Origin of the sequence: Pseudomonas agarici, assembly GCF_001543125.1 — a bacterium.
GTDB classification, from domain to species: Bacteria; Pseudomonadota; Gammaproteobacteria; order Pseudomonadales; family Pseudomonadaceae; genus Aquipseudomonas; species Aquipseudomonas agarici.
Genome location: NZ_CP014135.1, coordinates 2,114,357 through 2,221,922, shown reverse-complemented (window position 1 = coordinate 2,221,922; position 107,566 = coordinate 2,114,357). Strand labels below are relative to the sequence as shown.

Annotated in this window: 100 protein-coding genes, 2 tRNA genes and 2 pseudogenes; 56 read left to right on the top strand and 48 right to left on the bottom strand. The window is 60.0% G+C overall.

Annotated elements, in window-relative coordinates; translation table 11 throughout:
• Positions 1–64: 64 nt before the first annotated feature.
• Positions 65–742 (bottom strand): ribonuclease T, encoded by a 678-nt coding sequence (gene rnt / locus AWM79_RS09835; RefSeq protein WP_017129965.1) that lies wholly within the window; start codon positions 740–742, stop codon positions 65–67.
• Entirely contained in the window at positions 739–1,785 is a 1,047-nt protein-coding gene (pyrC, locus tag AWM79_RS09830; protein WP_017129964.1) for a dihydroorotase, read from the bottom strand. The genes rnt and pyrC overlap by 4 nt, the downstream gene beginning before the upstream one ends.
• 156 nt (positions 1,786–1,941) lie before the next feature.
• On the opposite strand from pyrC, the gene AWM79_RS09825 reads away from it, so the two are divergent.
• Both AWM79_RS09825 and AWM79_RS09820 read left to right on the top strand, forming a co-directional pair.
• Positions 1,942–2,847, top strand: a complete 906-nt coding sequence (locus tag AWM79_RS09825) for a flagellar protein MotY (protein WP_060782721.1) — start codon at positions 1,942–1,944, stop codon at positions 2,845–2,847.
• Between the two features lie 104 nt (positions 2,848–2,951).
• Entirely contained in the window at positions 2,952–4,169 is a 1,218-nt protein-coding gene (locus tag AWM79_RS09820; RefSeq protein WP_017129962.1) for an argininosuccinate synthase, read from the top strand.
• A gap of 148 nt (positions 4,170–4,317) precedes the next feature.
• Here the strand turns inward: AWM79_RS09820 and AWM79_RS09815 are convergent, their stop codons facing one another.
• The gene (locus tag AWM79_RS09815; protein WP_060782720.1) at positions 4,318–4,857 is read right to left on the bottom strand and encodes a hypothetical protein; all 540 of its coding nucleotides are present in this window, start codon (positions 4,855–4,857) and stop codon (positions 4,318–4,320) included.
• Between the two features lie 927 nt (positions 4,858–5,784).
• On the opposite strand from AWM79_RS09815, the gene AWM79_RS09810 reads away from it, so the two are divergent.
• On the top strand, positions 5,785–6,411 hold the full coding sequence (locus tag AWM79_RS09810) for a response regulator transcription factor (RefSeq protein WP_017129960.1): 627 nt from the start codon (positions 5,785–5,787) through the stop codon (positions 6,409–6,411).
• Between the two features lie 137 nt (positions 6,412–6,548).
• On the opposite strand, the gene AWM79_RS09805 is transcribed toward AWM79_RS09810, so the two are convergent.
• The 8 genes from AWM79_RS09805 to metG all read right to left on the bottom strand — a co-directional run bounded on the left by AWM79_RS09805 (position 6,549) and on the right by metG (position 13,403).
• Entirely contained in the window at positions 6,549–6,728 is a 180-nt protein-coding gene (locus AWM79_RS09805) for a PA3496 family putative envelope integrity protein (RefSeq protein ID WP_017129959.1), read from the bottom strand.
• A gap of 107 nt (positions 6,729–6,835) precedes the next feature.
• Positions 6,836–7,474 carry an endonuclease III gene (nth, locus tag AWM79_RS09800; RefSeq protein WP_060782719.1) on the bottom strand — a complete coding sequence of 213 codons (639 nt, stop codon included), beginning with the start codon at positions 7,472–7,474 and terminating at the stop codon, positions 6,836–6,838.
• 7 nt (positions 7,475–7,481) lie between these two features.
• Positions 7,482–8,087: an Rnf-Nqr domain containing protein gene (locus tag AWM79_RS09795; RefSeq protein ID WP_060782718.1), complete on the bottom strand. Its 606-nt coding sequence runs from the start codon at positions 8,085–8,087 to the stop codon at positions 7,482–7,484.
• Positions 8,080–8,679 carry an RnfABCDGE type electron transport complex subunit G gene (locus AWM79_RS09790; protein WP_060782717.1) on the bottom strand — a complete coding sequence of 200 codons (600 nt, stop codon included), beginning with the start codon at positions 8,677–8,679 and terminating at the stop codon, positions 8,080–8,082. Before AWM79_RS09790 ends, AWM79_RS09795 begins: the two co-directional genes overlap by 8 nt.
• Positions 8,676–9,677 carry an RnfABCDGE type electron transport complex subunit D gene (locus AWM79_RS09785; protein WP_060782716.1) on the bottom strand — a complete coding sequence of 334 codons (1,002 nt, stop codon included), beginning with the start codon at positions 9,675–9,677 and terminating at the stop codon, positions 8,676–8,678. The genes AWM79_RS09790 and AWM79_RS09785 overlap by 4 nt, the downstream gene beginning before the upstream one ends.
• Positions 9,664–10,668: an electron transport complex subunit RsxB gene (gene rsxB, locus AWM79_RS09780; RefSeq protein ID WP_060782715.1), complete on the bottom strand. Its 1,005-nt coding sequence runs from the start codon at positions 10,666–10,668 to the stop codon at positions 9,664–9,666. The genes AWM79_RS09785 and rsxB overlap by 14 nt, the downstream gene beginning before the upstream one ends.
• Positions 10,665–11,252: an Rnf-Nqr domain containing protein gene (locus AWM79_RS09775; RefSeq protein WP_060782714.1), complete on the bottom strand. Its 588-nt coding sequence runs from the start codon at positions 11,250–11,252 to the stop codon at positions 10,665–10,667. Before AWM79_RS09775 ends, rsxB begins: the two co-directional genes overlap by 4 nt.
• Positions 11,253–11,351: 99 nt before the next feature.
• Entirely contained in the window at positions 11,352–13,403 is a 2,052-nt protein-coding gene (gene metG, locus AWM79_RS09770; protein ID WP_060782713.1) for a methionine--tRNA ligase, read from the bottom strand.
• 142 nt (positions 13,404–13,545) lie between these two features.
• On the opposite strand from metG, the gene apbC reads away from it, so the two are divergent.
• Positions 13,546–14,640: an iron-sulfur cluster carrier protein ApbC gene (gene apbC / locus AWM79_RS09765; RefSeq protein WP_060782712.1), complete on the top strand. Its 1,095-nt coding sequence runs from the start codon at positions 13,546–13,548 to the stop codon at positions 14,638–14,640.
• A gap of 130 nt (positions 14,641–14,770) precedes the next feature.
• Here apbC and AWM79_RS09760 read toward each other — a convergent pair whose 3' ends face one another.
• Positions 14,771–14,980: a cold-shock protein gene (locus tag AWM79_RS09760; protein WP_002554837.1), complete on the bottom strand. Its 210-nt coding sequence runs from the start codon at positions 14,978–14,980 to the stop codon at positions 14,771–14,773.
• Positions 14,981–15,365: 385 nt separating this feature from the next.
• On the opposite strand from AWM79_RS09760, the gene dcd reads away from it, so the two are divergent.
• The 3 genes from dcd (at position 15,366) to AWM79_RS09745 (ending at position 17,210) form a co-directional block, all read left to right on the top strand.
• Positions 15,366–15,932: a dCTP deaminase gene (gene dcd, locus AWM79_RS09755; protein ID WP_017129950.1), complete on the top strand. Its 567-nt coding sequence runs from the start codon at positions 15,366–15,368 to the stop codon at positions 15,930–15,932.
• A gap of 107 nt (positions 15,933–16,039) precedes the next feature.
• Positions 16,040–16,246 carry a hypothetical protein gene (locus AWM79_RS09750; protein ID WP_017129949.1) on the top strand — a complete coding sequence of 69 codons (207 nt, stop codon included), beginning with the start codon at positions 16,040–16,042 and terminating at the stop codon, positions 16,244–16,246.
• Between the two features lie 127 nt (positions 16,247–16,373).
• Positions 16,374–17,210 carry a transporter substrate-binding domain-containing protein gene (locus AWM79_RS09745; RefSeq protein ID WP_156430099.1) on the top strand — a complete coding sequence of 279 codons (837 nt, stop codon included), beginning with the start codon at positions 16,374–16,376 and terminating at the stop codon, positions 17,208–17,210.
• A gap of 6 nt (positions 17,211–17,216) precedes the next feature.
• Here AWM79_RS09745 and AWM79_RS09740 read toward each other — a convergent pair whose 3' ends face one another.
• The 7 genes from AWM79_RS09740 to AWM79_RS09710 form a co-directional block, all read right to left on the bottom strand.
• Positions 17,217–17,981: an ABC transporter ATP-binding protein gene (locus AWM79_RS09740; protein ID WP_017129947.1), complete on the bottom strand. Its 765-nt coding sequence runs from the start codon at positions 17,979–17,981 to the stop codon at positions 17,217–17,219.
• 7 nt (positions 17,982–17,988) lie between these two features.
• On the bottom strand, positions 17,989–19,107 hold the full coding sequence (locus AWM79_RS09735; RefSeq protein ID WP_017129946.1) for a succinylglutamate desuccinylase/aspartoacylase family protein: 1,119 nt from the start codon (positions 19,105–19,107) through the stop codon (positions 17,989–17,991).
• Positions 19,108–19,118: 11 nt separating this feature from the next.
• Entirely contained in the window at positions 19,119–19,829 is a 711-nt protein-coding gene (locus AWM79_RS09730; protein WP_017129945.1) for an ABC transporter permease, read from the bottom strand.
• Positions 19,826–20,554, bottom strand: a complete 729-nt coding sequence (locus tag AWM79_RS09725; RefSeq protein WP_017129944.1) for an ABC transporter permease — start codon at positions 20,552–20,554, stop codon at positions 19,826–19,828. Before AWM79_RS09725 ends, AWM79_RS09730 begins: the two co-directional genes overlap by 4 nt.
• Positions 20,555–20,610: 56 nt before the next feature.
• A complete protein-coding gene (locus AWM79_RS09720) occupies positions 20,611–21,390 on the bottom strand; it encodes a transporter substrate-binding domain-containing protein (RefSeq protein ID WP_060782711.1) in 780 nt (259 codons plus the stop codon).
• A gap of 278 nt (positions 21,391–21,668) precedes the next feature.
• On the bottom strand, positions 21,669–24,122 hold the full coding sequence (locus AWM79_RS09715; protein WP_060782710.1) for a penicillin acylase family protein: 2,454 nt from the start codon (positions 24,120–24,122) through the stop codon (positions 21,669–21,671).
• 125 nt (positions 24,123–24,247) lie between these two features.
• Positions 24,248–24,892, bottom strand: a complete 645-nt coding sequence (locus AWM79_RS09710) for a glutathione binding-like protein (RefSeq protein WP_017129941.1) — start codon at positions 24,890–24,892, stop codon at positions 24,248–24,250.
• A 177-nt stretch (positions 24,893–25,069) separates the two neighbouring features.
• Between AWM79_RS09710 and AWM79_RS09705 the strand changes: the two genes are divergently transcribed.
• Positions 25,070–26,230, top strand: a complete 1,161-nt coding sequence (locus AWM79_RS09705; protein WP_017129940.1) for a Gfo/Idh/MocA family protein — start codon at positions 25,070–25,072, stop codon at positions 26,228–26,230.
• A 156-nt stretch (positions 26,231–26,386) separates the two neighbouring features.
• On the opposite strand, the gene AWM79_RS24280 is transcribed toward AWM79_RS09705, so the two are convergent.
• Both AWM79_RS24280 and AWM79_RS09700 read right to left on the bottom strand, forming a co-directional pair.
• Positions 26,387–26,593, bottom strand: coding sequence for an SEC-C metal-binding domain-containing protein (locus AWM79_RS24280; RefSeq protein ID WP_082712600.1), 207 nt, complete (start codon positions 26,591–26,593; stop codon positions 26,387–26,389).
• 7 nt (positions 26,594–26,600) lie between these two features.
• Positions 26,601–27,083, bottom strand: coding sequence for an LEA/WHy family protein (locus AWM79_RS09700; RefSeq protein WP_026012967.1), 483 nt, complete (start codon positions 27,081–27,083; stop codon positions 26,601–26,603).
• Positions 27,084–27,219: 136 nt separating this feature from the next.
• Here AWM79_RS09700 and AWM79_RS09695 point away from each other — a divergent pair, with 136 nt between their 5' ends.
• Positions 27,220–27,723: a hypothetical protein gene (locus AWM79_RS09695; protein WP_017129938.1), complete on the top strand. Its 504-nt coding sequence runs from the start codon at positions 27,220–27,222 to the stop codon at positions 27,721–27,723.
• Here AWM79_RS09695 and AWM79_RS09690 read toward each other — a convergent pair.
• Complete coding sequence (locus AWM79_RS09690) at positions 27,716–28,192, bottom strand: YchJ family protein (RefSeq protein ID WP_017129937.1); 477 nt, start codon at positions 28,190–28,192, stop codon at positions 27,716–27,718. The genes AWM79_RS09695 and AWM79_RS09690 overlap by 8 nt on opposite strands.
• Before the next feature lie 4 nt (positions 28,193–28,196).
• Complete coding sequence (locus tag AWM79_RS09685) at positions 28,197–28,694, bottom strand: DUF6231 family protein (protein WP_017129936.1); 498 nt, start codon at positions 28,692–28,694, stop codon at positions 28,197–28,199.
• Between the two features lie 360 nt (positions 28,695–29,054).
• Here AWM79_RS09685 and AWM79_RS09680 point away from each other — a divergent pair, with 360 nt between their 5' ends.
• Both AWM79_RS09680 and AWM79_RS09675 read left to right on the top strand, forming a co-directional pair.
• On the top strand, positions 29,055–29,333 hold the full coding sequence (locus AWM79_RS09680; protein WP_060782709.1) for a DUF1145 domain-containing protein: 279 nt from the start codon (positions 29,055–29,057) through the stop codon (positions 29,331–29,333).
• A pseudogene (locus AWM79_RS09675) lies at positions 29,326–30,074 on the top strand (collagen-like protein). The gene AWM79_RS09680 and the pseudogene AWM79_RS09675 overlap by 8 nt, the downstream one beginning before the upstream one ends.
• Before the next feature lie 112 nt (positions 30,075–30,186).
• Here the strand turns inward: AWM79_RS09675 and AWM79_RS09670 are convergent.
• A complete protein-coding gene (locus AWM79_RS09670) occupies positions 30,187–30,651 on the bottom strand; it encodes a CopD family protein (RefSeq protein WP_060782708.1) in 465 nt (154 codons plus the stop codon).
• A gap of 98 nt (positions 30,652–30,749) precedes the next feature.
• On the opposite strand from AWM79_RS09670, the gene dinG reads away from it, so the two are divergent.
• From dinG to AWM79_RS09640, 6 genes are all read left to right on the top strand, one after another.
• Positions 30,750–32,894, top strand: a complete 2,145-nt coding sequence (gene dinG, locus AWM79_RS09665; RefSeq protein WP_060782707.1) for an ATP-dependent DNA helicase DinG — start codon at positions 30,750–30,752, stop codon at positions 32,892–32,894.
• Positions 32,895–32,992: 98 nt separating this feature from the next.
• Complete coding sequence (locus AWM79_RS09660) at positions 32,993–35,353, top strand: hypothetical protein (RefSeq protein WP_060783966.1); 2,361 nt, start codon at positions 32,993–32,995, stop codon at positions 35,351–35,353.
• 124 nt (positions 35,354–35,477) lie between these two features.
• A complete protein-coding gene (locus AWM79_RS09655; RefSeq protein ID WP_060782706.1) occupies positions 35,478–36,623 on the top strand; it encodes a serine hydrolase domain-containing protein in 1,146 nt (381 codons plus the stop codon).
• 110 nt (positions 36,624–36,733) lie between these two features.
• Positions 36,734–37,945 (top strand): OmpA family protein, encoded by a 1,212-nt coding sequence (locus AWM79_RS09650; protein WP_060782705.1) that lies wholly within the window; start codon positions 36,734–36,736, stop codon positions 37,943–37,945.
• Positions 37,946–37,984: 39 nt separating this feature from the next.
• Positions 37,985–38,632: a pyridoxamine 5'-phosphate oxidase gene (pdxH, locus tag AWM79_RS09645; RefSeq protein ID WP_060782704.1), complete on the top strand. Its 648-nt coding sequence runs from the start codon at positions 37,985–37,987 to the stop codon at positions 38,630–38,632.
• 402 nt (positions 38,633–39,034) lie between these two features.
• Complete coding sequence (locus tag AWM79_RS09640) at positions 39,035–39,499, top strand: outer membrane lipoprotein (RefSeq protein ID WP_060782703.1); 465 nt, start codon at positions 39,035–39,037, stop codon at positions 39,497–39,499.
• Between the two features lie 68 nt (positions 39,500–39,567).
• Here the strand turns inward: AWM79_RS09640 and nhaA are convergent, their stop codons facing one another.
• Positions 39,568–40,755 carry a Na+/H+ antiporter NhaA gene (gene nhaA / locus AWM79_RS09635; protein WP_060782702.1) on the bottom strand — a complete coding sequence of 396 codons (1,188 nt, stop codon included), beginning with the start codon at positions 40,753–40,755 and terminating at the stop codon, positions 39,568–39,570.
• Positions 40,756–41,057: 302 nt separating this feature from the next.
• Between nhaA and AWM79_RS09630 the strand changes: the two genes are divergently transcribed.
• Positions 41,058–42,155 (top strand): PLP-dependent cysteine synthase family protein, encoded by a 1,098-nt coding sequence (locus tag AWM79_RS09630; protein WP_176987121.1) that lies wholly within the window; start codon positions 41,058–41,060, stop codon positions 42,153–42,155.
• 71 nt (positions 42,156–42,226) lie between these two features.
• On the opposite strand, the gene AWM79_RS09625 is transcribed toward AWM79_RS09630, so the two are convergent.
• From AWM79_RS09625 to rimO, 4 genes are all read right to left on the bottom strand, one after another.
• The gene (locus AWM79_RS09625) at positions 42,227–42,688 is read right to left on the bottom strand and encodes a YehS family protein (protein WP_060782701.1); all 462 of its coding nucleotides are present in this window, start codon (positions 42,686–42,688) and stop codon (positions 42,227–42,229) included.
• A gap of 57 nt (positions 42,689–42,745) precedes the next feature.
• Positions 42,746–43,456: an rRNA pseudouridine synthase gene (locus AWM79_RS09620; protein WP_060783965.1), complete on the bottom strand. Its 711-nt coding sequence runs from the start codon at positions 43,454–43,456 to the stop codon at positions 42,746–42,748.
• Positions 43,457–43,573: 117 nt separating this feature from the next.
• The gene (locus tag AWM79_RS09615) at positions 43,574–44,023 is read right to left on the bottom strand and encodes a GNAT family N-acetyltransferase (protein WP_060782700.1); all 450 of its coding nucleotides are present in this window, start codon (positions 44,021–44,023) and stop codon (positions 43,574–43,576) included.
• A gap of 106 nt (positions 44,024–44,129) precedes the next feature.
• Positions 44,130–45,467, bottom strand: coding sequence for a 30S ribosomal protein S12 methylthiotransferase RimO (rimO, locus tag AWM79_RS09610; RefSeq protein ID WP_060782699.1), 1,338 nt, complete (start codon positions 45,465–45,467; stop codon positions 44,130–44,132).
• Between the two features lie 345 nt (positions 45,468–45,812).
• On the opposite strand from rimO, the gene AWM79_RS09600 reads away from it, so the two are divergent.
• The 3 genes from AWM79_RS09600 to AWM79_RS09590 all read left to right on the top strand — a co-directional run bounded on the left by AWM79_RS09600 (position 45,813) and on the right by AWM79_RS09590 (position 48,461).
• On the top strand, positions 45,813–47,711 hold the full coding sequence (locus AWM79_RS09600; protein ID WP_017131661.1) for a potassium transporter Kup: 1,899 nt from the start codon (positions 45,813–45,815) through the stop codon (positions 47,709–47,711).
• Between the two features lie 158 nt (positions 47,712–47,869).
• The gene (locus AWM79_RS09595) at positions 47,870–48,160 is read left to right on the top strand and encodes a Phd-YefM (protein WP_060782698.1); all 291 of its coding nucleotides are present in this window, start codon (positions 47,870–47,872) and stop codon (positions 48,158–48,160) included.
• 13 nt (positions 48,161–48,173) lie between these two features.
• Positions 48,174–48,461, top strand: coding sequence for a type II toxin-antitoxin system RelE family toxin (locus AWM79_RS09590; RefSeq protein WP_017131659.1), 288 nt, complete (start codon positions 48,174–48,176; stop codon positions 48,459–48,461).
• A 60-nt stretch (positions 48,462–48,521) separates the two neighbouring features.
• Here AWM79_RS09590 and AWM79_RS09585 read toward each other — a convergent pair whose 3' ends face one another.
• The 4 genes from AWM79_RS09585 to AWM79_RS09570 all read right to left on the bottom strand — a co-directional run bounded on the left by AWM79_RS09585 (position 48,522) and on the right by AWM79_RS09570 (position 53,072).
• Positions 48,522–49,802, bottom strand: a complete 1,281-nt coding sequence (locus AWM79_RS09585; RefSeq protein WP_017131658.1) for a virulence factor family protein — start codon at positions 49,800–49,802, stop codon at positions 48,522–48,524.
• Positions 49,802–52,444 (bottom strand): bifunctional lysylphosphatidylglycerol flippase/synthetase MprF, encoded by a 2,643-nt coding sequence (gene mprF / locus AWM79_RS09580; RefSeq protein ID WP_060782697.1) that lies wholly within the window; start codon positions 52,442–52,444, stop codon positions 49,802–49,804. Before mprF ends, AWM79_RS09585 begins: the two co-directional genes overlap by 1 nt.
• Positions 52,445–52,712: 268 nt before the next feature.
• Positions 52,713–52,789 (bottom strand) — tRNA-Met (locus AWM79_RS09575).
• 206 nt (positions 52,790–52,995) lie between these two features.
• Positions 52,996–53,072 (bottom strand) — tRNA-Met (locus AWM79_RS09570).
• 294 nt (positions 53,073–53,366) lie between these two features.
• Between AWM79_RS09570 and dinB the strand changes: the two genes are divergently transcribed.
• A complete protein-coding gene (gene dinB / locus AWM79_RS09565; RefSeq protein WP_060782696.1) occupies positions 53,367–54,428 on the top strand; it encodes a DNA polymerase IV in 1,062 nt (353 codons plus the stop codon).
• A 40-nt stretch (positions 54,429–54,468) separates the two neighbouring features.
• On the opposite strand, the gene AWM79_RS09560 is transcribed toward dinB, so the two are convergent.
• The 4 genes from AWM79_RS09560 to AWM79_RS09545 all read right to left on the bottom strand — a co-directional run bounded on the left by AWM79_RS09560 (position 54,469) and on the right by AWM79_RS09545 (position 59,181).
• Complete coding sequence (locus tag AWM79_RS09560) at positions 54,469–55,422, bottom strand: hypothetical protein (protein WP_060782695.1); 954 nt, start codon at positions 55,420–55,422, stop codon at positions 54,469–54,471.
• A gap of 17 nt (positions 55,423–55,439) precedes the next feature.
• Positions 55,440–57,155 carry a proline--tRNA ligase gene (locus AWM79_RS09555; RefSeq protein ID WP_017131655.1) on the bottom strand — a complete coding sequence of 572 codons (1,716 nt, stop codon included), beginning with the start codon at positions 57,153–57,155 and terminating at the stop codon, positions 55,440–55,442.
• Positions 57,156–57,271: 116 nt separating this feature from the next.
• Positions 57,272–58,822, bottom strand: coding sequence for an AmpG family muropeptide MFS transporter (locus tag AWM79_RS09550; protein ID WP_017131654.1), 1,551 nt, complete (start codon positions 58,820–58,822; stop codon positions 57,272–57,274).
• A gap of 44 nt (positions 58,823–58,866) precedes the next feature.
• Positions 58,867–59,181, bottom strand: a complete 315-nt coding sequence (locus AWM79_RS09545; protein WP_218165327.1) for an MGMT family protein — start codon at positions 59,179–59,181, stop codon at positions 58,867–58,869.
• Between the two features lie 201 nt (positions 59,182–59,382).
• Between AWM79_RS09545 and AWM79_RS09540 the strand changes: the two genes are divergently transcribed.
• The 5 genes from AWM79_RS09540 (at position 59,383) to groL (ending at position 63,965) form a co-directional block, all read left to right on the top strand.
• Positions 59,383–60,390, top strand: a complete 1,008-nt coding sequence (locus AWM79_RS09540; RefSeq protein WP_060782694.1) for a DUF481 domain-containing protein — start codon at positions 59,383–59,385, stop codon at positions 60,388–60,390.
• Positions 60,391–60,442: 52 nt separating this feature from the next.
• Positions 60,443–61,174 (top strand): HugZ family pyridoxamine 5'-phosphate oxidase, encoded by a 732-nt coding sequence (locus AWM79_RS09535; protein WP_017131651.1) that lies wholly within the window; start codon positions 60,443–60,445, stop codon positions 61,172–61,174.
• Positions 61,175–61,239: 65 nt separating this feature from the next.
• Positions 61,240–61,713, top strand: a complete 474-nt coding sequence (locus AWM79_RS09530) for an FxsA family protein (RefSeq protein ID WP_017131650.1) — start codon at positions 61,240–61,242, stop codon at positions 61,711–61,713.
• Between the two features lie 262 nt (positions 61,714–61,975).
• On the top strand, positions 61,976–62,269 hold the full coding sequence (locus AWM79_RS09525) for a co-chaperone GroES (RefSeq protein ID WP_017131649.1): 294 nt from the start codon (positions 61,976–61,978) through the stop codon (positions 62,267–62,269).
• 49 nt (positions 62,270–62,318) lie between these two features.
• A complete protein-coding gene (gene groL / locus AWM79_RS09520; protein WP_017131648.1) occupies positions 62,319–63,965 on the top strand; it encodes a chaperonin GroEL in 1,647 nt (548 codons plus the stop codon).
• A gap of 195 nt (positions 63,966–64,160) precedes the next feature.
• On the opposite strand, the gene AWM79_RS09515 is transcribed toward groL, so the two are convergent.
• On the bottom strand, positions 64,161–66,110 hold the full coding sequence (locus tag AWM79_RS09515; RefSeq protein ID WP_060782693.1) for an LTA synthase family protein: 1,950 nt from the start codon (positions 66,108–66,110) through the stop codon (positions 64,161–64,163).
• A gap of 202 nt (positions 66,111–66,312) precedes the next feature.
• On the opposite strand from AWM79_RS09515, the gene colR reads away from it, so the two are divergent.
• From colR to AWM79_RS09490, 5 genes are all read left to right on the top strand, one after another.
• On the top strand, positions 66,313–66,996 hold the full coding sequence (gene colR / locus AWM79_RS09510; protein WP_017131646.1) for a two-component system response regulator ColR: 684 nt from the start codon (positions 66,313–66,315) through the stop codon (positions 66,994–66,996).
• Entirely contained in the window at positions 66,986–68,266 is a 1,281-nt protein-coding gene (locus tag AWM79_RS09505; RefSeq protein WP_017131645.1) for a sensor histidine kinase, read from the top strand. Before colR ends, AWM79_RS09505 begins: the two co-directional genes overlap by 11 nt.
• Positions 68,267–68,456: 190 nt before the next feature.
• Positions 68,457–69,137 carry a class I SAM-dependent methyltransferase gene (locus AWM79_RS09500; protein WP_017131644.1) on the top strand — a complete coding sequence of 227 codons (681 nt, stop codon included), beginning with the start codon at positions 68,457–68,459 and terminating at the stop codon, positions 69,135–69,137.
• A 4-nt stretch (positions 69,138–69,141) separates the two neighbouring features.
• A complete protein-coding gene (locus AWM79_RS09495; protein ID WP_017131643.1) occupies positions 69,142–69,861 on the top strand; it encodes a lipopolysaccharide kinase InaA family protein in 720 nt (239 codons plus the stop codon).
• Complete coding sequence (locus AWM79_RS09490; protein ID WP_017131642.1) at positions 69,858–70,085, top strand: hypothetical protein; 228 nt, start codon at positions 69,858–69,860, stop codon at positions 70,083–70,085. Before AWM79_RS09495 ends, AWM79_RS09490 begins: the two co-directional genes overlap by 4 nt.
• Positions 70,086–70,318: 233 nt before the next feature.
• Here the strand turns inward: AWM79_RS09490 and gap are convergent, their stop codons facing one another.
• Positions 70,319–71,320: a type I glyceraldehyde-3-phosphate dehydrogenase gene (gap, locus tag AWM79_RS09485; RefSeq protein WP_060782692.1), complete on the bottom strand. Its 1,002-nt coding sequence runs from the start codon at positions 71,318–71,320 to the stop codon at positions 70,319–70,321.
• Positions 71,321–71,531: 211 nt separating this feature from the next.
• On the opposite strand from gap, the gene edd reads away from it, so the two are divergent.
• From edd to AWM79_RS09465, 4 genes are all read left to right on the top strand, one after another.
• Complete coding sequence (edd, locus tag AWM79_RS09480; protein ID WP_060782691.1) at positions 71,532–73,358, top strand: phosphogluconate dehydratase; 1,827 nt, start codon at positions 71,532–71,534, stop codon at positions 73,356–73,358.
• On the top strand, positions 73,355–74,356 hold the full coding sequence (locus tag AWM79_RS09475) for a glucokinase (protein WP_060782690.1): 1,002 nt from the start codon (positions 73,355–73,357) through the stop codon (positions 74,354–74,356). Before edd ends, AWM79_RS09475 begins: the two co-directional genes overlap by 4 nt.
• A gap of 127 nt (positions 74,357–74,483) precedes the next feature.
• A complete protein-coding gene (locus tag AWM79_RS09470; RefSeq protein ID WP_060782689.1) occupies positions 74,484–75,215 on the top strand; it encodes a response regulator in 732 nt (243 codons plus the stop codon).
• Positions 75,205–76,665 (top strand): ATP-binding protein, encoded by a 1,461-nt coding sequence (locus AWM79_RS09465; RefSeq protein WP_060782688.1) that lies wholly within the window; start codon positions 75,205–75,207, stop codon positions 76,663–76,665. Before AWM79_RS09470 ends, AWM79_RS09465 begins: the two co-directional genes overlap by 11 nt.
• Here AWM79_RS09465 and AWM79_RS09460 read toward each other — a convergent pair.
• Positions 76,634–77,278: an AP2/ERF family transcription factor gene (locus tag AWM79_RS09460; RefSeq protein WP_017131636.1), complete on the bottom strand. Its 645-nt coding sequence runs from the start codon at positions 77,276–77,278 to the stop codon at positions 76,634–76,636. The two genes, AWM79_RS09465 and AWM79_RS09460, sit on opposite strands and share 32 nt — an antisense overlap.
• Positions 77,279–77,600: 322 nt before the next feature.
• Here AWM79_RS09460 and AWM79_RS09455 point away from each other — a divergent pair, with 322 nt between their 5' ends.
• From AWM79_RS09455 to AWM79_RS09430, 6 genes are all read left to right on the top strand, one after another.
• Positions 77,601–78,869 carry a D-mannose isomerase gene (locus tag AWM79_RS09455; RefSeq protein ID WP_017131635.1) on the top strand — a complete coding sequence of 423 codons (1,269 nt, stop codon included), beginning with the start codon at positions 77,601–77,603 and terminating at the stop codon, positions 78,867–78,869.
• A 125-nt stretch (positions 78,870–78,994) separates the two neighbouring features.
• Positions 78,995–80,281 carry an ABC transporter substrate-binding protein gene (locus AWM79_RS09450; protein WP_026013134.1) on the top strand — a complete coding sequence of 429 codons (1,287 nt, stop codon included), beginning with the start codon at positions 78,995–78,997 and terminating at the stop codon, positions 80,279–80,281.
• Between the two features lie 146 nt (positions 80,282–80,427).
• Positions 80,428–81,336 (top strand): carbohydrate ABC transporter permease, encoded by a 909-nt coding sequence (locus AWM79_RS09445; protein ID WP_060782687.1) that lies wholly within the window; start codon positions 80,428–80,430, stop codon positions 81,334–81,336.
• Complete coding sequence (locus tag AWM79_RS09440) at positions 81,329–82,174, top strand: carbohydrate ABC transporter permease (RefSeq protein WP_060782686.1); 846 nt, start codon at positions 81,329–81,331, stop codon at positions 82,172–82,174. The genes AWM79_RS09445 and AWM79_RS09440 overlap by 8 nt, the downstream gene beginning before the upstream one ends.
• A gap of 2 nt (positions 82,175–82,176) precedes the next feature.
• Positions 82,177–83,337, top strand: a complete 1,161-nt coding sequence (locus tag AWM79_RS09435) for an ABC transporter ATP-binding protein (protein WP_060782685.1) — start codon at positions 82,177–82,179, stop codon at positions 83,335–83,337.
• An 89-nt stretch (positions 83,338–83,426) separates the two neighbouring features.
• Positions 83,427–84,776, top strand: coding sequence for a carbohydrate porin (locus tag AWM79_RS09430; protein ID WP_060782684.1), 1,350 nt, complete (start codon positions 83,427–83,429; stop codon positions 84,774–84,776).
• 81 nt (positions 84,777–84,857) lie between these two features.
• On the opposite strand, the gene AWM79_RS09425 is transcribed toward AWM79_RS09430, so the two are convergent.
• Positions 84,858–85,718 carry a MurR/RpiR family transcriptional regulator gene (locus tag AWM79_RS09425; protein ID WP_176987122.1) on the bottom strand — a complete coding sequence of 287 codons (861 nt, stop codon included), beginning with the start codon at positions 85,716–85,718 and terminating at the stop codon, positions 84,858–84,860.
• Positions 85,719–85,928: 210 nt separating this feature from the next.
• Between AWM79_RS09425 and zwf the strand changes: the two genes are divergently transcribed.
• Genes zwf through AWM79_RS09410 form a run of 3 tightly spaced genes read left to right on the top strand, consistent with a single transcriptional unit; the run spans position 85,929 to position 88,781 of the window.
• Positions 85,929–87,398, top strand: a complete 1,470-nt coding sequence (zwf, locus tag AWM79_RS09420) for a glucose-6-phosphate dehydrogenase (protein WP_017131630.1) — start codon at positions 85,929–85,931, stop codon at positions 87,396–87,398.
• The gene (pgl, locus tag AWM79_RS09415; RefSeq protein WP_060782683.1) at positions 87,385–88,098 is read left to right on the top strand and encodes a 6-phosphogluconolactonase; all 714 of its coding nucleotides are present in this window, start codon (positions 87,385–87,387) and stop codon (positions 88,096–88,098) included. The genes zwf and pgl overlap by 14 nt, the downstream gene beginning before the upstream one ends.
• Positions 88,099–88,115: 17 nt before the next feature.
• Positions 88,116–88,781, top strand: coding sequence for a bifunctional 4-hydroxy-2-oxoglutarate aldolase/2-dehydro-3-deoxy-phosphogluconate aldolase (locus AWM79_RS09410; RefSeq protein ID WP_060782682.1), 666 nt, complete (start codon positions 88,116–88,118; stop codon positions 88,779–88,781).
• 86 nt (positions 88,782–88,867) lie between these two features.
• On the opposite strand, the gene AWM79_RS09405 is transcribed toward AWM79_RS09410, so the two are convergent.
• Together AWM79_RS09405 and AWM79_RS09400 are read right to left on the bottom strand one after the other, a co-directional pair.
• Positions 88,868–90,052 carry an aminotransferase class V-fold PLP-dependent enzyme gene (locus AWM79_RS09405; RefSeq protein WP_017131627.1) on the bottom strand — a complete coding sequence of 395 codons (1,185 nt, stop codon included), beginning with the start codon at positions 90,050–90,052 and terminating at the stop codon, positions 88,868–88,870.
• 16 nt (positions 90,053–90,068) lie between these two features.
• A complete protein-coding gene (locus AWM79_RS09400; RefSeq protein ID WP_017131626.1) occupies positions 90,069–90,305 on the bottom strand; it encodes a DUF3820 family protein in 237 nt (78 codons plus the stop codon).
• A 200-nt stretch (positions 90,306–90,505) separates the two neighbouring features.
• On the opposite strand from AWM79_RS09400, the gene AWM79_RS09395 reads away from it, so the two are divergent.
• Positions 90,506–90,970: a ferritin-like domain-containing protein gene (locus tag AWM79_RS09395; RefSeq protein ID WP_017131625.1), complete on the top strand. Its 465-nt coding sequence runs from the start codon at positions 90,506–90,508 to the stop codon at positions 90,968–90,970.
• Positions 90,971–91,029: 59 nt separating this feature from the next.
• On the opposite strand, the gene AWM79_RS09390 is transcribed toward AWM79_RS09395, so the two are convergent.
• Together AWM79_RS09390 and AWM79_RS09385 are read right to left on the bottom strand one after the other, a co-directional pair.
• A complete protein-coding gene (locus AWM79_RS09390; RefSeq protein WP_017131624.1) occupies positions 91,030–91,500 on the bottom strand; it encodes a MaoC family dehydratase in 471 nt (156 codons plus the stop codon).
• A 60-nt stretch (positions 91,501–91,560) separates the two neighbouring features.
• Positions 91,561–92,505, bottom strand: a complete 945-nt coding sequence (locus tag AWM79_RS09385) for an alpha/beta hydrolase (RefSeq protein WP_017131623.1) — start codon at positions 92,503–92,505, stop codon at positions 91,561–91,563.
• Positions 92,506–92,745: 240 nt separating this feature from the next.
• Here AWM79_RS09385 and fadD2 point away from each other — a divergent pair, with 240 nt between their 5' ends.
• Positions 92,746–94,434, top strand: a complete 1,689-nt coding sequence (gene fadD2, locus AWM79_RS09380; RefSeq protein WP_060782681.1) for a long-chain-fatty-acid--CoA ligase FadD2 — start codon at positions 92,746–92,748, stop codon at positions 94,432–94,434.
• A gap of 375 nt (positions 94,435–94,809) precedes the next feature.
• Positions 94,810–96,507, top strand: a complete 1,698-nt coding sequence (fadD1, locus tag AWM79_RS09375) for a long-chain-fatty-acid--CoA ligase FadD1 (RefSeq protein ID WP_060782680.1) — start codon at positions 94,810–94,812, stop codon at positions 96,505–96,507.
• Positions 96,508–96,730: 223 nt separating this feature from the next.
• Here the strand turns inward: fadD1 and AWM79_RS09370 are convergent, their stop codons facing one another.
• Complete coding sequence (locus AWM79_RS09370; RefSeq protein WP_017131620.1) at positions 96,731–97,108, bottom strand: hypothetical protein; 378 nt, start codon at positions 97,106–97,108, stop codon at positions 96,731–96,733.
• 361 nt (positions 97,109–97,469) lie between these two features.
• Here AWM79_RS09370 and AWM79_RS09365 point away from each other — a divergent pair, with 361 nt between their 5' ends.
• The 3 genes from AWM79_RS09365 (at position 97,470) to def (ending at position 99,316) form a co-directional block, all read left to right on the top strand.
• Positions 97,470–97,658 (top strand): CsbD family protein, encoded by a 189-nt coding sequence (locus AWM79_RS09365; RefSeq protein ID WP_017131619.1) that lies wholly within the window; start codon positions 97,470–97,472, stop codon positions 97,656–97,658.
• A 174-nt stretch (positions 97,659–97,832) separates the two neighbouring features.
• The gene (locus AWM79_RS09360) at positions 97,833–98,783 is read left to right on the top strand and encodes a YihY/virulence factor BrkB family protein (RefSeq protein WP_017131618.1); all 951 of its coding nucleotides are present in this window, start codon (positions 97,833–97,835) and stop codon (positions 98,781–98,783) included.
• Positions 98,780–99,316 (top strand): peptide deformylase, encoded by a 537-nt coding sequence (gene def / locus AWM79_RS09355; RefSeq protein WP_017131617.1) that lies wholly within the window; start codon positions 98,780–98,782, stop codon positions 99,314–99,316. The genes AWM79_RS09360 and def overlap by 4 nt, the downstream gene beginning before the upstream one ends.
• 47 nt (positions 99,317–99,363) lie before the next feature.
• On the opposite strand, the gene AWM79_RS09350 is transcribed toward def, so the two are convergent.
• The gene (locus AWM79_RS09350; protein ID WP_017131616.1) at positions 99,364–99,795 is read right to left on the bottom strand and encodes a GNAT family N-acetyltransferase; all 432 of its coding nucleotides are present in this window, start codon (positions 99,793–99,795) and stop codon (positions 99,364–99,366) included.
• 321 nt (positions 99,796–100,116) lie between these two features.
• Here AWM79_RS09350 and AWM79_RS09345 point away from each other — a divergent pair, with 321 nt between their 5' ends.
• The 5 genes and pseudogenes from AWM79_RS09345 to AWM79_RS09325 all read left to right on the top strand — a co-directional run bounded on the left by AWM79_RS09345 (position 100,117) and on the right by AWM79_RS09325 (position 106,272).
• Entirely contained in the window at positions 100,117–101,058 is a 942-nt protein-coding gene (locus tag AWM79_RS09345; RefSeq protein ID WP_017131614.1) for a fatty acid desaturase, read from the top strand.
• 9 nt (positions 101,059–101,067) lie between these two features.
• Positions 101,068–101,859, top strand: coding sequence for a phosphate/phosphite/phosphonate ABC transporter substrate-binding protein (locus AWM79_RS09340; protein ID WP_060782679.1), 792 nt, complete (start codon positions 101,068–101,070; stop codon positions 101,857–101,859).
• 189 nt (positions 101,860–102,048) lie between these two features.
• A pseudogene (locus AWM79_RS09335) lies at positions 102,049–102,543 on the top strand (sigma-70 family RNA polymerase sigma factor); the annotation flags it as partial.
• A gap of 264 nt (positions 102,544–102,807) precedes the next feature.
• Positions 102,808–105,237: a TonB-dependent receptor domain-containing protein gene (locus AWM79_RS09330; protein ID WP_425262051.1), complete on the top strand. Its 2,430-nt coding sequence runs from the start codon at positions 102,808–102,810 to the stop codon at positions 105,235–105,237.
• Between the two features lie 81 nt (positions 105,238–105,318).
• Complete coding sequence (locus AWM79_RS09325) at positions 105,319–106,272, top strand: aliphatic sulfonate ABC transporter substrate-binding protein (protein WP_017131610.1); 954 nt, start codon at positions 105,319–105,321, stop codon at positions 106,270–106,272.
• A gap of 42 nt (positions 106,273–106,314) precedes the next feature.
• Here AWM79_RS09325 and AWM79_RS09320 read toward each other — a convergent pair whose 3' ends face one another.
• A complete protein-coding gene (locus AWM79_RS09320; protein WP_060782678.1) occupies positions 106,315–107,064 on the bottom strand; it encodes an NAD-dependent epimerase/dehydratase family protein in 750 nt (249 codons plus the stop codon).
• Positions 107,065–107,566 lie beyond the last annotated feature (502 nt).

The following is a 107,566-nucleotide window of genomic DNA, read 5'->3' as shown; positions in this document are numbered from 1 at the left end:
CTAGGTTTTCACACAGTCTGTTGAGGGCCGGTTTTTTATGGGCGGGATTGGCTGCGGCGAACGATCAGTCGTTGAAGTCTTCCCAACCGCCCATTTGCTTCCAGCGATTGACGATACCGCAGAACAATTCGGCGGTTTTCTCGGTGTCATAGCGCGCCGAGTGAGCTTCGCGACCGTCGAAGTCGATATCGGCGGCCTGACAGGCCTTTGCCAGCACGGTCTGGCCATAGGCCAGACCGGCAAGACTGGCAGTGTCGAAGCTGGAGAACGGATGAAACGGGTTGCGTTTCATGTCCAGGCGCGCGATAGCGGCGTTGAGGAAACCCAGATCGAAACTGCTGTTGTGCCCGACCAGGATCGCGCGCTTGCAGCCGTTGGCCTTCAGCGCCTTGCGCACGCCACGGAAGATGTCGGTCAGTGCGGTCTCTTCGCTGACGGCCATGCGCAGCGGATGATCGAGCTTGATTCCGGTAAATTCCAGGGCCGCCGCCTCGATGTTGGCGCCTTTGAATGGCTCGACCCGGAAGAAGTAGGTGTGCTCGGGGAACACGAAACCTTTTTCGTCCATGCCGATGGTGGTTGCGGCAATTTCCAGCAGCGCGTCGGTGGCGGCGTTGAAACCACCGGTTTCTACGTCGACGACGACCGGCAGGTAGCCACGAAAGCGTGCGGCCATCGGGTGGCGGGAGCCACCTGAATTGCCATTGCCTTCCTGTTCGTCATCGAAATGGTCTTCACTCACAGCGTTTCCTCCAGCAGGCGCCAGCGCAGTTTTTCACCGGCGCGCAGCGGGATGACGGACAGCTCGCCAAATGGCAGGCTGGCAGGGGCGGTCCACTCCTCGCGGACCAGGGTGATGCGCTCGCTGTTCGGTGCCAGGCCGTAGAAGCGTGGGCCGTGCAAGCTGGCGAAACCTTCGAGCTTGTCCAGGGCATTGCGTTGTTCGAATGCCTCGGCATACAGCTCGATAGCCGCATAAGCGGTGTAGCAGCCGGCGCAACCGCAGGCGGTTTCCTTGGCATGCTGGGCATGGGGCGCCGAGTCGGTGCCGAGAAAGAACTTTTCGCTGCCGCTGGTGGCGGCGTCGAGCAGGGCCTGTTGGTGGGTGTTGCGCTTGAGGATGGGCAGGCAGTAGAAGTGCGGCCGGATACCGCCCACCAGCATGTGGTTGCGGTTATAGAGCAGGTGGTGCGCGGTAATGGTCGCACCGACGTTGGCCGCAGCCTCGTTGACGAATTGCACCGCGTCGGCGGTGGTGATGTGTTCGAACACTACTTTCAGCGTTGGGAAGCGCTCGACCACACGGCGCATGTGTTCGTCGATGAATAGCTTCTCGCGGTCGAACACGTCGACATCGCCACGGGTCACTTCACCGTGGATCAGTAGTGGCATGCCAACCTCGGCCATGGCTTCCAGGACCGGAAAAATCTTGTCCACGCAGGTGACGCCGGAATCCGAGTGGGTGGTCGCACCGGCTGGATAGAGCTTGGCCGCGTGGACAAAACCGCAGGCCTTGGCGGCGCGGATATCCTCGGGCTGGGTCTGGTCGGTGAGGTAGAGCACCATCAGCGGTTCGAAACGGCTACCGGTCGGCCGTGCCGCGAGAATGCGCCGGCGATAGCCATCGGCCTCGGCGGCGTTGCGTATCGGAGGCACCAGGTTGGGCATGATGATGGCGCGACCAAAGGTGCGCGCAACATCCGCTACAGTGTGAGGTAACACAGCACCATCGCGAAGATGAATATGCCAGTCGTCGGGACGCAGCAGGGTCAGGCGGTCGGACATTGGGGATTCCAGGCGGGTCGAACTGATGGGAATGCTACCGGAAAAGACTCTCTCAGGCACTCGCTATCAAGTTTTGCTGCCAGTGACCGATATCCCGAACGTAGTGTGTAGAGCCGGTATGCCAGTCTCAAAGTCGTGAAACCATTGGAGCCTCCCGTGCGCCAGCGTTATTTAGCCTTGCTCAGTATGTTCGTCAGTCTGCCCACCGTGGCGCTGACCTTCCAGACCCGTCTGGAGAGCATCGAGTGGAAAGTGGAAGGTGACCCATTCGAGTGTCGACTGGCTCAGCCGATCACCGACTTCGGTTCGGGCGAGTTCGTGCGACGGGCGGGCGAGCAGGCGATTTTTCGTCTGAGGGCCTATAACCATGTGTTCGGCGGTGGTTCGGCAACCCTGCTGGCCGCGGCTGCGCCTTGGCAACCCGGGCGCGGTGATATCAACCTGGGATCGGTGCAGGTTGGCAACGGCGATATCCTGTTCAACAGTTCCCAAGGCCAGGCTGGTGGGCTGTTTCGTGGTCTGTTCGAGGGCCGCAGCCCGGTCATTCGTCATTACTCGCGAGACGGCGGGGTTGCCGAAGTGCGGCTGCTGCCGGTGAAGTTCAGCCAAGCCTACAGCGATTTCCAGGCTTGTACCGCCAAGCTGCTGGCGAAGAACTTCGAGCAGGTGAAGCAGGCCGAGATTGGCTTTCCCGGTGGTGGTATCGATCTGGATGCGCAGGCCAAAGCCCAGTTGCAGGTGATGCTGGACTTCATCAAGGCAGATCCCCGCGTCAATCACATCGAACTCGACGGTCACTCGGACAATAGCGGTAATCGCCTGACCAATCGCGACCTGTCGCGTCGGCGAGCACTGTCGGTGAAGGACTTTTTCACGGCCAACGGCATTCCGGAATCACAGATCATCGTGCGCTTCCACGGTGAGCGTTACCCGTTGGCGCCTAATACCAACTCCGCCAACCGGGCGAAGAACCGTCGGGTCAACATTCATCTCGAGCGCGTTCCGGCACTTGAAAAACCGGCCCCGACGGCGGCGGCGGGAAATTCGGCGACAACTTCCTGAATCGGCTGTCGTCGCTCGTTCGACATTAGCTGTCGCGCCTCTGTAAATTCGCGGTTTTGGTCGGTAGAATCGGTGCCTTTCCGTACAACCCGTGGAGTGATGGCATGGCCGACGTAAACAAGGTCGTTCTCGCGTATTCCGGCGGCCTGGACACTTCGGTGATCCTCAAGTGGCTGCAGGATACTTATAACTGTGAAGTGGTGACCTTCACTGCGGACCTGGGTCAAGGCGAAGAGGTCGAGCCTGCTCGTGCCAAGGCGCAAGCCATGGGCGTGAAAGAGATCTATATCGACGACCTGCGCGAAGAGTTCGTGCGTGATTTCGTCTTTCCGATGTTCCGTGCCAATACCGTCTACGAAGGCGAGTACCTGTTGGGTACTTCCATCGCGCGTCCGCTGATCGCCAAGCGCTTGATTGAAATCGCCAACGAAACCGGCGCCGACGCCATTTCCCACGGGGCTACCGGCAAGGGCAACGACCAGGTTCGTTTCGAGCTAGGGGCCTATGCCCTCAAGCCGGGCGTCAAGGTCATCGCTCCATGGCGTGAATGGGACCTGCTGTCCCGTGAAAAGCTGATGGATTATGCCGAAAAGCATGCGATCCCGATCGAGCGTCATGGCAAGAAGAAATCCCCGTACTCCATGGATGCCAACCTGCTGCACATCTCCTATGAGGGCGGTGTGCTGGAAGACACCTGGACCGAGCACGAAGAAGACATGTGGCGTTGGACCGTCTCCCCAGAGAACGCTCCCGACAAGCCGCGCTATCTGGAGCTGACCTACCGCAACGGTGACATCGTCGCGCTGGACGGCGTCGAAATGAGCCCGGCCACTGTGCTGGCGACCCTGAACCGCATCGGTGGCGAGCACGGTATCGGTCGTCTCGATATCGTCGAGAACCGCTATGTGGGCATGAAGTCCCGCGGCTGCTACGAAACCCCTGGTGGCACCATCATGCTACGCGCGCACCGGGCGATCGAGTCGATCACCCTGGACCGCGAAGTCGCTCACCTTAAAGATGAGCTGATGCCCAAGTACGCCAGCCTGATTTACACCGGCTATTGGTGGAGCCCCGAGCGTCTGATGCTGCAACAGATGATCGATGCTTCCCAGGCCCATGTGAACGGTGTGGTTCGCCTGAAGCTATACAAGGGCAATGTGATTGTGACCGGGCGCAAGTCCGAGGAGTCGCTGTTCGATGCCAATATCGCGACGTTCGAAGAAGACGGCGGCGCCTACAACCAGGCTGACGCAGCGGGCTTCATCAAGCTGAATGCGCTGCGCATGCGCATTGCCGCGAACAAAGGACGTAAGTTGTTCTGATCCGTCTGTTTGCCTGAAAAGCCCCGGCCCGTAGGTCGGGGCTTTTTTTCGGGAATTGATGTTCCGCCAGCGCCACGGGCACTGGTGCATGTGCTCGGGCGGAAGGAACTCCGGCGGGAGACTGGGTAGGAAGGAGTAAACCTGGTGTTCATTCCTTTGAGTCGTCTCGATGATGCTTGAGTTCGAATCGATAGTGCCTGCCCAGCTCCCATACCTGACGCACCGTCAGCTCCAACGCCTGTGCAATTTCCATGGCGGTATATCCCAATGCAGCGTAATGCATGGCGTGCCCGGCGATTACATCATCCGCGAGTGAGCCGGCAGGTGCCGAAAGACTCGTTCGGTATTTCCGGGGCGTGGATAATGGGCGGCGATGGGGGATCCTCAGGCCCTGTTCCTGGGCGATCCTTCTTATCTCGCCTTTATTCATTTTCAAGGAGTATTGCAAGGCGGATATTCCGGCGCCCTTTGTTATGAGGTTTTTCAGTAGCTCAACTTTTCTTGCATATTCTTCCGTTGTGTCGACTTCGTTTGTTGCAGGAGTGGGTATTTCATAATTGTCCCTGGCCGGTCCTTTTGTCGAGGCGGGCTCTATCGTTCCGCCATGTTTGATGAACTCGGTGATGGCGAGCTCAAGGTCATGGGATTTATAGTTGCTCTTCTCTTTGTTTATAGTGGTGTTTTTCATGAAGTATAGCCTGCTCGTAAAGGGGGATAGGCTGTCGTGAAGTTTTCGTCTGAAAAAGTCAGTTGTTATGGAGTTTCCTGTTTTTAAAAAGCTAACGGGAGAGCATATGGTTTGCAAGAAAAATATGCTGGTCAAATGTTTGGTTTTTTTCTGGAAAGATTAATTTTAAAAACCCGGTAAGCATTCCTTATGCTGCGTAGTACCTTTCCTTTAGTTGCGGTGGTGATGGACTTAAATGTTTTGGTGGTATTCACTGGAAGTCGAAAGAGCTATTGTTTGAGATATATCAGGGTTTTTTCAGGGCGAGCAGTTGGGTGTTAAAGCGCATATGAAATCTATTCGAAATTTTTTCCTCATGAGATTGTCAGGCCAGTACTTTAAAAAGGAGTCGGCAGAACGCTGAGTGTTTAATATTTTCTTCAGCTGGCTGTGTAGTAGAATGATGAAAGTGTTTAGTTGTCGTGCGTCCCGATATCGTTCTCTCCTCCGGCCTCAGCAGTTCGCTGCCGATGATCTTCGGCAGCGCGCTCGCGGGATAGGGTTATTTCTTGTTGCAGAAAACCATTAGACATCCGACGCCTGGCGTCTCTAATGTTTATGCGGGACGGATAGCGTTTGGTGTGCAGGTGTTTGCCTATCCTGTTTATCTGTATCGTCTCCGGCATCATGAAGCGACGTCGACGCAAGGTCGGTGCGGTGGATCAGATGGTTATGAGGTAACGTGCTTGACTGTTGGATAAATTGATTGTCACCTCATTCCTGAAAACAGCACTTTTCTTGTGGTGCTTTTTTTGTAGGGCAAATCCTTGTTGTTTGTAGGGAAGGTCTTTGGCTGGTACTGCTCGGGGTAGGCGCTATGCCCAGGAGGTTGTGACTAGGCTATTGTGCTGACTCTGAAAATTCGAACAGCGAAAATTGGACTTGCCCATGAATAAAGTGCTGATCGTGGATGATCATCCCGTCATTCGCCTTGCTGTACGCATGCTGATGGAACGGCATGGCTACGAAGTCATTGCGGAGACGGATAACGGCGTGGATGCCTTGCAGCTGGCGCGAGAGCATGCACCGGACATTGTTATACTCGATATTGGAATTCCCAAACTGGACGGGTTGGAGGTCATTGCTCGCTTAACTTCCATGGGACTCTCTTTCAAAGTACTGGTACTTACTTCACAGGCTCCCGGGCATTTCTCCATGCGTTGCATGCAGGCGGGCGCAGCCGGTTATGTGTGCAAGCAGCAGGACCTGACCGAAATGTTGAGTGCCATAAAGGCCGTTCTATCAGGCTACAGTTATTTCCCCAATCAGGCGTTGCACACCGTGCGTTCCAGCATGGGGAACGCCAGTGAGGCGGACATGGTCAACCGGCTTTCGGGTCGTGAAATGATGGTCCTGCAGCAACTGGCCAGGGGGAAAAGCAACAAGGAAATTGCCGATGGAATGTTCTTGAGCAACAAGACGGTCAGCACCTATAAGACACGTTTGTTGTTGAAACTGAACGCTCGTTCTCTGGTTGACCTGATTGAGCTCGCTCAACGCAACGGCTTGGTTTGAGGCGAGCAGGCGAACCATTCGGGCAGCGTGCGGGGAGAGTTGGCGACCCCAGGGTCATAAGGGCGGTGCTACAGGCGAGTCGTTATAGCCAAAAAAAAGCCTCCGATCAGGAGGCTTTTGATGGGAGGCTACATCACTTACAAGTCAAAATCGTAATCAGCCAGCTGCTTTTGTAGGCGGCGCTCGTCCAGCATATTGTCGATGGTGCGACGCTTGCTCAGATTGGTCTTCGCGACCTCTATCGGATGTTCCGCTTCATCCGAATCGACCTGCATCAGGTCGTCCTCTACATCCAGCGCTTCTTTATCGGTACTCATAAAGTCAACTCCGGGCTAAGACTGCCGTTGGCGCTCCTTATAACGATAATTACCTGCCGGGTAAAAAAGATTTTTTCAATTGGCTTGGCAGTAGGCGCAATAGTGACTCAATCGTCGGATGTCTTGTGCTTGTATTCGCACAGGTCTTCGATCCGACAACTGCCACAGCGCGGCTTTCGGGCCTGGCAGACATAGCGTCCGAGCAGGATCAGCCAGTGATGAGCATCGAGCAGGTATTGTTTTGGCACGAATTTCATCAACTGCTTTTCTACCTCCACCACATTCTTCCCTGGGGCCAGTCCCGTCCGGTTGCTGACTCGAAAAATATGCGTATCGACCGCCATGGTCAGTTGCCGAAAGGCTGTGTTGAGGACCACGTTGGCGGTCTTGCGGCCGACCCCTGGCAGGGCTTCCAGCTCTTCCCGTGCCTGCGGGACATGGCTGGCATGACGTTCGATCAATAGGCGACAGGTCTCGATGACGTTTTTCGCCTTGCTGTTGTAGAGACCGATAGTCTTGATGTACTCGGACAAGCCCTCAACCCCCAACGCATGGATTGCCTCGGGAGTATTGGCCACTGGGTACAGCCGGGCGGTGGCCTTGTTCACGCCGACATCGGTGGCCTGGGCGGAAAGAATCACGGCGATCAGTAGCTCGAACGGTGACGAGTAAGCCAGTTCGGTCTTGGGCTGCGGGTTATCCTCGTGGAGCCGACGGAAAATCTCCAGGCGTTTGGCGGCATTCATGGGGCGGTCATTTCCTTTTAAACACTAGGTTTGAGGTTGCGCGCAGAGCCCAGGCTTTTTTCCCGGCCAGCAGCAGCCCCAGTAGGAGAAAGGCCCCCGGCACTCGCCCGGCCAGATGGAGGCCGTTTTCGGCAGAGAACAGACTGATGGACCCGTGGCTGACGGCTCCAGTCCACCATTGCAGATGATCGAATACGGTGCCGTTTGCCAGTAGCTCGCGCAGCAGGCCGAGGCTGAACAGCAGAACGCCGAAACCAGCGAACAGGCGCACAGTGATGTTCAGCCTGTCTGGCTGGAAAAAGCCGAAGTGTTCAAGCGCCAGGCACTGCACACTGACCAGCGCCAGGTAAATCCCCAGGGCCTGGTAGAGCTCCCAGGACCAGGCTTGCAGCCCCAGGGAAACCAGGCTGACACTGCCGGCCGCCAGGAGAACCTGTGTCGGCCACGCCAGTTCCGGGTGGATCCAGGGCTTCAGCGCACGGCCCGCCGCCGCGTAGATCAAGGCCACCAGCAGACTCGCCAGCCACAACGACATTGCCTTGATCAGCGAGTCGCTGGTACCGAGCAGGGACGGGAGCATCAGTGAGCCTGGTAATAAGCTGCTGCTATTCATGCGCGCTTCCTTCCAGCAGTTGATCCCGGTGTTGGTCAAAATAACGCAAAGCGTCATGAATCGTGTCGATCACTGCTCGGGAGGTAATTGTTGCGCCAGCCATCTGATCGAAGTGTCCGCCGTCTTTTTTCAGTCCCCATGCGGCATCAGGCGTATCGGTCTGGGATTTTCCGAGAAACTCCCTCATCCAGGCACCACCTTCTTCGGCGATCCTGCCACCCAGCCCTGGTGTTTCCATGTGTGACAGGGTTTTCACCCCCAACAGCTTGCCGTTTGCGCCGATGCCTATCAGCAGTTCGACGGGACCGCCATAACCTTGGGTTCTGCTTTGGAATACCACCGCCACCGCCTGGCCCTGCTGGAGCACCCGATAGCCTTGTATCAGACTGCTGTGGGACAACGGCTCGGTCCTTAATACCAGTAGCTTTTGTTCATATTCGCCGGCCGGCAGCACCTGCGTCAGGGCCCGGGCCTGAATCGCCTGCTGCTGCGCCTGGATTCGCGGTATCGCCTGCTGTTGCAGCTCCCAGGTCAAACCTGTGATGAGCGCCGCCAGGGCGGTGAGGATCAGCAGTGAAGCCGGTTTGCTCATGGCGTCCGCCGTTCTGATCGTGGGACGGACCAACGCTCGAGCGTCGGTACCATCAAATTCATCAGCAGCACCGCGAAAGCCACGCCATCAGGGTAGCCGCCCCAGGTGCGGATGATGTAGGTGAGCAGCCCGACGCCAGCGCCAAACAGCCACTGAGCCCTTGCGTTTTTTGGGCCTGAAACCGGTTCGGTAACGATGAAGAACGCACCGATCATGGTGGCCCCGGTTAGCAGGTGAAACAGTGGCGAACCGTTGGAATCCGAGCCGGAACCCTGCCAGAAGGCCAGGCTGATCAGGAACAGGCTGGCGAGCATGCCGACCGGCGCATGCCAGCTGAATACCCGTTGTTTCAGCAGAAACAGGCCACCGGCTAGAAAGGCCAGGTTGATCCATTCCGCACCTTTGCCGCCCCAGTGCCCGAAGGCGCCTTGGGCGGTGAACAGCTCTTCCATGGTCAGGCTTTGGTTGATTCGCAGGGTATCCAGGGCGGTCGCTTGGGCCCAGGCATCCGGTTGCCCGGTGAGATGAACGCCCAGCACCTGTTGCAAACCACCCAGCAGGTCCATCCCATGGGAGACGGGCCAATGGGTCATGGCTTGCGGAAAGGCCACGAGCGCCAGGGCATAGCCCAGCATCGCCGGATTGAACGGATTCTTGCCGACTCCGCCATACAGGTGTTTACCCGCCAGCAAGGCGCCGGCGCTGGCAAACACCGGCAGCCACCAGGGACTGTAGGGAGGCAGCGCCAATGCCAGCAGCGTGGCGCTGACCAGGGCACTGCCGTCTAGCAACGCGGGCCGGATCGGGCGGGTACGCAACCGTAGCACGGCGGCTTCCACCACCAGGGCACTGAGTGCGCACAGCAGCAGGTTGATCAGCACGCCCCAGCCATACCACAGGAGTAGGGTCAGGGTCGCGGGCAGGGTGGCGAGCAGCACCCATTGCATGGCTTGCTGGAGGCGCTCATCCGGCTGTCCGCCGGTTTCATGGCGTGGCATGGGCATCGACCTGGCGCTGGGTTTCCTCGAGCCGACGCTGTGCGTCGTCCAGCGCCTGCTTCGAGGTTTCCGGCTGCCGCCGCAGCTTGCCAAGTTCGGCGCGGCGCATGGCCAACTGAATCTTCGCGCGCTTGAGTTCAGTGTCCTTGGGGATGTCGGGGGCGGCGAGCGGAGCGCTGCTTTCCAGGTGAGCGAGGGCCTGTTGCGCCGCCTCAAATTGCTGTTGAAGGATTGCCAACTGGGCAGCGTGTTCGGCAATGGGGGGATGACCGAAGGCCTTCAACGACTTGTTCAGTTGTGCACGGCGCATGGCCAGATCGATCTTGGCTTTTTTTAAGGCGGCATCGGAGTCGAGCGCCTTGTGTGCCTTGACCCGCTCCAGCGCGGCCTTGACCGGATCGCTCGTCTCGCTGTCCGATTGCACCGGGCGTGAGGCGCGGGCCTGGCGTTCGGCGTGGCGGCGCTCCTCTTCGGCGCGCAGTCGTGTATTGCGCTGGTCGAAGCGACGGCGGGCACGTTTGCGTTTTTCGTCGCGTGCCTGTTGCTGCTCGGCATTGAAAGCCAGCCCGCCGACAATCGGCACGACCTGGGCAAGCGGCAGCGGGTGCATATCAATGCAATCCACCGGGCATGGCGCGACACACAGGTCGCAGCCGGTACACTCATCGATGATCACCGTGTGCATCAACTTGGCCGCGCCGACGATGGCATCCACCGGGCACGCCTGAATGCACTTGGTGCAGCCGATGCACTCGGCCTCGCGGATAAAGGCGATCTGGGCGGGCGCCGCGCCGCGTGCGGGGTCCAGCTCCAGGACCGGCACCCGCAGCAGGTTGGCGAGAGCGGCGATGGTTTCACTGCCGCCCGGCGGGCACTTGTTGATGGGTTCGCCCTGGGCAATTCCTTCGGCGTAGGGTTTGCAGCCTGGATGACCGCATTTGCCGCACTGGGTCTGCGGCAGCAGTGCATCGATACGTTGAATCAGACTCATGGTTTGACCAGTCCGTTGAAACCGAGAAATGCCAATGCGATGAGGCCGGCGCTGATCAGTTCGATCACCAGCCCGCGAAACGGCAAGGGCACTTCTTCATGATGGATACGCTGGCGCAGATCGCTGAACAAGCCCAGAACCAGCCAGAAACCCAACCCCGTGCCCAGGCTCAGCAGCGCCGCGTGGCTCACTCCACGGTCGTTCTGGGTGCTGATCAGGGCCAGGCCGAGGATACCGCCGTTTACCAGCAGCAAAGGCCAGAGCCCCTCGAAAGGCAGGCCCGGCAGCCAGCGTGCGAGCAGCTTGAGGCTTGGATGGATCAGCGCGACGCTGAGCGGCAGGAAAACCAACAATTGTAATGCGCTCAAATCGAGCGGCAACAGCAACAGCTGATAGACGCTGTAGTTCAGCAGCGTGGCGACCAGCATCAGCCAGGTGGTGGCAATACCCAGCGCGTGCAGCTTGTGCCGTTCGATCCCCGGCGTGCGCGTCGCCTGTAACAGCGGATCGACGCCCAGCGGCCATTGCAACACGATGTTGTTGATCAGGGCAGCGCTGACAAAGGTGAGAAAGAGGTCGGTCATGATCGTGCCGGGTGAACGGATAGCCGTGATTATCCGGCAAGGACGCGAGCTGCACTAGCGGGCCACGATTGTTCGTGACCTGCTAGTGCGACGTAGGGACTATTTGATTCGCTGACCAGGCTTAGCACCACTATCCGGGCTCAGCAGGTAGATTTCCTCACCGCCGGGGCCGGCCGCCATCACCATGCCTTCGGAGACGCCGAAACGCATTTTGCGCGGCTTGAGGTTGGCGATCATCATGGTCAGGCGACCTTCCAGTTCAGCCGGGTTCGGGTAGGCGCTCTTGATGCCGGAGAACACGTTGCGTTGCTCGTCACCAATATCCAGGGTCAGGCGCAGCAGCTTATCCGCGCCTTCGACCGCTTCGGCCCTGACAATCAGCGCGACGCGCAGGTCGACGGCGGCGAAGGCATCGAAGTCGATTTGCGCCGACAGCGGGTCTTTGATCAATTCGCCGTTGCCTGACGGGGCGGCGCTGCCGGTGTCGGTCTGGCTGGCGGCGAGGTCTTCCTTCGAGGCATCGGTCATGGCCTGCACTTTTACCGGGTCGATACGGGTCATCAGCGGCTTGAACTCATGCAACTGATGGTTGCCGAGCCAGCGGTTGTGATCGTCCCAGGTCAGCGGCGCGACGTTGAGGAAAGCTTCGGCATCGGCGGCCAGCAGCGGCAGCACCGGTTTGAGGAAGATGATCAACTGACGGAACAGGTTGATGCCCACGGCACAGACGGCCTGGACTTCATCCTGCTTACCCTCCTGCTTGGCCAGGGACCAGGGCGCCTTGTCGGCGATCCAGGCGTTGGCACGGTCGGCCAGGGCCATGATTTCGCGCATCGCACGGGCGAAGTCGCGGCTCTCGTAGGCTTCGGCAATGCTCGGTGTCGCGGCGAGGAAGGCTTCGGTCAGTTCCGGCGCGGCGTTACCGGCCACCAATACCCCGGCGTTGCCCTTGTGGATAAAACCGGCGCAACGGCTGGCGATATTCACCACCTTGCCGACCAGGTCGGAATTGACCTTCTGCACGAAGTCTTCCAGGTTCAGGTCAAGGTCGTCGACACCCTTGCCCAGCTTGGCTGCGTAGTAATAACGCAGGTATTCCGGCGACAAGTGGTCGAGGTAGGTGCGGGCCTTGATAAAGGTGCCACGGGACTTGGACATCTTCTGGCCATTGACGGTCAGGTAGCCATGCACGTTGATCCCGGTCGGCTTGCGGTAGCCCGCGCCTTCGAGCATGGCCGGCCAGAACAGGGCGTGGAAGTTGACGATGTCCTTGCCGATGAAGTGGTACAGCTCGGCGGTGGAGTCCTTGCCCCAGAACGCGTCGAAATCCAGTTCCGAACGACGCGCGCAAAGGTTCTTGAAGCTGGCCATGTAGCCGATCGGTGCATCCAGCCAGACGTAGAAGTACTTGCCCGGCTCATCGGGGATCTCGAAGCCGAAATACGGCGCGTCGCGGGAGATATCCCACTGTTGCAGGCCAGCATCGAGCCACTCGGCGATCTTGTTCGCCACGGCGTCCTGCAGGGCACCGCCGCGAGTCCAGGTTTGCAGCATGGCCTGAAAGTCTGGCAGCTTGAAGAAGAAGTGCTGGGAATCCTTGAGCACGGGGGTCGCCCCGGAAATCGCCGATTTCGGCTCTTTCAGGTCGGTGGGGGCGTAAGTGGCGCCGCATTTTTCGCAGTTGTCGCCATACTGGTCTTCGGTGCCACATTTCGGGCAAGTGCCTTTGATGAAGCGGTCGGCCAGGAACATCTGCTTGTGCGGGTCGAAGTACTGGGTGATCGAACGTGTGGCGATATGCCCGGCTTCGCGCAGGCGCAAGTAGATCTGCGTCGACAGCTCGCGGTTTTCCTCGGCATGGGTCGAGTGGAAGTTGTCGAACTCCACCAGGAAGTCGGCAAAATCGCTGCTGTGCTCAAGCTGTACGTTGGCGATCAGTTGTTCCGGGGTGATGCCTTCCTTTTCCGCGCGCAGCATGATGGCCGAGCCGTGGGCGTCGTCAGCGCAGACATAGATGCATTGGTTGCCGCGGTGCTTCTGGAAGCGTACCCACATGTCGGTCTGGACATACTCGACCATGTGACCAAGGTGGATGGAACCATTGGCATAGGGCAGGGCACTGGTGACGAGGATCTGGCGTGGCTCGGACATGGGGCTCGGCTACTTGAAGTGAAACGGAGACCGAACACTATAAAGCGCCGACGCGCATAATTCATCCCTTGTGGCATGTCTGTGCTTCTCAGAACAGGTAGGATAGCCGTCTGTTTTACTCAGTCTTTTTCGGGAGTTGCCCATGAGCGCAGTCAATCGCGCAGCGGTGGAGGCCGTCCTTCGCCAGTACACCGACCCCTATCTGAATCAGGATCCGCTCAGTGCCGGGTGCGTGAAGGCCATCGATATCCAAGGTGAGCGTGTCAGCGTTCGGCTTGAGCTGGGGTATGCCGCCGGTTTGTTCAAGAGCGGTTGGGCGCAGATGCTGCAAATGGCGATCGAGGGCCTGGACGGCGTGGCCTCGGCCAGGGTCGAGATCGAGTGCGTGATCGCCGCGCATAAGGCCCAGGCGCAGATTCCCGGCTTGGCCAATGTGAAGAACGTGGTGGCGGTGGCGTCGGGCAAGGGCGGGGTAGGCAAGTCCACCACGGCGGCCAACCTGGCGCTGGCGCTGGCCCGTGAAGGGGCACGGGTGGGGATTCTCGATGCCGATATCTACGGTCCGAGCCAGGGCGTGATGTTCGGTATTGCCGAAGGCACCCGACCGAAAATCAAGGATCAGAAGTGGTTCGTGCCCATCCAGTCCCACGGTGTGGAAGTGATGTCGATGGCGTTCCTGACCGACGACAACACACCGATGGTCTGGCGCGGGCCGATGGTTTCCGGCGCGCTGTTGCAACTGGTGACCCAGACCGACTGGGGCAATCTGGATTACCTGGTGATCGATATGCCCCCAGGTACTGGCGATATCCAACTGACCCTGGCACAGAAAGTTCCGGTGGCTGGCTCGGTGATTGTCACCACCCCGCAGGACCTGGCCTTGCTCGATGCGCGCAAGGGCGTAGAGATGTTTCGCAAGGTGAATATTCCGGTGCTGGGCGTGGTGGAAAACATGGCGGTGCATATTTGCTCCCATTGCGGCCATGCCGAGCACCTGTTCGGCGAGGGCGGTGGCGAGAAGCTGGCGTCGCAGTATGGGGTCGAGTTGTTGGCATCGTTGCCGCTGTCGATGGTCATCCGCGAGCAAGCCGATGGTGGCAAGCCGACCGTGGCCGCCGATCCCGATGGTCAGATCGCCATGGTCTATCAGGAGCTGGCGCGGCACGTGGGCGCGCGGATTGTGTTGCAGGAAGCGACCAGCCAGGCGATGCCTGATATCACCATCAGCGAGGACTGATGCGGGGCGCGGGCCATATTGGCCTGCGCTTGACTTAAATCTACCCGAGCGATTCAGGCAAAACAGTCGCCCACAAAAAAGCCCTGCATCTCGTGAGAGAGCAGGGCTTTTTTTACTGGGTCAGGACAAGTTAGATAACTTGAACTTCTTCAGCTTGCATGCCTTTCTGACCGCGAGTAGCGATGAAAGAAACCTGTTGGCCTTCTTTCAGGCTCTTGAAGCCGTCGGATTGGATTGCTTTGAAGTGTACGAACAGATCGTCACCGGATTGTGGAGTGATGAAGCCGAAGCCTTTTTCATCGTTGAACCACTTAACGGTACCGGTTTGGCGATTAGACATTTGATGTCTCCTTGGACAAAGTTAACTGCGACTCAGGAAAAGCCCTGGCCGAGACTGAGTGCAAAGAGCAGGAAAAATTCTTGGAGATGGTTGGATCGAAATTCAACATCGTGTAGAGATTCTCAGTGACACAAGCAGCACAGTGACGTCACCTTAACCGTTTTTCCGGAACGTGCCAATGGTCTTTGCCAAGGTTTCGCCTATTTCATGACTGACGGTGGCCCACAGGGCCTGCGGGCGCCTGTGCTCCGGTGATTTGCGCTGCTTGGCGAGCAGCTCCGGCAAGGCTTTTTAGCGCAAATCGGTGCAGGACTTTGAACCCGGCGACGTGCCCCGGTAAGATGCCGGACAGAATTTCTCCACCTCGCTATTCAGGACACCCGCCATGAGCATCAAATCGGACAAGTGGATTCGCCGCATGGCGCAAGAGCACGGCATGATCGAACCCTTCGTCGAGCGCCAGATGCGTGGCGAAGGTGCTGATCGAGTGATTTCCTTCGGGGTGTCAAGTTATGGTTACGACGTGCGTTGCGCCGATGAATTCAAGGTGTTCACCAATATCAATTCGGCGACTGTCGATCCGAAAAACTTCGATGAGAAGAGTTTTGTCGACATCAAGAGCGATGTCTGCATTATTCCACCGAACTCCTTCGCCCTGGCCCGTACCGTCGAATACTTTCGGATTCCGCGCAATGTGCTGACCATCTGCCTGGGCAAGAGCACCTACGCCCGTTGCGGGATTATCGTCAACGTCACCCCGCTGGAGCCTGAGTGGGAGGGCCACGTGACACTGGAGTTCTCCAACACCACGACCCTGCCGGCGAAGATCTATGCCAACGAAGGCGTCGCACAGATGTTGTTCCTGGAGTCCGACGAGGAGTGTGAAGTCTCCTATAAGGATCGCGGCGGTAAGTATCAGGGCCAGCGTGGCGTGACGCTGCCGCGCACCTGACGAAGGGCGCTTCGCCCAAGGGAATTCCTGGACGCCGGGGCACTCTACCGGGTGTACCGCTTCGGTTGGCGCAAGGCCAGCCTGGCCACAACGTTCAGGAGTCGCCCATGAAGATCGATCCAAGTATCAGCGCCCAATTGGCGAAACTGGAACCCAATCAAGTGGGCTTGCTGGCGTGGTCGTTGCTGGCTCATCCGCACAACCTGGCAGGCGGCATTCCGGGCCAGCCCGAGCCCGATACGCCCGACGAGCAACCCATCAAGCCGGTTTTGCCGGATCGGCCCGATGAGCCTCCGCCCACTCCTGTCGCCTGAGGTGGTCAATCCATAGCTTGCGGAGGGCAGCGAGCTGTCCAAGGGTCGCTTGCCCAAGCCCTTGCAGGTAGTCTATTGCAGTGCCTGCGACGCACTCATGGATACCAGACAATAAAAAGGGCTGCCTATGATGTTTTTCATTCCCACGAGGTTTCTCCGAGCCCTGCTCGCGGCCGTGCTGCTGGCCAGTCCCGCCGTCGCAACCGCAGCGCCGACAACTCCCGCGCCACCGCAACAGGCCAGCAGCCGGCTCGACCAGATCCTTGGGCAGGGGGTGCTGCGGGTCGGCACTACGGGGGATTACAAGCCCTTCAGCTACAAGACCGCCGAGCGCTTTATCGGCCTGGATATCGAATTGGCCGAAGGCCTGGCGAGTTCTTTGGGCGTTCGCCTGGAACTGGTGCCGACCACTTGGCCGACGCTGATGAGCGATTTGCAGGCCGACCGCTTTGACCTAGGCATCAGTGGCATCTCAGTGAACATGGAGCGCCAGAGACTGGCGTTGTTCTCGCAGCCTTACCAGCGCGACGGCAAGACGCCGATCACGTTGTGTTCGCGACAGCAGGCATTCCAGACCCTGGAGCAGATCGATCGGCCACAGGTACGGGCCATCGTCAATCCCGGCGGAACCAATGAAAAGTTCGCCCGGGCCAATCTCAAGCAGGCGCAGATCGTGATGCACGAGGACAATGTCACCATTTTCCAGCAGATCGTCGACGGCAAGGCCGACCTGATGCTGACCGATGCCGTGGAGACGTTGCTGCAACAGAAACTGCATCCTGAACTGTGCGCGGTACACCCCCAGCAGCCTTTCGACTTTTCCGAGAAGGCCGTGCTGTTACCCAGGGACATTGTGCTCAAGCAGTACGTCGACCAGTGGTTGCACCAGGATATGGAGAGCGGACGGTTTGCCCAGCGCCTGCAGAAGTGGCTGGCCTACCCTTGGCAGGCCGCACACGGCTGACGCCGGTTACTTCAGGTTGCCGCTGAGGAACTGGCGCAGCCGCTCGCTTTGCGGATTGCCCAGCACATCGTCCGGCGCGCCCTGTTCTTCCACCAGACCTTGGTGCAGGAACAGCACCTGGCTTGAAACTTTTCGCGCAAAGCTCATTTCATGGGTCACCATGATCATGGTCCGGCCTTCTTCGGCCAGGCCTTGAATCACCTTGAGCACTTCGCCCACCAGTTCCGGGTCGAGGGCCGAAGTCGGTTCGTCGAACAACATCACCTCCGGTTCCATCGCCAAGGCCCGGGCAATCGCCACGCGCTGTTGCTGGCCACCGGAGAGAAACGCCGGGTACTGTTCGGCGACCCGGCTCGGCAAGCCAACCTTGTCCAGATAGCGACAGGCACGTTCCTCGGCATCCTTCCTGCTGATCCCCAGCACCCGGCGCGGGGCCATGGTGATGTTTTCCAGCACGCTCATATGGCTCCACAGGTTGAAGTGTTGGAACACCATCGCCAAGCGGGTGCGCAGGCGTTGCAGCTCGGCATCGTCGGCCACGCGCATGCCGTGCTTGTCGCTGATCATGCGGATCGCCTGGCCGTCGAGGCTCATGGCCCCGTTGTCGGGCGTTTCCAGGAAGTTGATACAGCGCAGGAAGGTGCTCTTTCCCGAGCCACTGGCGCCGATCAGGCTGATCACGTCACCGGTCTTGGCCTTCAGCGAAACACCCTTGAGCACTTGGTGTTCGCCATAGCACTTGTGTAGGCCTTCAATGGTCAGTTTGTACATGGGCACCTCAAGGAGAAAGTAGATAGCCGCTGCGATAGGCTTCGCGGCCAGCGACATGGGCGACGACCATACCGGCGGTTGCCATGCGGCGCAGCGAGCGGGCATAGAGCAGACCCGCCGTGCTGCAATAAATGGGGGTGACGCGGTCGGTGATCGGGTCGATGACTTCAGCGATCAGTTGCCCGGCCTTCAGGTATTGTCCCGCCAGGGCGCTGAACACCAGCAGCCCGCCTGTCGGCGTCGCCACCGGCTCCACGCCGGCCAGCGGGGTCGCCGGGTAGGGCAGCTCCGGTAGCGGCGCGACGTCGCCGTCGATGACACCGAAATGCGTCAGGTAGTCGAGTATCGCCTGGCAGTCGCGGCTCGCCAGTGGGTGATTGACATCCCCCTGGCCGCGCAATTCGACGGTCACCGAGATGCTGCCCTGGGGAATGGCGAAGCGCTCGCCGAAGCGTTGCCGCAAGTCCCACCAGAGCAGGGTGAAGCATTCGTCGAACGACTGGCCGCCCGAGTCGGTCGCCAACAGGCTGGCTTCGGACCCGATGTAGCGGGCCAGTGGCTCGACCTGCGGCCAGGCTTCGGGGGTGGTGTACAGATGAGTCACGGCTTCGAAGTCGCAATGCAGGTCGAGCACCCTATCGGCATCGCAGGCGATGCGTTGCAGGGCCAGGCGCTGGGATTGCAACTGAGTGGCCGGTACTTGCGCCGCTAGGGCGGCCTTGAGCAGCCGGCGAATCAGCTGCAGATTGTGCCGCGGATCATCGTTGAGCAGGGTGTCCAACTGATTGCCGATCTCGTTGCTGAGGTCGACGAACCAGCGGTTGAAGTTCTGCCCGCTTTCGAGCTCGTAGCGCCCCAGGGGCACGTCCATCAGTACCTGTTCCAGGCCGATGGGGTTGGCCACTGGCACCAGCACGATTTCGCCGCGCAGACGGCCGTCCCGTTCCAGTTCGCCCAGACGCCGCTTCAGATGCCAGGCCACCAGCATGCCAGGCAGTTCGTCGGCATGTAGGGAGGACTGGATATAGATCTTGCGTTCGGCTTGTTCCGGACCAAAGTGAAAGCTATGGATCTGGCGGGCGGTGCCCGGTACGGGCGCCAGCAGATCGTGAGTGACATGACGCATGCGCGGGAGTCCTAGTGAGTCGGGCCGAGGAAGGCCAACCAGCGGCGCTCGGCCAGCCGGAACAGGCCGACCAGGGTGAAGGTGATTGCCAGGTAGATCACCGCGGCGATACCGAACGACTGGAAGGTCATGTAGGTCGCCGAGTTAGCGTCCCGGGCGACTTTGAGGATATCCGGAAGGGTTGCGGTAAACGCCACGGTGGTGGAATGCAGCATCAGGATCACTTCGTTGCTGTAGTACGGCAGCGAGCGACGCAGCGCTGATGGCATGATCACATAGGCGTAGAGCTTCCAGCCGCTGAGGCCATAGGCCTTGGCCGCTTCGACCTCGCCATGGTTCATGCTGCGAATCGCCCCGGCGAAGATCTCCGTGGTGTAGGCACAGGTATTCAGGGCGAAGGCGAGAATGGTGCAGTTCATCGCATCGCGAAAGAACGAGTTGAGCAGCGGCTGGTTACGCACCGCTTCCAGGCTGTAGATCCCGGTGTAGCAGATCAGCAATTGAATATACAGCGGTGTGCCACGAAACAAATAAGTGTAGAACTCCACTGGCCAGCGGATACGGCGCTTGGGCGAGACGCGGGCGATGGATAGCGGAATCGATACCAGGAAACCCAAGAAGATCGAGGCGCTGAGCAGCCATAGGGTCATCGCCAGGCCGGTGATGTGCTGGCCGTCGCTGTAGAGGAATGGACGCCAGTATTGTTCGAGGAGCTCGATCATCGTAAGGCCTCCCGGGCACCGGCGGCATACCGCCGTTCAAGCCAGCGTAGGACATAGTTCGAGGCACTGGTGATAAGCAGATAGATCAAGGCGGCAAGTACCAGGAAATAAAACAGTTGATAGGTGCTCTTGCCGGCATCCTGGGCCGCCTTGACCAGATCGGCGAGGCCGATGATCGAGACCAGCGCGGTGGCCTTGAGGATCACCATCCAATTGTTGCCGATGCCCGGCAGGGCGAAGCGCATCATCTGCGGGAAGGTCACGAAGCGAAAGCGCTGGGCACGGCTCAGGCCATAGGCGGTGGCGGCCTCGAGTTGCCCACGCGGCACGGCGAGAATCGCACCGCGAAAAGTCTCGGTGAAATAGGCGCCGTAGATGAAACCCAGGGTGATGACTCCGGCGGCGAACGGGTCGATTTCGATGTATTCCCACTCCATGGCGTCCGTCAGGCTGGAGAGCCAGGTTTGCAGACTGTAGAAAATCAGCAGCATCAGCACCAGGTCGGGTACCCCACGAATCAGCGTGGTATAGAGCTGGGCCGGGATCCGTAACAGGGAGAAGCTGGAGAGTTTGGCACTGGCGCCGAGCAGGCCGAGCAGAACGCTCACCAGCAGCGATAATATCGATAATTTGATGGTCATCCAGGTGCCTTCCAGCAGGATCGGGCCAAAGCCCTTCAAGCTGAAGACGGAAAGTCCCAGAGTATGCAGGAGGTTGTCGAACATGAACGTGTGCCTTTGGCTATCAAGATAGCGCCCCCGTCGAGAGGGCGCCCAGGGGATTATTTCCCGCTATACAGATTCAGATCGCCAAAGTGTTTCTTCTGGATGGTGGCGTAGGTGCCGTCCTTGTGTAACGCTTCGATACCTTTATTGAGCAATGCCTTGAGGTCTTTGTTACCTTTTTTGATACCGACAGCGGTTTTCGCCGGCAGCAGCGGATCGTCAATCGCCTGGCTGACTTCGTAGTTGGCACCGGCTGGCGATTTCAGAAAGCCCAGTTCAGCCTGGAGCATGTCCTGTACCGAGGCATCGAGACGACCGGAGGTCAGGTCGGCATAAACCTGGTCTTGGTTGGCATAGGCTTTGGTCGTCACGCCGGCCTTGTCCAGCACCGCCTTGGCATAGGCTTCCTGGATGGTGCCTTGCTCGTAGCCCACGCTCTTGCCCTTGAGGGACTCAGGCGTGGAGTAGTTCGCACCTTTTTTGAACACCAGGGAAGTCGGGCCGGAAAACAGTTCGTTGGAGAAGTCGATGGCCTTCTCACGGGCTTCGGTCACGGTCATCGAGGAAATCACACCGTCGAACTTGTTGGCGTTGAGGCCAGGGATCATGCCGTCGAAGTCACTTTCTACCCATTTGCATTTGACCTTCAGTTCGGCACAGATGGCATTGCCCAGGTCAATGTCGAAGCCGACCAGGCTGCCGTCAGCGGCTTTGGATTCGAAGGGCGCGTAGGACGGATCCACGCCAAAGCGCAGCTCCTTGTATTCCTTGGCCGTGGCGACGCCGGCGGCCATGCAAAGAGCCAGTGCAGAAAGGGTCAGCAATGCTTTTTTCATTATTCAATCCCTAAAAACCAAGATGAGCGCTTGTGGCGCTGAGTGCTGTTACTGGAACGCGTATGACTCGGTAAAAGTAGCAATTTCCGAACCATAGTTCCGAACAAGCGTTTTAAAATGTAGGAAATGGCTACAGGCCAGCCGATGATGCCCGAAATCGGGCATCAAGAAACCGGTGCTCCCTATCAGTGCAAGAAACGCCCTGTGAGGACGCACCCGGCTGATGCGCAGACTGTGGCGAGTGGGCGAGCCCGCTCGCCACAGTCCAGATGTCGGGATTACTTGCCCGGTGTCAGCGTCAGGCGCGTAGTGCCATAGGCCTTGTCGAAGTTCTGTGGCTGCATGGGGAAACTGACGTACTGGGCCTTCAACCAGTTGTCGATGCCGTTGGCGTAGTGCGGACTGGCCGGATTGCCGGACTGGCCGGGGCTTTGCTGGCCGAGCATTGGCTCGGTCTGGCCGAAGTCGACGATCAGCCGTAGTGCCGGCGCCAGGGTGGTGTCGAAGTTCGCACCGCCCCACAGATAGGCCGCAGTGTTGAGGGTGGTGTGATCGCCGCCAGCCTGGATCGGCCCACGGATCACCTGGCCGCTGGCGTTCTTCCATTCGTATCGGTGCAACTTGCCCCATTGCCAGGCCTTGTGGTCGACCCCCAACTGGCTGTCGCCGGCAGTGATCGCCGCCGCCAGGCTGCGGGCCAGGATGGCCGGCTTGTCTTCCTTCTGCGGGGTGCGACTGTCGTCCCAGAACGGGCTGTCCTCACGCCCCAGCAAATGGTCGGCCTGGGCCGAGTAGGACAACCGGCCATTGGCGATAAACGCCTGCCAGACCGGTCCGTTTTCCGGGCCGAGTTTGTCGAGGAAGATCTGCTTCATGCTTTCTTGCAAGAACAGTTCGTATAGCGCGGCGTCGGCCGAGGTTGGGCTGAGCTTGCCGTCGAACGCCATCAGGCGGCTGAAGGCTTCTCGCGCCTTGCCGCGCTCGGCTTCGGGCAGTGCATCGATAGCCTGCTTGAGCGGCTGAGCCATGCCCGGCGCTGCGAACATCTTCTTCAGCTTGTTGGCGAAGGTGGTGCTCTGGTCGTACTGCATGGCAATGACGCTGCGAGTGTCCTGCTTGCCGGAGACGGCCAGTTCCGCCAGGCGTTCGCCGCGCTCCGGGTAATACCAGGAGTTGGACAGTTGCATGCCGTAACCCTTGGCCGCCGTGCGCTGGTTGGCGGTGCCCAGCCAACCCTGGCGCGGGTCCTGGTCGTAAGGATGGAGCATCGCATCGGCATAACCGTCCCAGTCGAAGCGGCCGTCCCAGCCCGGCGATGGGAACAGGCCCTCGCCTTCGCGGCGATTCGGATAGCGACCGGTGACCTGCCAGCCGATATGGCCGGCATCGGCGAAGATCATATTCAGGGCGATGGCGCGGATTTCCCGGCTGGCGTCCGAGGCCTTCTCAGTGGTCTGTGCTCGGGACAGATCGAAAAACGCATCGAGGCTCTTGTCGTCCTTGAGCGACGGGGTCTGTAATGCCAGGCCATAACCGTTGGCCAGCGGCGTATCGCCCAGGGCGCTGTTGAGCAATGGCCCATGACGGGTTTCGAAGACGCTCTCGCGGATCGAGCGCTGGCCTTTGATAAAGAAGGTTTCGTTGCGCACGCTGGCCGGCAGCCATTTGCCGTCGGCTTCGTAATAGAGCGCAGTGCCCTGGCGCTTGAGTTTTTCCAGGAACAGGTCCTGGTCGTCGCCGAGTACTGCGGCCATGCTCCAGGCCACCTTGCCGTTGAAGCCGGAGAGAATCGCCGGCAGGCCGGCGAGCGAGGCGCCGGCGGCCTGGTATTTCGGTGCACGGATCTGCACGTAGTTCCAGGCGCCGGGGGCACTGGTCGGTTGCTGCAAGTCGGCGGCCAGCAGGCTTTTGCCGCTGCGACTGTGCTGTGGGCCGATGGCCCAGTTGGTCGAGGTGGTGGCACCGAGGCCGTTGAGTGCCGCCACTTGCCTGACTGCCTGGTTGACGGCGCCGAGCCCGGCAATTTGGCTCAGGACCACGCCTTTGAGCTTGTCCGCATCTGCCTGGGGCAGTGGCTCGTCCGGCGCGGTCGGGGTCAGCCAGGGGAGTTTGTCGATTCCGACTTTCTGAGCGATGACCAGCGACGAGATCTCCTGCTGCAGGTTGGCCGACCACTGGAAGTTCAGTAGGCAGAAGATCAGCGCGGAGTCTTCCGGTTTCCAGTATTCGGGCGTGTAGCCGGTCTGGGCCAGGTCCGCCGGCAGCTTGTCGCGGTAGCGGAACAGGTAGGCGTTGACGCCCCGGGCATAGACTTCGAAGAAACGTTTGAGGCGCGGCGACGCGGCGTTGTACAGCTCGCCTGCGCTTTTTTTCAGATTGACCGCGCGCATGAACCGGTCGCTATCCAGGGCCTCGACCCCGTTCATTTCCGCCAGACGGCCTTGGGCCAGCAGGCGCAGGGTAACCATCTGGGTGATACGGTCGCTGGCGTGGACGTAACCGAAGGTGAACAGCGCATCATGGAAGGTGCTGCTTTCGATCAACGGCATGCCGCTAGCATTGCGGCGCACCGACACGTTCTGCGCGAGCCCCTTGAGAGGCTGTACGCCGGAGGTCGGCGGCAGGCTGTCCTGGGTGTTCCAGGCCTGGCAGCCGCTCAGGCCGAGCAGGCCCGCCACGGCGGCGGCAACGCCACACTTGTGAAGAAAAGGGGGAAAGGCTGGCGAGGCCATGGCAAGGCTCCTGCGGGGGGTAGCGTCAGTAAAGGCGCTACGTTAGTGAGCAGGAGGAAGCCGCGCAAGACGGGAGCTGCGCTTATTTTCGGTTTTGCGCAATCTCGCCCGTTTCTGTCGAGGCTTCAAGTCTTGGGCGGGTTGATTCTGTCCACCCAGGCATAGGCGCGCTCGGTGGCTGGCCGAGCCTGGATGACCTTGAACCAGCGATGCAGGTGGGGGAAGTCTTGCAGTTTCTGGCTCTGGCGCTGGTGGGAAGCGATCCATGGGTAAATCGCCATGTCGGCGATGCTGTATTCATGACCGGCGACGAACTCGCGGTCGGTCAGACGCTTATCCAGCACGCCGTACAAACGGGCGGTCTCGTCGATATAGCGCTTCATCGCGTAGGGGATTTTTTCTGGCGCGAACACATTGAAGTGATGATTCTGCCCGGCCATCGGCCCCAGGCCGCCCATCTGCCAGAACAGCCATTGCAGGGCCTCTTGGCGCCCACGCAGGTCCTGGGGCATAAAGCGATCGATCTTTTCCGCCAGATACAGCAGGATCGCCCCGGACTCGAATAACGACAGTGGTTCGCCACCGTCGGCTGGCGTGTGGTCGACGATTGCCGGAATTCGGTTATTGGGAGCGATCTTCAGGAATTCGGGCTTGAATTGCTCGCCGGTGCCGATATTTACCGGATGGACCTGATAGGGCAGGCCGGCCTCCTCCAGGAATATCGTGATTTTGTGGCCGTTGGGGGTGGTCCAATAATACAGGTCGATCATGGCGCTCTCCAGGTCGGTTCTCGTTGAACCGTTGCGAATCTTGCGCGGCGGTTCGCCGTGAGTCGACTGTTTTACTCCCAATGACTTGTCGGGTGGAAGCCGTTGATGCTCAACTGCAAGGCTTCACGGCAGATAACAGGGGCACAGGGGATGGTGGTACGAAGACACGGAGACGATATGAAGCCACGTTCCATTGCGATCATTGGCACCGGGATGATCGGCGCCGTGCATTGGCAGGCGGCGCGCCAGGTGGGAGCCCGCCTGCGCGGTGTGCTGGCCTCATCGCCCGAGCGTTCGCGGCAAGTGGCGGGCGAGTGGGGCGCGGAGTGCGCGTTCGAGTCCCTTGAAGCGGTGATGGCCGACCCTTCGGTCGAGGTCGTGCATATCTGCTCGCCCAATGCCTACCACCTCCCGGCTGCCGAGGCCGCGCTGAAGGCCGGTAAGCATGTGATCTGTGAGAAACCGTTGGCAACCACCTTGGCTGATGCGCAGGTGTTGGCGTCCCTGGCGACCGAGCGCGGCCTGGTCGCCACCGTTCCCTTTGTCTATCGCTATCACCCGATGGTGAGGGAAGCCCGTGCGCGCGTGCAAAGCGGCGACATCGGGGCGCTGCAACTGATTCATGGCAGCTACTTGCAGGACTGGTTGCTGGACAGCCGCCACAGCAACTGGCGGGTCGATGCCGGGAAGGGCGGTGCTTCACGGGCGTTCGCCGATATCGGCTCGCATTGGTGCGATCTGGTCGAGTGGATCAGCGGTGAGCGCTTCGAGGCGGTGGTGGCCAGCCTCTCGACCACCATCAAGACCCGCCCGACCCTGGCGAGCCAGACCTTCAGCGCCGTGGCCGAGTCGCCCATGGGCTCCACGGTCGCGGTCGCTACCGAAGATGTGGCGGTTGCCCTGTTGCGCACCACCACGGGCATCCTGGCCAACGTCACCATCAGCCAGGTATCGGCCGGGCGCAAGAATCGCCTGTGGTTCGAAATCGATGGGGCCCGGCGCAGCCTGGTATTCAACCAGGAAACCCCGGAACAGCTCTGGATCGGCGGTGTCGATGCAGTTGAACTGCGGGTCAAGGACCCTTCGCGCGGTGCATCCGAACAGCGTCGCCTGGCCACGGTGCCCGCCGGTCATGGTCAAGGTTATGTCGACTGCTTCGCAGCGTTTATCGGTGATACCTATCGTGCCATCGATGGCGAGTCCCCTGAGGGGTTGCCTACCTTTATGGATGGGCTGCGTTCGGCGGCGATTATCGATGCAGTGTTGAACTCCGTGGCACGGCAGGGCTGGGTGTCTATCCCCGCGCATCCGAAAATGCTGCGGGAACAGGCGCAATAGCCCGGTTCCAGATTGAAAGTCGTTCGTCGAGGGTCGATGGGCTATCGAAGCCCCGGTAACACGATCACCGAGCGGGCGGTGATTGAGCTTTCTGTTGGCGGCGTGCGGATAAAAAGAGACCTGCGCTAAGCAGGTCTTGTTGACACCGATGGGCGATCAGGCCCCGTGGCACTTCTTGAACTTCTTGCCGTTGCCGCAAGGGCAAGGGTCGTTGCGGCCCACGTCCTTGAGTGTGTTGCGTACCGGTTCCTGATGAGCGTGGCCGCAGTTTGGCCCGTGAACGTGGCCGTGGTCGTGGTGTGCGTGATCATGATCGTGATCGTGATTGCAATCAGGGCCATGGACGTGAGGTTGCTGAGTCATGCGGGAACTACTCCGAAATTAAATCGCTGGCAATTATCTCGCCTTTGCGTACCAGGTGCACGTCATAGCCGATGAATAATCCAGTTTTCAGCTCGCCCTCCAGGCGATAGGGAATCGGCTGGTCGGCTTGTCTTTTCAGGCGCTTGGCCAAAGGCTTCAGGTGCTGCCAGAGATTGGTCTGCACCGGCACAACAAAAAACGCCCGGCTGTTGGGCGCCACCGTCAGCCATTCGTCGGACTCGCCCTCGGCCAGCAACCATTGATCCAGGTAGATCCGATAGCGCAGTCCGCGCACGGTCAGGGTGTTGTCGTTGGGGTTGTCGACCCGCAAATGCAGCTTGAATGTCTGTTGCAGCATCTTGACCTTGACCGGCTCTACCCGCACCAGGTGGACCTCGGGGTCAAGGGGCCCGGCGTCGAGCCAGGACGCGCAGCCGGACAGCGCCAACAGCATCACCAAGCCAAGGGACCCGAGTGTCCGTGAATACATAGATTCCTCCCACCGAAGATGCAGTCTAGCAAGCCCGTCGCCCCGGCGTCGCCAGGTTGTGATGGTAAAACCACCTGGGCGATACTGCGGGTCAGTGGCGCGGCGCAACCGAGCCCGACGCACTAGGAGTGTGGTCATGAGTCTTTATGAGATTGTCTTCAGCGGCGAACTGGTCCCCGGCGCTCCGGTCGAGCAGGTCAGGAGCAACCTGGCGCGGCTGTTCCAGGCCGATGCGCAGCGTATCGAACTGCTGTTTTCCGGGCGCCGCCTGGTCCTGAAGAACAACCTCGAGGCGGCCGCCGCCGAGAAGTACCGGGCGAGCATCGAACGTGCCGGCGCCGTGGTCACGGTGCTTGAGATGCCGATGGAGGAGATCGAGATGAGCGCGGCTCCCGAGCCAGTCGCCCGTGCCCGAGCGGTGCCACGAGATGCCTATATGGCCGCTTTCAGCGAGGTCGATGCGCCGGATTATGTGATTGCCGAGGTCGGCAGCGATATGCAAGACCCCAGGCCAGCGCCTGTCGCACCGCTCTTCGACCTGTCAGCGTTCAGCGTGGCGCCGGTGGGCAGTGACATGGGCCAGATTCCGGCGCCGGCTGGCGCCGCAGTGCCCGATACGTCCCACCTGAAGCTCAGTTGAGCAGATAGCCTGAACAGCACTTCTTGAATTTCTGCCCGCTGCCACAGGGGCAGGCATCATTGCGTCCGGCCTTGAGCGGGACGGTTGGGTCGATGAAATACCAGCGCCCGCCGTTCTGGACAAAGGATGAGCGCTCGCGGTGGCTGTGTTCGCCGCCGTGGTCATGCCAGCGCACGGTAAAGGTCACAAAGGCGTGCTCGGGATGGCCGCCGAAGACCTCCGCGCTTTCCACCTGCAGGCCCAGCCAGGTGCTTTGCGCGCTCCAGTCGGCGATGGACTGGCGATCCAGGTCGTGCTGTTGGCTGGGCAGGGTGGTGGTCACCAGATAGTCGACCAGCCCCAGCACATAGGCGCTGTAGCGCGACCGCATCAGCGCCTCGGCACCGGGTGCGGGATGACCTGCATGATAGTGGCCGCAGCAGGCATCCAGCAGATTGCCGCTGCCGCAGGGACAAATGGATGTACTCATCGGATTACCACCAGTACTTGCCGAAGTTTTCCGGGTTGGCCCAGAACTTGGCGTTGAGCCAGTCCGGTACCTGTTTGTATTCGCGTAGATCGTAAGTGAACAGCGTCAGTACCTGCTGGTCACGCTGGAAACGCTCGCTGCTTTGCAGGGCCAGGGCAAAGAAGTCGCTGTCCTGCCAGCCGCTGGCCGGCATGTCCACCAGCACCGCGATGCGGCTGGCATTGAGGTTGCGGATGCCGCCGAGCAATTCCCGACCGGCGCGCTTGGGCAGGTGCTCCAGGCAATCGATCACCAGCGCCAGGTCGAAGCGTCGTACCGCCAGCTCGGCTGGCAGCGCTCCCGGTTCGGCGACGGCAACCTGGGTCTGTGGGTGCACGGCCTGAAAGGCCTCGAGTGCTGGAAAGCTGCCCGCGCCCACCAACAATAGGTTCTGCGGTGCATAGCGATCCAGCAACGCGGCCAGGGCTTGTTGGGGCGTGCGCGAAGAAATGCTCTCGGTCATCGACAATCCTCATTCAGAACGGCAAAGACTAGCTTGACTGAACGGCGTGGCCTAGTGGCCCGTGCGGTGAGTTCTGTTCGTCGATTTTGGCGCCACCAGCCCCTGGCCTGCGTAGCGGCTCGGTTAAGTTAACCAACTAATCGCATAGGCCATGAGAGAGCGGTGTTGGAAAACTTCAGTAGGGCCGGAAGCGACCACTGTACGGGGACGGCCCATGGCCAGACAGCCGCTCTGGATCGATGAGTTTCGCCGAATGGTCGAACCGGGCGGCTGTCGGTGAATAATTTTCCGGGCCCCCTGGCAAATTGCCTGGGCAAGCCGTTACTGTGCTCCCGAAGAATAACTATACAAGGGGGGCATATGAAGGTGCTGTGGGGGTTGGGCAAGGTCCTGACGCTGTTGTTCTGGCTGGTGGTACTGAGCAACCTGGTGCATCCGCTGGTCAGCCCGTTTGGTTTGGGGGTGAATCTGGCCGGGAGCCTGCTGTTGCTGACCCACCTGTTTGAGATATTGCTGTTCAACGGCGGTCTGCAAGGTCGTCGGCACCCTTGGCGTGATCGGGCGCAGATCCTGCTGTTCGGTATGTTCCACCTCCAGACTCTACCGTTGCCGGCATCCGGGGGCGTCAGTCATGCGTAGTCTGTGTCTGTTGGCGGCGCTGTGCAGCCCGCTGGCGTTTGCCCAAGTCTTGAGCGTAGCACCCAATTCGCTGTTGCGCCTGCCGGGTAATACCCATGTATTGCAGTTGGAACGCCTGGAGGTGGCCGACCATGGCACCTTGCTGGTGCCCGCAGGTATCACCCAGTTGAGCGTGGGCGAACTGCACCTCGGGCACGAGGCGCGCATCGCCATTGTGCCCGGCGAACAGAGTTTTGAGCTCAGGGCCAGTCGCGCCGAGTTAGGCAGTGGCAGTCAGATTACTGCGCGAGGTACGCCGGGCAACTACCAGAAAGCACCGTTGCCAGGGCGCAACCTGAACCTGCGGATCGATGCGCTGAGCGGGCCATTGTTGTCGGTGGATGCCCGTGGCGGTACCGGGACTCCCGGTTATGTCGGGCTCGACGGCGCCCATGGCGAGGAACCGGGTTGCACCTGGGGCCAGGCTGGCAGGGGGGCCGATGGCGATAATGGCGGCGATGGCCGTCCAGGTGCGCCAGGAGCGCAGGTTCGGGTGGAGTTGCCGAGGGATTATCCGGTCGAACAGATCAAGGTCCAAGTCGATGGCGGTCCGGCTGGTCCGGCGGGGCGTCCGGGCGCGGGCGGTAAATCCAAGGGTTGCTTTGTCTACAAGGCCGCTGGTGGCAAGTCCGGGCGTGCGGGCCTGGCGGGACAACCGGGCCCCAGGGGGCGCCGGGTAGCCTGACCATCCAGCGTCTCTGATTGTTGCCACTCACCTAGTGGCCTGTGTGGTGGGTCCGGTTAGTCAATTTTGGCTGCCACAAGCCCCTGGCCGGCGTTGCTGTTCCTCGCCAGCGCCGGCCATGACGTGTCTTCAGAAGCTCGGGCGCGCCGCGGCCACCGCCACCAGCGCCAGGCCGATCAGCAGATTGATGCCCACCAGGCGGCGAATTCGCCCCAGCATGGCAGCACCCTCACCCCATTGTTGCGCCTCCACCGCCTGGCGCAATGGCGGTAATTGCAACGACTGGATACGAAGAAACAGTGCCAGCATCACGATATATAGCCCCATCATGACCTGCACATAGCGTGGCGCTGTCTCGAACCCGCTGAAGCGCAGTTGAATCAGGCCCACGCCGCTGATCGGCAGGATCACCACCGCGACCCAGACCCAGACAAAAAAGCGTTGAAACACCTGGACCCACAATTTCAGGCGGGCCGGCCCTTCGAGGGCGGCCATGGCTGCCGGGCGCAGGATTATCCAGGCGAAGAACATGCCGCCGACCCAGATCAGGGCGGCCAGCAAATGCAAAGTATAGGCGAGTGCAAAAGCGGTCATTCGGGTACTCCGTTCGGCGCGGGATGAATTCGCGGGGTATGATAGCGGCCATTCGAACCACTGAAAATTTATCCAGCGTTTTTCGCGCCCGAAGACTCATGATCAGCACCGAACTCAAAACCACGATCCAGGGCGCCTATTCGCGTTTCCTCGAAGCCAAGAGCCTGAAACCACGCTACGGTCAGCGCCTGATGATTGCTGAGGTGGCGAAGGTCCTCGGCGATATCAGCACCGACGATGAAGGTCGCCGCGACGGCGAACCTGCCGTGGTTGCCGTCGAAGCCGGCACCGGCACCGGCAAGACCGTGGCCTACAGCCTGGCGGCGATTCCCACCGCCAAGGCCGCGGGCAAGCGCCTGGTGATCGCCACGGCCACCGTCGCCCTGCAGGAGCAGATCGTCTACAAGGACTTGCCCGATCTGATGCGCAACAGCGGACTGAATTTCAGCTTCGCCCTGGCCAAGGGGCGCGGGCGCTATATGTGCCTGTCCAAGCTCGACATGCTGTTGCAGGAAGGCCATGCGCAGACCGCCACGGCCCAGTTGTTCGAGGAGGAAGGCTTCAAGATCGAGATCGATGAGGCCAGCCAGAAGCTGTTCACCAGCATGATCGAGAAACTGGCCGGCAATAAATGGGATGGCGATCGCGACAGTTGGCCCAATGCGCTGGAAGACGCCGACTGGGCGCGCCTGACCACCGATCACAGCCAGTGTACCAACCGCCATTGCCCGAACTTCGGCCAGTGCGCTTTCTACAAGGCACGCGAGGGGATGGGCAAGGTCGATGTGATCGTGACCAACCACGATATGGTCCTGGCCGACTTGGCCTTGGGCGGTGGCGCGGTGTTGCCGGACCCGCGTGACACGTTGTATGTGTTCGACGAAGGCCATCACCTGCCGGACAAAGCCATCGGCCACTTCGCCCATTACACGCGCCTGCGCTCCACCGCCGATTGGCTGGAGCAGACCGCCAAGAACCTGACCAAGCTGCTCGCCCAGCACCCGCTGCCGGGTGACCTGGGCAAGCTGATCGAGCAGGTCCCGGAACTGGCCAGGGAGATCAAGACCCACCAGCAGTTCATGTTCAGCGCGTGCGAGCAACTGGCCGACTTCAAGACCGGTGAAGACACGGAAGGCCGCGAGCGCCCACGCCATCGCTTTGTCGGCGGATTGATCCCCGATCACCTGCGGGAAATGGGCATCGAGCTGAAGAAGGGCTTTGCCCGTCTCAATGACTTATTTACTCGCTTGACCGAACTGCTGAAGGAGGGTATGGACGGTGAAGTCAATATCGGTATCACCAGCAACCAGGCCGAGGAGTGGTACCCGCTGTTCGGCAGCCTGCTGTCCCGGGCCCAGGGCAACTGGGAATTGTGGACCGCGTTCACCGTCGAGGACCCGCAGGACAACCCGCCCATGGCCCGCTGGTTGAGCCTGGCGGAAAGCGGGGCGCTGTTCGATATCGAGGTTAACGCCAGCCCGATCCTGGCGGCGGAAATGCTCCGGCGCAACCTGTGGAACGTTGCTTATGGTGCATTAGTGACCTCGGCGACACTGACCGCCCTTGGCACTTTCGACCGTTTCCGCATGCGCGCCGGTTTGCCGAAGACCGCCGTAACGGCGGTGGTGCCCAGTCCTTTCCATCACGCCGATGCCGGTGTGTTGCGGGTACCGGATCTCAAGGCCGATCCGCGGGATGCCATGGCCCACACGGCGGCGATCATCCGTGACCTGCCGGAGCTGGTCGAAGGCTCCAAGGGCACGCTGGTGCTGTTTTCCTCGCGCAAGCAGATGCAGGACGTGTTCGACGGTCTGGATCGCGACTGGCGCAAGCAGGTGTTTATCCAGGGCAACCTGTCCAAGCAGGAAACCCTCAACAAGCACAAGGCGCGGGTCGACGGTGGTGATTCCAGCGTGCTGTTCGGTCTGGCGAGCTTCGCCGAAGGCGTGGACTTGCCGGGCGCTTACTGCGAACACGTGGTGATTGCCAAGATTCCGTTTTCCGTGCCGGACGATCCGGTGGAAGCCGCGCTGGCCGAATGGATCGAAGCCCGTGGCGGCAACCCGTTCATGGAAATCTCCGTACCCGACGCCTCGCTCAAGCTGGTCCAGGCCTGTGGCCGGCTGCTGCGCACGGAAGCGGACCGGGGCATCATCACCTTGCTCGACCGGCGGCTGGTCACCCAGCGTTACGGTAAAGCCATCCTCAATGCCTTGCCGCCATTTCGCCGTGAAATTTCTTAGTGTGATGTAGGTTAAATCGCCTATTTTGTGGTCTATGGGAGGCGCGTTATCAGCGCCACGTAGGCTCTTGACTGGCCGTTAGGGAGAAAATGATTTATATGATTTGCCGTATGTTGCCCGCCGTTTTCGCGCTGTTGTTCGCTGCGCCGCTGTTGGCCGCGCCCGCTGGCCAGCAGACGCTGTTCAATTTCGTTCGTCCGACCGATGTGGTGCAGGTGGTGACCAACGGCACCGACTTGCCGCAATCCAACGCCGAACAGACCGCCGAAGGCGAAGTGTTACGGCGTGTCACCTTCACCCCGAGTGCCCAGCCGAGCCTGCGCCTGACGCCGCAGAGCGGTGTCTGGGACTGGTCGCAGGCGCGGATGATGAGCCTGCGAATACAGAGTGCGATGGATTGGGCCTTGACGCTCAACGTGACCATCCAGAGTAATGACGGCAAGACCCTCACCAGTCGCATCGACCTGCCAGCCGGTCCGGCGCAGACCCTGCTGGTGCCGCTGCAGGTCTTCTCGCCCCTGAGCCAGGGCATGCGCGCCGGCCCGCCGATGCCGATGAGCGTGGATGGCCAGCGGGTGTTGCTGGCCAGCAGCGTCGGAGAGCTGGATCTCGCGCAAGTGGTGTCGGTGACCTTGTCGATGGACAAGCCGAAAGTCGCACAGAACATCCTTTTGGAGCGTTTTGGCGTGCAAAACGGTGACGATGCGATCAAGGCCGCCTACAGCTCGCTGGTGGATCGCTATGGCCAGTCCAGTCGCGCCCGATGGCCGGAAAAGGTCGGTTCCGACGAGCAGCTTAAGGCCGCCTCGACCAAGGAGTCGCAACAGTTGCAGGGCTGGCTGGCCGAGCGTGAGCGCGGTGGCCTGGACCCGTTCGGCGGCTGGAGCCATGGCCCGAGCTTCGCCGCCACGGGCTTCTTTCGCACCGAAAAGCATGACGGTCGCTGGTACCTGGTGACGCCGCAAGGTCACCCGTTCTACTCGCTTGGGGTGAATACTGTGAGTGCCAGCGACCAGCAGACCTACGTCGAAGGTCGCGAATGGATGTTCGGCGAGTTGCCCGAGGAAGGCCAATCGCTCGCCCGCTATTACGGTCAGGGCGATAACAGTGTCGCCCTGGCTTCCAATGCCGGGCGCGGATTCAACCGTGGAAAGTGGTTCGACTTCTATGGCGCCAACCTGCAACGCACCTATGCGCAACCTTGCGCCCAAGCCAAGGAAGGCGAGCCGCAGACACCGTGTGCCGAAGGCTTGGACAGCCAGCGCTGGCAAACCCACACCCTTGACCGCTTGCTGGCATGGGGTTTCAACACCCTCGGCAACTGGAGCGATCCGGCCTTGGGCCAGAACGATCGCGTACCGTACACCTTGCCGCTGTCGATTGTCGGCGATTACGCGAGCATCAGCACCGGTAACGATTGGTGGGGCGGCATGCCCGACCCGTTCGATCCACGCTTTGCCATGGCCACCGAGCGTGCGGTCGCCATCGCCGCCCGGGATCACCGCGACGACCCATGGTTGATAGGCTATTTTGCTGACAACGAACTGGCCTGGGCTGGCCCCGGCGATGATCCGAAGTCCCGTTATGCGCTGGCCTATGGCACCCTGCGCATGACTACCGACGTTCCGGCCAAGCGCGCATTCCTCAAGCAGTTACGCGATAAGTACCGTAACCAGCAAGGCTTGTCGAAAGCCTGGGGTGTGGAGATCCCGACCTGGGAGCAGATGGAAGACCCAGGGTTCGAAGCACCCTTGCCGAACCCGGAACACCCGCAAATCGAGGCTGACCTCCGGTATTTTCAGAAAGTATTCGCCGACGCCTATTTCAAGACCATATCCGATTCGTTGAAATGGCACGCCCCGAACCACCTGTTGCTGGGTGGTCGGTTTGCCGTCAGCACGCCCGAAGCGGTGGCGTCCTGTGTACAGTATTGCGATGTGCTGAGTTTCAACTTCTACACCCTTGAGCCCCAGGACGGTTACGATTTCAGGCAATTGGACGCGCTGGACAAGCCGGTGCTGATCACTGAGTTCAATTTCGGTTCGCGGGACCGTGGTCCGTTCTGGGGGGGCGTGACCGAGCTGTCGAAAGAAGAAGACCGTGGCCCGGCCTACGCCAACTTCCTCAAACAGGCGGTCAGTGAACCTTCTATCGTTGGTGTGCACTGGTTCCAGTACCTCGACCAGCCCGTTACCGGTCGTCTGCTGGATGGCGAAAATGGCCACTTCGGTCTGGTTGGCATCACCGACGTGCCGTTCCAGGGATTTGTCGAGAGCGTGCGCAAAAGCAACCTGCAGGCCATTGAGCTGCTGGGCAAGGCCGCCGAGAAAGCCAAGATCGATGCCCAGCAGAAGGCGGCAAAGGGTTTCCACGACAGCGATGGCGGCAAGGGCCGTTCGGGCAGTGCCGGTGGGACGGGCGTGGGCCACGTCGGCGGGCACTCCGGCAACGGTCACTGAGCGCATTCACCGGGCTTGGGCACTCCGGTAGCGAGCATCATCCGACCTGTGTCTGTTCCCAAACCGGGCAATCGCTGGAACAATGCCTGCCATGTTGTCAGGTGATTGTCGGGAGAATTCAAGGGTGCAGATTCAGGGTCATTACGAGCTTCAATTCGAGGCGGTGCGCGAGGCGTTCGCGGCCCTCTTCGACGATCCCCAGGAGCGCGGCGCGGCGCTCTGCATTCAGGTTGGCGGCGAAACCGTGGTCGATCTCTGGGCCGGTACCGCCGACAAGGACGGCGCCGAGGCGTGGCACAGTGGCACTATCGCCAACCTGTTCTCCTGCACCAAGACATTTACCGCCGTCGCCGCCTTGCAACTGGTGGCCGAGGGCAAGTTGCAACTGGATGCTCCGGTTGCACGCTATTGGCCAGAGTTCGCCGCTGCCGGCAAGGCAACCATCACGTTGCGCCAGTTGCTCTGCCATCAGGCCGGGTTGCCGGCGTTGCGCGAGTTGTTGGCCCCTGAAGCCCTTTATGACTGGCAGGTGATGGTTGCTGCCCTGGCCGCCGAGGCGCCCTGGTGGACGCCCGGTGAGGGGCATGGTTACGCCGCCATCACCTATGGCTGGCTGGTCGGCGAATTGTTGCGCCGGGCCGACGGTCGGGGGCCGGGCGAGTCCATCGTCGCGCGCATTGCCCGGCCGTTGGGACTGGACTTTCATGTCGGTCTGGTGGACGAGGAGTTCTATCGGGTGGCGCATATTGCCCGTGGCAAAGGCAATGTCGGTGATGCGGCGGCCCAGCGCTTGTTGCAGGTGACCTTGCGCGAGCCCACGGCGATGTCCACCCGTGCGTTCACCAACCCGCCGTCTATCATGACCAGTACCAACAAACCGGAGTGGCGGCGCATGCAGCAACCGGCGGCCAACGGCCACGGTAATGCACGCAGCCTGGCGGGCTTCTACAGCGGGTTGCTCGATGGCAGCCTGCTGGAAGGTGAAATGCTTGACGAGTTGACCCGTGAACACAGCGTGGGCATGGACAAAACCCTGCTGACCCAAACCCGTTTCGGCCTGGGTTGCATGCTCGATCAGCCGGACGTCGCCAATGCCACGTTCGGCCTCGGTGCCAAAGCCTTCGGACATCCGGGGGCGGGAGGCTCGATCGGCTTTGCTGATCCCGAGCACGATGTCGCCTTCGGTTTCGTGACAAACACCCTTGGCCCCTACGTTCTTATGGACCCACGGGCTCAGAAGCTTGTACGGATTCTCGCTGGCTGTCTGTAGAATGCTCGCACCGTACCGTAGGTCGGAACCCTGTGGCTTTTTTGCTTTCAAAACGTCTGTTTATATGGCTTTAGTGCCTCTGTTTCTCTATCTCATTTTGCGGATTTCCAATGTCATCGAATAAGTCCCTCGCCCTGGCCATCTGCCTGACCGTCACCGGTTGTGCACAAACTCCACAGAATGCAGATGGAGGCCACTGGTGGTCGTTCGGTTCGCCCGACAAGGTCGCCGAGAAGGATCCAGCCCAGATCTCTACCGCTCCGGCCGCAGCCGCAGCTGACAAGGGCGCCAAGGACGCCAAGGCTGGCGCATCCGTAGTTGCCAAGGATGCCAAGGCCGCGCCGGCTGCGGCAGTTGTCGCCGCAGCCCCCGCCCCGGCGGCTGAGGCGAGCGGCGGCAGTAGTTGGTGGCCGTTCGGTTCTGCCAGCAAGAAGGACACGGCAAAGGACTCGGCCGTTGCCAAGCCTCAGGACAAGCCCGTGCCTCTGGCGACGGCGGTAGCTGCCGCGACTAACCCGGCCCCCCAGGCCGACCCGGCGACCCATTGGTGGTGGCCGTTCGGTAGCTCGGACAAGGCCAAGGAAACTGCCCAGCCGCCGGTCAAGGCGGTGCCGATGCCCGACCCGAAAATCACCCAGGCCTGGCTCGACAACTATGAGCCGCGTCTGCGCACGGCGATCCAGGATTCTTCGCTGAAGCTGGAGCGTCGCGAAAACGTCCTGGTGGTCATTGCGCCCGTGGACGGCTTTTACAATCCGAAACGTCCTGAAATGCTGCTGCCGGTGACCCTCGGACCTTTTGCGCGTATTGCCAAAGTCGTTGAAGGTGATCCCAAGACCGCAGTACTGGTCCTAGGCCACGGCGACAACAGCACCAGCGCCGATGCGGCCCAGGCCCTGAGCCAGCAACGAGCCCAGTCGGTCGCGGCAATTTTCCGCCTCAGTGGCTTGCAGCGCGATCGCTTGATCCTGCGCGGCATGGGTTCGGTGATGCCGCGTGCGGCCAATGACAGCAGCGAAGGTCGCGCCCTGAACCGTCGTATGGAAATTCTCCTGACTCCGCAGAACACCATGGTGGCGTTGCTGAGCAAGTACAGCATTCCACCTTCGGCGCCCGCGACCCTGGTGGCGGCGCAGAGTGTCAAGCCAGCGGTGGAAGCTCAGGCAGCGGTTGCGAAGAAAACTCCAACCACCTCCAAGTCAGCGGCCAGGAAAGCGCCAGCCAAGGCTCCGGTGAAGAAAGCACCGGTCAAGAAAGCGGCGCCAGCCAAGGCGGCTGTCGCGAAGAAAGATCCAGTGGCTGAAGGTACGGCGAAGAACTGATTGGCGATTGATTGATTCGGGATTAGAAGGGAAAACACCATGACCCAGTCCCTGGCCGATATGCGCCGCGACTACACCCGCGACGGCCTCACCGAGGCCCAGGCCCCGGCCGAGCCGTTCGCGCTGTTCCACCAGTGGTTTGCCGACGCAGTGAAGACCGAGCAACCGCCGGTGGAGGCCAACGCCATGACCTTGGCGACCGTCGATGAAGACGGTCGTCCCCACTGTCGTATCTTGTTGTTGAAGGGGTTGGACGAACAGGGCTTTACGTTCTTCACCAACTACGAAAGCGACAAGGGCCGGCAACTGGCGGCGTGGCCATTCGCGGCCATGACCTTCTTCTGGCCGAGCCTGGAACGTCAGGTGCGGATCGAGGGGCGGGTGGTCAAGGTCACGCCGCAGGAATCGGCTGCCTACTTCCAGGTCCGTCCACTGGGTAGCCGCTTGGGCGCCTGGGCGTCACCGCAGAGCCGGGTGATTGCCGATCGGGTCGAGCTGGAGGAGCTACTCAAGGCCACCCAGGCCCGGTTCAGCGATACCCAGCCGGATTGTCCGAAACACTGGGGTGGCTATCGCCTGCTGCCGGAACGCATCGAGTTCTGGCAAGGTCGCGCCAGTCGCCTGCATGACCGCCTCGACTATCGTTTGATCAATGACGGCTGGCACCGTTCGCGCCTGGCGCCCTGATCGGGACATTCTGCGGCGGTGGCCTTCAGCCAGCGTCGCGGGCTTTTGCGCTTGACCTTCGGCTTTCTAGCGGTGTCGAGACGCTGATGCATGAACTTTTACTGTACTTCACTGTCTCCCGCTGGCGACAATACTCAGTCGCGATCCATCCAGCATCTGATGCTCACATACAGTCAATCGTGGAAATACCAGCCAGCGGCGGTCGTGACGACAATGGTGATGTCAGCCTGACGGTTCTTGCGGCGCGCGGTGTGGGCGAGTTGAAAGCACGCTACCCTGTCCTCGGCTTTGTTGCGCCCCGGCTGTACCGGTGCTGAATGAAAAACACTTTATCCGCTGGCCGCCGTGACACAGATCAAGTTGCGGAGTTTAATTGAGTCATGTCCTTTTGGAGTTCCTCTTATGCGTAAGTCTGTTTTGTTGATTGCTTCATTCTCCACGATGGCGATGCTGCTCGCTGGCTGCACCAACAGCCTGACTGGCGATAGCTATTCTCGCGATGAAGCCCGTCGCGTGCAGACTATCCGTCTGGGCACCATCGAATCCCTGCGTCCGGTACAGATCGAGGGCAGCAACTCGCCCATCGGTGCCGGTGCCGGTGCGATCGTAGGTGGTGTCGGCGGCAGCGCCATCGGCGGCGGTCGTGGCAGTATCGTCACGGCGGTGATCGGCGCGGTGGCCGGTGGCGTGCTCGGCAATATGGCCGAGAAAGGCCTGACCAAGACTCAGGGTGTGGAAATCACCGTGCGTGAAGATGACGGTAGCCTGCGTGCCTATGTGCAGGAAGTGGCACCGAACGAAATCTTCCGGGTTGGCGAGCGTGTACGTATTTCCACTGTGGGTGGTACCAGCCGCGTTTCCCATTGATCTGACGATCAACCAGCAAAAGACCCCCCGGCCAGTACCCTGGCCGGGGGGTCTTTTGCTTTAGGCGATCAGGTGATCACGGTGCCGGCCTTGCGACTGGCCATCGCCGTCACGGCATAACCGATCAACGCGGCAAGGATCGAGCCGGTGAGGATACCCATGCGGTCCATGCCGGCGTAGTCGCCACTGCCCGGTACAAAGGCGAGGGAGCCGACAAACAGGCTCATGGTGAAGCCGATGCCGCAGAGGATCGCCACACCGAGCACCTGGCCCCAGTTGGCCCCGTTGGGCAGTGCGGCCATGCCTGCCTTGACCGCGAGCCAGGCCAGGCCGAACACCCCGACGGTCTTGCCGATCAGCAGGCCGGCGGCAATGCCCAGCGGCACATGGTGGGTGAAGCTGTCGAGATTGACGCCCGTCAGCGAGACGCCGGCGTTGGCAAAGGCGAACAACGGCAGGATACCGAAAGCCACCCAGGGATGCAGCGCATGTTCCAGGCTCAGCAGCGGCGAGGTTTCGGAGTTCTTGGTGCGCAAGGGGATGCAGAAGGCCAGGGTAACGCCGGCCAGCGTCGCATGCACGCCACTTTTGAGCACGCAGATCCAGAGGATCAGGCCGATGATCATATAGGGCCCGAGCTTGATCACTCCCAGGCGATTCATCACCATCAGGGCCACCAGGCTGGCACCGGCCAGCAGCAGTGACAGGGTCGAGAGCTCGCTGGAGTAGAACACCGCGATGACGATGATTGCGCCGAGGTCGTCGATGATCGCCAGGGTCATCAGGAACAGCTTCAGTGACACGGGGACGCGCTTGCCCAGCAAGGCCAGCACCCCGAGGGCGAAGGCGATATCGGTGGCCATGGGGATCGCCCAACCACCCAATGCGTCCGGATGGTCTTTGTTCAGGAACCAGTAGATCAGCGCCGGCACCACCATGCCGCCAATCGCCGCCGCCCCCGGCAGGACAATCTGCGAAGGCTTGGACAGATGACCTTCGAGGACTTCGCGCTTGACCTCCAGGCCGATCAGTAGGAAGAACAGCGCCATCAGGCCGTCGTTGATCCACAGCAACAGCGGCTTGGCGATTTTCAAGGCGCCCACCTGGGCCACTACCGGGACGTCCAGCAAGCCGTTGTACAGGTACGACAGCGGTGAGTTATTGATGATCAACGCCAGCGCTGCTGCGGCAATCAATAACAGACCGCTGGCAGCTTCCAAATGAAAGAAACGTGTGAAAGTGCTACGCAGAGGCAAGGCGGCTCTCCATTGATAAAGTCAAAAGGTGGGACACCCTAACCCGCACTGTTGGTTGTTAAAACAAAAACTATATTCTTTTTTGCTATAATCGGAAGATAGGGACATTGAGCAGAGGAGCTTAGCAGTTGTATGTCCAAATGCGTCTTCACTGTATCTGTGCGATATGTAGGAAACTTCCTATAGTTAATGTTGAGTCTTGGCGGAACCATCCGCCTTTTGTCCTTCAGCGGTTTGGCCTAGAGCCAATGGCGTAGCCATTCGTCAGCGCCTTCGAGGGTGGCCGTTCCAACGAGTAACCGATCATGAGCGACAATCGACAATGGGCCCGGGAAGCCATCCGGATCATCGAGGCCGACTTCCAGCGCAGTGCCGATACCCACTTGATTCCCTTGCCGCTGCCCGGCCTGCCGGGCGTCGAGTTGTACTTCAAGGATGAGTCCAGTCACCCCACGGGCAGCCTCAAGCATCGCCTGGCGCGCTCGCTGTTCCTCTATGCCCTGTGTAATGGCTGGTTGAAGCCGGGGGCGCCGGTGATCGAGGCGTCCAGCGGTTCGACGGCAATTTCCGAGGCCTACTTCGCGCGCTTGCTGGGGTTACCGTTCATTGCCGTGATGCCGGCCAGCACTTCCCGGGAAAAGATCGCGCAGATCGCCTTCTATGGCGGCCTGAGCCACCTGGTGCAAGACCCGACGCAGATCTATGCCGAGTCCGAGCGCCTGGCACGGGAAAGCGGCGGACACTTCATGGACCAGTTCACCTATGCCGAACGGGCCACCGACTGGCGAGCAAACAATAATATCGCCGAGTCTATTTTCCAGCAGTTGCGCTTCGAGCGGCATCCTGAGCCGAGCTGGCTGATTTCCAGTCCAGGCACCGGTGGCACCACCGCGACACTGGGGCGTTATGTGCGCTACCGCCAACAGTGCACCCAGGTGTTGTGCGCCGACGCCGAGCGTTCGGTGTTCTTCGAGTATTACCAGACGGGCGACGCCAGCCTGCGTCTGGAGTGCGGTTCGCGTATCGAGGGGATTGGCCGGCCACGGGTCGAGGCATCGTTCTTGCCCAAGGTTATCGATGCCATGATCAAGGTGCCGGATGCCTTGTCCCTGGCGGCCATGCATTACCTGGCACGACGCCTGGGGCGGCGAGTCGGCGGCTCCAGTGGGACCAACCTGATCGGCGCGCTGGTGGCGGCGCGGCATATGGTCGACGCGAGGGAGAGCGGCTCGATCGTGGCGATCCTCTGTGATGGTGGTGAACGTTATGCCACTACCTACTACGATGAGTCCTGGCTGCAGGCTCAGGGGTATCAGTTGGACGAGCTGATCGAGCGCGTCGCTGCTTGTGTCGAGCGTGGCGAGGCGTTGCCCGAGGACGTGCTGCGGGCTGGGATCTGATCCGAATATTGAGGTTTCTGGTGGCGAGTGGTCAGGCCTGCGGGGCTGTCCGACCGCCGCAGGCCTTGGGATCAGCCGCGAAGGCGCAGGGTCAAGCCCTTGAGGAAGTTGCGCAGTAACTGGTCGCCGCACGGACGATAGTTGGTGTGGCCAAACTTGCGAAATAGCGCACTCAGTTCCGGTTTGGACACCGGGAACTCGGCAGCCTTGAGGATTGCGTGCATGTCATCTTCCTTCAGCTCGAAGGCAACCCGCAGTTTCTTCAGGATGATGTTGTTGGTCACTGGCAGCTCCACCGGCAGTGGCGGACGGCTATCATCCTTGCCGCGCTTGAAAACCACCAGGCCGTCGAGGAAGTGCGCCATAACTTCGTCGGGGCAGTGCACAAAACCCTCCTCCTCGTCCTTTTTCAAGTAGGTGACGATATCGGCCTTGGCGGCTTCGAAGCCGGTCAGCTTGATGATCTCGACCACCTTGGCGTCGCTGATATCGAGCATGTAGCGCACGCTGCGCAGTACATCGTTATGAATCATGGGGGGAGTCCTGGCTGATCAACGCCGCGCATCTGGCGCGGTGTTGGAATATTGGGTTCAAAACTTTTCCTTGGCTGACAGATAGCGCCATTGGCCCACCGGCACCTTGCCGATGGAGACGCCGCCGATACGGATGCGGCGGATGGCCACGACGCTGAGACCGACGGCTTCGCAGAGTCGCGCGATCACGCCCGGTTGCGGGTTTTTCAGGGCAAAACGCAGGCGGTTTTCGTTTTGCCAACTCACTTTGACCGCCGGCAGCTCCTTGCCTTTGTAGGTCAGGCCGTGGTTCAGCCGGTTGAGGCCGTGGGCGAGCATATCGCCGGCGACCTCGACTACATATTCCTGCTCGATCTTGTCGGCATCGGCGGTCAGCTTGCGCAGGATCTTCCAGTCCTGGGTGAACACCAGCAGGCCGCTGGCATTGGCCTGCAGGTCGGCGGCGACCGTCAGGCGCAGGAAATGCCCTTTGAGCGGGCGCTTGCCATAGCGGTGCTCTTCGGACAGATTGGCGGCTTCGAGCAGTTGCAAGGCGCTACCGGCGCTGATGCCGACCGGCTGGTGCAGCAACAGTGTCACCGGCTCCGGCGCGGTGGCCTTGGCGTCGGGGTCCAGTTCGACCTTCTGGCTATCGACCTTGAACTGAGGCTCGTCGATGACCTCGCCGTCGACCGTGACCCAGCCGCCCTCGATAAACAGCTCGGCCTCCCGGCGGGAGCAGCCGACCAGCTCGATAAGGCGTTTGGAAAGGCGAATGGGTTCAGACATGACTGCGGCCGTGGCAAAGGAGGACTGCCATTGTACCCGCCTGGCGCCGGTTAAGCCCGGCAACATTTGTCGCAGTGACCTGCCGCCCACCTGCGCAAGGTGGGCGGCCATCGATGGTCAGCGTTTCAGGCGTAGATGCAGCAGTGGATACGGCTGCCCCATGCCGTCGCGCGCCGAACGGTCGATCACCTCGAAGCCTTGCTTGAAATAGAAACCGATGGCCTGTGGGTTCTGTTTGTTGACGTCCAGTTCGTCGGCATTCAGATGTTCGATCGCATACCCTAGCAACAGCTTGCCCAGGCCTTGACCGCGGTTCTGCGGCGCAATGAACAGCATCTCGACCCTGCCTGCCGCCACGCCGGCGAAACCGGTGATGCGCTGGTGGGAGTCGCGAGTACAGATCAGCATGACCGCATCCAGGTAGCGGGTCAGCACCAGGTTCTTCAGCAGTTCGATGTAGCTATCCGGCAGGAAGTCATGGGTGGCGCGAACGGAAGCCTCCCAGACAGCGGTCAGCTCGGGGTAGTCGCTGGTTTTTGGGGTATGGATGACGGAGGGCTGGTGCATGTCGCCGTTCCTCTTCTGGCGCAGGCTTTGTTATTGAGGCAAACAATAGCTGTAAAAAAGCCCCGCATCTCGTGGAAAGAGCAGGGCTTTTCGATTTTGTTACAACTTACAGGGTTTGCGCCCAGAGGTCGTACTCATCGGCGTCGGTCACCCGGCACCAGACCTTGTCGCCCGGCTTGAGATCACCGGCCCCGTCGATGAAAACGTTGCCATCGATTTCCGGCGCGTCGAAGAAGCAGCGACCGACGGCGCCGTTCTCGTCGACTTCGTCGATCAGTACTTCGATTTCCTTGCCGATGCGTAGTTGCAGGCGCGCCGAGCTAATGGCCTGCTGATGTGCCATGAAACGCTCCCAACGGTCCTGCTTGATGTCGTCCGGTACGACTGTCAGGCCCAGGTCATTGGCCGGGGCGCCTTCGACCGGCGAGTACTGGAAGCAGCCGACGCGGTCGAGCTGGGCTTCGGTCAGCCAGTCGAGCAGGTACTGGAAGTCTTCTTCGGTCTCGCCCGGAAAGCCAACGATAAAGGTCGAACGGATGATCAGCTCGGGGCAGATTTCGCGCCAGTTCTTGATCCGCGCCAGGGTCTTGTCTTCGAACGCCGGGCGTTTCATCGCCTTGAGAACTTTCGGGCTGGCATGCTGGAACGGGATGTCCAGGTACGGCAGGATTTTGCCGGCGGCCATCAACGGGATCAATTCGTCGACGTGCGGGTAGGGGTAGACATAGTGCAGGCGAACCCACACGCCCAGGCTGGCGAGGGCCGCGCAGAGCTCGGTCATGCGCGTCTTGACCGGGGCGCCGTTCCAGAAGCCAGTGCGGTACTTGACGTCCACGCCATAGGCGCTGGTGTCCTGGGAGATCACCAGCAGTTCCTTGACCCCGGACTTGACCAGACGCTGGGCCTCGTCGAGCACATCGCCGACCGGGCGGCTGACCAGCTTGCCGCGCATCGAGGGGATGATGCAGAAACTGCAGCTGTGGTTGCAGCCTTCGGAAATCTTCAGATAAGCGTAGTGACGTGGGGTCAGCTTGATGCCTTGTGGCGGCACCAGGTCGATCAGCGGATTGTGATCCTGGCGTGGCGGCACCACTTCGTGTACGGCGTTGACCACCTGCTCGTACTGCTGCGGTCCGGTCACGGACAATACGCTGGGATGCACGTTGCGGATATTGCCTTCTTCCACACCCATGCAGCCGGTGACGATGACCTTGCCGTTCTCCTTGATCGCTTCACCGATCACTTCCAGGGACTCGGCCTTGGCGCTGTCGATGAAACCGCAGGTGTTGACCACCACGACATCGGCGTCCTGGTAGGTGGAGACGACGTCATAGCCTTCCATGCGCAGTTGCGTGAGGATGCGCTCGGAGTCGACCAGGGCTTTGGGGCAACCCAGGGATACGAAACCGACCTTGGGGTTGGCCGGCGCGGTGGGGGTGGACATGTCTAACCTCGGTCTGGGGATCGCTGTGTTTGGCGGTTTGGATAAACTCGCTCACGACGGATGGGCGCTTGATGCGCCTCTGATCAAAAAGTGCGCAATTCTAGCGATGGGCGAGGCACTTGACCAGCTTTATGGAGGGAAATGCGACGAGTGCTGCGCTATGCTTCGCCGCGTCGCGCCTCGGTGTCATTTTTTGTTTCAGATTGCAGTAAAAGATTAATCGTCGGCAACTGTAAGAAAATCAGCGCATGCTGTACTCAAACAGCTGTACCGATAGAGCCGCACCAAAAAAGAGTAGTGCTTCTTAGACGAAGACCGGTCCACGTTGTAGTAGGGGAGTAATTGATGGGGCAGGCAGTGAGTCAGGCGCCGGTTGGGCATTCGGCGACAAAGCCGTTGGGCATGCTGGTGGCTGCGGTGGGGGTGGTGTACGGCGATATCGGCACCAGTCCGTTGTACACCCTCAAGGAGGTGTTCTCCGGTGGGTATGGGGTTCAGGTCAACCATGATGGCGTATTCGGGATTCTCGCACTGATTTTCTGGTCGTTGATCTGGGTGGTCTCGATCAAGTACGTGTTGTTCATCCTGCGGGCGGACAACCAGGGCGAGGGTGGAATCATGGCCTTGACCGCCCTGGCGCGGCGGGCGGCGTCGCCGTATCCGCGGTTGCGGGCGGTGTTGGTGATCCTCGGGTTGATCGGCGCGGCACTGTTCTATGGCGACAGCATGATCACTCCGGCCATCTCGGTATTGTCGGCGGTGGAAGGGCTGGAGTTGGCCTTTGACGGCCTGGAGCGCTGGGTGGTGCCGCTGTCGCTGGTGGTGCTGGTGGGGTTGTTCCTGATCCAGAAACACGGGACGGCGAGCATCGGCAAGTTGTTCGGGCCGGTGATGGTCGCCTGGTTCCTGGTACTCGGAGTTCTAGGCGTGCATGGCATTCTCCAGCATCCGCAAGTGCTCAGCGCGCTGAATCCGATGTGGGGCGTGCGTTTCTTCGTGGTGCATCCCGGCATGGGCGTGGCGATTCTCGGCGCGGTGGTGCTGGCATTGACCGGTGCCGAAGCGCTATATGCCGACATGGGCCACTTTGGCCGCAAGCCGATCGCCCGTGCCTGGTTCGCGCTGGTACTGCCGGGGCTGGTGCTGAATTACTTCGGCCAGGGTGCCCTGTTGCTGGAAAACCCGGAAGCGGCGCGCAACCCGTTCTACCTGCTGGCGCCGTCCTGGGCGCTGGTGCCGTTGGTGGGATTGTCGACCCTGGCAACCGTGATTGCTTCGCAGGCGGTGATTTCCGGAGCCTTCTCCCTGACCCGTCAGGCAATCCAGCTCGGCTACATTCCGCGCATGTATATCCAGCACACCTCCAGTGCCGAACAGGGGCAGATCTACATCGGGGCGGTGAACTGGAGCTTGATGGTCGGCGTGATTCTGCTGGTGCTGGGCTTCGAGTCCTCCAACGCGCTGGCCTCGGCCTACGGCGTGGCGGTGACCGGGACCATGCTGATCACCAGCATTCTGGTGTCGGCGGTGATGTTGCTGCTGTGGAAGTGGCCGCCGATTCTCACGGTACCCATCCTGGTCGGTTTCTTGGTGGTGGATGGATTGTTCTTCGCCGCCAACGTGCCGAAGATCGTCCAGGGCGGTGCTTTCCCGGTGCTGGCGGGGATTGCGTTATTTATCCTGATGACCACCTGGAAGCGCGGCAAGGAGCTGTTGGTGGATCGCCTGGATGAGGGTGGCCTGCCGCTGCCGATCTTTATCGGCAGTATCCGCGTGCAGCCTCCGCATCGCGTGCAGGGCACGGCGGTGTTCCTCACCGCCCGCGCGGACGCGGTGCCTCATGCCTTGTTGCATAATCTGCTGCACAATCAAGTGCTGCATGAACAGGTGGTGCTACTGACGGTGGTCTACGAAGACATTCCGCGGGTGCCGAGCCAGCGACGGTTCGAGGTCGATTCCTACGGCGAAGGTTTCTTCCGGGTGATCCTGCATTTTGGTTTCACCGACGAACCGGACGTGCCGGAGGCGCTGAAGCTGTGCCACCTCGACGAGTTGGATTTCAGCCCGATGGGCACTACCTACTTCCTCAGCCGTGAAACCGTGATCGCGTCGAAGATCGTCGGCATGGCGCGCTGGCGGGAGTCGCTGTTCGCCTTCATGCTCAAAAACGCCAACGGCAACCTGCGGTTCTTCAAGCTGCCGGTGAACCGGGTGATTGAGCTGGGCACCCAGGTCGAGATGTAATCCTGCGATCACAAAAAAGCCCCCGTTGCCTTGTGGCGGCGGGGGCTTTTTGCTGAGGCGTGGAACGATCAGCTATATTAGGTTACGTTTAATTTGATGTAGTATTTTGCGTTCTATTTTATGATTTTTCTGTTCTAACCTGTGCGGGAGAGAGTGATATGACTGCATTGCTGGAACGTGCCGATCAGGCTGTCTCGGTGACAGCCATGGTTCGTGGCTTCAGTGCCAAGCTCAAGGACATTGCCAGCCGGACTACCGAGCGTCTGGTGATTTTCAAGGATAACGAACCTGCGGCGGTGATTATCAATGTCGAAGCCTTTCAGGAAATGCTCGACGAGTTGGAGAATCTTCGTGTCGAAGCAACCGCGCGTGAACGGCTGATGGGCTTCGATGCGGGTAACGCCCTCTCTCATAAAGACCTGCGGGCACGCTACGCCGCAAAGGATTGATTGGGAGAAGGGGATGGCTTGGAGCGTTATCTATCATCCGCAGGTCATGGATGATCTGGATCAATTGGGCAGTGCCGCAGCGAATCGAATCCTCGATGTGATCGAGGAGCGCATTGTCCATGGCGAGCCGGACAAGAGCGGCAAGCCATTGCGCGGCAGTCTTGCGGGGTGTCGCAGGATCAGAACCGGCGATACGCGTATTGTCTATCGTGTCGACGGCAAGGCCATCGAGGTGTTGATCGTGGCAGTCGGAGCCAGGCGGGACAGGGAAGTCTATGATACTGCCGAACGCCGGATCTGAATGCAAGAAAGCCCCCGTTACCTTGTGGCTGTAGGGGCTTTTGCCGGTGTTTGTCGCGACTTATTCGGCCCTGCTCTGGCGCTTGTCGATGGCGTCGATCAGGCGCTTGGCCAGCGCCGGGTAGTTTTCGTCGAAGTGATGCCCGCCCGGTAATTCCATCGGCTCGCCGACAGCGGTCTTGGTGGTACAGCCACTTTCATCAATCTCTTCCTTGCCGTAGATGCACAGCACCTTGGCGGCCGGCAGCTTGGCCATGTCGGGGCCGGTGTCCAGCTCCATGCCGGCCTTGCCCAGCCAGCCATCGACATGAATCTCGAAGCTGCCGCTGCGGGCGAAGGCCAGTAGGATGATAGCGTCCACGCGCTGTTGTTCGGCTTCTGGCAGGCGGTTGTAGATCGCTGGCAGCACGTCGGCACCGAATGAGTAACCGGTCAGCACAAAGCGCTTGATCCCCCATTTCTGGCGATAGTGCTGCATCAGTTCGGTCAAGTCGACAGCGCTCTGTTCCGGGCTCTTGTGTTGCCAGTAGTAGCGCAGGGTGTCGATACCGATCACTGGGTAGCCGAGCTTGGCCATTTCACCGGCGACATCGCGGTCGAGGTCGCGCCAACCACCGTCGCCGGAAAGGAACAGGGTCACAGTGTCGGTGGTCTGGCCGGCCGGTACTTCCACCACTGGAATGGCCAAGCCACCGTTCTCGGAACCGACCAGCATCTTGCGCAGTTCGTTGTTCAGCACCTGTGGCAGGTGCACATCGTAGTCGCTGATGCTGGTCTCGGCATTGGCCTGGTCGCGCACGAACGCCGCGCTCGGATCATCCGGGCCGTCGTTCCAGGCGACGAGCCAGTGACCATGGGCCGCCGACTTGGCAACCGGTGTGCCGCAGCCTGGTTGCTCAAGGGTAAAACCGACCGAGATGGCCTGGGCCTTGTCATCGGTCTGTGTCGCCAGCCAGTTCCAGGCCAGGGTGGCGCCTGGGCCGATACCGCCGACCAGCGTCGCCGGCCCTTTCAAGTGTTGCAGGGCGTTGTCCAGGGCCTGTTGCTGCAGCTTGCAATCATCCTTGGGCAGGATCACTTGGACGATCTGCGCGGCGCCGCTACGACTCAGCGCTGATAGTTGTTTGTCGCTGAGGGCGTCTTCGGCGAGGGTTGCCACGATGACCTGGGCCTTGGGTGTGGTGCCGGGGATCAAACGGGTCAGGGTCGAGCCATCGGCCTGATCCAGGTGTTCAAGAGTGGGTTGCGGCGTGGGGCGATTCCAGAACCAGTAGCCGCCACCCGCGAGCGCGGCCAAGACCAACACGATTACCAGTAAAACCCGCCAGGAGCGTCGAATCATCAGCGTTTCACCAATCCAGTCAAGCCGCCCGCGATCAGGGCGGCAGTATCGGCCAGGGCAACCAGCGGATCGAGTCCGGCTGGCACGGCCATGTAACGAGGTTCCCAGTCAGGCTGGAACTTGTCTTTGAAGCGGCGCAGGCCCTGGAAGTTATAGAGTTGCTCACCGCGCTGAAACACCATCGACCCCAGGCGCTGGGTCAGGGGAGCGCCGCGCCGGGGTTGCAGACCAGAGAGCGGTACCATGCCGAGGCTGAAGCGTGCATATCCGTGATTTTTATAATGTTGAATCAAACCGACCATCAGGAACTCCATGGTCAGTTTCGGTGCGTCGGGGTGCGAGCGCATCAAGTCGAGGCTGGCCAGTTCATGGCTATGGGTCTCGAGCAGGTTGGCGAACGCCACCGGTCGACCTTCGAAATGAATGATCGCGACGCGGAAGTGGTTGATGTATTCCGAGCTGAAGCGGCCCAGGGAGAAGCCTTTCTCGCGGACGTTCTTGCCGGTCAGCCAGGCATCGGAAATCACCTTGAGTTCATCCAGAGGTGCTTGTCCCGGCTCGTAGATCTCCAGAGACAGGCCGTCGCGACTGCCACGATTCCAGGTGTAGCGCAGGTCCTTCATCTCCTTGCCTTTGGATTCAAGATCAAAGCGGTGCAAGTCGACCCGGGCCTCTTCGCCGAGTTTGATAGCGGTCAGGCCGATGTCCATGTAGTACGGTAAGTTCTCGGCACGGACCTGATAGAACACTGGACGCGCATGGTGGGTATCGCACAGGTCGCGGAACTGCCAGATCAGCTCGGCGCGCTGGCGTGCTGGGCCAATTGGGTCATACAGCGATACCAGGCTGCGGCCGCGACGGGCATACATGAGGAAGGCGGTATCGGTCGGATGGAACAGGAAGGCTTTGTCACCCGTCAGGGCCAGGCCGCCATCGGGCTGGTCGGAGGCCATCAGGATCTTGTGGGCACGTTCCAGTTCTTCGGCACTGGGCTGATGGATGACCGGGCGTTCGGTGCGCAGCAGCCAGGTCAGGGATACCGCCACCAGCAGTACCGCGGCACCCAGCAATGAGCGCAGTCCCCGTGGAGCATCGCCATCCAGTGCGAATTGCCACCAGAGTTCATGGCTGTAGGGCACGTCCTGGTAGGCGAACAGCAGTAACCAGACCGAAGCCCCCAGCACGCACAGGCTGGCTACCAGATACAGTGGCGAGAACGGTAGCTCGGTCAAGCGGCTGGGTCGGTAGAAGGAACGCCGGAAAGCTCCCAGCAGGCAGGCCGTGGCCGTCAGCATGCTGGCTTCTTCCCAGTCGAAGCCCTTGAGCAGCGAGAGCAGGGCGCCCACCAGCAGCAGGATCATGGTCAGCATCCAGGCCGCCGAGAGGCGCCGACGCAGGCCCTGGGCCAACAGCAGGCACAACACGCCTACCAGGCTGGCGCCGAAGTGCGAGGCGTCGATCAGGCGATCCGGCACGAGGAAGTCGATGCCTTCCAGGCGGGTATCGATTTCCGGGGTGGCACCGGAGAACAGCAGCACCACGCCGGAAAGGAATACCAGCACCGCGAGGACCGGAGCGGCCAGGCCGGACGCCACGCGCATGCTCTGGCGCGACGCGATCAGACGCTGGGCCTCGGTGCTCAGCAGTGCCAGGCAAGCCAGCAGCAACGGCAATAACACATAGATCAGCCGGTACAGCAGCAAAGCTGCCGCCAGTGGGGCTGCCCCCAGCTCATTGGCGAAAGCGGCCAGCAGGATCGCTTCGAACACCCCGACGCCACCGGGCACGTGGCTGAGTACGCCCGCGGCCAGGGCCAAGAGGTACACCAACAGAAAGGCACCGAACGGCGGCGCCTGCGGCAGCAGCAGATACAGCACTGTTGCGGCGGCGGCCACGTCCAGGGCGGTGATGACCAATTGCAGCAAGGTCAGGCGGGCGCCGGGCAAGCGCAGGGTACGGCGACCGACCTTGACCAGCAGGTTGTTCGGGATGGGTTGCTCTGGCAGGCGTCGACGATAAATACCCACTGCCAGCAGCGCGAACAGGGCAAGGAGGGTCACGGCAACCGCGCCCAGCAGATAGGCGGGCAGGTGCAAGGCTTCAGCGGCAGCCGGCAGGTTGCTCAGAGTAGCCAGAGCAGCGAGCGGTGGCAGCGCGCAACCCAGCGACAGGCTGGCGAACAACGTCATGCGTGCGACTTCAGCGGCACCGAGGCCGTTGCGGGCGTAGAGACGATAGCGTACCGAGCCGCCGGAAAGCAGCGACAGGCCGATGGCATTGCCGATGGCGAAGGCGGTAAAGCCGCCTAGAGCCAGGGTCTTGGCCGGCAGGTGGACATTGGTATAACGACTGGCGGACCACTCATACCCCAACAAGATGATAAAGCCGATGGCGGTTGCCGCGACGGCTCCCGCCAGGGCCGGCTTGGGCACGCCCAGAATCGAATCGTGAAGCGCATCCAGGTCGAGTTCGATCAACAGATGATGACAGGCGACCAGGGCAATGGCGAACAACAACAGGGTGACAATCAGCCCAACGGATTGACGGTACTTGCTCAGCAGATCCAGCCAGCGCAAGCGGGTGGCCGCAATCGGTTGTGTCGCTGTGACGGTGTCTTGTGGTTCAGACGAGTTGGCGCGCATCAATCACCTCTAGGATTGTGCGCGACAGGATGGGGGTATCCAGCCAAGTTACCAATCCCTACGGACAAAATAATTACAAATATAACGCGTCTCGCCGTCTTGCGGCGACCTACGTCCCGGGGCTGTTGTAGAGGGGTTTGTTGCTAATTGAGCATAGCCTGTACAGGCATTGGTTCTGGCTTCCGTCGGGGATGGATTGTGCTTGAGCACCATGCTTTTTCAGCGAATACAAAAAAGGCCACTCTTTCGAGCAGCCTTTTCCGATGTTTGGTTGCGGGAGCCGGATTTGAACCGACGACCTTCGGGTTATGAGCCCGACGAGCTACCAGACTGCTCCATCCCGCGTCTGTGTGGCGGCATTCTACAGTCGAACGCCGGGGTGTCAACTGTTAATAGCCCAGAGGGTCAAAATAATGCAAAAAACCCCAGCACGTCCTTTTGGATTGGATAAGTGTCAGACAATCAAGGTTTTTTTGATCGAGTGAGGAAGGGCTGGAAGAAACAAGCGAACACAAAAAAGGCCACTCTTTCGAGCAGCCTGTTCTGATGTTTGGTTGCGGGAGCCGGATTTGAACCGACGACCTTCGGGTTATGAGCCCGACGAGCTACCAGACTGCTCCATCCCGCGTCTGTGTGGCGGCATTCTACAGAGAAACACCGGCCTGTCAAACCTTAATTTCGGAAAACCTCTTTATTGTTCAATTGCTTAGCCTCTTAAACAGGGTGCTTGAGGCGTCTCGGGGCCATGCCCTGCAAGGCTTTTGGCTCTATCGTGGTTGGCTTTTCGATTGAAAAACTAAATTTATATCGGCTATTTCTCACTGCCTTGTCGGAATATTTAAACCACTGGTGCTATATACAGGTATCAGTGAGATACTGACGATCCGTGCCGTTTCTGTCTTTTGAATAAACACTGTCCGCCATGACGCAACGCAAAATCATCCATGTCGACTGTGATTGCTTCTACGCTGCCATCGAGATGCGCGACGACCCGAGCCTGGCCAGCAAGCCGCTGGCGGTGGGCGGAGCGGTAGATCGGCGGGGAGTGATCGCGACCTGCAATTACGAAGCGCGGGCATTTGGAGTGCGGTCAGCAATGTCATCGTGGCAGGCTTTGAACCTGTGCCCGGATCTGGTGATTGTCGAGCCGCGCATGCCTGTCTATAAGGAGGCGTCAAAGGAAATCCAGGCAATCTTTCGGGACTACACCGACCTGATCGAGCCGCTGTCGCTGGACGAGGCTTACCTGGATGTGTCTGACAGCCCCCACTTTGCCGGCAGTGCCACGCGGATCGCCCAAGATATCCGGCGTCGAGTGTCGCGCCAGTTGCATATTACCGTCTCGGCGGGTGTCGCGCCGAACAAGTTCCTGGCGAAGATTGCCAGTGACTGGAAAAAGCCCAATGGCTTGTTTGTGATCACTCCAGACCAGGTGGATGCTTTTGTCGCCGGGCTGGCGGTCAGCAAACTGCATGGTGTCGGCAAGGTCACGGCGGACAAGCTGGGGCGATTGGGTATCGTCGACTGCCTGCAGTTGCGCGAGTGGAGCAAGCTGGCCCTGGTGCGTGAGTTCGGTAGTTTCGGCGAACGCTTGTGGGGGCTGGCGCGGGGGATTGATGAGCGAGTGGTGCACAATGACAGTCGGCGGCAATCGGTCAGTGTCGAAAATACCTACGACGTCGATTTGCCCGATCTCGAAAGTTGCCTGCAAAAGCTTCCGCAGCTGATGGAAACCCTGGCCGGACGCATGGCGCGGCTGGACGATGGTTATCGACCGGGCAAGCCGTTCGTCAAGGTGAAGTTTCATGATTTTACCCAGACCACCCTGGAGCAGGCCGGGGCCGCCCGGGATCTGGAGAGTTATCGACAGTTACTCAGCCAAGCATTTGCCCGTGGAGATAAGCCCGTGCGCCTGTTGGGTATCGGGGTGCGCTTGCAGGATTTGCGCGGCGGCCATGAGCAGTTGGAGCTGTTCAGCCGGTAAGTCGTGTGAGCTGGCGGGCTCGCTCACACAGGGGAGGTGTTCAGCTTGCTCCGGGATCCGCCACCAGACGTCCGGCATTCTTGCTCAGCGACTTGAGAAACTCGTGTTGCAACTCGGGATCGTTGCGCGTCAGTTCGATCAGGCTCTGTTCCAGTTCGCTTGCTTCTTCTTCCAGGCCCAATTCGGACAGGCGCTTGACCCGATGAACCCATTGGTCGACATCGTCGCCCTCCAGGTCGTCATAGATCAAGGCGTGGGCCTCCAACAACTTGCCTTGGAGCTGGCTGCTGATGGACAGGTTCGAATCCGAGTGGACTTCATCCTTGGCATCCTCGACGCGAATCGTCAGGTTGCCAATGTGATTCAGGCCCCGCTCGGCAAACGGGCTGTCCAGCAGGTTCAGGCGTAACACACCGTGGCGATCGGTGGTCAGCTCATAGGTCTGTCGACCCGCCACCACCTCCACTGGCCGTTCGGCCCACGGTAGGCTCGAATATTCCATGCGCTTGTCGCGCTGGACTTCTTCGATGGCTGCCAGGTTTTGCTGCGCGCGTCCGTGGGATTGCATGTTCATGAACGGATTGAGCCCGTCGATGCCATAGCTGATCCAGTCGCGGGTCATGCTGGTAGGCAGGGAGCCGAGGGCGAACACGTTCACCACGTTAGCGCCGATGCCACCCACCAGCGCCACCGCGCCCAGCGGTATTTCATAGGCTTTGCGCCAGGGCTGATAAGGCGTGTAGCGATCGTAGCGACGGGTGACGTCGAACTCGGTGACCTCGAAGGTCTTCTGTTCGTTGATTCGCACACGACGTTGCGCTAGTTCGAGGATCTTGGGGTCGCCGACATCGATCTGCAGGCTGTGCTCAAGCAGTTTGCGTTCGACACGTTCCTCGTGCTCGCTGCGCTGCGACATCGGGTTGGCACAGCCGCCAAGCAGCAGGGCGCCGCACAAGGCGGCGCCCCCGAGGGCTAAGGTACTTCGATTGAACATGAGGTCTCTATCTGGGCTTAGCGACGGATACGGGCCTGCAGGAAAGCCAGTACATCGGCAACCGGCAGCGCTTGCGCCTCGGCTTCGGTACGGCTCTTGTATTCCAGGTTGCCTTCGGCCAGGCCGCGGTCGCTGACCACGATCCGGTGAGGAATACCGATCAGTTCCATGTCCGCGAACTTGATGCCCGGGCTGGTCTTCTTGTCGCGATCGTCCAGCAGCACTTCGAAGCCGGCGGCCGTCAGTTCGGCATAGAGCTTGTCGGTGGCTTCACGAACCTGTTCGGTTTCGTAGCGCAGCGGCACCAGGGCGATCTGGAACGGTGCGAGGCTGTCGCTCCAGATGATGCCGTTGTCATCGTTGTTCTGCTCGATGGCCGCGGCCACCACGCGAGAAACACCGATGCCGTAGCAACCCATGGTCAGGGTGACCGGCTTACCGTTTTCGCCCAGGACCTGGCACTTCATCGCTTCGCTGTACTTGGTGCCCAGCTGGAAGATGTGTCCGACTTCGATACCGCGCTTGATTTCCAAGGTGCCCTTGCCATCCGGACTTGGGTCGCCAGCAACGACGTTGCGCAGGTCGGCAACGGTCGGGACCGGCAGGTCGCGTTCCCAGTTCAGGCCGAAGTAATGCTTGTCGTCGATGTTCGCACCGGCCCCGAAATCGCTCATCAGCTCGACCGAGCGGTCGATGATGATCGGCAGTGGCAGGTTCAGCGGGCCGAGGGAACCTGCGCCGGCGCCGATGGCGTCACGCAGTTCGGCGTCGGAGGCCATGATCAGCGGGTTGGCGACGCCAGGCTGGTTGGCGGCCTTGATTTCGTTCAGCTCGTGATCACCACGGATGATCAGCGCAATCAGCTTGCCCTCTTCTTCGGCGTGGACGATCAGGGTCTTGACGGTCTTTTCGATCGGCAGGTGGTAGCCTTCGACCAGTTGTACGATGGTTTTTGCATCGGGCGTGTCGACCAGGCGCAGTGCTTCACTCGGCGCGGGGCGCGAGGTTTCCTGCGGCACGGCTTCGGCCTTCTCGATGTTCGCCGCGTAATCGGAGCCGTTGCTGAAGGCGATATCATCTTCGCCGGACTCGGCCAGCACATGGAATTCGTGGGAGCCGGCACCGCCGATGGAGCCGTTATCCGCTTCGACCGGACGGAAACGCAGCCCCAGGCGGGTGAAGATGTTGCAATAGGCCTGGTGCATACGGTCGTAGGTGGCCTGCAGCGACGCCTGGTCGGCGTGGAAGGAATAGGCGTCCTTCATGATAAATTCGCGACCGCGCATCAGACCGAAGCGTGGACGGATCTCGTCGCGGAATTTGGTCTGGATCTGGTACAGGTTGATCGGCAATTGCTTGTAGCTGCTCAACTCGTTACGGCACAGGTCGGTGATCACTTCTTCGTGGGTCGGGCCGGCGCAGAAGTCGCGGTCATGGCGGTCCTTCAGGCGCAGTAGCTCGGGGCCGTACTGTTCCCAGCGACCGGATTCCTGCCACAGCTCAGCTGGCTGGATACCCGGCATCAGCACTTCCAGCGCACCGGCTGCGTTCATTTCTTCGCGCACGATAGCCTCGACCTTGCGCATCACGCGCAGGCCCATGGGCAGCCAGGTGTACAGGCCAGAAGCAAGCTTGCGGATCATTCCGGCGCGCAGCATCAACTGATGGCTGATCACGACCGCATCGGAAGGTGTTTCTTTCTGTGTGGCGAGCAAATATTGACTGGTGCGCATGGTTGGCCGTTGTCGTTGCTAGTGGCTAGAAGTAACGGAGCATTGTACGGGCGGGATCCGGCGACGTACAGACGTGTGGCGGCTCTGAGGCGGGGAGAGCATAGCTCCCCTCGTGTTTATGGGGCTTGCTGCGTGTCTTCGGTGGTTGAAGGTGTTGCACCGCCGCGACGAACTTCCTGATACCAATGCAGGGCAATCAGCACCAGGGTGGGAACGCCCATTATCGCCGTGGCAATAAAGAACTGATGGTAACCGAACTTCTCGACCATCACCCCCGAATAGCCGCCGATCAGCCGTGGCAGTAGCAGCATGATCGAGCTGAGCAGGGCGTACTGAGTGGCGGAGAACTTCAGGTTGGTCAGGCTCGACAGGTAGGCGACGAATGCCGAAGTCGCCAGGCCCGAGCTGAAGTTGTCCAACGAAATGGTGGCGATCAGCATCTTCAGGTTCGGTCCCATGTCGGCCAGCAACATGAACAGCAGGTTAGTGCCAGCCGAGGTGACGCCGCCGATAAACAGGATCGGCAGGATGCCGAAGCGCACGATCAGCAAGCCGCCCATGCCAGCGCCCAGCAGGGTCATGATCAGACCGAAGATCTTGCTCACTCCGGCGATCTGGTCCTTGGTAAAGCCCTGGTCGATGTAGAAGACGTTGGCCATCACCCCCATCACCGTATCCGACATCCGGTAAGTGGCAATCAGCCCGAGCAGCAGCAGGGCTTGCCAGCGATAACGGAGGATAAAGTCGTTGACTGGCGTGAGCACCGGCGCCAACCCGCGTCGCCCCAGGTTCGATAGGCACAGCACCGTCAGGGTGGTGTAGAGGATAGCGCGCAGAAAGGCGCGATCTTCGAGGAGCAGGTCGAGCAAGCTGACGTCATGGAACAGCACACCGGCGAAGTCGGTGTTGTAGAGCTGGGTGAACATCGCCGGCACCGAGACCAACAGAATGATCAGCACGAATACCGAGGTCAGTTGATGCATGAAGCTGTAGCGCCCCGCGGACAGTTGGGTACGCAACGGCACCGGCGGTTCGCGCATGAAGAAAGTGGTGAGTAGCGCAGGGATCATCAAGACGCCAAACAGCACATAGGTGCCGGTCCAGGCCGAGTGCTTGTAACTGAAACCGGTGGAGCCGAAGCCTTCGGCGAAAAACAGGGCGCCGGCGGTGGCCAGCAGGGCGGCGACCCGGTAACCGGACATATAGCTGGCAGCCAGAGCGGCCTGCTGGGTGTCATGGGCGATTTCCAGGCGATAGGCGTCGACCGCGATGTCCTGGGTGGCGGAGGCAAAGGCGACGAGCACGGCGATTGCGATCAGCCAGGACAAGTGTTTCTGCGGATCGCAAAAGCCCATGCCGATCAGCCCTAGAACAATCAGGCTTTGTGCCAGAACCAGCCAGGAGCGACGCCGACCCAGCTTGCCGAGCAGTGGCAGGCGCCATTGATCGAGCAAGGGCGACCAGACCCATTTGAAAGCGTATGCCAGGCCGATCAGGCTGGCATAACCAATGGTTTCGCGGGCTACACCGGCCTCGCGCAACCAGACCGAAAGCGTTGAAAATACCAACATATAAGGCAGGCCGGCGGCGAAACCGAGCAGCAACAGCACTAATGTCGAGGGGCTGGCATAGGCGGCGAGCGCGGCGCGCCAGGTTTTACGGGGCATGGGCTGGAATCTGCCTCAGGGTTGACGGAAACAAAGCGCGCACTCTAACCGCTGTGCTCTATCGGACGCCAGCCATGACGCTTGATATCGACACGATTGTTCAGGACGCTGAGGCCTTCGGTGCGCAGCCGGGCCCGTTGTTCGTCGCCGGATGGGCTGCCGACCGGTAGACTGATCCGACCACCGGCACCCAGTACGCGGTGCCAGGGCAGGCGGGTGTCGGCCGGCAACTGACTCAAGGTCCGCCCCACCCAGCGGGCCGCCCGACCGAGTCCGGCGAGTTCGGCCAGCTGACCATAGGTGACCACCTTGCCTTCAGGCACTTGGGCCAGGGTCAGGTAGAGGGCCGTACGCCGCATCTGGGCGGGGCTTTCACTGACGGTTTCTTCGTTCACGGGGCCATTCCTTTGAGTGGTTTTTGCCTCTATCAAGTCAGAGATTTCCGCTTATTGAGAGTAATTGTTGAACTTGACTCCTGTTTGCTCGGTCGGTCCTTGCTCGGGCGTTATCCGCCGGGATAATGCCGGTTTTTTTTCGCCAACCTGAGTCTTGTGTTGTCTATGTTGTCCAGAATCCTATTGTGCCTCGCTGTTTTCAGCGCCTCTACGCCTTTGCTGGCCGATACTGTCTGGTTGAACAACGGTGATCGCCTGAGTGGCAAGATCAAGCTGTTCGACGGCGGCAAACTGTTGGTCCAGACCGATTATGCCGGAGTCGTTGCAGTTGACTGGGCTCAGATCAAGACCCTGGAGAGCGATCAGGAGCTGCTGGTCAAGCAGGACGCCTACAGCGGTGAGAGGGCCCGGTCGTTGCTGGCCGCCGACACCGGCAAGGTGATCCTGGCCAATGGCCGAGCCTCGAAAACAGTGGATCTGGACAGCATCCAGCAGATCGTCAAACCCAAGCCGGTGATCGCAGACCTGGTCTGGAAAGGCAATGTCGATGTGGCCTTGGATTACAAGCGTGCGGAAAAAGATACCGATGACTACGACATCGACTTCAAGACCACGGCCCGCCATGGTGCCTGGAGGCATCATGCGCAAGGAGAATACAACCGCGAGTTCCAAGACAATCTAGTCATCACGGATAACTGGGGTATCGAGTATGCCCTTGACCGTTTCATCACCGAGCAATGGTTCTGGCAGGGGCGCCTGAGCTACAAACGCGACCGGATCGAGGACTTGTCGCGCCAGCGCACTGTCGGTACCGGTCCGGGTTATCAATTCTGGGATAATGAGTTAGGCGCGTTCTCCCTGGGTTCGTTGGTCAACAACACCCATTATGAATATGACGATGGCGAGAGTAAGACCTTCTACTCGTTGGGCATGAAGTGGGACTATAACCGTTACTTGGTCGGCAAGACCGTAGAGTTCTTCACCAGCGGCGAGGTAGGCTGGCCGTTGAACGGGCCTTCTAAATACGCTCTGGATGCCGACATGGGCCTGCGCTACAGAGTCACCGAATGGGCGTCGTTGAACCTCAAGGCTGAACGCGACATTGTGAATGGCGACGACGACACCCGATTAAACCGAACCCGCTACACCGTCGGGTTCGGCGTGGCCTGGTAAGGGGCAGGAATGCTATAAGGCAAGCGGTGGATTTTGCATGAGGAGTCATAAGGTGAGTGTGGACGTTGCCAAAAATGCGCGAGCATTGTTGCTCAAGGAGTACCGGGGCGTGTTGTCAACGCATTCCAAGGCCATGCCTGGTTTTCCGTTCGGCTCCGTGGTGCCTTACTGCCTGGACGATCAGGGCCGCCCGCTGATCTTGATTAGCCGGATCGCCCAGCACACCCACAACCTGCGCAAAGACCCGAAATGCTCATTGCTGGTGAGTGATCGAGAAGCCGAGGATGTCCAGGCGGCCGGTCGCCTGACCTACCTGGCCGAGGCGGAGAAACTCGTTGAATCCGCGGCTATCGAAGCCGCCGCCGAGCGCTACTACCGCTACTTTCCGGACTCGGAGAACTACCACAAAGCCCACGATTTCGATTTTTGGGTGCTCAAGCCGGTACGTCACCGTTATATCGGTGGCTTCGGCGAGATCCACTGGCTTGACCAGGTGACCTTGGCTAATCCGTTTGCCGGCAAGGCGGAGGTGAGTATGGTCGAGCATATGAACAGCGATCATGCCAAAGCGATCGCTCACTATGTCGACTTGGCGGGATTGCCACGTATCGCGCCGGCCCAACTGGCGGGAATCGACACGGAAGGGATGCACTTAAGGGTCGGTCAGGGGGTGTATTGGCTGGCCTTTGAAACACCTTGCAACACGCCGATGGAGGTTCGCCAGGCCTTGGTTTCCTTGGCCCATGCGCAGTTTTGGCCGAAAAAGCAAGCGGCCGAGGCTTGAATTCACGGAGGGTTGACGTCATCTGATGTCTACTGGAAGGCATTCTTCCGTAGAGGAACCATTTGATGCGCGCTTTTCTATTGCTCTTTCTGCTGTTTCCGGTGCTAGAGCTGTATGTGTTTTTTCAGGTCAGCACGGCTATCGGTTTTTTCCCGGCGCTGGCCCTGATCATTCTTGGCTCGGCACTCGGTGTACTGGTCCTGCGGGTCGCTGGCCTGGCTACCGCGTTTCGGGCGCGCGAAAGCCTGAGTCGTGGTGAACTGCCGGCCCAGACCGTGCTTGAGGGCCTGATGCTGGCCCTGGGCGGTGGCCTGATGTTGCTGCCGGGCTTTATCAGCGATGTGTTCGGCCTGCTGTTGCTGTTGCCGATCACCCGTCGACTGGCGGTCGGCAAGATGCGGCGACGGGCCGAGGAGCAAGCGATGCGCCAGCGAGCCTTTGCCGATGACCTGCAGACTCGCGGCCAGCCTAGCGCGGCACCGGCCAATGGCCGCCTGCCGAACGTGATCGAAGGTGAGTTCGAACACCGCGACTCCTAACCGATCGCCACTTCGCCACGCGACACCTTCGGGTGTCGTGTTCGTTTCTACAGGGACCGTTACCTGCAAAAAAAACCTCTTCCTGCCCTTGTAATTATCTTTGGCGCCCCTATGTAACGGTCACCGCAAGGTTTTTGGCGTAAATCGCCAAACAGTCTTTTGCGGTTCGCTCGTCGAGCCGCAACCGGCAACGCCGGATGTGCTAGCAGGCCGGTATTGATACTGGCTGTGGAAAACCATAAATAACTAGGAGAGATCGACAATGAAGCTTCGTCCTCTGCATGACCGCGTCGTCATCCGTCGCAGCGAAGAAGAAAAGAAAACCGCTGGCGGCATCGTCCTGCCAGGTTCGGCTGCCGAGAAAGCCAACAGCGGTGAAGTTCTCGCTGTAGGCACTGGTCGCGTTCTGGACAACGGTGAAGTGCGTGCGCTGGCCGTGAAAGTGGGTGACAAGGTTGTGTTTGGCCCTTACTCCGGCAGCAACACTGTGAAAGTAGACGGCGAAGACCTGCTGGTAATGGCTGAGAGCGAAATTCTCGCTGTTATCGAAGGCTGATTCCCGCTCATTTTTCCCGTTACCACAAAGTATTCAAGGAATTACGATCATGGCTGCTAAAGAAGTTCTGTTTGGCGACTCCGCCCGTAAGAAAATGCTCAAAGGCGTCAACGTCCTGGCTGACGCCGTAAAAGCCACCCTGGGCCCGAAAGGCCGTAACGTGATCATCGAGAAGAGCTTCGGCGCTCCGACCATCACCAAGGACGGCGTTTCCGTTGCCAAGGAAATCGAGCTGGAAGACCGTTTCGAGAACATGGGCGCGCAGTTGGTCAAGGACGTTGCTTCCCGTGCCAACGATGACGCTGGCGACGGTACCACCACCGCCACTGTCTTGGCCCAGTCGATCGTCAACGAAGGCCTGAAGGCTGTTGCTGCCGGCATGAACCCGATGGACCTCAAGCGCGGCATCGACAAGGCAACCATCGCCATTGTCAAGGAGCTGAAGTCGCTGTCCAAGCCTTGCGCCGACACCAAGGCTATCGCTCAGGTAGGTACCATCTCCGCCAACTCCGACAGCTCCATCGGCGACATCATTGCCGAAGCCATGGAAAAAGTCGGTAAAGAAGGTGTGATCACCGTTGAAGAAGGCTCGGGCCTGGAAAACGAACTGTCGGTTGTGGAAGGCATGCAGTTCGACCGTGGCTACCTGTCCCCGTACTTCGTCAACAAGCCAGACACCATGGTTGCCGAGCTGGATAGCCCGCTGATCCTGCTGGTGGACAAGAAGATCTCCAACATCCGCGAAATGCTGCCAGTGCTGGAATCGGTTGCCAAGGCCGGTCGCCCATTGCTGATCGTAGCTGAAGACGTCGAAGGCGAGGCCCTGGCGACTCTGGTTGTGAACAACATGCGTGGTATCGTCAAGGTCGCTGCCGTCAAGGCACCGGGTTTCGGCGATCGTCGTAAAGCCATGCTGCAGGACATCGCTGTCCTGACTGGCGGCACCGTTATCTCCGAAGAGATCGGTCTGAGCCTGGAGAGCACCACTCTGGAGCACCTGGGTAGCGCCAAGCGCGTGACTCTGTCCAAGGAAAACACCATCATCGTCGACGGTGCTGGCGTACAGAGCGATATCGAAGCGCGTATCGCCCAGATCCGTGCCCAGGTTGCCGAGACTTCTTCGGACTACGACCGTGAAAAACTGCAAGAGCGCCTGGCCAAGCTGTCCGGCGGTGTTGCTGTGATCAAGGTCGGTGCCGGTTCCGAAGTTGAAATGAAAGAGAAGAAAGCCCGCGTTGAAGACGCTCTGCACGCAACCCGCGCAGCTGTCGAAGAAGGCGTGGTGCCTGGCGGTGGCGTGGCGCTGATCCGTGCTCTGGAGGCACTGACCGAGCTCAAGGGCGACAACGCTGATCAGAACGTCGGTATTGCTGTACTGCGTCGCGCTGTTGAAGCGCCACTGCGTCAGATCGTTGCCAACTCCGGCGACGAGCCAAGCGTGGTTGTGGATAAAGTCAAGAACGGTCGTGGCAGCTTCGGCTACAACGCTGCGACTGGCGAATACGGCGACATGATCGAAATGGGCATCCTGGACCCCACCAAGGTGACTCGTTCGGCCCTGCAGGCTGCGGCGTCGATCAGCGGTCTGATGCTGACCACCGAAGCGGCGGTAGCTGATGCGCCGAAGAAAGATGCTCCTGCTGGCGGCGGCATGCCAGACATGGGCGGTATGGGTGGTATGGGCGGCATGATGTAAGCCACCGCTCCCGTACACAAAACCCCGCCTGCAGTGATGCAGGCGGGGTTTTTTTCATGCGTTCTCGCTGCCCTGTAGGCGCGAGCCAACTACTGAAAAACCGAGGGTGCAGGCTTTATATTGGGATGCACGTGTAACGGTTAACCCTCCTCGCGAGCAAGATCGCTCGTGCGATGAGAGCGGTTTACGCCTGACTCAGCGCTCACTTAACTGTGGAGCCGTCTCTTTGGGAGTCTTCCAGCTCAGCAATTGCTGTTTGAAGTCATAGCTGGCGGTCTGATAGTAGGTGATTGCGCGCTGGATCAAACGGTCGTCGCTATCTACACGCAACTCCTGACTCTCACCCAGGGCTTGGTCGTGACGACGCAGGCCCAGGCGCGGGCTGAGAATTGCCAGGTCCTTGCCATCAAACAACCCCAGATGTTGATAGTTGCCGACCAAAACCCGAGCGGGCAACGGATTGTCTTGCAACAGGTTCCGGCCAAAAAACGTCGATTCGTAGCTCAGATTGATCAGCCCCAGCAAGGTTGGCGCAAGATCGATCTGGCTGGCTAATTGCGCTGTTTCCCGAGCCTCGACCAGCTTCGGCGCATAGATGAACAGGGGAATCTGATAGTTGCTGATGGGCAGGTCTTCCTTGCCCGCGCTGCCGGCGGTATGGTCGGCGACAAAGACAAAGATGGTGTTATCGAACCAGGGCTTCTGGCGTGCGGCCTCAAGGAACTCACCGATGGCATAGTCGGTGTATTTCACCGCTCCATCGCGACCGTGGCCGGACTTGATGTCGATACGATCATCAGGATAAGTATAGGGGCGATGGTTGGAGGTGGTCATCAGTTGTAACAAGAACGGCTGCTGCTTGGCGTAGTCAGCATCGGCCAGCTTCAGCGTCTGTTGGTAGAGATTTTCATCGGCCATGCCCCAGGCATTTTTGAAGGAAATCTCCGATTCAGGCACGCTGCTCTGATCCACGACCCGATAACCGTTACCGCTGAAGAACGCGTTCATGTTGTCGAAGTAGCCGCGCCCTCCGTAGACAAACACGCTGTCATAACCGATGGCACTGAGTTGCTGGCCCAGGCTGGCGAAGCCGCTTTCGCGGCCAATGCGCTTGACGATCGAGCGCCCCGGTGTCGGTGGGACGGCCAGGGTGATGGCTTCCAGGCCGCGGTCGGTGCGAGTACCGGTGGCGTAGAAATTATTGAAATATAGGCTTTGCTGGCGCAGTGCATCAAGATTGGGCGTGAGGTCGCGCCTATCGCCGTTGCTGCCCATATACTTGGCGCTGAGACTCTCGATGGTCACCAGTATGATATTGGGCGTGCGCAGCGTGCCGGGGTTGGTGATGGCGCGACGGATGTCCAGGGGATCGTTGCCGATAAAACGGGCATTGGCTTCGCTGAGCTCGGCGTGCAATTGCTTGGCTACCACGTCGGTCGGCAGGCTTTTGTAGAACTGCGAGTAATCCAGTTCGTTGTTACGAAACGCGGCAAAAAATTGATAAGGACCGTTGCTTGCCAGTTCATTCTTGTAGGCGTTACCGCCTTGGGCGCGCGGGCTGTCCTGGCTGATCAGTTGCAGGCAGAGGCCGGCGACCGCCAACAAGCTCAAGGCATTGAGCAAGCGACCACGTGTTGTCGGCAATGGCGAATCCATCGCGCGGTTAAAGGGTTGGCGCAGGGTCCAGCTCAAGACCACGGCCAGCACCGCCAACAGGCTCAGCAGTTTACCGATTGGGTAGGACTCCAGCAGGTTATTCAACACCTCATCGGAGTACACGAGGTAGTCGACGGCAATGAAGTTGAAGCGCACACCGAATTCATCCCAAAACAGCCATTCCGCCACCGAGGTGAACAGCATGGTGAACAGGCTGACGGTGAGTACCACCTGCAGGAACCAACGGTGGCCACGCCGACGCCAGAGCGCGGTTGGGCACAGCAGCAAGTACAGTCCCAAGGGGAGGGCGGCATAGACCAGGAAGGTCAGGTCATAGAGCAGACCCACCCCAAATACCGGCAGCAGGTTGCCGCCGACTTCGCCCAGATGGGTGATCAGCAATACACTACGAGTGAGCAGGAAAACGGATAACCAGGCACCGGTTATCAATAGCAAATAGCGCATTGGCGCTGTTTTGGAGAGACCCATGTCGATGTTTCTTATATCAAAGAAAGCGCGATATTGGCTCTGACGCTGTCGTTAGTTTGTGAAGCTATAGTGAAAAACTCGTTCAGCCTCGAAATCGGTTGAAAACCCTTATCGATGGGGCTCTCAGGCCTATCCCTGAGCCACACTTGGCCTTAAGCTGCGCGAGCCATCATGGCCGTTACCGCGTACGGAGACAGTGCCCATGCGAATTTTATTGGTTGAAGACAACCGCGATATCCTGGCCAACCTGGCGGATTACCTGGGTCTCAAAGGCTATACCGTGGACTGTGCGCAGGACGGCTTGTCGGGTCTGCACCTGGCCGCAACCGAGCATTACGATCTGATCGTGCTCGATATCATGCTGCCTGGGATCGACGGCTACACCCTGTGTAAACGTTTGCGCGAGGATGCCCGGCGCGACACGCCGGTAATCATGCTGACGGCCCGTGACCAGCTCGATGATCGCCTGCAGGGCTTTAAGTCCGGCGCCGATGACTACCTGCTCAAACCCTTCGCCCTGTCGGAGTTGGCGGCGCGTATCGAAGCGGTGTTGCGTCGTGCCCAAGGTGGCGGTCGGCGCGCCTTGCAGGTGGGTGACCTGAGCTACGACCTGGATACCCTGGAAGTCACCCGCCAGGGGCGTCTGCTCAAGCTCAATCCGGTCGGTTTGAAGCTGCTGGCGGTGCTGATGCAGAAAAGCCCGCACGTATTGCGTCGGGAGATTCTTGAAGAGGCGCTCTGGGGGGACGACTGCCCGGACAGCGACAGCCTGCGCAGCCATGTGCACCAGTTGCGCCAAGTGATCGACAAACCGTTCGACAAGCCATTGTTGCAGACCGTGCATGGTGTCGGCTACCGCCTGGCTGAGGGCCGTGATGGAGTTTAAGCAGAGTCTTGCCCAGCGCATCATCATTGCCTTTGCCTTGATGAGCGCGTTGGTGGCGGGTGCCTTTGCCCTGGGCATCGTGGCCACGGTTCACCTGGTCGAGGAAAAACTGATCTCCGCCGGCCTGGGCGGCGATCTACAGCGCCTGCTGCTGATGGACAGCGTGGGGGACTGGAGCCATCGACCCGAACCCGACCAGTTGTTCTACTACAGTGACGGCAAAGGCGATTTCGAGCTGCCCAAGGATTTGCGCCATCTCGATCCGGGGTTTCATGAGGTCTTTCGCGAGCAATCGTCCTATCACGCGATGGTTGAGGTGGTTGACGGTCGGCGCTATGTACTGCTGCAGGACCAGAGTGACTTCGAGGAACGCGAGCGGGTGCTGTTCGCGGTGGTGCTCGTGGGATTTATCCTGGCCCTGGTCCTGGCGGTGTTCCTCGGCTGGGTTCTGGCCCGACGAGTGATGGCCCCGGTAGTGCGGTTGGCCCGCCAGGTTCGGCATCGCGACCAATTGCTTGGACTTGCGCCGCCTCTTGCGCCTGACTACGCGGCGGACGAAGTGGGTGAGCTGGCGGTAGCATTCGATGCGACGCTGGGACGCCTGCGCCGGGCCTTGACCCGCGAGCGGCTGTTTACCAGCGACGTCAGCCATGAGCTGCGCACGCCGCTGATGGTGCTGGCCAGTTCCTGCGAGCTGTTGCTGGAAAACCCCGCGATCGATCAGCGCGGTCGTAATCAGGTCGAACGTATCGCTCGGGCCTGCGAGGAGATGCGCGAGTTGGTGCAGACCTTCCTGATGCTGGCTCGTGCCCAACGTGAGGACGCCAGCATGTCGCCACAGGTTTCGCTCAAGCTGGTGGCCGAGGACCTGGTCGGCCTGTGGCGTGCGCCTGTCGAGGAGAAAGGCCTGAAGCTGATCTTCAATCCAGGCGATCCCCTGGATGCACGTTACAACGCCACGTTCCTGCACGCGGTGATGGGCAATCTGTTGCGCAACGCCCTTCATTACACGGAGCAGGGCTTTATCCGCCTGACACTTGAGTCGACGGGATTTGTTGTCGAGGACAGCGGTGTCGGGATTCCGGAAGAAAAGCGCGAGGCGATGTTCCAGCCTTTTGTGCGTGGCGATGAGAGACGCGGTGAAGGCTTGGGGCTCGGGCTTTCGCTGGTGCAGCGGATCTGCGAGAACCAGGGCTGGTATGTCAGTCTGACGACCATGCAGCCTAATGGTTGTCGCTTCCATGTAGACCTGGCACGACCTACTGCTTGACTCTCGGAGCGCCCGGTTTCTTCAGGGCGGCGACCTCGTCGATGTTTACAGATATGGCCCTGAGCCATTATTTTCGGCTTGTAAAGTTTTGTAATGCTTTGTTCGAGACAGAACAAAATTTTCACGAGGGGACGACCTGTCACTGACACGCGCCTACCTACTGTGGCTATGTTGGCTACAGGAGATGGTGATGAATTCCCCGATAAAACTTGAATTTTCCGATAAATACGACGACAAACATGCGGAGCAGTATCTGCTCAAGCACAAGAACAGTTTGGCTCGTCGATTGTCCCATAAGCGTGATGAGCAACTGGTGCGTGCCGCGTTAGCCCTGGCTGGCGAGCCGGGCCTGGTGCTTGACTTGCCGTGTGGTGCCGGACGGTTCTGGCCACTGTTGGCGGAGAAACCCAACCGGGTGATTATTGGGGCCGATAACTCGGCGTCTATGCTGGAAACCGCGCTCAACGCGCAGCCGGTCGAAGTGGTCAAGAGGATACGACCGCTGCAAACGTCGGCATTTGATATCGAGCTGCCCGATAATGCCGTCGACAGCATTTTTTGCATGCGTCTGCTCCACCACGTCGGCGAGGCGGCGCACCGGATGGCGTTGTTGGAAGAGTTTCAGCGGGTCACCCGCGATAGCGTAATCGTTTCACTTTGGGTCGACGGCAACTTCAAGGCCTGGCGGCGTCGGCGATTGGAGCGTGAGCGCCAGGCCGACGAGGCGCGGGACGGTTATCAGAACCGTTATGTGCTGCCTACCGCTAAAGTAGAAGAAGAATTCAGGCAAGCGGGCTTTCGTATCCAGGAGCATCTGGATTTTTTCCCGCTCTACGCCATGTGGCGGGTTTATATATTGCGCAAGAGGTAGCAGGATGGCCGTTGAGTACGTATTGCACGCAAAAGATGTCACCGAGGATCGCTTCGAGTATTTCTGGCAACAGAAAGGCGAATGGGTGGAAGAGCCCAATCAGCGTCGAGGCGGGGAAAGTGGTGTCCAGCGGGTGGTAGGTGCGAGCGGTCGACTGTTGTATGTGAAACGCCAGGTGGGGCATACCTACCGAAGCCTGTTGCATCCCTTTGGTCGTCCAACGGTCCTGCGCGAACTGGCTGCGCTGAAGAGCTTGCGCATGCTGGATGTGGCGGTGCCTGAACTGGTGTTCTGTGGTGCCCGGCGCGAAGGTGAGGGGGCATGGCAGGCGCTGCTGGTCACGGCGGCGCTGGACGGTTTTCTCGAGATCGAGAACTGGTATGCCGAGGGCGGTCGTGAGCGCCATGGCGAAGTTTTGCATGATCGTGTGCTGCAGGAATTGGCCAGCACCTTGGCGCGGATGCATCGCGGTCGCTGGCAGCACGGCTGCCTGTATTTCAAGCACGTGTTTGTCCGGGTCAGTGGCGAAGGTGAGTCGGCAACCGTCGAGGTCGCCCTGTTGGATCTGGAGAAGGCTCGTCAGCGATTGAGTCGTCGGCTGGCGGCGGACCATGACATGAGACAACTGCGGCGCCATTCGTCGTGGAATGAAACGGACTGGAACAAGCTGAGCTACTTTTACGATATGGCGTTCGGCAGCACCATCAAAGGTTTACAGCGATGAAGTTAGAAATAGCTCGAGGTTTGTTTTTACTCAGTGCACTGGCCATTGCGTCATTGGCGCTGGTGGTTTGGGAGCAACCGGGAACCCAGATACTCAGCAAGGCTGATGGCACAGGGCATTGTCCCTTGCCGCGGGTGGCCAAAGCCGGCGTCGAGGTCAGGCCTGATCATGATTTGCTGTTGTTTATGTTTGGCCTTTCCCAGGGAGCGAAGCCGCAAAGTTGAAGAACCATTGCCGTCCTCGAAGGCCTCGTGATTCACGAGGCTTTTTCTTTATGTCCCGCTAGTGCCTTGCCGAAAGACACGCGTTGTGGCCTGCGGGCATCGCTCACGGCGATGATGGGCCACCCTGGCGAGGCGCTTACGCTCCGTCAGGGTATTACGGGTCAGACTGAGGCCTATCGTCGGTTGCTGCTCGATGCCCGCTGTCACTGCGCGCACTTACTCCGCGTTGCTTCCTATTTAGCGTTGCAAAGGGCCAGGCAGTTATCCAGCATGCGATTGGAGAAGCCCCACTCGTTGTCGTACCAGGCCAGGACCTTGAGCAGCTTGCCGCTGGCCTTGGTGTGATTGGCGTCGAAGATCGACGACAGTGGGTTGTGGTTGAAGTCGCCGGAAACCAGCGGCAGCGTGTTATAGCCGAGGATCTTCGAGTGCTGGCTGGCTTCCTTGAGCAGCGCGTTAACCTCGTCAGCGCTGGCTTCGCGCTTGAGCTGCACGGTCAGATCCACCAGCGACACGTTGATCACCGGCACGCGCACGGCCATGCCGGTGAGCTTGCCCGCCAGTTCCGGCAGCACCAGGCCCACGGCTTCGGCAGCGCCGGTCTTGCTGGGGATCATGTTCTGAGTCGCCGAGCGAGCGCGGTACGGGTCGGTGTGGTAAACGTCGGTCAGGTTCTGGTCGTTGGTATAGGCATGGATGGTGGTCATCAGGCCGCTTTCGATACCCAGCTCACGGTGCAGCACTTGAGCCACCGGGGCTAGGCAGTTGGTGGTGCACGACGCGTTGGAGATGATCTGGTGCGACTGGCGCAGGATGTCATGGTTGACCCCGTACACCACGGTGGCATCCGCGCCCTTGGCCGGTGCGGAAATAATCACTTTGCGAGCGCCGGCGCTAATATGCGCGGCAGCCTTGGCACGGTCGGTGAACAGACCGGTGCATTCGAACACCACGTCGATTTTCTCGGCGGCCCAGGGCAATTCGGCTGGATTGCGGATCGCGCTGACCGAGATGCGGTCGTCGTTGACGGTCAGGCTTTCATTGTCATGCTCCACGCTAGCATCGAAGGTGCCGTGGACAGTGTCGTACTTGAGCAGGTGGGCATTGATGGAGCTATCGCCCAGATCGTTGATGGCGACGACCTGCAAGTCCTGGCGGTAACCTTGGGTATAGAGTGCGCGCAGGACATTGCGGCCAATGCGGCCAAAACCGTTGATTGCGATTCGTAGCGTCATGAGGAAAGCGCCTGTCGTAGCTTTGTTGTTGGAATTACAAGATTATTCGCATAAAAATAGAAAACAAGCCTTTTTAGTGGCAATATTTTGTTTTATCTACAACGAGTGACCTGAATCAACAGGTCCAGATGATTGAGAAGCCCTTCCCTGCGAGGCTTTCGATCAGCTTGGAAGTACAGGTCGTCATATCCGTTAGCCTGGAGTTCTACACATGCATCCCCGCGTTCTTGAGGTCACCGAACGGCTTATCGCCCGCAGCCGCGCCACCCGCGAGGCGTACCTGGCACTGATTCGCAGCGCCGCCAGCGACGGTCCGATGCGCGGCAAGCTGCAATGCGCGAACTTCGCCCATGGGGTGGCTGGGTGCGGCAGCGAAGACAAGCAAAGCCTGCGCATGATGAATGCCGCCAATGTGGCAATTGTTTCGTCATATAACGACATGCTCTCCGCACACCAGCCTTATGAAACTTATCCGGAGCAGATCAAGCAGGCGTTGCGTGAGATTGGCTCGGTTGGCCAGTTCGCCGGTGGCGTGCCCGCCATGTGCGATGGCGTCACCCAGGGCGAACCGGGCATGGAACTGGGGATCGCCAGCCGCGAAGTGATCGCGCTGTCGACCGCCGTGGCGCTGTCCCATAACATGTTCGACGCGGCGCTGATGCTCGGCATCTGCGACAAAATCGTGCCGGGCCTGATGATGGGTGCGCTACGCTTCGGTCATCTGCCGACCATTTTCGTCCCAGGTGGACCGATGATCTCGGGCATTTCCAACAAGGAAAAAGCCGACGTCCGCCAGCGTTACGCCGAAGGCAAGGCCAGTCGCGAAGAGCTGTTGGAGTCGGAAATGAAGTCCTACCACAGCCCTGGCACCTGCACGTTCTACGGCACTGCCAACACCAATCAGTTGTTGATGGAAGTCATGGGCCTGCACTTGCCGGGCTCGTCCTTCGTCAACCCGAATACCCCGTTGCGCGATGCCCTGACCCGCGAGGCGGCGTTCCAGATCACGCGCATGACCAAGCAGAGCGGCAACTTCATGCCGATCGGGGAAATCGTCGACGAGCGGTCGCTGGTCAACTCCATCGTCGCGTTGCATGCCACCGGCGGTTCGACCAACCATACCCTGCACATGCCGGCTATTGCCCAGGCGGCGGGCATCCAATTGACCTGGCAGGACATGGCCGACCTCTCCGAGGTGGTGCCGACCCTGTCCCACGTGTACCCGAATGGCAAGGCCGATATCAACCACTTCCAGGCGGCGGGCGGGATGTCGTTCCTGATCCGCGAACTGCTGGAGGCCGGCCTGCTCCACGAAAACGTCAACACCGTGGCCGGCCATGGCCTGAGTCGCTATACCCAGGAACCGTTCTTGCAGGACGGCCAATTGGTCTGGCGCGAAGGCCCGATTGAAAGCCTCGACGAAAACATTCTGCGTCCGGTGGTTCGCGCGTTTTCCCCTGAAGGTGGCCTGCGGGTGATGGAAGGCAATCTTGGTCGTGGTGTGATGAAAGTCTCTGCGGTGGCCCTGGAGCACCAGGTCGTCGAAGCGCCGGCGGTGGTGTTCCAGGACCAGCAGGATCTGGCGGACGCGTTCAAGGCCGGCCTGCTGGAAAAGGACTTCGTGGCAGTGATGCGTTTTCAGGGCCCACGTTCCAACGGCATGCCGGAGTTGCACAAGATGACCCCGTTTCTCGGCGTGCTGCAAGATCGCGGCTTCAAGGTCGCGCTGGTGACCGACGGGCGTATGTCCGGCGCCTCGGGCAAGATTCCGGCGGCGATTCATGTTTGTCCCGAAGCCCATGTGGGCGGCGCGTTGGCGCGGGTACGGGACGGTGACGTGATCCGCGTCGACGGGGTCAACGGGACGCTGCAGGTGCTGATCGATGACGCCGAATTCGAAGCGCGCGAGCCGACAATCGGTCTACTGGGTAATAATACCGGTTGTGGCCGCGAACTGTTCGGCTTCATGCGCATGGCCTTCAGCTCGGCGGAGCAGGGCGCCAGTGCGTTCACTTCGGCCTTGGAGACCCTCAAATGAAATTGGCCTTGGTTGGCGATATCGGCGGTACCAACGCCCGCTTCGCCGTGTGGAAAGACAACGGCCTGGAGTCGGTCAAGGTGCTGGCGACCGCCGATCATGCTTGTCCGGAAGACGCCATCAAGGTCTACCTGAGCGAGCTGGGACTGGCATTGGGGGCAATCGGCGCGGTGTGCCTGTCGGTGGCCGGTCCCGTGGGCGGCGACGAGTTTCGCTTTACCAACAATCACTGGCGCCTGAGCCGCAAGGCCTTTTGCGCTACCTTGCAAGTCGATGAGTTGTTGCTGGTCAACGATTTCTCGGCGATGGCCCTGGGCATGACCCGTCTTGAGCCCGGTGACTTTCGCGTGGTTTGCGAAGGCACTCCGGAGCCGCTGCGGCCCGCCGTGGTGATCGGCCCGGGAACCGGCCTGGGAGTCGGGACTTTGCTGCACCTGGGCGACGAGCGCTTCATGGCGCTGCCCGGCGAGGGTGGGCATGTCGACCTGCCATTGAACAGCCCACGCGAAATCCAGCTCTGGCGGCACATTTATGATGAGATTGGGCATGTCAGCGCCGAGGCTGCGTTGAGTGGCGGTGGGCTGCCGCGAGTCTATCGGGCCATCTGCGCGGTGGATGGACACACGCCGCTGCTGGAGACGCCGGAAGCGATCACCGCTGCGGGACTGGCGGGCGACCCGATTGCCCTGGAAGTGCTGGAGCAGTTCAGCTGTTGGCTGGGGCGGGTCGCGGGTAACAATGTGCTGACCACGGGCGGCAGGGGAGGCGTGTATATCGTCGGTGGCGTGATTCCGCGATTTGCCGATTTTTTTGTCAAGAGTGGCTTTGCCAGAAGCTTTGCCGACAAGGGCTGCATGAGCGACTACTTCAAGGGCATCCCGGTGTGGCTGGTGACAGCGCCGTATTCCGGGCTGATCGGTGCGGGGGTGGCGCTACGGCAGGCTGTTGCGCACCGATCCGGTTCTCACAGCGTCCCGACAAGCCCGCTCTTGGCCTGACTTGAGATCGACCGACATCCAAGGCCGGTTTGCGAAAGCATCGGTTCACGCAACACAGCTTCACAGCTTAATCGATTAAGGCATAATCCGCGTTTCGGTCCTACTCACAACAACAAGGACGCCTACCGTGAGCGCAGTCAGTAAGTCCATTCTTCTGGTCGACGATGACCAGGAAATCCGTGAGCTGCTGGACACCTACCTCAGTCGTGCCGGTTTCCAGGTGCGCACAGTCGGTGATGGCGCCGGTTTTCGCCAGGCGCTTAACGAGGCCCACAGCGACTTGGTCATCCTTGATGTGATGCTCCCCGACGAAGACGGCTTCAGCCTCTGCCGTTGGGTTCGCCAGCACGCGCGCCAGGCCCAGGTGCCGATCATCATGCTGACCGCCAGTTCCGACGAAGCCGACCGCGTCATCGGCCTGGAGCTGGGTGCCGACGATTACCTGGGCAAACCCTTCAGTCCTCGTGAACTGCAGGCCCGGATCAAGGCACTGTTGCGCCGCGCCCAGTTCGCTCAGGACCGTAGCAGCAGTGAAGTGCTGGCCTTCGACGAGTGGCGTCTGGACACGGTCAGTCACCGGCTGTTTCATGTCGATGGCGAGGAAGTGATTCTCTCCGGTGCCGACTTCGCCCTGCTCAAGCTGTTTCTTGACCATCCTCAAGAGATCCTCGATCGCGATACCATCGGCAATGCCACCCGTGGGCGTGACCTGATGCCCTTGGACCGGATCGTCGACATGGCCGTCAGTCGGTTGCGCCAACGCTTGCGGGATACCGAGAAGCCCCCCCGACTGATTCGCACGGTGCGTGGCAGCGGTTACCAACTGGCCGCCTGCGTCACCACCGCCAATGCTCTCTGATCTGAGTCGGCGCTTGCCGGTCCCGCGCTCTCTGCTGGGGCGGATGCTGCTGCTGACGCTGTTCGCGGTGCTGCTGGCCCAGACTTTGTCCAGCCTCATCTGGCTCTCGCAATTGCGTGCGACCCAGCTCGAAGGTCTGGTGACCAGTGCCCGCAGCCTGGCGCGCTCGATGACCGCCAGCGTCAGCTACCTGCGCTCGTTGCCCCTGGCCTATCGGCCGCTGGTGCTCGACCAACTGCGTAGCATGGGCGGTACGCGCTTTGTCGTGACCCTCAACGACAAACCGCTGGACATGAAGTTGCTGGGGCCGACCCCGCGCAAGACCGCGGTGCTCGATGCGGTCCACGAGGTGCTACACCAATCGCTGGGCAACGATGTCGATATCTCGGTGAGTTTTGTCAGCCCCAGCGACCTGCGGATTTTCAACGGCGGTCTGAAGCTCGACGAGTTACCGCGCTCCTGGGCCCACTACGCACTGACCCTGGAGCCGGTCAATCCGCCGGTGCTGGTGACACAGATCCAGATGGCGCCGGGCGAGTGGCTGTATATTGCCTCGTTGCTTCCCGAGCCTTACACCAGCCTGGAGGAGGAGGGGCTGCCCTCCCAGCAGGTCTGGTTTATCCTGCTCACCAGCGGTTTCCTATTGCTGTTCATCGGTCTGCTGGTGCACTGGCAGAGTCGCCCGCTCAAGCGCCTGGCCCGCTCGGCCCGGGATATGTCGCTGGGCGCGGAGCAAGTGCCGCCGGTGCTGGAGGGTGGCGGCAGCGAGGTGATGGAAGTCGGCCGCGCCCTCAATACCATGCGCGAGCGCATCGGTCGCTATCTGACCGAGCGTAGCCAGTTGTTCAGCGCCATTTCCCATGACCTGCGCACGCCCATCACGCGCTTGCGGCTGCGGGTCGAATTGCTCGAAGACGAAAAGCTGCAGTTGAAGTTCGGCCGTGATCTCGACGAACTGGAGATGTTGGTCAAAGGGGCGTTGCAGTGTGTGAAGGACACCGATATCCACGAGAATATCGAACCGGTGGACCTCAACCATGTACTCGATTGCCTGATCGAGCCCTACCTGCCGCCCAACGGCAACGGTCGGGTCACGCTCGATGGTCGCGCACTGGCGGCCTTTCCCGGCAAACCGCTGGCCCTACGCCGGTGCATGGGCAATCTGATCGACAACGCCCTCAAGTACGGTGACAAGGCTCATCTGCACATCGAAGACGACGACGAGGCTTTTGTCCTGCACGTCGATGACGAAGGTCCTGGGGTCCCCGAGCAGCGCCTGGAACAAGTGTTCGAGCCGCATTTCCGGTTGTCCGGCCAACTGCAGGGTTATGGCCTGGGGTTGGGAATTGCGCGCAATATCGCCCACAGCCATGGCGGTGAAGTGAGCCTGCAGAACCTGCGTGAAGGTGGTCTGCGGGTCACTTTGTACTTGCCGCGAAATGCCGACTGATCGAGAGCAGCGCTTGCTCCGCGCTGATCGTCAGGGCTGCGTCCTGGGGTTTGGGCAGTTGGCTGGCGGCTGAGGCGGAAATCTGCTGGGCCTGGATGATGGCGGCCTGGATACGATGCTCGCGCAGACGCGAATTGGTCTGGCTGAAGTGTCGCTGCAAGGTTTCCATGGCTTGCTCATAGGGTTCGTCACACAACGCCAACTGTCGTTGGCGCTCGGCCAGGGCGAGGCGCTTGGCCTGCTGCTCGCCATAACGCTCGACACTGAAATTCCGGTTCAGGCTGTAGCCATGAATCCGCGTACAGGCCCGCCAATAAGCGGTGTTGTTGGACTCGATCCGGCGCACGCCCGGATGACCGCTGGTGTTGTGCGGCAACAGGCGTTGGCGGAATTCGGCGGTGAGCGTTTGCGACCGCTTCGGCAGCGGCGCATTGCGACACGACTCGGCGGCCAGGCGTGCGCCCTGTTCGCCACCGTATTGGTCGAACGTGAAGGTCTCGCTCAGGGACTGGCCGTGGCGCTGACCTTGCACTTTCCAGGCGTACTGTATCCCTCCCCGATACAAGGGCAAAATGCAGCATCGACGGGCCAGGTGCGAGTTATCGTTAACCATGGTGCATGCCTCCTTACGGGCGTGGGCTTCTATGGGTCATGTCATGGATGAAGTCTGGAAGATTCGCCCAGGCAACGTTGTCCTTCAATGTGGGAAAACTGCTTAGGGAGCACTCCTACACCGAAAACGGAATCGGCCTAATCGGCGTTTTTCCTACTTGATGGCAAAAGTGCCGATGCGGCGGATTATCAGGACAACAATTGTCACCGCAAGGTGACATTTTCATCGGCCTTCGTTACCTGTTGTCAGCAAGATGCTGGTTAGAATCCGCATGATGACAGGCGTTCGACCTGCCCCTGAATAACAAGAAAAGGCGACGCTCATGGCTGGCGACAGCGTTGAATCTCCATTCGGCAGTTGGCTGGATGCTCCTGCTCACCAAACCTGGTTGATCATGGAAGGACAGCGCCTGCTGTCCTTCGCTAAGGCTTCCAGGCTAGCTGAAGGTTTCGGCAATCTGGATGGGCGTGGTCGCCTGCCAGCCCAGGCCGTGGCCGAGACCATGAACACGGCCCGCATGACCCACGGTTTCGCCATGGCCCATATCCAGGGGATTCCCGGTTGCCGCGAGTTGGTCGACCATGGCGTCGCCGCGCTCTGGGGACCGCTGCGCGATGCGACCTTTGGTGGCTGGTATGCGGTGGCCGAACATCGCGATGGCAACAGCGCCAAGGCCGCTTATCTGCATGCCTTCGTGGCGCTCGCCGCCAGTTCGGCGGCGGTCGCCGGCAACCCGGAGGCCCCCGGCCTGCTCGCCGAGGCGATCCGGGTGCTCGATACGCATTTCTGGAGCGAGGAAGAAGGCACCTTGCGCGAGTCCTTCGCCCGTGACTGGGGCAACGAGGAAAGCTATCGCGGTGCCAACAGCAACATGCACGGCACCGAGGCCTTCCTTGCCCTGGCCGATGTCACCGGCGACAGTCGCTGGCTCGATCGTGCCCTGCGCATCGTCGAACGACTGATCCACCAGCGGGCGGCCACCAACGATTTCATGGTCATTGAGCATTTCGACCGTCAGTGGCAGCCTTTGCCGGACTACAACCAAGACAACCCGGCTGACGGTTTCCGCCCCTACGGCACGACGCCTGGTCACGGTTTTGAATGGTCGCGACTGTTGCTGCACCTTGAGGCAGCCCGCCGTGCGGCTGGGCTGCTGGCTCCAGATTGGCTACTGGAGGATGCCCGTGGGCTGTTCGCCAGTGCCTGGCGCCATGGCTGGGCGGCGGATGGCGCCCCCGGCGTGGTCTACACGCTGGATTGGGATCATCGTCCCGTAGTTCGCGAACGCCTGCACTGGGTGCATTGCGAGGCGAGCGCGGCAGCGGCGGCTTTGCTCCGGCGTACAGGAGAGGCGCAGTACGAAACCTGGTATCGGCGCTTCTGGGATTTCAACGAACTGTACTTTATCGATCGGCTGCACGGTAGTTGGCATCACGAACTGGATGAACACAACCGGCCGAGTGCGCGCATCTGGGCTGGCAAGCCCGATCTCTATCATGCCTATCAGGCGGTACTGTTACCTTGCCTGCCGCTGGCACCCAGTCTCGCGAGCGCTCTGGCACAGGCTTGCTGGCCGAAACGCGGGTTATAAATACGTGTAACCAGGCAGTGACATTCGCGCGTCCCTTCGTTACCTGCGAAGGCTTGCGCCTTGACTAGAATCCGATGCAGCGCAAGCACAAGACTTGTATGCATAACAACAAGAAAGGTACTCAGATGAATTCGATTTCTCGCCTCGCCGCAGTGATTTCTTTCGCTTCGTTGTTCCCCCTCGGCGCACAGGCCGCGGACTCGAAAGGGACCGTAGAAGTGGTTCACTGGTGGACCTCCGGTGGTGAAAAAGCGGCTGTCGATGTTCTCAAGGCTCAGATTGAAAAAGATGGCTTCACCTGGAAGGACGGCGCTGTCGCTGGCGGCGGCGGTGCCACGGCCATGACCGTGCTGAAAAGTCGCGCGGTTGCCGGCAACCCGCCAGGCGTTGCGCAGATCAAGGGGCCGGACATCCAGGAGTGGGCGTCTACCGGTCTGCTCGACACTGATGTCCTGAAGGGCGTTGCCAAAGACGAGAAGTGGGACAGCCTGCTCGACAAGAAAATCTCCGATACCGTGAAATACGACGGTGACTACGTGGCCGTGCCGGTGAACATTCACCGCGTCAACTGGCTCTGGATCAACCCTGAAGTCTTCAAGAAAGCCGGAATCGAAAAACCGCCGACCACCCTCCAGGAATTCTACGCTGCCGGTGACCAGCTCAAGGCTGCGGGCTTCATCCCGCTCGCCCACGGCGGTCAGCCTTGGCAGGACAGCACTGTTTTCGAGGCCGTGGTGCTCTCGGTCATGGGGGTCGATGGCTACAAAAAAGCCCTGGTCGATCTGGACAATGCCACCCTGACCGGTCCTGAAATGGTCAAGGCACTGACCGAGCTGAAGAAAGTCGCGACCTACATGGACGTCGACGGCAAAGGCCAGGACTGGAACCTGGAAGCGGCCAAGGTCATCAACGGCAAGGCCGGCATGCAGATCATGGGCGACTGGGCCAAGAGCGAGTGGACCGCGGCGAAGAAAATCGCTGGCAAGGACTACCAATGCGTAGCCTTTCCAGGCACCGACAAAGCCTTCACCTACAACATCGACTCCCTCGCGGTGTTCAAGCAGAAAGACAAGGGCACCGCAGCCGGTCAGCAAGACATTGCCAAGGTCGTCCTGGGTGAAAACTTCCAGAAAGTCTTCAGCATCAACAAGGGCTCGATTCCGGTGCGCAACGACATGCTAAGCGATATGGGCAAATACGGTTTCGACTCCTGTGCCCAGACCGCCGCCAAGGATTTCCTGGCGGATGCCAAGACCGGCGGCCTGCAACCGAGCATGGCGCACAACATGGCGACCACGCTGGCGGTACAAGGGGCGTTCTTTGACGTAGTGACCAACTACATCAACGACCCGAAAGCCGATCCTGCCGACGCCGCGAAGAAACTCGGCGCGGCGATCAAGTCTGCCAAGTAGCCTTCAGCACCGACCGCTCGGTAGGAGCTGGTCTGCCGGTGATAGCGAAATATCAGTAGCCGAGGCCCACTGACAGCGCAATCGCCAGCAAGCCAGCCCCTGCACAATATCTGCATGCGCTCCTTTTCCCTGTACTGGATTTTCCCATGAGTTCTGTTGCTGTGTTCAGCAAAGCCTCGCCGTTCGATGCACTGCAGCGCTGGCTACCCAAACTGGTGCTGGCGCCCAGCATGTTCATCGTCTTGGTAGGCTTCTACGGCTACATCCTGTGGACGTTCGTCCTGTCGTTCACTAACTCGACTTTCCTGCCGAGCTACAAATGGGTGGGCCTGGCGCAATACGCACGGTTGTTCGACAACGACCGCTGGTGGGTGGCGAGCAAGAACCTGGCGCTCTTCGGTGGCTTGTTCATTGGCATCACCTTGGCGATCGGGGTGTTGCTGGCCGTGTTCCTCGACCAGCGCATCCGCCGCGAAGGTTTTATCCGCACTATTTACCTATATCCGATGGCGCTCTCGATGATTGTCACCGGTACCGCCTGGAAATGGCTGCTCAACCCTGGCATGGGCCTGGACAAATTGCTGCGTGATTGGGGCTGGGAAGGCTTTCGCCTGGACTGGCTGATCGATCCCGATCGCGTGGTGTATTGCCTGGTGATTGCCGCGGTGTGGCAAGCCTCGGGTTTTATCATGGCGATGTTCCTCGCCGGCCTGCGCGGTGTCGACCAATCGATTATCCGTGCCGCCCAGATCGATGGCGCGAGCCTGCCCAGGATCTACTGGAAGGTGGTGCTGCCCAGCTTGCGTCCGGTGTTCTTCAGTGCGGTGATGATCCTGGCGCACATCGCGATCAAGAGCTTCGACCTGGTGGCGGCGATGACCGCCGGCGGTCCGGGTTACTCCTCCGACCTGCCGGCCATGTTCATGTACTCCTTCACCTTCAGTCGCGGCCAGATGGGCATGGGCTCGGCCAGTGCGATTCTGATGCTCGGCGCGATTCTCGCGATCATCGTGCCTTACCTGTACTCCGAGCTGAGGACCCAGCGTCATGACTAGTTTCGCCGCCAAACCTGTCATCAGCCTGAGTCGCATCGCGATCTACGCGGTGTTGATTCTCGCCGTGGTGCTGTACCTGGTGCCGCTGGTGGTCATGCTACTGACCAGCTTCAAGTCACCGGAAGACATCAGTACTGGCAACTTGCTGAGCTGGCCGACAGTGATCACCGACATCGGCTGGATCAAAGCCTGGGCCACGGTCAACGGTTACTTCTGGAATTCGATCAAGATCACCGTTCCGGCGGTGCTGATCTCCACCGCCATTGGTGCGTTGAACGGCTATGTGTTGTCGATGTGGCGTTTTCGCGGCTCACAGCTGTTCTTCGGACTGTTGCTGTTCGGTTGCTTCCTGCCGTTCCAGACCGTGCTGCTGCCGGCCTCCTTCACCCTCGGCAAGATGGGGCTGGCCAGCAGCACTAGCGGCCTGGTGTTGGTCCACGTGGTCTACGGCCTGGCGTTTACCACGCTGTTCTTCCGTAATTATTACGTGAGCATTCCCGATGCATTGGTGAAAGCGGCGCGCCTCGATGGTGCGGGTTTCTTCACCATCTTCCGGCGGATCATCCTGCCGATGTCGACCCCGATCATCATGGTCTGCCTGATCTGGCAGTTCACCCAGATCTGGAACGACTTCCTATTCGGTGTGGTGTTCTCCAGCGGCGATTCGCAGCCTATCACGGTGGCGCTGAACAACCTGGTCAACACCAGTACCGGGGTCAAGGAATACAACGTGGATATGGCCGCGGCGATGATCGCCGGGCTGCCGACCCTGCTGGTCTATGTGGTCGCAGGCAAGTATTTCGTGCGTGGGCTGACAGCCGGCGCGGTCAAGGGGTAATCATGGCAACGCTCGAACTTCGCAATGTAAACAAGACCTACGGCGTCGGCCTGCCGGACACCTTGAAGAACATCGAACTGTCGATCAAGGACGGTGAGTTCCTGATTCTGGTAGGGCCTTCGGGGTGTGGCAAGTCGACGCTGATGAACTGCATCGCGGGTCTGGAAAACATCACCGCCGGCGCGATCATGATCGACGACCAGGACGTCAGCGACATGAGCCCGAAGGATCGTGACATCGCCATGGTGTTCCAGTCCTATGCGCTGTACCCGACCATGAGCGTGCGCGAGAATATCGAGTTCGGTCTGAAAATTCGCAAGATGAGCCGGTCGGCCATCGACGAGGAAGTCGCCCGGGTCGCCAAGCTGTTGCAGATCGAGCACCTGCTCAATCGCAAGCCGGGCCAACTGTCCGGTGGTCAGCAACAGCGCGTGGCCATGGGCCGGGCGCTGGCTCGCCGACCGAAGATCTATCTGTTCGACGAGCCGCTGTCCAACCTCGACGCCAAGCTGCGGGTCGAGATGCGTACCGAAATAAAGCTGATGCACCAGCGTTTGAAGACCACCACCGTCTACGTCACCCATGACCAGATCGAGGCGATGACCTTGGGCGACAAAGTGGCAGTCATGAAGGATGGCATCATCCAGCAGTTCGGTACCCCGAAACAGATCTATAACGATCCGGCCAACCTGTTCGTCGCCAGCTTCATCGGCTCACCGCCGATGAACTTCATCCCGTTGCGCCTGCAACGCAAGGACGGTCGTCTGCACGCGCTGCTTGATAGCGGTCAGGCACGTTGCGCGTTGTCGATGAACATGAGCGACGCCAGCCTCGAAGGCCGCGAGGTGATTCTGGGCGTTCGCCCAGAGCAGATCTTGCTGGCGTCCGGCGAGGCTGCGGGCATGCCGAGCATCCGTGCCGAGGTGCAGGTCACCGAGCCGACCGGCCCTGACACGCTGGTCTTCGTTACCCTCAATAACAGTAAGGTCTGCTGCCGCCTGGCGCCGGATGTGGCGCCGCAGGTAGGTGAAACTCTGACACTGCAATTCGATCCGGCCAAGGTGTTGCTGTTCGATGCCAAGACCGGTGAACGCCTGGGCCGGGTGGGCAAGCCCGAAGCCCAGGCGCATAGCGACAACGTGGCGCAGTTCAAGGGCCGCTGAGTTAGCGGCGGGTGGTTCGCCACCCGTCGCGATTGATGTGAACCACGTTCAATAAAATCTGTTAATAAAAATAAGACGAGGATGCAGGGATGAAAAAGAAGAACACCAATACTCCATTGATCTGCCGGTTGTCTGCGGTGGCGGCGTTAACCCTGGCTGGGAGTGCGCATGCGGCCGATGCTTTCAGCTCAAGTTCGAAGTGGATGACCGGTGATTGGGGGGGTGAACGGACCCAATTGATCGAACGGGGTATCGATATTCAGTCTGACTACGTGGGTGAAGTCGCCGGCAATCTCGGCGGCGGCTACAACAACGACAAGACGGCGCGTTACAGCGACCAGTTCGGCCTGGGCGTCAAACTGGACCTGCAAAAGCTGTGGGGTTGGGATAACACTCAGGCCAAGATCCAGCTCACCAACCGCAACGGCGAGAGCATCTCCAATGACCGTGTCGGCGACCCGCGTGCCGGCACCCTGAGCTCCTCGCAGGAAGTCTACGGTCGTGGGCATATGGTCCGGCTGACTCAATTGTGGATCCAGCACCAGTTCCTCGACGGCAAACTGGACGTCAAAGCCGGTTACTTCGGTGAAGGTGAAGACTTCAACACGTTCCTTTGCGACTTCCAGAACCTGGCCTTCTGCGGCTCCCAAGTGGGTAACTGGGCGACTGGCATCTGGTACAACTGGCCGGTCAGCCAGGCGGCATTGCGTGTGAAGTACCACATCACCCCCGAACTCTATGCGCAGATCGGTGCGTACAACCAGAACCCATCGCAACTGGAGCACGGTAACGGCTTCAAGCTCAGCGGCAGTGGAACCAAGGGCACCGTCTTGCCAGTCGAACTGGTTTGGTCGCCGAAGGTCAACAGCCTGCCCGGCGAATACCGCGTGGGTTACTACAAAAGCACCTCCGACGCCGCCGACGTGCGCGAGGACGACAACGGCCAGGACGCCGCCACCAGCGGTAACGGTTTTCGCGTTCACAACAGCAAGCACGGCTACTGGTTCGTTGGCCAGCAGCAACTCACCACCCACAACGGCGATGCTTCCCGAGGTCTGAACGTTGCGGCCAACGCCACGTTCCACGACAAGGACACCAACGTCATCGACAACTACCAATCGCTGATGTTCGTGTACAAAGGCCCATTCGATGCGCGCCCGAAGGATGATATCGGTATCGGCGTCGCCCGCATCCATATCAACGATGACGTGAAGAAAAACGCTGAGCTGGCCAACGCCGCCATAGGTGTCAGCGATTACAACAACCCGTTGTACTCGCCACTGCGCGACACCGAGTACAACTATGAGCTGAACTACGGTATCCACGTTACCAATTGGCTGACGGTACGTCCCAACCTGCAATACATTACTCACCCAGGGGGCGTGAACAAAGTGGATGACGCCGTGGTCGCTGGCCTGAAAATTCAGTCGGTCTTCTAAGCCTCGACTGCTAAATTCTCTCTTTATGCGCGTCTTGCGGATGGCTCACTTGGTCATCCGCTTTTTTTTGCGGGTCAGGGGTCAGTCGAACTCGTCACCCACGGGGTAACGGCTGGCATTGAGGCTTTCCTTGATCTTGCGCAAGTGCGGCTGGAAGTCCACGCCTCGGCGCAAGGTCATGCCGGTGGCCAATACATCGAGCACCGTCAACTGAACAATCCGTGAGGTCATCGGCATGTAGATGTCGGTGTCTTCGGGCAACGGAATGTTCAGACTCAGGGTGCTGGCCTTGGCCAGTGGCGAACCGGCGGCCGTCAGGCCGAGGACCGAGGCGCCATTCGCTCGGGCGATGCGCGCCACCTCCACCAGTTCCCGCGTGCGTCCAGTGTAGGAAATGATCACGAACAGTTCGCCGGTATGGGCGACCGAGGCGATCATGCGCTGCATCAGCACGTCGACGTGGGCCGTGACCGCCATGTTGAAGCGGAAGAACTTGTGCAGGGCGTCCATGGCCACTGGCGCCGAGGCGCCCAGACCGAAGAAGTGGATCTGCCTGGCCTGGGTCAGCAGATCGACGGCGCGGTTGATCAGGGCTGGATCCAGTACCTGGCAGACGCTGTCCAACGAGGCAATCGCGCTGCCGAAAATCTTCCGGGTATAGGCTTCGGCGTCGTCGTCGGCTTCCACTGCCCGGCTGACATAGGCCGCACCGCTGGCCAGGCTTTGGGCCAGTTGCAGCTTGAGTTCCGGGTAGCCGCTGACATCGAACGAACGACAGAAGCGGTTGACCGTCGGTTCGCTCACCGAAGCCGCCTGGGCGAGGGCGGCGATACTGTAGCGGGTCGCCTGCTGTGGGTTGAGCAGGATGACTTCGGCGACTTTACGCTCGGCCTTGTTCAGGTCTTCGAGACGGTTCTGGATCTGTTCCAGCAGATTTCGCACGCGGTCCATGTTGATGTTCCTTGGTTCTGCAATGCCTATAAGAACACGCTTTGGCGGCTCTCGGCGGTGGCCTATCCTACTGATGGCGTCTGTGGACCACCACTCGCAATCGTCAGTTTGATAAAATGTTGTGATTATTACTACATTTTTCCTTGAATGATGCCTCAAAAAAAGGTATTTATCGTTTAACTTGATAAAAGAACAAACATCATGTCTTCGATAACGGTTGAACCTTGCACTTTCGCCTTGTTCGGCGCCCTGGGCGACCTGGCGCTTCGCAAGCTCTTTCCTGCCTTGTACCACCTCGATAGTGCTGACCTGCTGCACGCGGATACGCGGATCCTGGCCCTGGCCCGCGAGCCAGGCAGTGTCGAGGAGCACCTGTCGAGCATCGCCGCCGACTTGCGCGAATTCGTCCAGGCCAAGGAAATCGACGAGGTGGTCGTCGAGCGATTCCTCGCTCGCCTGAGCTACTTGCATGTGGATTTCCTCAAGGCCGACGACTACGTAGCCCTGATGGAAGCGGCCGGAACGGCCGAACCACTGATTGCCTATTTCGCCACGCCGGCCGCTGTGTATGGCGCGATCTGCGAGAACCTGGCGAAAGTCGGCCTGGCCGAGAACACGCGGGTGGTGCTGGAAAAACCCATCGGCTCGGATCTGGAATCGTCACGCAAGGTCAACGACGCGGTGGCGCGGTTTTTTCCGGAAAACCGTACTTACCGCATCGATCACTACCTGGGCAAGGAGACGGTGCAGAACCTGATTGCCCTGCGTTTCGCCAACAGTCTGTTCGAAACCCAATGGAACCAGAACTACATTTCCCATGTGGAAATCACTGTGGCCGAGAAGGTCGGTATCGAAGGTCGCTGGGGTTATTTCGACAAAGCCGGCCAACTGCGGGATATGATCCAGAATCACCTGCTGCAGTTGCTCTGCCTGATTGCCATGGACCCGCCGGCCGACCTTTCAGCCGACAGCATCCGTGACGAAAAGGTCAAGGTGCTCAAGGCCCTGGCGCCGATCAGCCCGGAAGGCCTGACGACCCAAGTGGTACGCGGTCAGTACATTGCCGGCCACAGCGAAGGCAAGTCCGTGCCCGGCTACCTGGAAGAAGAGAACTCCAACACCCAGAGCGACACCGAGACCTTCGTCGCCTTGCGTGCTGACATTCGCAACTGGCGCTGGGCCGGCGTGCCGTTCTATCTGCGTACCGGCAAGCGCATGCCGCAGAAGCTGTCGCAGATCGTCATCCACTTCAAGGAGCCGTCGCACTATATCTTCGCGCCCGAGCAGCGCCTGCAGATCAGTAACAAGCTGATCATCCGCCTGCAACCGGACGAAGGCATTTCCTTGCGGGTAATGACCAAAGAGCAGGGTCTGGACAAGGGCATGCAATTGCGTAGCGGGCCGCTGCAACTGAATTTCTCCGATACCTATCGCAGTGCGCGGATCCCGGATGCCTACGAACGGCTGTTGCTGGAAGTGATGCGCGGCAACCAGAACCTGTTTGTCCGTAAAGACGAAATCGAAGCCGCGTGGAAGTGGTGCGATCAGTTGATCGCCGGCTGGAAAAAGTCCGGTGATGCGCCCAAACCGTATGCAGCCGGGTCCTGGGGACCGATGAGTTCCATTGCTCTGATTACGCGGGATGGGAGGTCGTGGTATGGCGATATCTGAATTGAAACTACCTCAGGGTGTGACGGGACGCGAATTCAGTACCCCGGCGTTGTTGGCCGAAGGCCAGGCCAAGGAAGTGGCGCAACGGCTGCGTGCGGCGATTGCCGCCCGTGGCGTGGCGAGCCTGGTGGTTTCCGGCGGACGCAGCCCGGTGGCATTTTTCCAGAACCTGGCCAAGCAGGAGCTGGATTGGAGCAAGGTGGTGATCAGCCTCGCCGACGAGCGCTGGGTGCCGGTCGAGCACGCCGACAGCAATGCCGGTCTGCTCAAACGTTACCTGCTGCAAGGCCCGGTGGCCCAGGCCCGATTTATCGGTCTGTACAGCCTCGCGGCCAATTTGGATGAAGCCGCGCAGCAGGCCGATCAGTTCCTCGCCGAGCTGCCGGATATCGACGTGCTGGTACTGGGCATGGGCGATGACGGTCACACCGCTTCATTGTTCCCCAACAGCCCGAACCTGCAGGCCGCCTTGCAGGTGGATGGCAGCCGGCGGGTCTGGCCGATGTTGGCACCGACCGTGCCCCGCCAGCGTCTGACCATGAGTCGGTCCCTGTTGTCCTCGGCGATCTTTATCGTGCTGGCGATTTCCGGCCAGTCGAAATTGACCACCCTGAACGCCGCGTTAGCGGGCGATGAGCTGGCTGTGATGCCGATTCGCGCGTTTCTGAAACCTACATTAGAGATTTACTGGTGCCCATGAGCCAAGGATCAGCTGCTATGAAAAACAATGACTCGACCGTCTCCATGGCAGACAAGGTCGCTCTGATCGACGAACTGTGTACCCAGGCGCGAATCCTGCCGGTTATCACCATCGCTCGCGAGCAGGATGTCCTGCCGCTGGCCGATGCCCTGGCCGCCGGTGGCCTGACCGCCCTGGAAGTGACCTTGCGTTCGCAGTTCGGTCTCAAGGCCATCCGGATCCTGCGTGAACAGCGTCCGGAGCTGGTGACCGGTGCCGGTACCGTCCTCGATTGCCAGATGCTGGAGGCGGCGCAGGCGGCGGGCTCGCAGTTCATCGTCACCCCGGGAATTACCCGCGAGCTGCTGCAAGCCAGCGTCGAGAGCCCGATCCCCTTGTTGCCGGGCATCAGCAACGCCTCGGGGATCATGGAGGCCTATGGTCTGGGCTATCGCCGCTTCAAGCTGTTTCCGGCGGAAGTCTGCGGTGGCGTGGCGGCGATCAAGGCGCTCGGCGGCCCGTTCGGCGAAGTGAAGTTTTGCCCGACCGGCGGCGTCGGCCCAGCTAATATCAGGAGCTACATGGCGCTAAAAAACGTCATGTGCGTGGGCGGTAGTTGGATGCTGGATCCGCAATGGATCAAGAACGGCGACTGGGCCCGCATCCAGGAGTGCACCGCCGAGGCACTAGCCTTGCTGGATTGATCATTACTGAATTCGTTGTGTGTTCTACGGCTTTACGGTGCGCCTAATGGCTGCACCGTTTTTTTATGCCTGGCGAAAAGCCTGGATCAGCCGGTCAACTCGGCCAATGCCCGCACCAGCAAACCCATATCCTGCGCCGAGGTGGTAAATCCCGGGGTGATGCGGATGCACGGTCCGCAGGCCGAGCCGCTACGCACCACCGTGAACAGGTTGTAGTCCTTCAACAGTTGATCGACCATCACCTGCTGATCTGCCTGGCGAGTAAAGCGCATCGAGGTGATTGCGCTGTACAGGCGTGGGTCATCCGATGTCATCACCTCGACACCTGGCATCTTGCGCGCTTCGCCGACCCACAAATCGCGCAGGTAACTCAGGCGTGCGCCCTTGGCAGCCGCGCCGCCGATTTCCCGATGTTCGGCGAACACCGTGGGCAGGGTCATCAACGCCGGAACGTTCGGTGTACTGTTGGGGGTGCGCGAGCGGATATCCGTGACCGGGTAATGCATTTCGCCCATGTCCGGATCAATATCGGCCAAACGCTCGGGATCGATATAGATCACCCCTAGGCTCAACGGTGCGCCGATCCACTTCTGCAGGTTGAAGCCTGCAAAGGCCACGCCCATCTGCGCCAGGTCGAACTCGATCTGCCCCAGTGCATGGGCTCCATCAAGGATCACATCGATCCCGTACTCCTGGCTCGCCTCGGTAATCTCCCGCACCGGCATCACCAGGCCGGTACGGTGGGTGACATGGGTCAGCGCCATCAGTTTTAGGCGCGGATAGCGTGCGAACGCCTCGCGGTAGGTCGCCAGCAACGATTCGAAGCTCGCCGGGTGGACGTGTTCCAGGCGAATCAACTGCACGCCGCGATGGCGTTCGAGCCAGTTCAGCGCGCCCTTTACCGTGTCGTATTCCAAGTCGCTGTACAGCACCTGGTCGCCCGGTTGCAGGCGGTTATAGTTGCGGATCAGCGATTGTAAGGCGTCGGTGGCGCAGCGGGTGAAGGCGACCGCCTCGTCGCTGACACCTATCAGTTCGGCCAACTCGGTGCGAATCGCCACGCTGACGACTTTCTCGAAATGCTGGCGGACATACACTGAATTGCTGCGGTTGATGAACTCGATATTGTGCTGGTAGTCCTCGATCACCCGGCGGCTCATGCGACCGAAGTAACCGTTTTCCAGATTGAGCGGTCCGGGTTCGACGTCGTAGCGCTGGGCCACGGCTTGCCAGAAGTTGTCGTTGCGGGCGTTATCTTCGTTCCTTGGCATGGTGGGGCTCGTCGGGTCAGGGGCGGGGTTTGGGTTTGCCGTGCTGGGCGCGCAGGGGATCGAGCAGGTCGCTGAGGCCGTTGTGGTCGATCTCCTGCATCAACGCCAGCAGGCCGCCGAGTTCACCGTGGGGAAAGCCTTCGCGGGCGAACCAGTTCAGGTACGGGCCGGGCAGGTCGGCGATGATCAGCCCCTTGTACTTGCCAAAGGGCATTTCGCGGGTGATCAGTAGTTCGAGCTTTTCGAGATTCATTGGGGCCTCAGGTGTTCAAACCACTGGAAAAATACAGGCATTCTGCACGCAGGCCAATTGACAGATCATGCAAATAACAGGGGTACAGATTTTTCGATTATTTATAAGTGACTAAAAATACACATGAAAATCATGAGTTGAAGGCTGGCATGGTGACTGCAACGGTCTGATTAACTTCCACCACCAGAAGGAATTGAGTCATGACCAACTCGAACAAAGAAGCCATTTCGGTGCTCAATCATCTGATTGAAGTCAGCAAGGATGGCCAGGAAGGCTTCAAGACATGCGCCGAAGATATCAAGAGCCCCGAGCTCAAGGCGCTGTTCGTGCAGCTTTCGGGCGAGTGCGAGGCGGCGGCCGTGGAATTGCAGACCGAGGTGCGCAAGCTCGGCGGCGATCCGCAAACCTCCACCAGCGTCGCCGGTAGCCTGCACCGTCGTTGGGTGGACGTGAAGTCGTTGTTTACCGGCAAGGGCGAAGAAGCGGTGCTCAACGAGGCCGAACGCGGCGAGGACCATGCCAAGAAGGCTTATCAGGAGGCGCTGGAAAAGCTCGCCAAGCACAACCTGTTGGGCCTGCATGATCTGGTGAATCGTCAATACCAGAGCGTGCTGCGTAACCATGACCAGGTCAAGGTGCTGCGTAATATCGCTCGCGCCAGCTAAGACCTGAAGCTGTTGGAAAACGCCGGTTTATCCGGCGTTTTCTATGCGCGATCGACCATTCAGCCAATGGTGATGGGCGGCGGACTGGTCAGGGTCACGGTCTGCTGCTTACGCGGGGCGAGGATTTGCGCCTCGCCGTCGACCACCAGCTCATCGCGCTGGTTGAACACGCGGGTGGCGATACGCACACGAAACTTCGGTAGCTTCTCGAGGACCTCCAAGCGCACGGTCAGGGTGTCGCCAATCTTCACCGGCTTCTGGAAGTTCATTTGCTGGCCCAGGTAGATGGTGCCCGGTCCAGGCAGCTCGCAAGCCACCGCCGCGCTGATCAGCGCTCCGCTGAACATGCCATGGGCAATGCGTTCTTTGAACATGCTGGCGGCAGCGAATTCGGCATCCAAGTGCACCGGGTTGTGATCACCGGACATGGCGGCGAACAGCTGGATATCGCGTTCTTCCACGGTCTTGCTGTAGCTGGCGGTCTGGCCGACTTCGAGGGCCTCGTAAGGCGTATTGGTCACCTGGGTCATCTGATACTTGTCCTGTGAAGATTTAGTTAAAATCAACTCATTGATTTTAAACAAGAATAGCTATTCTGATCGTGCGGGTCGACGGTGTGCCAGGGTCTGCTGCAGCCATTGCAGCACATCGGCGGTCACTTCGTCGCGATTGGTTTCATTGAAAAGTTCATGCCGCGCCTGTGGGTAGACGCTCAATTGCAGGTTTTGGCTACCGGCTTGGCGCAAGGCATCGGCGAGATTCTGGAGGCGCTTGCCGTTACTGACGGGGTCGCGCTCACCGCCCATCACCAGTAGCGGCAGACCCGGGTCAATCTGCGTCAGATTCCGGGCCTTGCTGATCTGTTGCAGGCCGCCCAGCAGATCGATCCACAACTGATTGGTGCAACGGAAACCGCAGAGCGGGTCGTTGAGGTATTTGTCGACTTCCTCGGGGTCGCGGCTCAACCAGTCAAATGCCGTGCGGGTGGGTTTGAAGGCCTTATTGAACGAACCGAACGACAGCCAGTCGAGCAGCGCGCTACGGCCCCCGGCGCCCTGGCGCCAGCGTTCGCAGCGGGCAATCGTGGCGGCGGCGCGGTAGAGCGTCACGGGCTGGCAGTTCGAGCCGCTGAGGATTGCCCCTTGCAGGCTGGCGCTGTGATGCAGCAGATAGGCCTGGGCGATGTAGCTACCCATGCTGTGGCCGAGCAGGATGACCGGCAGGCCCGGATGCTGTTCGCCGATACGCTGATTGACGCTCGCCAGGTCGCTGACCACGGCGCACCAGCCATCCCGGTCGGCGAAATACCCGAGCACGCCGTGTTCGGCGGTCTTGCCGTGCCCGCGCTGATCATGGGCGTAGAGTCCGTAGCCCGCCTCGCACAGCGCCCCCGCCAGACGGGCATATCGCCCACTGTGCTCGGCCATGCCGTGGGACAGCAGGACCAGTGCTCTGGGCTCGCCCTCCGGCAACCAGCGATTGACGTAAAGGCGGCTCTGATCACTCACAGTCAGCCAGAAAGTGTCATGGATCATGGCGATTCCTTTGCTCAAGAAGAGACGGGCCCGGGAAGCATGCGCAGTCGATCCATTGTATAGCGCATCCTCATTGAGCATGCAGGTCATGCTGCGTATTGGCTGCAAGATTGATGATGTTGCTGACTGTGTCCGGCATATTTGCCTGACTCTACATTGCTGTTAACGTCCGCTAAGCGCCGCTTTTTTCGTTTTGCGCGAACGCAGCCCCGCAGAGGCTCAGGTAAGAGGATAAGAACAATGCAAGCTGATTTCTGGAATGACAAGCGCCCAGTCGGTGTGCCTCTGGATATCGACACAGGGGCTTACAAATCGGTGATCGAGGTCTTCGAGCGCTCATGCAAGAAATTCTCCGACCGTCCGGCCTTCAGCAACATGGGCGTGACCCTGACCTACGCCGAACTCGAACGCTACAGCGCGGCCTTTGCCGGTTACCTGCAAGCCAATACAGACCTGCAACCGGGCGACCGGATCGCCGTGCAGTTGCCTAATGTCCTGCATTATCCCATTGCGGTGTTCGGTGCCATGCGTGCCGGGCTGGTGGTGGTCAACACCAATCCGCTGTACACCGTGCGCGAGATGCGCCATCAGTTCGAGGACTCCGGCGCCCGGGCACTGGTGTACCTGAACCTCTTCGGTGCGCGGGTCGAGGAAGTATTGCCCGATACCCGGATCGAGTTCCTGATCGAAGCGAAGATGGGCGACCTGATGTCGCCGGCCAAGGGCTGGCTGACCAATCTGGTGGTCGACAAGGTGAAGAAGCTGGTAGCGCCTTACCAGTTGCCCCAGGCGATCTCCTTCAAGAGCGCCTTGCACCTGGGCCGTGGTCAGAGCATCCAGCCACTCAAGGTCAGCCTCGATGACATTGCGGTGTTGCAATACACCGGTGGCACCACCGGCTTGGCCAAGGGCGCTATGCTCAGCCACGGCAATCTGGTGGCGAACATGCAGCAGGCGCGGGCCTGCCTGTCCCAGCCGGGCCCCGACGGCCATCCGCTACTCAAGGAAGGCCAGGAAGTGATGATCGCGCCGTTGCCGCTTTATCACATCTATGCGTTCACCGCCAATTGCATGTGCATGATGGTCACCGGCAATCATAACGTGCTGATCAGCAACCCACGGGATATCGGCGGTTTTATCAAGGAACTGAAGAAGTGGCGCTTTTCCGCGTTGCTGGGACTCAATACCCTGTTTGTGGCCTTGATGGAGCACCCGGACTTCAAGACCCTGGACTTCTCCTGCCTGAAACTTACCAACTCCGGCGGCACCGCACTGGTCAAGGCCACCGCCGAGCGCTGGGAGAAAGTCACGGGCTGTCGCATCACCGAAGGTTACGGGCTGACCGAGACTTCACCGATTGTCTGCGCCAATCCCTATGGCAACGGGGGGCGGTTGGGCTCGGTCGGTATCCCGGTGCCGGGTACCGCCCTGCGGATCACCGATGAGCAGGGAATCGAACAGCCGTTGGGCCAGCCCGGTGAGTTGTGCATCAAGGGGCCCCAGGTGATGAAAGGCTACTGGCGGCAACCGCAAGCGACGGCCGAGGTGCTGGATGCCGAGGGCTGGTTTAAAAGTGGCGATATCGCCGTGATCGACCCGGATGGTTTTGTCCGTATTGTCGATCGCAAGAAGGACATGATCATCATCTCCGGCTTCAATGTATACCCGAATGAAATCGAAGACGTGATAATGGCTCACCCGAAAGTCGCCAACTGCGCGGTGATTGGCGTTGCGGACGAACGTTCGGGTGAGGCGGTGAAGTTGTTCGTGGTCGCGCGGGAAGCGGGGATCAGCGTTGAAGAACTGCGGGCTTACTGCAAGGAAAACTTCACGGGCTACAAAATACCCAAGCATATCGTGCTGCGTGATTCGCTGCCGATGACACCGGTGGGCAAGATTCTGCGGCGGGAGCTGCGCGATAGCGTCTGAGTAGGGGATAGACGGGATATCGAGGCTTCTTCGCGGGTCAACCCGGTTGCGACATTCGAAATAACGATACGGCTACGAACGACGGGGCGGGGCTTGCCCGCGAAGCTTTAAAAGGCCCGAAATACCTGGATAAGAGCGCAAATTAACGAAATTGAATTTTCGCTCTAAAAGTGACCGTTTTCTATCATTTGGTCGCGTTTATGACCGTAGGACCCTTCTTTGGCTCTAGGCGACCCTGGGCAAAGCTGCTACTCTCGGCGCGCTTTGTGACTTCTCGGCGTAAGTTAAAGCCAGATTCACTTCATAAAAAACACAGATAAATAACAATCGCATCAAATGCGGTGCTGAATTCGCGTTGCTGAGGGGTGGGTTTCCATGATCGAAGACTTTTGGAAGGACAAGTATCCAGCTGGGATTGCTGCCAATATCAATCCGGATGAGTACCCGAATGTTCAGACGGTACTGAAACAGTCTTGCCAACGATTCGCCAGCAAGCCAGCCTTTAGCAACCTCGGCAAGACCCTCACCTATGGTGAGTTGTATGAGTTGTCCGGTGCGTTCGCTGCCTACCTGCAACAGCATACGGACCTGCAGCCAGGTGATCGGATTGCCTTGCAGTTACCGAACCTGCTGCAATACCCGATCGCCGTATTCGGTGCCATTCGCGCTGGGCTGATTGTGGTCAACACCAACCCGTTGTATACCGCGCGGGAAATGGAGCACCAGTTCAACGACTCCGGCGCCAAGGCATTGGTGTGTCTGGCGAACATGGCGCACCTGGCCGAAGCGGTAGTGCCCAAGACATCGGTCAAGCACATCATTGTCACTGAAGTTGCCGACCTGTTGCCACCGCTCAAGCGTCTGCTGATCAACAGCGTGGTTAAATATGTGAAGAAACTGGTGCCAGCCTATCAGTTACCCAAGGCCGTCAAGTTCAACGACGTGCTGAGCAAGGGGCGGGGCCTGGCGGTTAACGAAGCCAATCCGGTCGGCAGCGATGTCGCGGTGCTGCAATACACCGGTGGTACCACAGGCGTGGCCAAGGGCGCGATGTTGACCCATCGTAACCTGGTGGCGAATATGTTGCAGTGCAAGGCGCTGATGGGCTCGAACCTCAACGAAGGTTGCGAGATCGTCATCACTCCGTTGCCGCTGTATCACATCTATGCCTTCACCTTTCATTGCATGGCAATGATGCTGATCGGCAATCACAACATTCTGATCAGTAACCCGCGCGACCTGTCGGCAATGGTCAAGGAACTGTCCAAGTGGAAGTTCAGCGCTTTCGTCGGCCTCAACACCTTGTTCGTCGCCCTGTGCAACAACGAGGCGTTCCGCAAGCTGGACTTTTCCGCGCTCAAGCTCACCCTGTCAGGTGGCATGGCGCTGCAACTGGCAGCGGGCGAGTGCTGGCGGGAAGCCACTGGCTGCGCGATCTGTGAAGGTTACGGCATGACCGAAACCAGCCCGGTAGCCACGGTGAACCCGAGCCAGAAGAACCAGGCCGGAACCATTGGCATCCCGGTGCCATCGACCCTGTGCAAGGTGATCAACGAGGAGGGCGTCGAGCAAGCCTTCGGTGAAATCGGCGAGCTGTGCATCAAGGGCCCGCAGGTGATGAAAGGCTACTGGCAGTGCCAGGGCGCCACCGATGAGGTTCTCGACAGCGAGGGCTGGCTGAAGACCGGCGATATCGCCGTTATTGCGCCGGACGGCTACATCCGCATTGTCGATCGCAAGAAGGACATGATCCTGGTGTCCGGTTTCAACGTTTATCCGAACGAGCTGGAAGACGTACTGGCGACCTTGCCGGGTGTGTTGCAATGCGCGGCTATCGGCGTGCCGGACGAGAAGTCGGGTGAGGTGATCAAGATTTTCGTCGTTGCCAAGCCAGGTGTGACTCTGACCAAAGAACAGGTGATGGCGCATATGCGGGCCAGTGTGACGGCCTACAAAATACCCAAATTCGTTGAGTTCCGCGATGCATTGCCGACCACCAACGTCGGCAAGATCTTGCGCCGCGAGTTGCGCGATGAAGTGCTGAAGAAACTGGCGATGAAGAAAACTGCCTGACGCTGCATAAACGACCAAGCCCCGCGACGCGGGGCTTGGTCGTTTATGGCCGGTTGACTGGCGCAGAACCTGTGGCGAGCGGGCTTGGCGGAACGCCGCACCGCCGCGCTCGGTTGCGAAGCGGTGGTAAAGTTCGATCATCGCGCTCTACCCGAGGCGCCGCGATTAATGGTGTCAGGAGCGCTCTACTCGTCCTCAGTGAGCCGTATCGCCTGCCAGCAGATCACTGCTGGAACTGTGCGAACCCCACGCCAGCACCGGCAGGTCGCACGTCCTTGAGGAACGAGTCCTTGTCGGCGCTCAGTTCCAGACTTAGCTGCGGCTTGCGCTTGCCGGCGTTGCGCACCACCAGGCCTTCCATTCGCTCACGCAAGAACGCTGTCGGCACCTTCAGGTGCAGCAGTTCGTCGGTGCTCGGGGTGTGTAACAGTAGGTGCACCCATTCGTATTGGCCGATCGCCAGGCGCGCCAGGGGAATATCGAACCACCAGATATTTCGGTTACGGCTCAACTCCGTGAAGTGGCAGTTGTTCACGCCAAGCACCGCACTGCCCAGCTCCTGGTTTCTACGAGCAATGGCCTGTTTTTTATCGAGTTTCATCACTTTCCTACCGTTATCGACCTTCAGCGCCCTAGTGGCCTGTGTGGTGAGTTCTATGAGTCAATTTCGGCGCCACCGGCCCCTGGCCGGCGTTGCTGTTTCTTGCCATAGCCCGGCTATGACTCGTCACAGCGCCTTGGCCATGGACGCGTGGCATCCGAACTTGAGCTAACGAACTCACCGTACAGGCCACTAGCCTGAATCTGGCGGGTATTCTCGTGGCTCTGCGGGCAAACATAAAGGCAAACCTGTTGTCTGTGATGAACAACCGGTCGAAAATAATTGAAACTCCACGCAAAACCCTCGGGTCAATCCTGATGTCGGGACACTGACGACCCGCATTTACTGATGGAGAACGACCATGAGCGATACTGGCGATAAGATCAAAGGCACAGCAAATCAAGCGATTGGTAAGGTCAAGCAAGCCGTCGGCAAAGCCGTCGACGACAACAGTTTGCGCGCCGAAGGCCAGGCCCAGGAAATAAAGGGCGACGCGCAGAAAGCGGTAGGCAAGACCAAGGAGGCGATCAAGAAGGCCGTCGATCAATAGGCCGCGTTCCGCGACACAAGAACGGCCATCCCAGGATGGTCGTTCTTGTGTCGCGGACACACGAGCAAAACAGAGAAATTGTTTAGCACTTGCCAACTACGTTACCGTGAGCGAAAAACTCACCTTTGAGTCGCCTGTCGACTGTCCCCGATGAATGCGGCGAAAGGAGACGCTATGATTTTTCCGGACCTGCGTGGTCTTCCCTTGCACCGTGTGTTGATACGCACGGTTCAGGAGTTCGTCGTCGACGAAATGTCGACCTATGCCTCGGCACTGGCCTACCAGATGCTGTTTTCGTTGTTCCCCTTCCTGTTGTTCCTGATTGCCCTGATCGGTTTCCTGCATCTGCCGGACTTCTTCACCTGGCTGCGGCTGCAGTCGGAGCTGGTACTGCCGCCCCAGGCGCTGGACCAGGTCAACCCGGTGATCGACCAGTTGCAGCAATCCAAGGGCGGCTTGCTTTCGGTGGGTATCGTCATCGCCCTGTGGACTGCCTCGGCTGGCGTGCGGCTGATGATGAGCGCGATGAACGCCGCCTACGACGTGGTTGAGGCTCGGCCGATCTGGAAGCGTTTTCCGTTGTCGATCTTCTACACTGTGGGCATCGCCGGCATGTTGCTGGCTGCGGCTGCGCTGATGGTCCTTGGACCGCAGGTGATGAGCTGGCTGGCCGGACAGATCGGCATGGAAGACTTCGTCGTCACCCTCTGGACCATCCTGCGCTGGCCGGTGATCGTGCTGTTGTTGATGTTTGCAGTGGCCCTGATGTACTACGTGATGCCGGACGTGAAGCAAAAATTCGTGTTTATTACCCCAGGCTCCGTACTGGCGGTGGTGGTGTGGATCGTGGCTTCGCTGGGCTTTGGTTATTACGTGAAAACCTTCGCCGATTACAACGCGATGTATGGCAGTATCGGTGCGATCATCGTGCTCCTGCTGTACTTCTATATTTCGGCGGCGGTGCTGCTGTTGGGCGCGGAAATGAATGCGGTGATCGAACACATGTCGTCCGAAGGCAAGAACCCCGGCGAGAAGGACTTCCACGCACACGATGACAAGCTGCCCGTCTGCGGACTGGGGCGCGACCACTCCCTGAAACCGACTACTGACGAAGCCCGATCATGATCCGTGAAATCCTGAAAATGGGCGATGAGCGCCTGCTGCGTGTTGCCCCGCCGGTTCCCTCGGAGATGTTCGACACCCCTGAGCTCTGGCAATTGATCGACGACATGTTTCAGACCATGGAGCATGTCGGCGGGGTCGGCCTGGCCGCGCCACAGATCGGTGTCGACCTGCAACTGGTGATCTTCGGTTTTGAACACAGCGAACGTTATCCGGACGCCGAAGCAGTGCCCCAGACGATCTTGATCAATCCGCTGATTACGCCTCTGGGGCCGGAGTTGGAGGAGGGCTGGGAAGGTTGCCTGTCGGTACCAGGGCTGCGCGGCGCGGTGGATCGTTACACGCACATCCGCTACGAAGGTTTCACGCCCAAGGGCCAGCCGCTGGTGCGGGTCGCCGAGGGTTTTCACGCACGTGTCGTGCAGCACGAATGCGACCACTTGATCGGTCGTTTGTACCCGTCGCGGATCAGCGATTTTCGCAAATTCGGTTTTACCGACGTGCTGTTCCCCGACCTCGATCCTGCCGCCGACTGAGAAAGACGCCGAAGAGGCTATCACGCGACGCCAAGCGGCCGATCAGATTATTTCTCGGTCGGTCCAATCGACGGTTCTACGCCCAGGGCAACCAACGGCTTGCTGCGCGAGTAGCGGGCCAGACGGTCCTCCAGGGCTTGCGGGAGTGCCTGCGCGGGGCTGAAGCCCAGGCGTGCATAGAAGCCTTGCAAGTGCGGATGACAGAGCAACCAGACCGGACCTTTAGCCTCGCGTCGCGCCCGGGCGATCAACGCGCTGGCGATGCCTTGACCTCTCCAGCGCGGATCGACCAACAGGCCGGTCAGCCAGCAACCTTCAGCGACTGGCGTGAGGCACAGCCCGGCGATGATCTCCTGGTGCCGCGCGACCCACAGTTGCCCGTTGCCGGCTGAACGCATCGACGAATTGTGGGCGCGATAGAACTTGTTCAGCAGCGGTCGCAGCGGCTCCGGGAGCAGGGCGTAGTCAGTGTTTGGCATGGGGCTCGGGCAACGGCGAGATGGAGGTCGATTATAAAAGAACCGACGCCTGCGGATAGGTGTATACCTGAATCTAAATCCCGACGGAGTGCGCATCATGAGCAAAGGTATGGATTCAAAGAAAGCCGCGAAGAAGAAACCGGCCAAGACCGCCGACGAGAAACGGGCGCAAAAGAAGGTCAAGAAGGCCAACGTGTTCGGCCATTGAGCGCCTCGTTCTAAGCTGATAACCCATCGATCTGCAAGATTTTGCCTCGGTAATGCACACCAGAGGATAAAGCCGAGGTTTGTCCCTCGGCCCGTCCTGTGCGAAGCCGATCGATGCCCCATTACTTCGACCCTGTTCACCGTGAAGAAATCCTTTCTCTGTCCCGCACCTTTACCGGTCGTACCGAGTGGCCGACCTGGTTGTTGCTGGTCGCTGTCTATGGCGGTTGGTTCGCCACTTTGCTCGGCAGTCACCACTTGGGGCTGTGGCCGAGCACGATGTTACTGATTGTGCTGGTCGCCTGGTGGCTGTCGGTGCAGCACGAACTGCTTCACGGTCACCCGACGCGATTTGTTGGGTTGAACAAGCTGTTGGGCTACGCGCCGTTTGCCGTCTGGTATCCCTACACCCTTTATCGTGACAGCCACCTGCTCCATCACCACGACGAAGACTTGACCTTGCCTGGCATCGATCCGGAGAGCCGTTATCTGCGACAGCAGGACTGGCAGCGCTGTTCGCTGTTCAAAAAGGGCCTGTACCGATTGAACAAGACGGTCTTCGGCCGTTTGTTGGTGGGCGCGCCGTTGGCCTTGCTCAGCTTGGTGCAAGAGCAAGGCCAGCGCTTGCGGCGCGGCGAGCGCAGGGTCTGGCTGATGTGGCTGAGCCATGGCGCGTTGACTGTGCTGATGCTGGTGTTTGTTGCCCGCCACAGCATTGTCCCGGTCTGGCACTACCTGCTGCTGGTTAGCATTCCCGCGCTGTCGGTGGCGATGTTGCGTTCCTACTACGAGCATCGCCCCCACGCCGAACCCGAGCAGCGCACGGTGATTAACGAGGCCGGCTGGCCCTTGAGCTGGCTGTTTCTCAACAATAACCTGCACCTGACCCACCACGACCTGCCGAAATTGCCCTGGTACTTCCTGCCCAGGGTCTACCGCGCACGTCGTGAACAGTGGCTGGCGCGCAGCGGCGGCTTTCTCGTAAAAGGCTATGGCGAACTGTGGCGCCGCCATGCCGTGAGCGCCATCGACAGTCCCCAACACCCATTTTCTTGAGGAGCCGCGATGACCGCGTGCTACGCCGAATTGCCCATGTACGTAGCCCCGCCACCTGTGCAGCGGGCTAACGAACAATGGCTTGGGCGGATTCTCGACACGCTTGCCGTCCACCGCCGCTCGGCCCAAGACCTGGACCTGATGCAGCTCTGGCTGTCCCCGCAGCTGTTACTGACTCAGACCTGTGGCTATCCGTTAATGACGTTACTGCGTGGTCGGGTGACGATTATCGGACGGCCGCGCTACGAACTACCCGACGCCAGCGGTGGCAATCATTGCAGCCTGCTGCTGACCTCGCAGGGTAACTCGCGCACGACCCTGGAGGACTTTCGCGGCAGTCGCGCAGTGCTCAACGACGAAGGCTCCAACAGCGGCATGAATCTGTTGCGTCAGCGCCTGGCACCGTTGCAGCGCGACGGTCGGTTCTTCGCCAGTGTCGATAGCAGTGGCAGTCACCGCGAAAGCTTGCGCTGGCTGCGCGAGAATCTGGCCGACCTGGCGGCGGTAGACAGCGTGACATTCGCCTACCTGGCGCGGTTCGCCCCGCAGGAGGTGGCGGGGCTGCGAGTGGTGGCACGCAGTGCGCCGAGCCCCTGTCTGCCTTATATCGGGCCGGCTGGCCTGGACGAAGAACAGCTCGAGCGGTTGCGTGAGGTGATGAACCAGGCCTTGTGCGAATTGGCCCACGTGGCCGACGTGCTGGGCTTGGAGGAAGTGCTGGCCGCTAGCGAAGCGGATTACCAGCTACTCCTCGATTACCGGGATGAAGCGGCTGCGCTTGGGTTTGCGCAACTGCGTTAAGACCTCCCGGGCTGCAGCCCAGGACAGCCGTATTGCTTATCGATTTCCACCGAGGGAGCAGGTCACTAAAAATTCAAAAATGGAATATAAAAATGCATTTTAAATATTATTAAAGAATAAGCCGTGTTGGTAGCATCCTGCCACCGGAACACCGGACATGCAGAGCAACTCTCTTGACCTGGAGCCATTATGTCCGGCGCCGACACACCTCACCGCGATTACGTGGGCGGTTTATTCCACGCTCATTACGATTGGCTTTGCGCCCGTTTGCGCCGCCATCTCGATTCCAGCGCCAGCGCCGAAGACATCGCTGCCGATACCTTCGCGCAACTGCTGATGGCTGCGGATAGCTTGCCGATTCGCCAACCCCGAGCGTTGCTGACCACCATCGCGCAACGACTGATGTATCAGCTCTGGCGCCGCCGTGACCGGGAGCGCGCCTACCTCGACGCCCGGCAACAGGAGGACGACGCGCAGGTGCCCTCGCCGGAAGACTTGGCTCAGTTGCTCGAAGCACTGGAGACCGTCGACCGCCTGCTCAACGGTCTGCCGGACAAGGTCAAGGCCACCTTCCTGTTGTCCCAGGCCAATGGCCTGACCTATCCCGAAATCGCGCTCGAGCTGGGCATATCTCAGCGCTCGGTCAGCGACTATATGACTCGGGCAACCAACCGTTGCCTGCGTGCGCCGCTCAACTCGGATGAGTCGCGACCAGGACCGGGAGCCGCTGATCGAAGAGGCTGCGTGCTGGATCGTCGAGTTACGTTCCGGCCAGGCCCTCGACGCCGACGGGCGCACTCAGACGTGGGGCGGACCTTGAGTCCGGCATAGCGGCTTGGTTCTAAGACCCTAACCAAAGGGTCTGCAAGTTTTTCGCCGGTTACGGCACATCACTCTTGTAGGCGCTGCCGAGAGAGCAGCGTTGTTCGATTCCATGGAGGAGTCATTTTGCTTTCGTTCAACATCACGACATGCCTGCGTCACTCACTTCAAGCGCTGGTCATCGCTCCACTGGCCAGTCTGCTGTGCGCCACCGGCGCCTACGCGGTGGAAGATACCGTGCAGAACGCCCAAGCCGATGCCACGGTACCTGCCAGCGAGGCGGCGGCGCCGACCCTCGACCGGATCGTCGCCCTCGGCACCCGCCGTAACGATGCCACGGCACTGACCAGCGCCGCGCCGGTGGATGTACTCACCAGCGAAGAGCTGAAACAGACCGGCGCCACCAGCCTCAACCAAGCGCTGTTCCAGTTGCTGCCGTCGTTCAACTATCCGCAGAACCAGAGCGCGACCCGTGGGCAAAACCCCAAGGGTGCCTCACTGCGCGGCCTGGCTCCGGACCAGACGCTGGTGCTGATCAACGGCAAGCGTCGGCATGCCTCGGCGGTGGTGAACATCTCCGGCGGCGTGCCGTTCGTTGGCGCCCAGCCGGTGGACCTGGACATGATTCCCCTGAGCGCCATCGACCATGTCGAGGTGCTGCGCGACGGTGCTTCGGCGCAGTACGGTTCCGACGCGGTAGCGGGCGTGGTGAATATCGTGCTCAAGGAGCGCGACAGTGGCGGCCAGCTCAACAGCCAGTTGGGCAAGTACGCCCAGGGCGATGGTTTCAGCAAGACCGCCGATGGCTGGTACGGCATCGGCTTGCCAGGGGACGGCTTCTTGACCTTGAGCTTCAACAGCCTGAACAACCGTCCCGATGATATCGGCGACAAGTACCTTGCCGATGGCCGCGAGCAGGACCCGCGTTGGGGCGCCGCCGGGCGCAACAAATACAACTTGGTGGCGAATGCCGAGGTGGGCTTGAGCGATCAGTGGCGCCTCTACAGCTTCGCCACCTTTGGTCAGGACACCTCGGTCAACAACACGCCACCGCTGCTGGCGGGTAGCTCGGACAATGTGGCGGCCATCTACCCCAACGGGACGATTCCCAAATACCGCTACCGCTATGAAGACGGCGCGCTGACTGTCGGCAGTCGTTACGAGGATGCGAGTCTGGGACGCTTCGATCTGAGCGCCACCTACGGTCGCGATACCCACGACGAACTGGCCTTCAACACGCTCAACCCGAGCTTCGGTGCGAACAGTCCCACCAAGTTCGACGTGGCGACGCTGGTCAACGAACAGACCAACCTCAGCCTGGATTACGCCAAGGACCTGGATGTCGACTGGTCGAAGCATCCGCTGACGGTCTCTGCTGGCGTCGCCTACCGCAATGAACGTTACCGGCTCGAAGCAGGGGATACCCAATCCTATTCGTTCGGCGGGATCAACGGGGTCCAGGTGGGCGCGGTACAGGCTTCGGGGTTGACCCCGGACGATGCCGGGACCTATACACGGAATGTCGGCGGGGTGTATTTCGGCCTGGAAAACCAGTTGACCGACAAGTTCCAGTTCGGTCTGGCCGGGCGTACCGAGCATTACTCGGACTTCGGTTCCGCGACCACCGGCAAGGTCTCGGCACGGTATGACTTCACGCCGCAGGTAGGCCTGCGCGCCACCGTCAACAACGCCTACCGTGCTCCGACCTTGGGGCAGATCGGCACCTCCTGGACCACCACGACCAACGTCGATATCAATGGCAGCCCAGTGCTGACCCGTATGCTACCGGCCGACAACCCGGCTGCCCGAGCCTTGGGCGCGCAGTCATTGAAACCGGAAAAATCCACTAACTTCTCCCTTGGCCTGGTGCTACGTCCGAGCGACCAGGCCTCGCTGACCGTCGATGCTTACCAGATCAGCATTCGCGATCGCCTGCTCTACAGCGGTGGCATTTCCGGTCCACGGGCCGAGCAGATTCTCCAGGCTGCCGGCTATGGCCAGTACACCTGGGCGCAGTTCATGACCAACGCCGCCGACACCCGCACCCGTGGCGTGGACATCGTCGGCAAATACAACCTCGATCTGCAACAGTACGGCGGCGTGACCCTGAGCGCGGGCTACACCAAGGCCAAGACTATCATCGAGCGTATCAACGCCAACCCTTACGGCTTCGACGTGCTGACCCGCGAGGCACGCGGCTTCCTCGAACACGGCTACCCGGAAGACAAGCTGGTGTTCGGTGCGATTCACCGTTACGGCCCATGGACCGTGGCCCTGAACGAGACCCGGTATGGCCAGTATCGCAAATACGCGGCCGCCGAAACCAATGCCCAATACGATCAGACCTTTTCCGCCCAGTGGACCACCGATCTGGATGTGAATTACGCGTTCAACAAGCAACTGCGCCTGTCGGTCGGGGCCAACAACCTGTTCAGCAGCACCCCGGACGACTTCAACAAGCAACTGCGTCAGACGCCGGGCCAGCGATACAGCTTCCTGTCGCCCACGGCACCGGAGGGGGCCTTCTATTACACCCGGTTGAGTTACGACTTCTGAACCTGGGCGCTACCTGGGATCGATCAATCAAGACGGTTTTTTGCTTCATTCAACATAACGCCAAACCATCATGAGGTAACTATGACATCCATCAAGACCCTGCTTGGCAGTGTTCTATTGGCCCTGGGGTTAGGGATCGGACTGGTGGCGGGCACGGCTCTGGCCGCCGAACCCGCGACCTTGCGTATCGGCTACCAGAAAAGCTCGGTGAGCATGGTGCTGGCCCGCGAGCACAAACTGCTCGATCAGGCCCTACCCGGGACCCAGGTGCAGTGGGTCGAGTTTCCCAGTGGTCCACAACTGATCGAAGCCCTGAACGGCGGGAGCCTGGATATCGGCAATATCGGCGATATCCCGCCGATCTTTGCCCAAGCCGCCGGTATCGATCTGGTGTATATCGGCGTCGAGCCCGCCGACGGCAGAGCCGAGGCCATTGTCGTGCCCAAGGCCAGCGACGTTCGGCGCGTGGCGGACCTCAAAGGCAAGCGCGTGGCCCTGGTCAAGGGCTCCAGCGCCCACAACCTGTTCCTCAAGAGCCTGATCAAGGCTGGTCTGCAGCTTAGCGATGTAAACCTGGCCTATCTATCACCGGCCGATGCCCGAGCTGCTTTTGAACAGGGCAAGCTGGATGCCTGGGTGATCTGGGACCCGTACTATTCGGCGGCCTTGCTGGACGGTAGCGCCCGCCTGCTCAGTGATGGCCAGGGGCTCAGCTTCGGCGGCTCGCTGTATGTTGCCGCGGGTGCCTTTGCCCGCCAGCATCCGCAGAGTATCGCCCCGCTGCTCAAGGCGTTCGGCCAGGCCCAGCAACAGTCCTTCGACCAGGCGCCGGCGAGCATCGACCTGATGACCCAGGCCCTTGGCCTGCAACGGGCGGTGATCGAGCGCTATTTCGAGCATCGCTCGCGGGCGCCGCTGCGGGCCATCGACCCGGACACCCTCGATACGCAACAACGCACCGCCGATCTGTTCTTTGCCAATGGCCTGATCCCCAAGGCCATCAACGTGCAGCAGATTGTCTTCAAGGCCGACTGAACCATGCACGAAAAGCAGCTTCCCTGATGGCTGACCTTGTCCTTAGCTATGGAGTGCCTGCACGGGTACGGGGATATTGAAGGTCTGGAAGCTGTCGTCCAGCGGTTGATATCCCAGCACCCGGATGGTCTCGCTCAAGTCCAGGCGTTTAAAGCGATTGTTGGAAATCCCATGGGCCACCAGGTGCTGGACGTCCTCTACTTCAATGGCCCGTTGCAGTAACTGCACGGCATCGCGCGGACTGAGCCAGGTGTTCAGATCGACGTGGTGCAGGTCCTGGCTGTCGGGAAACTCGAAGGCACCGATGCGCAGGGCAATAGTCGACAGACCACGGCGTGCGGCATAGAACGCGCACAAGGCCTCGCCATAACATTTGCTCACGCCATACAGGTTGGCGGGCATCACTGGCATACCCGAGGTCACCTGGCGATCCTGCGCATACCCTTCGATGGTCTGCGCGCTGCTGGCGAACACCACGCGCCTGCACTTGGCCCTGGCGGCGGCTTCCAGAAGGTAGGTGGTAGCCGTGATATTGTTCGGCAGCAGTTCTTCGAAGGACGAGTCCGGATAGGGAATTCCCGCCAGGTGTACCACCACATCGATGCCGTCGACGAGTGCATTCACCTCATCCTTGTGGTCCAGGTCCAGCCGGACAAAACGATGCGCGCCGATGGCAAAGTCCGGTTGGTGGCGGTCGGCGAGGACAAAGTCATAACGATGCTGCGCCGCTAGGAAGAAGGTCTTGCCAATGCGGCCACAGGCGCCTGTAAGCAGGACTCTGAGCGGATTCATACTGACTTCCTTGTAAAAAATCTGACAGGGAGATGACAGTTCAGTGAATACTCACGATAGACCATTGCTCGAACCCTGGCCGAAAATCGCCGGACTTGGAGGGTGTCAGATCAGCGATAAACTTCTTTTCGGTTGCGGGCTGCTTGTCGACTTTGCACAACGGATTCGTTGCGATATCGGTGTACTCAATCGTCCAAGATAAGGTTGTTCCTCATGTGCGCCGCCGAATGCACGGCTTCCTGCCCCTTGTGAGCGCGTTCAAGGACTTCGGCGCCGAGGTAATAGTCCTCCCTGTCGGCCAAGCCTTGATCGGTGCATCAGTCAGCCATTTCAATCTCTTATAGAGACCATTCCTACGCCGTGTAGTCAGGCCGTCCTCTTAATTCCCGGTCTTCGTTCATGTTCCGATGGGCGTCCCTGTTCGCACGGAACGCACCGGCATGACCGACACCTACTGGGCCGCCCGCGAAGGCGATGCCCTGCTGCACACCGCGCCGATGGC

Excerpts from the sequence above, each read along its gene's own strand:
- pyrC (WP_017129964.1), bottom strand. The coding sequence starts at position 1,785 with ATGTCCGACCGCCTGACCCTGCTGCGTCCCGACGACTGGCATATTCAT.
- AWM79_RS09820 (WP_017129962.1), top strand. The coding sequence starts at position 2,952 with ATGGCCGACGTAAACAAGGTCGTTCTCGCGTATTCCGGCGGCCTGGAC.
- AWM79_RS09815 (WP_060782720.1), bottom strand. The coding sequence starts at position 4,857 with ATGAAAAACACCACTATAAACAAAGAGAAGAGCAACTATAAATCCCAT.
- AWM79_RS09810 (WP_017129960.1), top strand. The coding sequence starts at position 5,785 with ATGAATAAAGTGCTGATCGTGGATGATCATCCCGTCATTCGCCTTGCT.
- AWM79_RS09805 (WP_017129959.1), bottom strand. The coding sequence starts at position 6,728 with ATGAGTACCGATAAAGAAGCGCTGGATGTAGAGGACGACCTGATGCAG.
- nth (WP_060782719.1), bottom strand. The coding sequence starts at position 7,474 with ATGAATGCCGCCAAACGCCTGGAGATTTTCCGTCGGCTCCACGAGGAT.
- AWM79_RS09795 (WP_060782718.1), bottom strand. The coding sequence starts at position 8,087 with ATGAATAGCAGCAGCTTATTACCAGGCTCACTGATGCTCCCGTCCCTG.
- AWM79_RS09790 (WP_060782717.1), bottom strand. The coding sequence starts at position 8,679 with ATGAGCAAACCGGCTTCACTGCTGATCCTCACCGCCCTGGCGGCGCTC.
- AWM79_RS09785 (WP_060782716.1), bottom strand. The coding sequence starts at position 9,677 with ATGCCACGCCATGAAACCGGCGGACAGCCGGATGAGCGCCTCCAGCAA.
- rsxB (WP_060782715.1), bottom strand. The coding sequence starts at position 10,668 with ATGAGTCTGATTCAACGTATCGATGCACTGCTGCCGCAGACCCAGTGC.
- AWM79_RS09775 (WP_060782714.1), bottom strand. The coding sequence starts at position 11,252 with ATGACCGACCTCTTTCTCACCTTTGTCAGCGCTGCCCTGATCAACAAC.
- metG (WP_060782713.1), bottom strand. The coding sequence starts at position 13,403 with ATGTCCGAGCCACGCCAGATCCTCGTCACCAGTGCCCTGCCCTATGCC.
- apbC (WP_060782712.1), top strand. The coding sequence starts at position 13,546 with ATGAGCGCAGTCAATCGCGCAGCGGTGGAGGCCGTCCTTCGCCAGTAC.
- AWM79_RS09760 (WP_002554837.1), bottom strand. The coding sequence starts at position 14,980 with ATGTCTAATCGCCAAACCGGTACCGTTAAGTGGTTCAACGATGAAAAA.
- dcd (WP_017129950.1), top strand. The coding sequence starts at position 15,366 with ATGAGCATCAAATCGGACAAGTGGATTCGCCGCATGGCGCAAGAGCAC.
- AWM79_RS09750 (WP_017129949.1), top strand. The coding sequence starts at position 16,040 with ATGAAGATCGATCCAAGTATCAGCGCCCAATTGGCGAAACTGGAACCC.
- AWM79_RS09745 (WP_156430099.1), top strand. The coding sequence starts at position 16,374 with ATGATGTTTTTCATTCCCACGAGGTTTCTCCGAGCCCTGCTCGCGGCC.
- AWM79_RS09740 (WP_017129947.1), bottom strand. The coding sequence starts at position 17,981 with ATGTACAAACTGACCATTGAAGGCCTACACAAGTGCTATGGCGAACAC.
- AWM79_RS09735 (WP_017129946.1), bottom strand. The coding sequence starts at position 19,107 with ATGCGTCATGTCACTCACGATCTGCTGGCGCCCGTACCGGGCACCGCC.
- AWM79_RS09730 (WP_017129945.1), bottom strand. The coding sequence starts at position 19,829 with ATGATCGAGCTCCTCGAACAATACTGGCGTCCATTCCTCTACAGCGAC.
- AWM79_RS09725 (WP_017129944.1), bottom strand. The coding sequence starts at position 20,554 with ATGTTCGACAACCTCCTGCATACTCTGGGACTTTCCGTCTTCAGCTTG.
- AWM79_RS09720 (WP_060782711.1), bottom strand. The coding sequence starts at position 21,390 with ATGAAAAAAGCATTGCTGACCCTTTCTGCACTGGCTCTTTGCATGGCC.
- AWM79_RS09715 (WP_060782710.1), bottom strand. The coding sequence starts at position 24,122 with ATGGCCTCGCCAGCCTTTCCCCCTTTTCTTCACAAGTGTGGCGTTGCC.
- AWM79_RS09710 (WP_017129941.1), bottom strand. The coding sequence starts at position 24,892 with ATGATCGACCTGTATTATTGGACCACCCCCAACGGCCACAAAATCACG.
- AWM79_RS09705 (WP_017129940.1), top strand. The coding sequence starts at position 25,070 with ATGAAGCCACGTTCCATTGCGATCATTGGCACCGGGATGATCGGCGCC.
- AWM79_RS24280 (WP_082712600.1), bottom strand. The coding sequence starts at position 26,593 with ATGACTCAGCAACCTCACGTCCATGGCCCTGATTGCAATCACGATCAC.
- AWM79_RS09700 (WP_026012967.1), bottom strand. The coding sequence starts at position 27,083 with ATGTATTCACGGACACTCGGGTCCCTTGGCTTGGTGATGCTGTTGGCG.
- AWM79_RS09695 (WP_017129938.1), top strand. The coding sequence starts at position 27,220 with ATGAGTCTTTATGAGATTGTCTTCAGCGGCGAACTGGTCCCCGGCGCT.
- AWM79_RS09690 (WP_017129937.1), bottom strand. The coding sequence starts at position 28,192 with ATGAGTACATCCATTTGTCCCTGCGGCAGCGGCAATCTGCTGGATGCC.
- AWM79_RS09685 (WP_017129936.1), bottom strand. The coding sequence starts at position 28,694 with ATGACCGAGAGCATTTCTTCGCGCACGCCCCAACAAGCCCTGGCCGCG.
- AWM79_RS09680 (WP_060782709.1), top strand. The coding sequence starts at position 29,055 with ATGAAGGTGCTGTGGGGGTTGGGCAAGGTCCTGACGCTGTTGTTCTGG.
- AWM79_RS09670 (WP_060782708.1), bottom strand. The coding sequence starts at position 30,651 with ATGACCGCTTTTGCACTCGCCTATACTTTGCATTTGCTGGCCGCCCTG.
- dinG (WP_060782707.1), top strand. The coding sequence starts at position 30,750 with ATGATCAGCACCGAACTCAAAACCACGATCCAGGGCGCCTATTCGCGT.
- AWM79_RS09660 (WP_060783966.1), top strand. The coding sequence starts at position 32,993 with ATGATTTGCCGTATGTTGCCCGCCGTTTTCGCGCTGTTGTTCGCTGCG.
- AWM79_RS09650 (WP_060782705.1), top strand. The coding sequence starts at position 36,734 with ATGTCATCGAATAAGTCCCTCGCCCTGGCCATCTGCCTGACCGTCACC.
- pdxH (WP_060782704.1), top strand. The coding sequence starts at position 37,985 with ATGACCCAGTCCCTGGCCGATATGCGCCGCGACTACACCCGCGACGGC.
- AWM79_RS09640 (WP_060782703.1), top strand. The coding sequence starts at position 39,035 with ATGCGTAAGTCTGTTTTGTTGATTGCTTCATTCTCCACGATGGCGATG.
- AWM79_RS09625 (WP_060782701.1), bottom strand. The coding sequence starts at position 42,688 with ATGATTCATAACGATGTACTGCGCAGCGTGCGCTACATGCTCGATATC.
- AWM79_RS09620 (WP_060783965.1), bottom strand. The coding sequence starts at position 43,456 with ATGTCTGAACCCATTCGCCTTTCCAAACGCCTTATCGAGCTGGTCGGC.
- AWM79_RS09615 (WP_060782700.1), bottom strand. The coding sequence starts at position 44,023 with ATGCACCAGCCCTCCGTCATCCATACCCCAAAAACCAGCGACTACCCC.
- rimO (WP_060782699.1), bottom strand. The coding sequence starts at position 45,467 with ATGTCCACCCCCACCGCGCCGGCCAACCCCAAGGTCGGTTTCGTATCC.
- AWM79_RS09600 (WP_017131661.1), top strand. The coding sequence starts at position 45,813 with ATGGGGCAGGCAGTGAGTCAGGCGCCGGTTGGGCATTCGGCGACAAAG.
- AWM79_RS09595 (WP_060782698.1), top strand. The coding sequence starts at position 47,870 with ATGACTGCATTGCTGGAACGTGCCGATCAGGCTGTCTCGGTGACAGCC.
- AWM79_RS09590 (WP_017131659.1), top strand. The coding sequence starts at position 48,174 with ATGGCTTGGAGCGTTATCTATCATCCGCAGGTCATGGATGATCTGGAT.
- AWM79_RS09585 (WP_017131658.1), bottom strand. The coding sequence starts at position 49,802 with ATGATTCGACGCTCCTGGCGGGTTTTACTGGTAATCGTGTTGGTCTTG.
- mprF (WP_060782697.1), bottom strand. The coding sequence starts at position 52,444 with ATGCGCGCCAACTCGTCTGAACCACAAGACACCGTCACAGCGACACAA.
- dinB (WP_060782696.1), top strand. The coding sequence starts at position 53,367 with ATGACGCAACGCAAAATCATCCATGTCGACTGTGATTGCTTCTACGCT.
- AWM79_RS09560 (WP_060782695.1), bottom strand. The coding sequence starts at position 55,422 with ATGTTCAATCGAAGTACCTTAGCCCTCGGGGGCGCCGCCTTGTGCGGC.
- AWM79_RS09555 (WP_017131655.1), bottom strand. The coding sequence starts at position 57,155 with ATGCGCACCAGTCAATATTTGCTCGCCACACAGAAAGAAACACCTTCC.
- AWM79_RS09550 (WP_017131654.1), bottom strand. The coding sequence starts at position 58,822 with ATGCCCCGTAAAACCTGGCGCGCCGCGCTCGCCGCCTATGCCAGCCCC.
- AWM79_RS09545 (WP_218165327.1), bottom strand. The coding sequence starts at position 59,181 with ATGCGGCGTACGGCCCTCTACCTGACCCTGGCCCAAGTGCCTGAAGGC.
- AWM79_RS09540 (WP_060782694.1), top strand. The coding sequence starts at position 59,383 with ATGTTGTCCAGAATCCTATTGTGCCTCGCTGTTTTCAGCGCCTCTACG.
- AWM79_RS09530 (WP_017131650.1), top strand. The coding sequence starts at position 61,240 with ATGCGCGCTTTTCTATTGCTCTTTCTGCTGTTTCCGGTGCTAGAGCTG.
- AWM79_RS09525 (WP_017131649.1), top strand. The coding sequence starts at position 61,976 with ATGAAGCTTCGTCCTCTGCATGACCGCGTCGTCATCCGTCGCAGCGAA.
- groL (WP_017131648.1), top strand. The coding sequence starts at position 62,319 with ATGGCTGCTAAAGAAGTTCTGTTTGGCGACTCCGCCCGTAAGAAAATG.
- AWM79_RS09515 (WP_060782693.1), bottom strand. The coding sequence starts at position 66,110 with ATGGGTCTCTCCAAAACAGCGCCAATGCGCTATTTGCTATTGATAACC.
- colR (WP_017131646.1), top strand. The coding sequence starts at position 66,313 with ATGCGAATTTTATTGGTTGAAGACAACCGCGATATCCTGGCCAACCTG.
- AWM79_RS09505 (WP_017131645.1), top strand. The coding sequence starts at position 66,986 with ATGGAGTTTAAGCAGAGTCTTGCCCAGCGCATCATCATTGCCTTTGCC.
- AWM79_RS09500 (WP_017131644.1), top strand. The coding sequence starts at position 68,457 with ATGAATTCCCCGATAAAACTTGAATTTTCCGATAAATACGACGACAAA.
- AWM79_RS09495 (WP_017131643.1), top strand. The coding sequence starts at position 69,142 with ATGGCCGTTGAGTACGTATTGCACGCAAAAGATGTCACCGAGGATCGC.
- AWM79_RS09490 (WP_017131642.1), top strand. The coding sequence starts at position 69,858 with ATGAAGTTAGAAATAGCTCGAGGTTTGTTTTTACTCAGTGCACTGGCC.
- gap (WP_060782692.1), bottom strand. The coding sequence starts at position 71,320 with ATGACGCTACGAATCGCAATCAACGGTTTTGGCCGCATTGGCCGCAAT.
- edd (WP_060782691.1), top strand. The coding sequence starts at position 71,532 with ATGCATCCCCGCGTTCTTGAGGTCACCGAACGGCTTATCGCCCGCAGC.
- AWM79_RS09475 (WP_060782690.1), top strand. The coding sequence starts at position 73,355 with ATGAAATTGGCCTTGGTTGGCGATATCGGCGGTACCAACGCCCGCTTC.
- AWM79_RS09465 (WP_060782688.1), top strand. The coding sequence starts at position 75,205 with ATGCTCTCTGATCTGAGTCGGCGCTTGCCGGTCCCGCGCTCTCTGCTG.
- AWM79_RS09460 (WP_017131636.1), bottom strand. The coding sequence starts at position 77,278 with ATGGTTAACGATAACTCGCACCTGGCCCGTCGATGCTGCATTTTGCCC.
- AWM79_RS09455 (WP_017131635.1), top strand. The coding sequence starts at position 77,601 with ATGGCTGGCGACAGCGTTGAATCTCCATTCGGCAGTTGGCTGGATGCT.
- AWM79_RS09450 (WP_026013134.1), top strand. The coding sequence starts at position 78,995 with ATGAATTCGATTTCTCGCCTCGCCGCAGTGATTTCTTTCGCTTCGTTG.
- AWM79_RS09445 (WP_060782687.1), top strand. The coding sequence starts at position 80,428 with ATGAGTTCTGTTGCTGTGTTCAGCAAAGCCTCGCCGTTCGATGCACTG.
- AWM79_RS09440 (WP_060782686.1), top strand. The coding sequence starts at position 81,329 with ATGACTAGTTTCGCCGCCAAACCTGTCATCAGCCTGAGTCGCATCGCG.
- AWM79_RS09435 (WP_060782685.1), top strand. The coding sequence starts at position 82,177 with ATGGCAACGCTCGAACTTCGCAATGTAAACAAGACCTACGGCGTCGGC.
- AWM79_RS09430 (WP_060782684.1), top strand. The coding sequence starts at position 83,427 with ATGAAAAAGAAGAACACCAATACTCCATTGATCTGCCGGTTGTCTGCG.
- zwf (WP_017131630.1), top strand. The coding sequence starts at position 85,929 with ATGTCTTCGATAACGGTTGAACCTTGCACTTTCGCCTTGTTCGGCGCC.
- pgl (WP_060782683.1), top strand. The coding sequence starts at position 87,385 with ATGGCGATATCTGAATTGAAACTACCTCAGGGTGTGACGGGACGCGAA.
- AWM79_RS09410 (WP_060782682.1), top strand. The coding sequence starts at position 88,116 with ATGAAAAACAATGACTCGACCGTCTCCATGGCAGACAAGGTCGCTCTG.
- AWM79_RS09405 (WP_017131627.1), bottom strand. The coding sequence starts at position 90,052 with ATGCCAAGGAACGAAGATAACGCCCGCAACGACAACTTCTGGCAAGCC.
- AWM79_RS09400 (WP_017131626.1), bottom strand. The coding sequence starts at position 90,305 with ATGAATCTCGAAAAGCTCGAACTACTGATCACCCGCGAAATGCCCTTT.
- AWM79_RS09395 (WP_017131625.1), top strand. The coding sequence starts at position 90,506 with ATGACCAACTCGAACAAAGAAGCCATTTCGGTGCTCAATCATCTGATT.
- AWM79_RS09390 (WP_017131624.1), bottom strand. The coding sequence starts at position 91,500 with ATGACCCAGGTGACCAATACGCCTTACGAGGCCCTCGAAGTCGGCCAG.
- AWM79_RS09385 (WP_017131623.1), bottom strand. The coding sequence starts at position 92,505 with ATGATCCATGACACTTTCTGGCTGACTGTGAGTGATCAGAGCCGCCTT.
- fadD2 (WP_060782681.1), top strand. The coding sequence starts at position 92,746 with ATGCAAGCTGATTTCTGGAATGACAAGCGCCCAGTCGGTGTGCCTCTG.
- fadD1 (WP_060782680.1), top strand. The coding sequence starts at position 94,810 with ATGATCGAAGACTTTTGGAAGGACAAGTATCCAGCTGGGATTGCTGCC.
- AWM79_RS09370 (WP_017131620.1), bottom strand. The coding sequence starts at position 97,108 with ATGAAACTCGATAAAAAACAGGCCATTGCTCGTAGAAACCAGGAGCTG.
- AWM79_RS09365 (WP_017131619.1), top strand. The coding sequence starts at position 97,470 with ATGAGCGATACTGGCGATAAGATCAAAGGCACAGCAAATCAAGCGATT.
- AWM79_RS09360 (WP_017131618.1), top strand. The coding sequence starts at position 97,833 with ATGATTTTTCCGGACCTGCGTGGTCTTCCCTTGCACCGTGTGTTGATA.
- def (WP_017131617.1), top strand. The coding sequence starts at position 98,780 with ATGATCCGTGAAATCCTGAAAATGGGCGATGAGCGCCTGCTGCGTGTT.
- AWM79_RS09350 (WP_017131616.1), bottom strand. The coding sequence starts at position 99,795 with ATGCCAAACACTGACTACGCCCTGCTCCCGGAGCCGCTGCGACCGCTG.
- AWM79_RS09345 (WP_017131614.1), top strand. The coding sequence starts at position 100,117 with ATGCCCCATTACTTCGACCCTGTTCACCGTGAAGAAATCCTTTCTCTG.
- AWM79_RS09340 (WP_060782679.1), top strand. The coding sequence starts at position 101,068 with ATGACCGCGTGCTACGCCGAATTGCCCATGTACGTAGCCCCGCCACCT.
- AWM79_RS09325 (WP_017131610.1), top strand. The coding sequence starts at position 105,319 with ATGACATCCATCAAGACCCTGCTTGGCAGTGTTCTATTGGCCCTGGGG.
- AWM79_RS09320 (WP_060782678.1), bottom strand. The coding sequence starts at position 107,064 with ATGAATCCGCTCAGAGTCCTGCTTACAGGCGCCTGTGGCCGCATTGGC.